The sequence below is a fragment of the Kitasatospora sp. GAS204B genome, assembly GCF_029892155.1.
Classification (GTDB): Bacteria; Actinomycetota; Actinomycetes; order Streptomycetales; family Streptomycetaceae; genus Kitasatospora.
The window spans coordinates 112,803-225,479 of sequence record NZ_JARZAG010000013.1 but is presented as its reverse complement, the minus strand read 5'-3'; the positions used below and the strand labels follow the sequence as shown (position 1 = coordinate 225,479).

Genomic DNA, 112,677 nt, shown 5'->3' with positions numbered 1-112,677 from the left:
TTCATGAAGTCCCCGCCGGTGCAGTACTTCGACGACGAGGCCAAGGAGAACGTCGAGAAGTTCATCCGCGGTGAGGTCGAGCGCTGAGCGCCTTAGTACTGAACGCTGAGCCTGTCTCATGACGATGGCCGATGTTTCACGTGAAACATCGGCCATCGTCATGACACCCTGAGCGCGTGGCGATCACCAGAAGGCCGGCCCCGGCCCCCAGCACCCCGTCCGCTGACCGCGCCACCCTCCGCTCGCTGCTGGGCACCCGGGACTTCCGGCGGCTGCTGACCGTCCGGCTGCTCTCCCAGCTCTCCGACGGGGTCTTCCAGGTCTCGCTGGCCTCCTACGTGATCTTCTCCCCGGAGCGTCAGACCTCCCCCACCGACATCGCCTCGATGCTGGCGGTGCTGCTGCTGCCGTTCTCGGTGATCGGCCCGTTCGCCGGGGTGCTGCTCGACCGCTGGCGCCGCCGCCAGGTTCTCCTCGTCGGCAACCTGGCCCGCTTCGGCCTGGGCCTGGCGACCGCCGCACTGCTGCTCGGCCGAGCGCCCGAGTGGCTCTTCTTCGCCTCCGCGCTCCTGGTCACCGCGCTCAACCGGTTCATCCTGGCCGGCCTGTCGGCAGCACTGCCCCGGGTCGTCGCGCCCACCCAACTGGTCACGGCCAACGCGCTCTCCCCCACCGCGGGCACCATCGCGGCCGCCGGCGGCGGTGGCATCGGCTTCGTCTGCCACCAGGTCATGGCCCCGGGACCGGACGCCGACGCCGCCCTGGTCACCGTCGCCGCCATGCTCTACCTCGCCGCCGCGCTGGCCGCTCGCCGGATGGCCCCGGAACTGCTCGGTCCCGAGCACCACCCGGACCGTCCCGACCTGCGCGCCGCGCTCGGCCAGGCCGGGCACGCGCTGCTCGAGGGGATCCGCCACCTGGTCAAGGAGAGCCGGCCCGCCCTGCACGCGCTCGCCGCCGTCACCGCGGCGCGGTTCTGCTACGGCGTGCTGATCGTCACCGTGCTGATGCTCTCGCGCTACACCTTCAACAACCCCGCCGACAGCCAGGCGGGGCTGGCCACCCTCGGCACCGCGCTCGGCCTCTCGGCGCTCGGCTTCTTCCTGGCCGCGGTCGTCAGTCCGTGGTTCACCCGGCGGCTCGGGCTGACCGGCTGGATGGTCGCCTGCCTCGGCTCGGCCGCCGTCTTCGTCCCCGGGCTCGGACTCTTCTTCACCGCCGGACCGGCGATGGCCGCCGCACTGCTGCTCGGCGTGGTCACCCAGGGGACCAAGATCTGCGCCGACACGATCGTGCAGAACGCGGTGGAGGACGACTACCGGGGCCGTGTCTTCGCCCTCTACGACGTGCTCTTCAACGTCGCCTTCGTGGCGGCGGCCGGGGTCACCGCGCTGGTGCTGCCGCTGAACGGACGCTCGCCTGGCGTGGTGCTCGGCGTCGCCGCGCTGTACGGGCTCAGCGCCGCGCTGTACGCCCGTCGACCCGGGTGACCCGGGCACTGCTGACCGTAGCGGCGTGAATCGCTAGGGTACGTGCGCACCATCGCGTCACCGTTCCACTCCACCCTGCTCCTTGTCTGCCGCCCCCTGGCCGTCGTGCCGCGCTCGGAGAGCCGTCGTGAGCAATCCGTACCAGCCACCGAACCCGCACACCCCGCCGACGCCGCCGGCGGAGCCCTCCGACCGCCCACCGATGCCCACCCTGCCGCCGCTCGTCCTGCCGCCACCTGTGCTGCCCCCGCCGGTCCTCCCGACGCAGGCAGTGCCGGTGCCGCCGATGCCCCCGGTCCCCCCGACCACACCGGCTCAGCCGCAGGACGCGGCGCCGAACCCGTACGCCCCCAACCCGTACGCCCCCGACCCGTTCGCCCCACCGGTCGACGCCGGCCACGCCCCCGCCGGCCACACCCAGGCCTGGTACGTCTACGGCTACGGCCACCCGGTGCCGCCCAACTGCCGGATCTGCGGCGGCATGCCGGCCGCGAACGTCACGGTGTACGGGCACCAGGGCTTGATCGTGCTGATGCGCTTCCTGCGCCAGCCGGGGCCCTACTGCCAGGTCTGCGGCACGGCGACGGTCCGTCAGCTCTCCCAGTACACCCTGCTGCGCGGCTGGTGGGGCTACCTCTCACCGCTCTTCACGCTGATCGCCCTGCTGCGCACCCGGTCCGCCTATCAGAAGATCCGTCAACTCCCGCCGCCCGCACCCGGCACGCACGGCCAGCAGCTCGACCCCGGCACCCCGCTCACCAAGCGCGGGGCGATCTGGATGCTGCTGGTGCCCCTCGCCTCGGTGGCGGCCTCGATCACGGTGCTGGCCCTGCTGCTCGCCAGCCTCGGCGGCCCCGCCGCCGGCGACGACGTGGTCGGCACCTCGGTGCTGAACGCCGCCGGCGGCGACTGCCTGCGGGACAGCAACGGCGCGGCGATCCAGAACCAGGCCGACCCCGAGGTGGCCGTGGTGCCGTGCAGCGACAAGAAGGCCCAGTACCGGGTGCTCGGCCGGGTCGCCAGCCTGGAGGACCCCGCCACGGCCTGCGCCGGCTACCCGGCCGCCACCACCTACTACGCGCACCCGAACGCCGGCGACAGCTTCGTCCTCTGCCTGGCCCCCAACACGCCGGGCAGCGCGCCGAGCAGCACTCCGGACGACACCTCGGGGGGCGGCTCGGGGGCCCCGGCCAGCGTCTGACAGCGGCCCTCGGCCCACCGCCAGGCGCGCGACCGCGCGACCGGCGGTGGGCCCGCCGCGATCAGGCGCCGCCCTGCTCCGCCGCCCACCACTCCTTGAGGGCCGCCACCGCCGCCTCGTGCTCCATCGGGCCGTGCTCCAGGCGCAGCTCCAGCAGGTGCTGGTAGGCCTTGCCCACCAGCGGGCCCGGCTTCAGGTCGAGCAGCCCCATGATCTGGTTGCCGTCCAGCGCGGGGCGAATCGCGTCGAGCTCCTCCTGCTCCTTGAGCTGGGCGATCCGCTCCTCCAGCCCGTCGTAGGTGCGCGACAGGGTCACGGCCTTCTTCCTGTTGCGGGTGGTGCAGTCGGAGCGGGTCAGCTTGTGCAGGCGCTCCAGCAGCGGACCTGCGTCGTTGACGTAGCGGCGCACGGCGGAGTCGGTCCACTCGCCGCCGCCGTAGCCGTGGAACCGCAGGTGCAGCTCGACCAGCCGCGCGACGTCGTCGATCAGCTCCTTGGAGTACTTCAGCTCCCGCATCCGCTTGCGGGTCATCTTCGCGCCGACCATCTCGTGGTGGTGGAAGGAGACCCGCCCGTCCGCCTCGAAGCGACGAGTGCGCGGCTTGCCGATGTCGTGCAGCAGCGCGGCCAGCCGCAGCGTCAGGTCCGGGCCCTCCTGCTCCAGCGCGATGGCCTGCTCCAGCACGGTGAGCGAGTGCTCGTAGACGTCCTTGTGCCGGTGGTGCTCGTCCTCCTCCAGTTGCAGGGCGGGCAGCTCGGGCAGCACGTGGTCGGCCAGCCCGGTCTCCACCAGCAGCCGCAGGCCCTTCACCGGGTGCTTGGCGAGCAGCAGCTTGTTCAGCTCGGCCTGGACGCGCTCGGCCGACACGATGGAGATCCGCTCCGCCATCGCGGTCATCGCCGCGACCACCTCGGGCGCGAGCTCGAAGTCCAGCTGGGCGGCGAAGCGGGCGGCGCGCATCATCCGCAGCGGGTCGTCGGAGAAGGACTCCTCGGGCGTCGCGGGCGTGCGCAGCACCCGGGCCTCCAGGTCCTCGAGGCCGTGGTGCGGATCGACGAAGCCGCGCCCCGGCAGGTCCACGGCCATCGCGTTCACCGTGAAGTCGCGGCGGACCAGGTCCTGCTCGATGCTGTCGCCGTAGGTCACCTCGGGCTTGCGCGAGGTGCGGTCGTAGGCCTCGCTGCGGTACGTGGTGATCTCGATCAGGAAGCTGCCGTCCGAGGTGTCCTTGCGGGCACCGACCGTGCCGAAGGCGATGCCCACGTCCCAGACCGCGTCGGCCCAACCACGGACCAGCTTGAGCACCTCCTTGGGCCGGGCGTCGGTGGTGAAGTCCAGGTCGTTGCCGAGTCGGCCGAGCAGCGCGTCCCGTACCGAACCGCCGACCAGGGCCAGCCGGAAGCCGGCCTCCTGGAACCGCCGGGCGATCTCGTCCGCGACCGGGGAGACCCGGAGCAACTCGTGCAGACCCAGCGTCTGGGCCTCGCTCAGGCCTGGCAGCGCGCCGATCGGGTCGGCGGGAACGGGGCGGGCGGCGGTGGATTCATTGGCGTTGGACACGGCTCACAAGGGTACGTGCCCGGGCAGCCTCGCAGCTCGCGGCTTTTTCCGGCCGCACGATGCGCCCCGCTGTCGGCCCCTGCTGCCCGGCCCGCAACACTGCGGACCGGGCAGCGTCGTTACCATGCCGGTGGGACCGATGGTCCGCAGCGGGCGCGAGCCCGCCGCCGCGTGTCGTCGCGGCAGCGCGGGCCGGGGCGATGACGACCGCGGATCAGGACGGCGAGGGCGAAGCGCGTGGGCGAGCCAGCACGGCACACCAAGGGTCAGGCCGACCCTGTCCCGCCCACCGGGCGGCTGACCCGGGCGCTGCGTTCCTCCGCCCTGCTCACCGGCGCGCTGGCGCTGCTGGGCACCACCGCCGTCGCGCCGGCCGTCGCCGCCGGTGGCACCAGGTCCGAGTTCGCCGCCCAGTCGCCCGATTTCCCGGTCACGGTCGCCATCTCCGCCGTGCAACAGCCCAACGCGGCCCCCGGCGACCCGCTGAACATCACCGGCACCCTCACCAACACCGGCACCAGCACGATCAAGGCGGCGCAGCTGGTCCTGGCGCTGGGCCAGAGCAGGCAGCAGCCGCTGCACCGCAGCTCGATCGCCGCGGTGACCACCCGGACCGACCCGAGCAGCAGCGACGGCTCGTCGCTGTCCGCTCCCGTGGCGAACGTGGGCGACCTGGCACCGGGCGCCAAGGTCCCGTTCACCCTGCCGCAGGTGGCGCAGAGCGACCTGAAGCTGACTCAGCTCGGCGCCTACGAGCTGGCGGTGGAGGTCGAGGCCGCGAACTCGGACGACCCGACCGCCACTCACCCGGTCGGCATCGGCCGCACCCTGCTGCCGTACTTCCCGAGCGGCAGCACGGACGCCAACCCCAGCCAGGTCGCCGCCCTCTGGCCGCTCACCCACGCCCCCGAGCTGGTCGCCCAGACCATGCCGGACGCGGACCAGACCTCGGTACTGCGCGACGACAGCCTGGCCACCGATCTGAAGCCGGACGGGCGGCTGGGCCAGCTGGTCGCCCTCGGCAAGAGCATCCCGTCGCTGACCTGGGTGATCGACCCGGACCTGCTGGACGCGGTGTTCGCGATGACCAAGCCGTACCGGGTCCAGCTGCCCGGCCAGGACCCCGGTACCCCGGCCCGGGACGACACCACCACCGCCGGCACCGGGCGAGCGGTCGCCACGCAGTGGTTGGCGGACCTGCGCGACGCCGTCACCAAGTCGGGCGACGAGGTGGTCGCGCTTCCCTACGGCGACCCCGACCTGGCCTCGATCGCGCACAACGGCGGCAATCTGCCCGCGCTGAACACCGCCCTCAGCAAGGCCCAGCAGGCCGGCCAGCTGACCGTCGAGGGCCGGCTCTCGGTGGACCCGCAGGACGACGTCGCCTGGCCCTACCAGGGCTACCTGGACCAGCAGACCGCCCAGGTCGCCCAGCAGTTGGGCGGCTCGCGGGTGGTGGTGAACGGCGCGAGCGTGACCGATCCACGCTCCCTGAACTACACCCCGAACGCGGCGCGACCGCTGCCGAACGGACAGACGGCGGTGGTCGCCGACAGCACCATCGCGGACCTGCTGCAGTCCTACAACCCGGGCGCTCCGGGGGCGAAGTCGGCGGCCGAGCAGCGGCTGCTCGCCGAGACCCTGGCGATCTCCCAGGAGCGGCCAACCACCTCGCGGACCCTGGTGGTGATGCCGCCGCGCGACCTGTCCGCCGACACCGCGCAGGTCCTCCAGGAGTCGCTGCTGAAGGCGCAGGGCCAGTGGATCCGGATGACGACGCTGGACCAGGTGACCAGCACCCCCGCCGAGTCGGCCACCGACGGCACCGTGATCGCCCCCGCCGACAACTACCCCGGTGCGTTGCGCGGCGGCGAACTGCCGGCCAGCGGCTTCAAGTCGGTCGCCGACACCCAGAACGAGGTGGACTCGCTGCTGCGGATCCTCACCCTCCAGAACCGGGTCAACGGCCCGTTCGGCGCCGCCATGCTCCGCTCGGTCTCCACCGCCTGGCGCGGCGCCGAGCCCACCGGCGGCACCTACCGCAACGACGTCCAGAGCTACCTGACCCAGCTGACCGGCGCGGTGTTCATCCCGAAGAAGAGCAGCAAGATCACGCTCGCGGGCAATGAGGGCATGATCCAGGTCAGTGTCCGCAACGAGCTCACGCAGTCGGTGACCAACCTGGAACTGCGGCTCACCTCGAGCCAGCCGACCCGACTGAACGTCAGCAAGCAGCAGGACATCGTGCTGAGCGCCGGCCAGAGCACCTCGCCCAAGTTCCTCGCCCAGGCCAAGGGCAACGGGCCGGTGCAGATGACCGCCCAGCTGTACACCACCGGCCCCGACGCGCAGCCGTTCGGGACCGAGGTGCAGTTCACCGTCGAGGTGACCCAGGTGACCAGCGGGGTGTGGTGGGTGGTCGGCGCCGGCGGCGCGCTGGTGCTGCTCGCCGGACTGCGGATCTTCCTGCAGCGCCGCAAGCGCAGTGGCGAGCCCGACGAGGATCCGGACGCACCGCTGACCGACCCGGACGCGCCCGAGGGCACCGACGGGGCCTCGACAGCGGACGGCGAGTCACCCTTGGGGACGAATCCGTCCGAACCGGACGAGCGGGCAACCGCTGAAGGGGCTGCGGCGCACCCTTAGCGCTCGGCGTCGAAAGCCGGATTCGGGTCTTCGGTGATGAGACAGTAGGTCTCGGCGAGACGGCCGGATCCGACCAGCGATGAGGTGGCATGACCGAGCGCAGCAAGGCGGTCCCCCCTGCCGGGCCGCAAGGGAAGGACTCGCGCAACGGCGACCAGCGCCCGGCGACGGCACCCAGCGGCGCGGCGGCCGACGAATCCGACTGGTACCTCGCCGAGACCTTCGCGCGTGACCCGTTCGCCGCCGATCCGTACGCCACCGGGGCCGGGCGCGGGCCGTACGACCAGGAGACCGACCCGGCGCCCGCCGCCACCGCCGCGGCCGGCTCCACCGAGGCCGATGGTCCTGCTCCTGCTCCTGCTCCTGCTCGGGATCAGAACGACACCGGCAACGCGCTGCCGCCGCAGCAGCGCGACCACGCCGAACCGCTGGACGAGCCGGTGGTCCCCATCTCCCGCTGGATCCGCCCGGCCGCCGCGACGGCTCCCGCGCTCGACCTGCCGACCGCCGAACCCGAGCCGGCCGGCGCCCCCGCCCGGCGCGGCTCGGGCGCCGTCGCCGAGGTGCCTGAGCGGCCGTTCCCGGTGATCGAGTTCGATCCGCCGCTGAGCGCCGAGGAGGTCGGCGTACGGTCCGGCCGGACCGCCGAGGCGACCGCGGTCCCGACCACCGACCCGGCCCCGCGCGACAAGCCGTCCCCGCGCGGCACGCCGGTCGCCGAGCCCGGCGGCCCGGACCGGCCCGATGGCCCCCTCGGCCCCACCGACCCCACCGACCCCGCGGACCAGGGCGGAGCGGACGGCCCGGCCGACCCCGACGGCCCCGCCGTCACCCGCGGCCGGGTCAGCGGCCTGCTGAACTCCAGCGCGATCATGGCGGCCGGCACCCTGGTCTCCCGGGCCACCGGCTTCCTGCGCACCATGGTGATCGCCGCCGCGATCGGCGTCGGCACCATGGGCGACTCCTACTCGGCCGCCAACACCCTGCCCACCCTGCTCTACATCCTGATCGGCGGCGGCGCGCTGAACGCCGTCTTCGTCCCGCAGCTGGTGCGCAGCATGAAGCAGGACGAGGACGGCGGCACCGCCTACGCCAACCGCCTGCTCACCCTGGTGATGACCGGCCTGGCCGGCGTGGTCTTCGTGGCCGTGCTGGCCGCCCCGCTCCTGGTCCAGCTGATCTCGCACTCGCTGATGAGCACGACGACCGGCGCCGACACCACGGTGGCGCTGGCGCGCTACTGCCTGCCGACCATCTTCTTCATGGGCGTGCACGTGGTGATGGGGCAGATCCTCAACGCGCGCGGTCGGTTCGGCGCCATGATGTGGACCCCGGTGCTCAACAACGTCGTGGTGATCTTCACCTTCGCGATGTACCTGTGGGTCTTCGGCACCTTCCAGCACAGCCGGGTCACCCCCGCGAGCGTCAGCCCCGAAGGCCTGCGGCTGCTCGGTGTCGGCACCCTGCTGGGCCTGGCCGTCCAGGCGCTGGCGATGATCCCGTACCTGCGGGCCGCCGACTTCCGTTTCCGGCCGCGCTTCGACTGGCGCGGGCACGGGCTGGGCAAGGCCGCCCGGCTGGCCAAGTGGACCTTCCTGTTCGTGCTGGCCAACCAGGCCGGCTACCTGGTGGTCACTCAGCTGGCGACCGCCGCCGGCGGCAAGGCCGCCACGGCCGGCTACCTCGGCGTGGGCCTCGCCGCCTACTCCAACGCGCTGCTGATCTGGCAGCTGCCGATGGCGGTGATCACCGTCTCGGTGATGAGCGCGGTGCTGCCCCGGCTCTCCCGCGCGGCCGCCGACGGCGACGCCGCCGCGGTGCGCGACGACCTCTCCTACGGGCTGCGCACCTCGGCGGTGGCGATCGTCCCCGCCGCCTTCCTCTTCCTCGCCCTGGGCCCGCAGATCGGCGGCGCGATCTACGGCCTGGGCAACGGCGGCAGCGCCGCGCACGGCACCACCGCGGTCGGCTTCATGCTCTCCGCGTTCGCCCTCGGCCTGATCCCCTACTCGGTCCAGTACGTGCTGCTGCGCGGCTTCTACGCCTACGAGGACACCCGCACCCCGTTCTCCAACACCGTCTGGGTCGCCGCCGCCCAGGCCGCCGCCGCGCTGCTCTGCTTCCTGCTGCTGCCGGCCCAGTGGGCGGTCACCGGGATGGCGCTCGGCTACGGCGCCTCCTACCTGGTGGGCGTGGCGGTCGCGCTGCCCAAGCTCAAGCTGCGGATCGGCGGCCTGGACACGGCACGGATCGCCAAGACCTACGCCCGCCTGGCGATCGCCTGCCTGCCGGCCGCGCTGGTCGGGTTCCTGCTCGCGCTGGTGCTCGGCGAGCTGCTGGACGGCTGGCTGGGCAGCGTGCTCGCGGTGCTGGTCGCCGGAGCGGCCCAGCTGGCCGTCTTCCTCACGCTGGCCCGACGGATGCGGATCGAGGAACTCAACGCGATGATCGGCATGGTCCGTACCCGACTGGGCCGCTGATCGCAGATCAGTTTGTCTACCTACCGAACGCTTCCGGCCCGGGCGGAACCGGATGGCCCCGTCCGTGGTCGTACTCGGGTGGCAAGAGTGGGCACAATTGTGTCGAACTACTTGGTCTGCAGACCCGGGTCGTCGCCTGGCCGCCCCCTGAAGGGCGAGTCGGCGGGGATCCGCACCGGGCGCTACAAGGGGAGGCAGGACGACGGTGGCTGATCGCACCAAGGATCACACCAAGGCAGTCGTCGAACGTTCGACCGCCGAGGACGCGGTCGAGACCCCGAGCGAGGTGTCCGGCGAGATCACCGCGCCGCTCTCCGCCGCCGAGATCGCCGCCGAGCTGGCCGATCGCGCCGCCGGGGCCCCGGGCGACCCCGACGCCGAGCTGGCCGCAACCCAGGCCCTGCCGGCGCTCGCCACGGCCGCACCGGCCGCCGGACGGTCCCCCGACGACGCCCCGAGCGACGCCGAGGCCGAAGCCGACGACGAAGCAGCCGACGAGGCTGACACCGACCCGGCGGCGGACCCGGAGAGCGCCGCCGGCGACGACCAGCACGAGGCCGCGGACGAGGACGAGGACCCCGACGGCGACGCGCTGCCCGAGCGGCTGCCGGTCCCGGAGCGGCACAGCGGCGACCGGATCGCCGACCGCTACCGGCTGGAGGAGTGCATCTCCCACTCGGACGTGTTCAGCAGCTGGCGCGCGGTGGACGAGAAGCTGCGCCGCGCCGTGGGCGTCCACCTGCTCGCGGCGGGCAACCGGCGGGCCGAGAAGGTGCTGGCCGCCGCCCGCTCCGCCGCGCTCCTCGGCGACCCGCGCTTCGTGCAGGTGCTGGACGCCGTCCAGGAGGGCGAGCTGGTCTACGTGATCCGGGAGTGGCTGCCGGACGCCACCGACCTGGCCACCCTGCTCGGCCCGGGCCCGATGACGCCCTACGACGCCTACCAGATGGCCCGTCAGGTCACCGATGCGATCGCCGCCGCCCACCAGGGCGGCCGCTCCCACCTTCGGCTGACCCCGCGCTGCGTGCTGCGCACCGACACCGGCCAGTACCGGATCAACGGGGTGGCCGTCGACGCGGCGGTGCGCGGACTGCCCGAGCAGGACGCCGAACTGACGGACACCCGGGCGATCGGCACTCTGCTGTACGCCGCGCTGACCCACCGCTGGCCGGATCCGGAGGGCCGCTACGACCTGGCAGGCGTGCCCGAGGGGGACAGCCTGACCCCGCCGGCCCAGCTGCGGGCCGACGTCCACCAGGGCCTGGCCGACCTCGCGGTGCGCGCCCTGGGCGACCAGCGGGCGCCGATCACCTCGCCGGCCGCGCTGGCCAAGGAGATCTCGCTGCTGCCGCGGATCCGCCAGCCCGAGTCGGCGCCGGGCACCCTGGACCGCGCCACCCCCCGCTACCCGGCACCGGGTCAGGGCAGTCCCCGCACCCAGACGCTGCGCCCGGTCCCGCCCGGCGGCCACCGCCCCGGCCCGGGGCCGGCATCCGCCCCTGGCCCGGTCCAGCCCAGGCCGGTCCAGCCGGGGCCCGCGCCGCGCCCGCGCCCGCGCCGCCGGGCCAGGCGGGTGCTGAACTGGACGGTCTCGGTGCTGCTGCTGGCCGCCATCGGTTACGGCTCCTGGGAGTTGGCCGGTCAGCTCGGCAAGAGCGGCGACAGGCAGGCCCTCGGCGGCTCCGGCCTCGGCAGCACGCCCTCGGTCAGCGCCTCCGCCACGGCCGGCCCCACCCCGTTGGCGATCAGCACCATTCAGTCCTTCAACCCGTCCGGCACCGGCCCGATGCACCCCAACCTGATCTCCCAGATCAACAGCGGCAACCCCGACAACGCCTGGCAGACCGACGGTTACTTCCAGGACCTGACCACCCTCGGCCACGGCACCGGCCTGCTGGTCGACCTCGGCACGGCCAAGCCGGTCCGCTCGGTCGAGGTCCAGTTCATCGGCAGCACCACCGCCGAACTACGAGTTCCCACCGCCACCGGCGCCAACCCGCCGACCCAGCTCGGCGACTTCGGCCAGCCGCTGGCCACCGCCACCGGCGAGGACGCGCAGTTCCGGCTGAGTTCCCCGGTCAACTCCCGCTACCTCTTGATCTGGCTGACCAGCCTCCCCAAGGATGGGAGCGGCAGTTACCGCGGCCAGGTGACCACGATCAAGGTCACCGGCTGACCCCAGCAGCAGGCCGTCACGCGGCACGGCTGCCGGGAGCACCAGCCGACCGCACCAAGCGGCACCCGAGGGGCAGGCAGATGGCAGGACCGGCACGACCAGAGCCACCCGGGGCTCACCAAGCCCTCACGTCCGACCTCGACGAGGCGAGCGACGCCGAGTTGCTGGCCCGGCACGTGGCCGGCGACCAAGCCGCCTTCGGCCTGCTGGTGCGGCGCCACCGGGACCGCCTCTGGGCGCTCGCCGTGCGCACCCTGAGCGACCGGGAGGAGGCCGCCGACGCGCTGCAGGACGCGCTGGTCTCGGCCCTGCGCGCCGCACACACCTTCCAGGGCCGCGCGGCCGTCACCACCTGGCTGCACCGGATCGTGGTCAACGCCTGCCTGGACCGGGCCCGGCGGGCCGGCAGCAGGCGGGCCGGCTCGCTGGACGAGGAGCCGGGCCGGCTCGACTCCCTGGTCCCCGCCGCCGAGCCCGCCGAGGCCCTGGTGCTCCGCCAGGAGCTGCGCCGCGAACTCGGCGCCGCGCTGGCCGGACTGCCGGCCGATCAGCGGGCCGCGCTGGTGCTGGTCGACATGCAGGGCTACCCGGTCGCCGAGGCCGCCGAGCTGCTGGGCGTCCCGGTCGGCACCGTGAAGAGCCGCTGTGCCCGCGGCCGGGCCCGGCTGCTGCCCCTGGTCCGCCACCTGCGTCCGCAGGACCGCGGCGACCACGTTTCACGTGAAACACAGCCACGTGAAACACAGCCACGTGAAGCAGCACCACGCGAAGCACCGCCGGACGTTTCACGTGAAACATCACCCGGCCCGAGACCGGGGAACCCATCGGGCGCCGGTTCCGTCCCATCCCAGGGCTCCGGCATCCCCACCCAAGATCCGAGCCTGGAAGGAGACGCGACGCCCCGATGACGAACCAGACACCCGAACCCGTCGAGTCGGCGCCGCCCGCGTCCCATCCCACCGTCGACCAGCTCGCCGATCTGCAGGAGGAGCTGCTCGCCGCCACCGAGGCCGCGGAACTGCGCGAGCACCTGTCCCGCTGCCCCGACTGTGCGGACACGCTGGCGGCCCTGGCCGAGCTGACCGAGCTGCTCGCCGAGGACGAGCCACCGGCGATGCCAGCGGATGTCGCGCGACGGATCGACGCCGCACTGGCCGCTGCACTCGCCGAGCCCGCCACCGCCCGCACCACCGCCGGCACCGCCCGCACCGCCGCCACCGCCGCGCCCCAGCGTCCGGCGGAGTCCGTCGCACCGCCGCGCCGCGCCGACCGGAGCACCGGCCCCGGCCGATCCCGCCAGCGCCGCCGCGGCGCGCTGCTGGCCGCCGCCGTCGCCTGCCTCGCGGTGTTCAGCCTCGGCACCGTCGTTGTGGTCTCCGGCCTCGGCGACGACGCGCACCAGGCGGCCGGCTCCGCCGCCGTGGGCGCCCAGCAGGGCAAGCCCGACACCGCCATGCCCGCCACGCCCAGCGGCAGCCCGGGCGGCCCCGCGTTCACGGCCGCCGGCCTGCCCAAGCAGCTCCGGCAACTGCTACCCACCTCCCCCAGCGGCCACAGCTCGCTGCCGCACGCCAGCAGCGAGCAGGAGAACCCCACCCCGAATGCCGCGCCAGCCAAGTTGCCCAGCTGCGTCCAGGGCGCCGTCGCCGGCCACCGTGACGAGCAGCCGCTGCTCGTCACGCACGGCAGCTTCCAGTCCGCCCCGGTGGACGTCTACGTCTTCCGGGTCAGCGGGAGTTCGACCGCGCTGGACGTCTTCCTGCTCACCCCCGGCTGCGCGGACGGCACCCCGGCCGGCGTCCTGCTGCACGAGGAGGTCCCGGCCTCCTGACCAGCCTGCGACTGTGCGCCGCACCCATCCATTGGGTGGGCCCTGGTAGGCCACGCCCTGGGAATGCGCCAGACTGGTCAGTCGTTGTCCCGGGCGGCGGAGCAGGACCGCCACCCTGCCCGCCTGGCGCGGGTCGCGATGCGAACCAGGAGATTCAGTGAGTGACGTCCGTAACGTGATCATCATCGGTTCCGGCCCCGCCGGCTACACAGCGGCTCTCTACACCGCACGGGCCTCTCTCAAGCCTCTGGTCTTCGAGGGCGCGGTCACGGCGGGCGGTGCCCTGATGAACACCACCGAGGTGGAGAACTTCCCCGGGTTCCGGGACGGCATCATGGGCCCCGAGCTGATGGACAACATGCGCGCCCAGGCCGAGCGCTTCGGCGCCGAGCTGGTCCCGGACGACATCGTCGCGGTCGACCTCACCGGCGACATCAAGACCGTCACCGACTCCGAGGGCACCGTCCACCGGGCCCACGCCGTGATCGTCACCACCGGCTCCCAGCACCGCAAGCTCGGCCTGCCCCGCGAGGACGCGCTCTCCGGCCGCGGCGTCTCCTGGTGCGCGACCTGCGACGGCTTCTTCTTCCGGGACCAGGACATCGCGGTGGTCGGCGGCGGGGACACCGCTCTGGAGGAGGCCACCTTCCTCTCCCGCTTCGCCAAGAGCGTCACCGTCGTGCACCGCCGCGGCGAGCTGCGCGCCTCCAAGGCGATGCAGGAGCGCGCCTTCGCCGACCCGAAGATCAGCTTCGCCTGGGACAGCGCGGTCGAGGCCATCCACGGCGACCCGAAGCTCACCCACGTCACCCTGCGCGACACGACCACCGGCGAGCTGCGCGAGCTGCCGGTCACCGGTCTCTTCATCGCGATCGGCCACGACCCGCGCACCGAGCTCTTCACCGGTCAGCTGGAGCTGGACGCCGAGGGCTACCTCAAGGTGGACGCCCCCACCACCCGCACCAACATCCCCGGTGTCTTCGGCGCCGGCGACGTGGTCGACCACAGCTACCGCCAGGCAATCACCGCCGCCGGCACCGGCTGCTCCGCCGCGCTCGACGCCGAGCGCTACCTCGCCCACCTGGCCCACGCGGCCGAGCAGGAGGCCAAGGCCGCCGTCGCGGTCTGAAGCCGTCCTGGGAGGCGGTGAAACAGAATCCGCCTCCCTGTTGTTGTCATGCCTGAACCCCACCGAGCAGCACCCCGAAACGCGACCCTAGGAGTCCCCGTGGCCGGCGCCACCAAGACCGTGACCGACGCGACCTTCGACAGCGAGGTCCTGAAGAGCGACAAGCCCGTCCTGGTCGACTTCTGGGCCGAGTGGTGCGGCCCCTGCAAGATGGTGGCCCCCATCCTGGAGACCATCGCCGACGAGTACGGCGACCAGCTGACCGTCGCCAAGATCGACGTCGACAGCAACCAGGCCGTCGCCGCGCAGTACGGCGTCATCTCCATCCCGACGCTGAACGTCTACGTCAACGGCGAGGTCGTGAAGAGCATCGTCGGTGCCAAGCCGAAGGCCGCGCTGCTGCGCGACCTCGAGGGCATCATCACGGTCAACAAGGCCTGAGCCGCCAGTGGCGGCAGAGCGAAGGGGCGGGCCCACGCGGGCCCGCCCCTTCGTCGTACCGTCGGTCGCCGCCCGCCCCCGGCCGACGGCGGATCAGAACGGGCGCAGTGCCGGCTCCTTGCGCCCCGCACCGAGCAGCCGCTCCAGTGCCCCCTCCGCACCGCCCTTCCAGGAGAGCGTGGCGCGCGCCTCCAGCCGCAGCCGCGGGAAGCGATGGTGCGGCCGGACCGTCTTGAACCCCACCGCGAGCAGGTGCTCGGCCGGCAGCAGGCAGCTCGACTGCGCCCCGCCCGCCGCCCCGAAGGCCTCGATCGCCCGGAACCCGCGCCCCAGTAGGTCCTTGGCCACCTGCTGCACCAGTACCCGTCCGATGCCCTGCCCCTGAAAGCCCGGCAGCACCCGACTGATCATCAGCTGGACGGCATCCGGAGAGACCGGACTGGTCGGGAAGGACTGCGAGCGCGGCACGTAGGCCGGCGGCGCGTAGAGCACGAACCCGGCCGGCTCCTGGTCCACATAGACCAGCCGTCCGCAGGACCCCCACTCCAGCAGCACCGCGGAGATCCACCCCTCCTTCTCCGCCTCCGCCTTGCCCCCGTCGACCGCCTGCCGACCGCTCACCGGATCGAGCTCCCAGAAGACGCAGGAGCGGCAGGGCGCGGGCAGGTCCGCCAGGTTGTCCAAAGTCAGCGGAACGATCCTGCGACCCATGCGGCACACCTCCTTGTTCGGTTCCTCCCCCTGGGGCTGCCATCAACCGGCACCCACCCGGCCCCGGCCCCCCAAGGACCCGTACAGACGCCGGTGGGTGCACGTTTCACGTGAAACACAGCCACCGTGAAACGTGCACCCACCGGTCCAGCGACATCCGAACGCCGACTCAGCTCTGCGAGAGCCGCAGCCCGTCCTCCCCCGGTGCCAGGCTGTCCAGGATCCGGTTGAGATCCTCCACCGAGGCGAACTCCAGCACCACCTTGCCCTTGCCGAGCTTGCCGTTGCGCTGGGAGACCTCCACCTTCACCCGGGTCTCGAAGCGGTCCGAGAGCCGGCCGGCCAGGTCGTTGAAGGCCGGCGAGAGCAACTTGCCCGCCTTGGGAGCCGCCGGACGCGGCTTCTCCTCGTGGTCCAGCAGTGCCACGATCTCCTCGGTGCTGCGCACCGAGAGGCCCTCGGCGACGATCCGCCGGGCCAGCTCGTCCTGCCGCTCGCCGTCCAGCACCCCGAGCAGCGCCCGGGCGTGGCCCGCGGTCAGCACCCCGGCCGCCACCCGCCGCTGCACCGCGGAGGAGAGCTTGAGCAGCCGGATCGTGTTGGAGACATGCGAGCGCGAGCGACCGATCCGATCCGCCAGCTCGTCATGGGTGCAGCCGAAGTCCCGCAGCAGCTGGTCGTAGGCGGCCGCCTCCTCCAGCGGGTTCAGCTCGGCCCGGTGCAGGTTCTCCAGCAGCGCGTCCAGCAGCAGCTTGTCGTCCCCGGTGGCCCGCACGATCGCCGGGATCTGCTCCAGCCCGGCCTCGCGGGAGGCCCGCCAGCGCCGCTCGCCCATGATCAGCTCATAGCGCTCCGGAGCGACCTGACGCACCACCACCGGCTGCAGCAGGCCCACCTCCTTGATCGAGGCGACCAGCTCGGCCAGCTTGTCCTCGTCGAACACCTCTCGCGGCTGGCGCGGGTTGGGCGTGATCACGTCCAGCGGCAGCTCGGCGAACCGCGCCCCGTCCACCGGCACCAGCTCCACCGAGGCCGGAGCCTGCACCGCCTCCAGCCGAACGCTCCCCGCCGCCCTGGCCGCCACCGTGCCGCGCCCCGAGGGCAGCACCGGCACCGCGCTGGGCGACGCCGCGCCGATCGCCGGCACCGCCTGGGCGGCGGGCACCGCCGACCGCTCCGGCGCGGTCGGCTCCGCGACCCCGGCGGGCGCCGGCGAACCGGCCGCCGGGATCAGCGCGCTCAGCCCCTTGCCCAGACCCCTGCGACCACTCACCGATTGCCCTCCATCGTGCTGTGCTGTGCCATCGGCGTCGCCTGCGCGCCGATCGTGTGCCGGTTGTGTCCCACCGCGCCGAGCGCCTCGGCGGCCGCCTGCTCCACGGCGGTGGGCGGTGCGTCCAGACCGACCGCGCGCATCGCCAGTTCCCGGGCCGCCTCCAGGTAGGAGAGCGCACCGGTGGAGCCCGGGTCGTAGGTGAGCACCGTCTGCCCGTAGCTGGGGGCCTCGGAGATCCGCACCGAACGCGGGATCGCGGTGCGCAGCACCTCGGTGGTGAAGTGGTTGCGGACCTCCTCGGCGACCTGTGCGGCCAGCCTGGTCCGGGCGTCGTACATGGTGAGCAAGATCGTCGAGACGTGCAGCGCCGGGTTCAGGTGGGCCCGCACCAGCTCGACGTTGCGCAGCAGCTGCCCCAGCCCCTCCAGCGCGTAGTACTCGCACTGGATCGGGATCAGCACCTCCTGGCCGGCCACCAGGGCGTTGACCGTCAGCAGACCCAGCGAGGGCGGACAGTCGATCAGGATGTAGTCCAGCGGCTGCTCATAGGCCGCGATCGCCCGCTGCAACCGGCTCTCCCGGGCGACCAGCGAGACCAGTTCGATCTCCGCACCGGCCAGGTCGATGGTGGCCGGCACGCAGAACAGGCCCTCCACGTCCACTACCGGCTGCACCACATCGGCCAGCGGCTTGCCCTCCACCAGCACGTCGTAGATCGACGGCACCTCGGCGTGGTGGTCGATGCCCAGCGCGGTGGAGGCGTTGCCCTGCGGATCGAGGTCGATCACCAGCACCCGCAGCCCGTGCATGGCCAGCGAGGCGGCCATGTTGACGGTGCTGGTGGTCTTCCCCACCCCGCCCTTCTGGTTGGCCACCACGATCACGCGAGTCGCCGGCGGCCTGGGCAAACCCTCGCCTGCCCGCCCCAGTGCCTGGACGGCGGCCTGCGCCGCCCGTGCGATAGGGGTGTCATCGATCTGGTCGATGGTCTCCGAGTCCTGCATGGGGCCCAGTGTTTCACGTGAAACCGGAGCGGCAACAGTCTCCGCCCGACCACGGCCGAGCCCGCGGCGCAGCCGCAGGTCGAGAACTACGGGAAGCAGCGAGCGACGTTTCACGTGAAACACCTTGCCCGCATTGTCGGAAATCTGACGGTGCGACACTCCGAGAACGCAAGCGGCCCCGGGAGCGCACAGCGCTCCCGGGGCCCGCTGGACCGCGCCGATCAGCGCCGGCGGCGCCCGGTGCCGCGCGCCTCGGCCCGACCCGCCCGGGCCGCCTTGGCCCGCCGGGTCGCCGCCTTCACCCCGCCGGGGCTCTCCCCGACCTTCACCTGGACCACGCGGGTGGCCGCCCCGAGCGCGCTCTCGCCCACCGGGATCACCGACCACTCCACGGCGCCCAGCTTGGTCAGCGCGGAGCGCGAGTCGGCGAGCTCCTGCTCCGCGGTGTCCCCCTTCAGTGCCAGCATCTGCCCGTACGGCCGCAGCAGCGGCAGCCCCCAGCCCGCGAGCCGGTCCAACGGCGCCACCGCCCGCGCCGTGACGATGTCCACCGAGACCTTCCCGATCATCTCCTCGGCCCGCCCCCGCAGCACCGTGACGTTCTCCAGCCCCAGCTCCCGCACCACCTCCTCCAGGAAGGTGGTGCGCCGCAGCAGCGGCTCCAGCAGCGTCACCGAGACGTCCGGACGCACCAGCGCCACCGGGATCCCCGGCAGTCCGGCACCCGAGCCCACGTCGCAGAGCGTCGCACCAGCCGGCAGCAACTCGGCGAGCACCGCGCAGTTCAGCACATGGCGATCCCAGAGCCGGGGCACCTCCCGCGGCCCGATCAGCCCGCGCTGCACCCCCGCCGACGCCAGCAGCTCCGCATAGCGCTGCGCCGCGGGGAACCGCTCACCGAAGATCTCCCGTGCCTGTGGCGGAGCCTCAGCCAGCCCCTGGGGCGCACCGTCGGCCGCCGAACTCTCCGTCGCCATCTCAGCCTCTCCGCTCACCGATTCCACCGACCCCCGCACACCACCGTTTCACGTGAAACGTCTGCTCCGAGGGAACGCCACTGCCCCGAGGAACGTCGACCCCGTCCGCACAAGCATGTGCGAACGGGGTCGACGAGGGACGCTTTCTTGGACCTCAGTCCGCCAGGACCTCAGCCCGCCAGGACGACGACACAGCGCTGCGGCTCCTCGCCCTCCGACTCGCTGCGCAGGCCCGCCGCCGCCACCGCGTCGTGGACCACCTTGCGCTCGAACGGCGTCATCGGCCGCAGCTTCACCGCTTCACCGGTGCGCTTGGCCTGCTCCGCGGCCTTCGCGCCCAGCTCCGCCAGCTCGGAACGCTTGCGCGCCCGGAAGCCCGCGATGTCCAGCATCAACCGGCTGCGCTCCCCGGTCTCCCGGTGCACCGCCAGCCGGGTCAGCTCCTGGAGCGCCTCCAGGACCTCCCCGTCCTGACCCACCAGCCGCTGCAGGCTGCGGTCGTCGCCGTCGCCGACGATGGACACCAGGGCCCGGTCGCCCTCCACGTCCATGTCGATGTCGCCGTCCAGGTCGGCGATGTCCAGCAGGCCTTCCAGGTAGTCGGCCGCGATCTCGCCCTCCTGCTCCAGGCGAGCGACCAGGGTGTCCGCCGACTCCTGCGCCGCAGCGCCCGATCCGGCTTCGACGGCGGAGGTGGTGCCTTCCGTCACGGGAGGGACTCCTTCAAAGACAGGGCCCACGGTTACGGGCCGAAATCGAGGGTCAGAGAGTGGGGCGCCGGCTCAGGACTTCTTCTTGGGCCGCTGACCGCCGCCCTGCTGCGGACCACGCTTGGCGCTCCCGCCACCCTGCTTGGCGGCCGGCCGCTTGGCCCCGCCCGAGGCCTGCGCCTTGCCCGCGCCCTGCGCGCTGGGCACCGCGTCCTCCTGCACCGGTACGGCTTCCTGCGGGGCGTCCTCCTTGGCCTCCTCGGCCTTCACCGGAGCGCCGTGCACGTGCTGCCGCTGCGCCTTGGTCTGCCGGCGCGGCTGCTGGCGGCGCACCTGCACCGACTCGGTGAGGGCCACCGCCGCCTGCTGCTGCGCGGCCGCCGTCTTGCCACCGCCGAAGAGGCCGAACAGGCCGGTGCCCTTGATGACCGTGCCGTCCGGGTTGAGCCGGCCGGCCGCCTTGAGCCGCGCCTGGCGCTCGTCCCAGGCCTGGCTGCCCGGCGTCGGGTTGTTGCGGATCACGATCAGCTGCTGGCCCATCGACCAGACGTTGGTGGTCAGCCAGTAGACCAGCACACCGACGGGGAAGTTGATGCCCATCACGGCGAACATCACCGGGAAGACGTACATCAGCATCTTCTGCTGCTGCATGAACGGCGTCTTCACCGAGAGGTCGATGTTCTTGGTCATCAGCTGGCGCTGAGTGATGAACTGCGACGCCGACATCATCAAGATCATCACTGCGGTGACGACCTTGACGCTCGTCTGCGAGCTGTTGACGAAGGTCGCCGAGAGCGGGGCGCCGAAGATGTGTGCCTGGTGGGCGCTGGCGAGCACGTCGCCCTTGATGACACCGATCGGCTGGTTGTGCGCGACCTTGCTCAGCACCCCGTACAGGGCGGTGAAGAACGGCATCTGCACCAGGATCGGGAGGCAGCTCGAGAAGGGGTTGGTGCCCGCCTCCTTGTAGAGCTTCATCATCTCTTCGGACTGGCGCTGCCGGTCGTTCTTGTAGCGCTCCTGGATGGCCTTCATCTTCGGCTGGATCGCCTGCATGGCCCGGGTCGACTTGATCTGCTTCACGAAGAGCGGGATCAGGCAGATCCGGATCACCACCACCATCGAGGCGATGGCCAGGCCCCAGGCCCAGCCGCCGTTGGGGGTGAAGATGTGGCTGTAGAGCGAGTGGAACTGGACGATGATCCAGGACACCGCGGTGTAGAGAGGGTTCAGGAAGGACCAGGTCACCGGTCAGACTCCTTGGGCTTTGGGCTTGGTCGTCAGGCTTGCGGACATCGGGCCTACCGACGTCTGACCAGCAGCCGTCGAGCCTGTGGTGACCGGGGCGTGGGCCGCGGAGCCAGCCGGCTCCGGACTCGCGGCGCTACCGGTCCTTGACTGCACCAGGGCACGCAGGCGCTGGTGCCAAACGGGACGCTTGCGCGGCGGCACGTGGTCCACCCCACCGGGCGACCAGGGATTGCATCGCAGGATCCGCCAGGCGGTCAGCACACTGCCTTTCACCGCACCGTGCGTCCGCACCGCCTCGTAGCCATAGTGCGAGCACGAGGGGTAGTAACGGCAGACCGGTCCGAGCAGCGGACTGATCGTCCACTGGTAGAGCCTGATCAGTCCCATCAGCAGGTACTTCATCGCCCTGATCCTGTTGCCGGAGAGGCCGGATCCGTCCGGAGCAACCGCTTCAGCGCCGCGTCCAGGTCATGTGCAAGATCCAGGTACGAGGCCGAAGCTGCCGGGGGCAGCGCCCGTACCACTATCAGGCTACCTGCGGGCAACCGGCCCAGACGCTCCCGGACCAAGTGACGCAGGCGACGCTTCACCAGATTGCGCACCACGGCAGGACCAACCGCCTTGCTCACGACGAAACCCGCACGCACCGAGGGAGTCCCCTCGGCGACGTGCGGGTGGGAGTCGCTGTACCCGCCGGCCTGCCCAGCCTGGTCGTCCTCTCGTCTGAGATGGACGACCAGCAGGGGCCGGCCGGCTCGGCGGCCGCGTTTCACCGCGATCGCGAAGTCCTGGCGCCGCCGCAGCCGATTCTCGGAGGGCAGCACTGCAGACCCTTTGCGCGGATCAGGCGGAGATGTTGGTGCGGCCCTTGGCGCGGCGGGTCGCCAGGATGGCGCGGCCGGCGCGGGTACGCATCCGCAGCCGGAAGCCGTGGGTCTTGGCGCGACGACGGTTGTTCGGCTGGAAGGTGCGCTTGCTCACTCGGGGGCTCCTGGGGTGAATCGTAGGGTGACGAATTGCAGCTTGGCCGTCACCGTGCGGCCGCGTGATCTCCCCCTCATACCTGGGAAATCCGACCTGAATCCCCAGGTCTGCTGGGGTCCAGGCAATCCACGGCGCCCGTGCTGCGCGCCTTCTGGAAGCGGGGCGGACCCGCGGACATGCGGCAGCGGCCATCGACAACTCGACCTGGTTACGGTACGCGGGACGGGACCCGGGGGTCAAACCGGCATCCCTACGGCAGGATGTTCACAGCCTGTGGACAACAACTTGAATCAGCTCTGCCCGCTGACTACCGTTGCAGGACTTGTCTGGTTTTGTTCATCCATCCGAACCAGCCCTGCCTTCCGATCCTGACCAGGACCACCCCCTGCCTCCAGGGGAACGAGAAAGCGTGCACCAGTGGCTGATGTCAACAGCGACCTCGTCCCGGCCTGGGCGAAGGTCGTCGAGCGGCTGGTCAACGACACCTCGGTGGGTGACAAGGACAAATTGTGGGTGCAGCGCACCCAGCCGATGTGGATGATGCATGACACCGCGCTGCTGGCCGCCCCCAACGAGTGGGCCAAGCAAGTGCTGGAAGGCCGGCTGCTGCCGCAGCTGACCGACGGGCTCAGCCAGCAGTTCGGCCGCCCGGTGCGGATTGCCGTGATGGTGGATGCCAACGCCATGCCGCCCACCCCAGTACCCACGACCCAGCCCACGACCCAGCCGGTGGCCGAGCCCGAGCCCGAGCCGGGCCCCGCCGAACCGCACCAGCCCCAGCAGCCCCAGCCCCAGCACCCGCAACAGCAGCACTCGCAGCAGCAGCCCGGCTGGCCCGGTGCGCCCCGCCCGTCGCACGACTACCCGGCCCCGGGCTACCGCGAGCAGGCCTACGAGAACGGCTACGCCTACCCCGAGCCCTCGTACGACGGCTACCAGGAGCAGCCCTACCCCCAGCAGCCGAACTACGGCGGCTACCCGGGCCAGAACTACCCCGCCGGGCCGCCGCAGCCCTACCAGGAACGCGGCTACCGCGACTGGGAGAGCCGCGAGAGCGAGAACCGGCCGCAGCCGACCGGCGGCCCCGGCCCCGGTGGCGAGCCGTCCCAGGGCGACCTGTTCGGCGGCGCCTACGACTCCACCGGCGAGGAGCCGCGCCAGCGCGGCGCGCGCCCCGGCCAGCCCGGGCGCCGCGACCTGCCGCCGCCGGCCATCCGCCCCGCCGCCCGGCCAGGACCCGGCCAGGACCTCCCGGGTCCGCCGGGTCAGCCGTCGGGCCACCGGCCCGGCGAGCTGGACCGCCCCGCGTCCCCGGCCCTGCCCGAGCGGGTCACCGACCGCACCCCGGTCCCTGGGGTGCCGGCCCCGCCCGGCGCGCCCTCGGCGGACAGCTCGCGCAAGGACGAGCCGGCCGCCCGGTTGAACCCGAAGTACCTCTTCGACACCTTCGTGATCGGCGCCAGCAACCGCTTCGCGCACGCCGCGGCGGTGGCGGTGGCCGAGGCGCCGGCCAAGGCCTACAACCCGCTCTTCATCTACGGCGAGTCCGGCCTCGGCAAGACCCACCTGCTGCATGCCATCGGCCACTACTCGCGCAGCCTCTTCCCCGGCACCCGGGTGCGGTACGTGAGCTCGGAGGAGTTCACCAACGAGTTCATCAACTCGATCCGGGACGGCAAGGCGGACGCGTTCCGCAAGCGCTACCGGGACATGGACATCCTGCTGGTCGACGACATCCAGTTCCTGGCGAGCAAGGAGTCGACCCAGGAGGAGTTCTTCCACACCTTCAACACCCTGCACAACGCGAACAAGCAGATCGTCCTCTCGTCGGACCGGCCGCCCAAGCAGCTGATCACCCTGGAGGACCGGCTTCGCAACCGCTTCGAGTGGGGGCTGATCACCGACGTCACCCCGCCCGAGCTGGAGACCCGGATCGCAATCCTGCGCAAGAAGGCGATCCAGGAGCGGCTCAACGCCCCGGCCGACGTGCTGGAGTTCATCGCTTCCCGGATCACCCGGAACATCCGGGAGCTGGAGGGCGCGCTGATCCGGGTGACCGCCTTCGCCAACCTCAACCGCTCGCCGGTCGACCTGGAGCTGGCCGGCATCGTCCTCAAGGACCTGATCCCGGGCGGCGACGAGGACGCGGGGCCGGAGATCACGGCGCAGGTCATCATGCAGCAGACGGCCGCCTATTTCGGGCTCACCGTGGAGGACCTCTGCGGGTCCTCGCGCAGCCGAGTGCTGGCGACGGCCCGTCAGATCGCCATGTACCTCTGCCGCGAGCTCACCGACCTCTCGCTGCCCAAGATCGGCGCCCAGTTCGGCGGCCGTGACCACACCACGGTGATGCACGCGGACCGCAAGATCCGCTCCCTGATGGCCGAGCGGCGCTCGCTCTACAACCAGGTCACCGAGCTGACCAACCGGATCAAGAGCTAGGCCTGGCAGGGCTTTTGAAGGGGGCTGCGACTCACCCGAGTCGCAGCCCCCTTCGTCGTCTCCGCAGTGGTGTGAACCTGGATCGGCCGGGGAAGGCTCCGGTCAGCTGACGATCCGCCAAGCGCCAGGCCCTCTCGCACATCTGAGCATCGATTCGAACAGAGTGGGCCCGAGCGAGTGTTGTCCACAGTGACGGGTGTTTTCCCCCGTCCACAGCATGGGGATCGCCGAGTTATCCCGAATTCCTCCACAGCGGCTGTGCCGCTACGCTCTCCGCCGCAGGTCAGCACCCTGTGGACTTGTGCACAACAGTTATCCACAGGGTGTGGACAGTTGGCGGGCCGTCAGTTGGCGCCGGAGGTTGTCCACTGCCCGTCCCCAGGGAACGGCCGATTATCCCCAGCTTCTCCACAGCTCTATCCACTGTTCGACAACGGACGGGCCCTGTTCATCGCCCGGTGTGAAAGGCGTCACGAGAAGTTGACCGGAGCTCGTGGATAACCGGGCGAGAATCTGGGGACGACGCTGGGGAAAACCTGTGGATACGCACGGTGGCCTGTGAGTAACGCTCCGCTGTCCACAGCGGCACCTGGTTATCCACTGCACCGGTCCACACCCAGTGTGGACAAAAAAGTGGGCCTGACCTGCGGAAACGAGGTTATCCACGGTTTCCACAGGCCCTACTACTACCACTACACCTAGAGACCCCTGGATTCGCTCAACAGCGGGGTGGCCCGAAATCTGTGGACAAGCCGGCCCGACATCCGTTCGGCTGGCTTCCGCCCGTCTGCCCCGTCTGTCGGCGGAGTACGTCAGACTGTCCTTCGGCACCTGGAGCCGCAGTGGGCTCGACCCGCGGTCCCGGTGCTCGCCAGATGCCAGATGACGATCAAGAGCTGCACACGACTGCAGACCCAGGAGGCGGTGACCGGTGAAGTTCCGGGTGGAGCGTGACGTCCTCGCGGAGGCGGTGGCCTGGGCTGCTCGCAGCCTCCCGGCGCGGCCGCCGGTGCCGGTGCTCGCCGGCCTGCTGCTGACCGCCCAGGACGGCAGCCTGGCGCTGTCCGGCTTCGACTACGAGGTCTCGGCCCGGGTCGAGCTGGAGGCGGATGTCGAGGAGTCGGGCACCGTGCTGGTCTCGGGCCGGCTGCTCAACGACATCGCCCGCAACCTTCCCAACAGGCCTGTGGAGATCTCCACCGACGGCCAGCGGGTCACCGTGGTCTGCGGCAGTTCGCGCTTCACGCTCCCCACCCTGCCGGTGGACGAGTACCCGTCGCTGCCTCAGATGCCCACCGCCACCGGCACGGTCTCCGGCGAGGTCTTCGCCTCGGCCGTCAGCCAGGCCGCGGTGGCCGCCGGCCGCGACGACACGCTGCCGGTGCTCACCGGTGTCCGGGTGGAGATCGAGGGCGACAAGATCACCCTGGCCGCCACCGACCGCTACCGCTTCGCCGTCCGCGAGCTGCTCTGGAAGCCCGAGCAGCCGGACATCTCGGCGGTCGCGCTGGTCCCGGCCCGCACCCTGCAGGACATCGCCAAGTCCCTGGGCAGCGGCGACACGGTCTCGATCGCGCTCTCCTCGGGCGGCGCGGGCGAGGGCCTGGTCGGCTTCGAGGGGGCCGGGCGGCGCACCACCACCCGCCTGCTGGAGGGCGAGTTCCCGAAGTTCCGCAGCCTCTTCCCGACCGAGTTCAGCGCCGAGGCCTCGGTGCAGACCCAGCCGTTCCTGGAGGCGCTCAAGCGCGTCTCGCTGGTGGCCGAGCGCAACACCCCGGTGCGGCTCAGCTTCGAGCAGGGCGTGCTGACCCTGGAGGCCGGCTCGGGCGACGACGCCCAGGCCACCGAGCGGATCGACGCGGACCTCGAGGGCGACGACATCTCGATCGCCTTCAACCCCGGCTACCTGGAGGAGGGCCTCAAGGCCATCGACTCCCCGTACGCCAACCTCTGCTTCACCACGGCCACCAAGCCGGCCCTGCTCAAGGGCAAGGCCGCGCTGGACGCCGAGGTCGACGAGGCCTACCAGTACCTGATCATGCCGGTCCGGCTGTCGGGCTGACACCGCCTCATAGCGCGGTGACCTGACAACGTACGGGTGTCCACGGACCGTCCACAGTCTGTGGACACCCCTGCGGCGTAGGCTCTTGTGTCGCGGCAACGGCGCCGCCGTCAGGCAGGACATCCCAGGTAAGGACTTGTCATGGAGCTCGGCCTCATCGGTCTCGGCAAGATGGGCGGCAACATGCGCGAGCGCATCCGCGCCGCCGGCCACACCGTCATCGGCTACGACCGCAACCCCGACCTCGCCGACGTCGCGAGCCTCCCGGAGCTGGTCGACAAGCTCCAGGGCCCGCGTGTGGTCTGGGTGATGGTCCCCGCCGGCGCCGCGACCCAGGCGACGATCGAGGAGCTGGCCGACCTGCTCGCCCCTGGCGACGTGGTGGTGGACGGCGGCAACTCGCGCTGGACCGACGACATCGCGCACGCCGAGCTGCTGGCCGCCAAGGGCATCGGCTTCGTGGACTGCGGCGTCTCCGGCGGCGTCTGGGGCCTGCAGAACGGCTACGCGCTGATGTACGGCGGCGGCGCCGAGCACGTGTTCAAGGTGCAGCCGATCTTCGACGCGCTCAAGCCGGAGGGCGAGTTCGGCTCGGTGCACGCCGGCAAGGTCGGCGCCGGCCACTTCGCCAAGATGGTCCACAACGGCATCGAGTACGCGATGATGCAGGCCTTCGCCGAGGGCTGGGAGCTGCTGGAGGCCGTCGACGAGGTCACCGACGTGCGCGAGGTCTTCCGCAGCTGGCAGGAGGGCACCGTGATCAAGTCCTGGCTGCTCGACCTCGCGGTGCGCGCGCTGGACGGCGACGAGCACCTGGACAAGCTGCGCGGCTACGCGGCGGACTCCGGCGAGGGCCGCTGGACGGTGGAGGCCGCGATCGACAACGCGGTGCCGCTGCCGACCATCACCGCCTCGCTCTTCGCCCGTTTCGCCTCCCGCCAGGAGGACTCGCCGCAGATGAAGATGATCGCGGCGCTGCGCAACCAGTTCGGCGGCCACGCGGTCGAGTCGAAGTAGCCCACCACGAAGTAGTCCACAAGAAGGCGAGCGCGGTCCACACCCATGCATGTCGCGCACCTGTCGCTCGCCGATTTCCGCTCGTACGCCCGGGTCGAGGTGCCCCTCGAGCCGGGCGTCAGCGCGTTCGTGGGGCCCAACGGGCAGGGCAAGACCAACCTGGTCGAGGCGATCGGCTACCTGTCCACCCTGGGCAGCCACCGGGTGGCGACCGATGCCCCGCTGGTGCGCCAGGGCGCGGACCGGGCGGTGGTCCGCGGCTCGATCGTGGACCGCTCCAGGACCACGCTGGTCGAACTGGAGATCACCCCGGGCAAGGCCAACCGGGCCCGGATCAACCGCTCGGACAACGTGCGCCCGCGCGATGTGCTGGGCCTGCTGCGCACCGTGCTCTTCGCTCCCGAGGACCTGGCCCTGGTGAAGGGCGACCCGGGGGAGCGGCGGCGGTTCCTGGACGAGCTGCTGACCGCGAGGGCGCCCCGGCTGGCGGGCGTGCGGGCGGACTACGAGCGCGTGTTGAAGCAGCGCAACGCCCTGCTGAAGACCGCGGCGATGGCCCGCAGGTCGGGTGGCGGCAAGGCCGCCGACCTGTCGACCCTGGAGGTCTGGGACGGTCATCTGGCGCAGGCGGGCGCGGAGTTGACGGCCTTTCGGCTGCAGCTGGTGGCGGCGCTCGGGCCGCTGGTCGAGCAGGCGTACGAGCGGCTGGCGCCGGGCGGTGGCCCGACCCGCCTGGAGTACCGGTCCTCCTTCGAGGGCGGGCTGCCGGGCAGCCGTGAGGAGGCCTACCAGCAACTCCTGGAGGCGCTGCGGGCGGTGCGCAAGCAGGAGACCGAGCGCGGGCTGACCCTGGTCGGGCCGCACCGTGACGAGCTGTCGCTGCTGCTCGGCACGCTGCCGGCCAAGGGGTACGCGAGCCACGGCGAGTCCTGGTCGTTCGCGCTGGCACTGCGGCTGGCCAGCTACGAGCTGCTGCGCGCCGACGGCGGCGAGCCGGTGCTGATCCTGGACGACGTCTTCGCCGAGCTGGACGCCCGCCGACGCGACCAGCTGGCCGAGCTGGTGGCCGACGGCGAGCAGGTGCTGGTGACGGCGGCGGTCCCGGAGGACGTCCCGAAGGCGCTCGCGGGGGTGCGCTACGCGGTCTCCGGTGGCGAAGTGACCCGGATCGGCCTGTGAGTCGTACGCTGGATGGCCCGCCGGGAGGCGGCGGAACGAAGAGACTGTCCACAGGCTGGGGACGAAGATGAGCGATCCGGAACTCTCCGGCGTCGACTTGGCGCGGGTCGCGCTGCGGGCGGCCAAGGAGCAGGCCCGCCAGCGGGGCGAGCAGGTCCGCGAGAAGCGCGAGGCGAAGCGGCACGGGTTGCGCAGCGGCGCCAGGGCGGACGGCCGGGACCCGGTGCCACTGGGGGCGGCGCTCAATCGTTTGATCACGGAGCGTGGCTGGGAGGCGCCGGCCGCGGTCGGCGGGGTGATGGGCCGGTGGGCGCAGATCGTCGGTCCTGACATCGCGGCGCACTGCACGCCCGAGCAGTTCGCGGAGGCCGAGGCGGTCCTGACGGTGCGTTGCGACTCCACCGCGTGGGCGACTCAGTTGCGTTTGCTGGCAAGGCAGTTGGTGGCCCGGCTGAACCACGAGTTGGGGCACGGCACGGTGAAGGTGATCCGGGTGCAGGGCCCGTCCGCGCCGGAGCGCCGGTACGGCCGGCTGCGGGCGCCGGGCAGTCGTGGTCCGCGCGACACCTGGGGGTGACCCGGCGGCCGGCTCCGGTCTTGACGGAGCGCATACTTCCGGAACCGCTGACGGCCCGTGTGAGGCCGCTGAGCCCCCGGGGCGAGTATCGGGACATGTGCGGAGGGGATTCGGGGCGGTAAATCCGCCCTCAGGGCCTGCCAAACGCCCATCTATGTCGGCGGTACCGGTAGACTGAGGGTCAAACACTGCCGCTTGCGGTAACTGAGTCGAAACGCCGTGGTCGCACGCTCGCCCGAACCCGGGCGGGGATGCGGCCCGTGCTGTGCCAGAGAGGGCGCTTCGTGGCCGATTCCGGCGAGTCCAGCCAGTCCCCCGTCCCCACCGACCCGTCCTCGGGTACCTCCTACACCGCCAGCAACATCCAGGTGCTCGAAGGCCTCGACGCGGTCCGCAAGCGTCCCGGTATGTACATCGGTTCCACGGGCGAGCGCGGTCTGCACCACCTGGTCCAGGAGGTGGTGGACAACTCCGTCGACGAGGCCATGGCCGGGCACGCCGACACCATCGACGTCACGATCCTGGCCGACGGCGGGGTGCGGGTGGTCGACAACGGCCGTGGCATCCCGGTCGGCATCGTCCCGGGCCAGGAGAAGCCGGCCGTCGAGGTCGTGCTGACGGTGCTGCACGCGGGCGGCAAGTTCGGCGGCGGCGGGTACGCGGTCTCCGGCGGTCTGCACGGCGTCGGCGTCTCGGTGGTCAACGCGCTCTCCACCAAGCTGGCGATCGAGATCCACACCGACGGCCACCGCTGGACCCAGGACTACAAGCTGGGCGCCCCGACCGCCCCGCTGGTCCAGCACGAGGCGACCGACCGGACCGGCACCAGCGTCACCTTCTGGGCCGACCCGGACATCTTCGAGACCACCGTCTACTCCTTCGAGACGCTCTCGCGCCGCTTCCAGGAGATGGCCTTCCTCAACAAGGGCCTGACCATCTCGCTGACCGACGAGCGCCCCGAGCACGTCGACGACGAGGGCAAGCCGCTCTCGGTCGGTTACCACTACGAGGGCGGCATCGCCGACTTCGTCCAGCACCTCAACTCCCGCAAGGGCGAGGTGATCCACCCCTCGGTGATCGACTTCGAGGCGGAGGACAAGGACAAGACGATCTCGGTGGAGGTCGCCATGCAGTGGAACACCTCGTACACCGAGGGGGTCTACTCCTTCGCCAACACCATCCACACGCACGGCGGCGGCACTCACGAGGAGGGCTTCCGCGCGGCGCTGACCGGTCTGGTCAACCGCTACGCGCGCGAGAAGAAGCTGCTGCGCGAGAAGGACGAGAACCTCTCCGGCGAGGACATCCGCGAGGGCCTGACCGCGATCATCTCGGTCAAGCTGGGCGAGCCGCAGTTCGAGGGCCAGACCAAGGACAAGCTGGGCAACACCGAGGCGAAGACCTTCGTCCAGAAGGTGGTGCACGAGCAGCTGAACGACTGGCTGGACCGCAACCCGACCGAGGCCGCGGACATCATCCGCAAGTCGATCAACTCGGCCACCGCCCGGATGGCGGCCCGCAAGGCGCGCGACCTGACCCGCCGCAAGGGCCTGCTGGAGAGCGCCTCGCTGCCGGGCAAGCTGAGCGACTGCCAGTCCAAGGACCCGGCCGAGTGCGAGATCTTCATCGTCGAGGGTGACTCGGCCGGCGGCTCGGCCAAGCAGGGCCGCGACCCGCGCACCCAGGCCATCCTGCCGATCCGCGGCAAGATCCTGAACGTCGAGAAGGCCCGGATCGACAAGGTGCTGCAGAACACCGAGGTCCAGGCGCTGATCTCGGCCTTCGGCTGCGGCATCCAGGAGGACTACGACGAGTCCAAGCTGCGCTATCACAAGATCGTCCTGATGGCCGACGCCGACGTCGACGGGCAGCACATCCGCACCCTGCTGCTCACCCTGCTGTTCCGCTTCATGCGCCCGCTGGTCGAGGCCGGCTACGTCTACCTGGCGATGCCGCCGCTGTACAAGATCAAGTGGGGCAAGGACGACTTCGACTACGTCTACTCCGACCGCGAGCGCGACTCGGTGATCGAGGCGGGCGTGGCGGCCGGGCGCCGGCTGCCCAAGGACGACGCGATCCAGCGCTTCAAGGGTCTGGGCGAGATGAACGCCGAGGAGCTGCGGATCACCACCATGGACCAGGCGCACCGGTTGCTGCAGCAGATCACCCTGGAGGACGCGGCCCGTGCCGACGACCTCTTCTCGGTCCTGATGGGCGAGGACGTCGAGGCCCGCCGGTCCTTCATCCAGCGCAACGCCAAGGACGTCCGCTTCCTGGACGTGTGACGGGTTCTCACGACCCCGTCCGTACGTACCAGTCACGCGTGAAAGGAAACTGACCACCAGTGGTCGACGACAACCGTCCTGACGGCGAGCAGCCGGACAGCACCTCCACCGACGTCTTCGTCTCCCGGGTCGAGCCGATCGAGCTCGAGACCGAGATGCAGCGCTCCTACCTCGACTACGCGATGAGCGTGATCGTCAGCCGTGCGCTGCCCGAGGTCCGCGACGGCCTCAAGCCGGTGCACCGCCGGGTGCTGTACGCGATGTACGACGGTGGCTACCGGCCCGAGAAGGGCTACTACAAGTGCGCCCGCGTGGTCGGCGACGTGATGGGCAACTACCACCCGCACGGCGACACCTCGATCTACGACACCGTGGTGCGCCTGGCTCAGCCCTGGTCGCTGCGGATGCCGCTGGTGGACGGCAACGGCAACTTCGGCTCGCCGGGCAACGACCCGGCCGCGGCGATGCGCTACACCGAGTGCAAGCTGATGCCGCTGGCCATGGAGATGATGCGCGACATCGACGAGGAGACCGTCGACTTCGCCGCCAACTACGACGGCCGCTCGCAGGAGCCGACCGTCCTGCCGTCGCGCATCCCCAACCTGCTGGTCAACGGTGCCACCGGCATCGCGGTCGGCATGGCCACCAACATCCCGCCGCACAACCTGCGCGAGGTCGCCTCCGGCGCGCTCTGGGCGCTGGAGCACCCGGAGGCCTCCAACGAGGAGCTGCTGGACGCGCTGATCGAGCGGATCAAGGCGCCGGACTTCCCGACCGGCGCGCTGATCGTGGGCCGCCGCGGCATCGAGGACGCCTACCGGACCGGGCGCGGCTCGATCACCATGCGCGCGGTGGTCGAGGTCGAGGAGATCCAGGGCCGCCAGTGCCTGGTGATCACCGAGCTGCCGTACCAGGTGAACCCGGACAACCTGGCGCTGAAGATCGCCGACCTGGTGAAGGACGGCCGGGTGGCCGGCATCGCGGACGTCCGCGACGAGTCCTCCTCGCGCACCGGTCAGCGCCTGGTGATCGTGCTCAAGCGCGACGCGGTCGCCAAGGTGGTGCTGAACAACCTCTACAAGCACACCGACCTGCAGACCAACTTCGGCGCCAACATGCTGGCCCTGGTCGACGGCGTGCCGCGCACGCTCTCGCTCGACGCCTTCATCCGGCACTGGGTCAACCACCAGGTCGAGGTCATCGTCCGGCGCACCCGGTTCCGGCTGCGCAAGGCCGAGGAGCGGGCGCACATCCTGCGCGCGCTGCTCAAGGCGCTGGACATGATCGACGAGGTGATCGCGCTGATCCGGGCCTCGGACAGCGCCGACGCCGCGCGCAGCGGCCTGATGAACCTGCTCGCCATCGACGAGCTGCAGGCCAACGCGATCCTGGAGATGCAGCTGCGCCGGCTGGCCGCCCTGGAGCGCCAGCGGATCACCGACGAGCACGACGAGCTGCAGCGCAAGATCGACGAGTACAACGCGATCCTGGCCTCGCCGTCCCGGCAGCGCGAGATCATCTCCGAGGAGCTGACCGCGATCGTCGACAAGTACGGCGACGAGCGGCGCTCCACGCTGATCCCCTTCGACGGCGACATGTCGGTCGAGGACCTGATCGCGGAGGAGGACATCGTCGTCACGATCACCCGTGGCGGCTACGTCAAGCGCACCCGCTCCGACCTCTACCGCTCGCAGAAGCGCGGCGGCAAGGGCGTGCGCGGCGCGCAGCTGAAGCAGGACGACCTCGTCGACCACTTCTTCGTGACGACGACGCACAACTGGATCCTCTTCTTCACCAACAAGGGCCGGGTCTACCGGGCCAAGGGCTACGAGCTGCCGGACGCCGGCCGCGACGCCCGCGGCCAGCACGTGGCCAACCTGCTGGCCTTCCAGCCGGAGGAGCACATCACCCAGGTGATGGCGGTGCGCACCTACGAGGACAAGCCGTACCTGGTGCTGGCCACCCGCGAGGGTCTGGTGAAGAAGTCGCACCTGAAGGACTACGACTCGCCGCGCTCGGGCGGGCTGATCGCGATCAACCTGCGCACCGACGAGGACGGTCGCGACGACGAGTTGATCGGTGCCGAGCTGGTCTCCGCCGAGGACGACCTGCTGCTGGTCTCCAAGAAGGCCCAGTCGATCCGCTTCACCGCCACCGACGAGGCGCTGCGGCCGATGAGCCGGGCCACCTCGGGCGTGAAGGGGATGGCCTTCCGCGAGGACGACGAGCTGCTGTCGATGAACGTGGTCCGTCCCGGCACCTTCGTCTTCACCGCGACCGACGGCGGCTACGCCAAGCGGACCTCGGTGGACGAGTACCGGATCCAGGGCCGCGGCGGGTTCGGCACCAAGGCGGCGAAGATCGTCGAGGGCCGCGGCTCGCTGGTCGGGGCGCTGGTGGTCGAGGAGAGCGACGAGATCATGGCGATCACCCTGTCCGGTGGGGTGATCCGGACCAGGGTTTCCGGAGTTCGTGAAACCGGACGTGACACGATGGGCGTCCAACTGATCAACCTGGGAAAGCGCGACGCGGTGGTGGGCATGGCCCGCAACGCGGAGGCGGAGGACGACGACAGCGCCGAGGACGCGGCGCTCGAGGACGCGCCCGAAGCCGCCGCGCAGGGCGTGGCCGATGGTGTGGCGAATCCCGCACCGTCCTCGGCCGACGCTGCTGACCAGGACTGATGTACATCGGGCGGCCGGTACCCCGGGCCAGTGGCGAGGGTATCGGCCGGCCCCGGTTTCGGGCTTCTCAGCTTGATGCCGCACAGTGGAGGCCACCGGGGCGTAAGGCGCGCGTCGGCGAGGAACTGCAGGAGGATCCAGCGTGAGTGGGACCACGGGTGCAGCGGGAGGTGCCGCGCCGGGCGGTGCGCCGTACGGAGGTGTACCGCAGCCGCCGGCCGAGCACCCGGCTGCCTCCACCTCTCTGATGTCCACGGTTGGCCCCGGCGGCGGGTACAACCCGGCGCCGCCCCAGCCGCCGATGCCGCCGAGCCCGCCCGGTGGCGGCGCGGCCGGGTACTCGACGCCGACCACCTACACCAAGGGGCAGCCGACCCCGCCGCGCGGCACCCGGACCAACGCGGGCGCCCCGCCGCAGGGCGCCGCCGCGCCGCGCCGGCCCGCCACCCCGCCCGCCGCGGCCGCCGCCGGGGCGCCGGGCCGCACCCGCAGGGCGCGGCTGCGGATCGTCAAGGCCGACCCGTGGTCGGTGATGAAGGTCAGCTTCCTGCTGTCGCTGGCCATCGGCATCGTCATGATCGTGGCGGCCGCGGTGCTGTGGACCACGCTCGACTCGCTCGGCGTCTTCAGCTCGGTGGGCAACATGCTGAAGGACGCCACCGGCTCCGGTACCGGCGGCGCCAGCAGCGGCGTCAACATCATGGACTACGTCGGCTTCGGCCAGGTGATCACCTACACCGCGCTGATCGCGGTGGTGGACGTGGTGCTGCTGACCGCGCTCTGCACGCTCGCCTCGTTCATCTACAACGCGGCGGCCGGCTTCACCGGCGGTATCGAGCTGACCCTCGCCGAAGAGGAGTGAGCCTGCCCGCTGCCGGTCGCAGCGGGCGAACTGAGCGGCCGTCATCCGGCCGTCGGGCGCGGTGGAACGCTCTGCGGAACGTCCTACTGTACGAACCGATTTCGAAAAACGCGGCATGTGCGGACCCCTTCGGTTGTTGAATCGAAGGGGTCCGCTTCGTTGTCCGGTCGTCAATCGGGTGACAGCCGCTCTCTCTTCGGCGTGCCTCGAAGAGCGGGTGTCAACGGCTGGGTTGGCTGAAGCGTTCTGCACGACTGCCGGTTCTGGTCAGTGGGCGGTCGCCAGATGGCGGCAGCCCCTCGGTTGCGCGGAGGTTCACGGATGGCACAGATCGCATCGCAGCTGGTCGGCGCGGCGGAGGAGCTGCTCGGCAGCCAGTTGCCGTTCCGGCTGCAGACCTGGGACGGCAGCGTGGCCGGGGCGCCGGACGCCCCTGTGCTGCTGCTGCGCAACCGCCGGGCGCTGCGCCGGCTGCTCTGGGCGCCGGGCGAGCTGGGCCTGGCCCGGGCCTACGTCTCCGGCGACCTGGAGCTCGGTCCCGGCGAGGACCTCTACCGGGTGCTGGCCGAGGCGGCCCACTTCGCCGAGCGCCCCGCGGTGCGCGCGCTGCGGCTGGGCCCCGGCGAGCTCGCCGGCCCGGGCGGGCGCCGGGCCCTGGCGGTGCTGGCCAAAGCCGGCGCGCTCGGCCCGCGTCCGCCGCTGCCACCCGAGGAGGCCCGCCCGGTCGGCCGGCTGCACAGCCGGGGCCGCGACCGGGCCGCGATCAGCCACCACTACGACGTGGGCAACGACTTCTACCGCCTGGTGCTGGGCAGCTCGATGGTCTACTCCTGCGCCTACTGGACGCCCGAGAGCAGGAGCCTGGAGGACGCCCAGTTCGCCAAGCTCGACCTGATCTGCCGCAAGCTCGGCCTCGAGCCCGGCATGCGGCTGCTCGACGTCGGCTGCGGCTGGGGCTCGCTGGTCCTGCACGCGGCCGAGCACTACGGCGTCAGCGCGGTGGGGGTGAGCATCTCCGCCGAGCAGGTGGCGCTGGCCCGCGAGCGGGTGGCCGCCGCCGGTCTGGCGGAGCAGGTGGAGATCCGCCTGCAGGACTACCGGGAGATCCCTGACGGCCCGTACGACGCGATCTCCAGTGTCGGGATGGCCGAGCACGTCGGCAGCGAGCAGTACCGCGTCTACGCGACGGGCCTGTACGACCTGCTGGTCCCCGGCGGGCGACTGCTCAACCACCAGATCGCCCGCCGCCCCACCGTTCCCGGTGAGACCTACAGCAGCAGCCCGTTCATCAACCGCTACGTCTTCCCGGACGGCGAGCTGGCCCCGGTGGGCAGCACCGTCTCGCTGCTGGAGGAGGCCGGCTTCGAGGTCCGCGACGTCGAAGCGCTGCGCGAGCACTACGCGCTGACCCTGCGCGAGTGGGTGGCCAACCTGGAGGCGGGCTGGGCGCAGGCCGTCCGCCTGGTCGGCCGCGGCCGGGCCCGGGTCTGGCGGCTCTACATGGCCGCCTCCGCGCTCGCCTTCGAGGAGAACCGGATCGGCGTCAACCAGGTGCTCGCCGTGCGCACCGCACCGGCCGGCGCCAGCCGCCTGCCGGCCACCCGTGAGCAGTGGCTGATCCGCCCCGGGCAGCCGGGCCCCGACCGGCTCAGGTCGCCTGAGCTGCACATTGCGATCGCGCGTCCGAACGGGGCAGGGGAGATGGATTTGGGAGATCGGCCGTCGGTCCGCTAATCTTTCAGTGCGGCAAGGGCCTATAGCTCAGACGGTTAGAGCGCTTCCCTGATAAGGAAGAGGCCACAGGTTCAAGTCCTGTTAGGCCCACCTGCGAGAGCGCCCCGGATGGTTCACCATCCGGGGCGCTGCTGTTTCTGTGCTGGCGTGAGGAGCGGCGGGTGCGGGTCGGGTACGTGTCGGTGGCGGCGCCCGGTGAGCGGGCGAACGAGGACTTCGTGCTGGCCGGCGAGGACTTCGTGGTGGTGCTGGACGGTGCCACCAGGAGCGCGCCGAACACCGGGTGCGAGCACGACGTGGCCTGGGTGACCCGGCGGCTGGGCGCCCGGCTGGGGCAACTGCTGGTGGAGGAGCCCGAGCTCACCCTGGCCCAGGTGCTGGCGGCGGCGATCGAGCGGGTCCGGGCGCTGCACGTGGACACCTGTGACCTCGATCACCCCGACAGTCCCTCGGCCACCGTGGCCCTGCTGCGCCGGCGCGGTGCGTGGCTGGAGCACCTGGTGCTCGCCGACTCACCGGTGCTGGTCGAACTGACGGACGGTCGGCTGGAGCTGGTGCTCGACGACCGGGTCGACCACCTGCCCGCCTACGACCTGGCGACGGTGGCCGGGCTGCGCAACGCGCCCGGCGGCTTCTGGGTCGCGAGCACCCGCCCCGAGGCCGCCGAGCAGGCGATCAGCGGCGCCCACCGGCTCACCGAGGTGGTCCGCTTCGCGGTGCTCACCGACGGGGTGTCGCGGCTGGTGGAGCGGTACGGCTGGTCCTGGCGGCGGCTGCTCGACACGCTGGACGAGCAGGGGCCCGCCGGGGCCGTGCGGGCGGTGCGGGCCGCCGAGGCGGCGGATCCCCCCGGGCGGTTCCGGGGCAAGCGGCACGACGACGCGACGGTCGCCTTCGGACGCCCCGGTCTGGGCGGCTGACCCGCCCGGGCGTCAAACCGTGGTCAGGGTCCGCCGGTTGAGCTACCGCTGGCCGGTCTCGGACAGGACACGGGTGTGTATCATCGGCCGCAAGGCGGTTTGGCCAGCCGGCCGCCGGTTGATACGTGCACATCCCGAGGACTCGCAGCCCCGGCCGCCCGATCCGGGCCCCGGTTGCTGAGCCCGCCCACACGCTGAGAAGGACGAGGTCCCGCGGTGAAGAAGCTCCTCCTGGTCGCCCTGGTCGCCCTCGGCGGCTTCTTTGTCTACCGTCAGGTTCAGGCCGACCGTGCCGAGCAGGACCTGTGGACCGAGGCCACCGACCCGATCCCGGCCGGTCGCTGACCCCGAGCGCGGACGACAGGAGGCCTGTCCGGGCCTCCCCGCCGCGCAGGTCGGATACCCGCTCAAGATTTTCCGACGGACCCGGTACGCTGTTCTCCGACGGCGCCCGGTGCACCGTCACGGGGCTTTAGCTCAGTTGGTAGAGCGCTGCCTTTGCAAGGCAGATGTCAGGAGTTCGAGTCTCCTAAGCTCCACAGTTCGACATGCCGATGGCCGGCCTGGGTCCTCCAGGCCGGCCATCGGCATGTCCGGGGGCGACTCCGGTCAGTGGGGCTTGCGCGGGTCGTGCGGCTTGGGGTGCTCATCGCCGGGGCGCGGGGTGTCGGGGGCCGCCTGGGCGCCGCCCTCGTCGGCGGCATCGTCGTCGGCCGCAGCGGGTCCCGAGCCGTTCAGCGGAGCGGTCGCGGCGGTGGCGCCGCTGGCGGGGTGCACGGTGTTGGGCGGGCCCTGCACCTCGGGCGGCTCGATCAGCCACTCCGGCTCGCTCTGCCGGTGCCACCAGCGCCAGATCAGCAGGCCGCTGCCGATGGCCACCGTGCCGGCCACCGCGAGCGAGGTGGCGGTGCGGTTGCACCTGGCCTTGCGGGCGTTCCTGGCGGCCAGCTTGTTGACCTGCTCGGCGTTCACCTGGCCCTGCAGCACGCTGAGCGCGGCCGAGCCGCGGAGCTGGGCCTCGTGCACCGCGGGGCCGGCACTCGCCCGGGCGCCGTCGATGGCCTCGTTCAGCCTGGGCAGCGTGCTGGTGCGGGTGTGGGCGGCGGCCCGGTCCGCGGAGTGCTTGGCGGCCAGCGCGGCCTCCTGGGCCCGGTGCACGGCCCGCAGGGTGCTCTCCTGGGTCTTGGGCGGCAGCGTGGCGAAGGCGTGCTCGACACGAGGGGCGACGTGCCGCACGTAGCCGACCCTGGCCGAATGAGCGGCCTGCAGGGTGCCGGTCCTGGCCTGCCCGGCGGCCGCCTCGAAGCGCGGGCCGAGCGCCTCCAGGGCCGGACCGAGTCGCTGGCGGGCCTCGTCCGCGTAGTGCGTGGCGGTGTCCTTGGCGGTGGCGGCGTAGGGCGCCAGCGTGTCCAGGGTCTTGCCGGCCGTCTCACGTGCGGTGTCCAAGCGGGTCACAGGGATCCTCCTCCTGGGTGGCGTCCTTTAAGCACATATCCAGCTGATTCGAGATCATGCATGCCGATTTGTCCGACCGCATGGCGGGCTGGGCCGTCCGTACCGCCAAGGCCGCCGGACGGCCCAAGGCCTGCGGAGTGCTCATGGGATGATGCGGTGGTCAGTTGTTGAAGAGAGAAGGAAGGCACAGCTCGTGGCCGAGGAACTGTTCGCGACCCTCAAGACCAACCACGGCGACATCGTGATCCGGCTCTTCCCGGACCACGCGCCGAAGACCGTGCGCAACTTCGTGGAGCTGGCCGAGGGCACCCGCGAGTGGACCCACCCGGGCACCGGTGAGAAGAGCAACGCCAAGCTGTACGACGGCACGATCTTCCACCGGGTGATCTCGGACTTCATGATCCAGGGCGGCGACCCGCTGGGTAAGGGCATCGGCGGCCCGGGCTACAAGTTCGCCGACGAGTTCCACCCGGACCTCGCCTTCAACCGCCCGTTCCTGCTCGCCATGGCCAACTCGGGCCCGGGCACCAACGGCTCGCAGTTCTTCATCACCGTGGCGCCCACCACCTGGCTGACCGGCAAGCACACCATCTTCGGCGAGGTCGTCGACGAGGCCGGCCAGAAGGTCGTCCAGGGCATCTCGGTGGCCCCGACCCGTCCGGGCGACCGTCCGGTCGACGACGTGGTGATCGAGTCGGTGGAGATCACCCGCCGCTGACTCCTGTCGGCGCCGCCGTGGCGGCAGTAGCCTTGACGATCCCGGTGACCTTCCGCGACGCGGAGCGGCACCGGGATCGGTCATGAGGAGGACGAACCCGGATGGTCCAGGACGAGGCCGCGCCCGGCGCGCACACCCTGCCGCGCTGCTACCGGCACCCCGACCAGGAGACCGGGGTCAGCTGCGCGCGCTGCGGTCGCCCGATCTGCCCGCAGTGCATGATCGACGCCGCGGTCGGCTTCCAGTGTCCGGAGTGCGTGCGCGGCGCCGCGGTGCAGCCCACCCGGGTGGCCACGACCAGGTTCGGCGGCCGGCTCACCGGGGACGGCGCGCTGGTCACCAAGATCCTGATCGGGATCAACCTGGCGGTCTTCGTGGTGGCCGCCTACCTGGACAAGTCGCTGCAGCAGCAGTGGATCCTGTACAGCGAGGTCTCGCGGACCGGCACCGCCTACGGCGTGGCCGCCGGGCCGGACCAGTGGTACCGGCTGCTGACCGCGACCTTCCTGCACGTCCAGCCGCTGCACGTGGGCTCCAACATGCTGGCGCTGTGGTGGATGGGGCCGACCCTGGAGCGGGTGCTCGGGCGGCTCAGGTTCATCGCGCTGTACCTGGTTTCGGGACTGGCCGGCAGCGCGCTGGTCTACCTGGTCGCCGGACAGGGCGTGCTCTCGCTGGGTGCCTCCGGCGCGATCTTCGGGGTCTTCGGCGCCACCGCGGTGCTCTTCCGGGCGGCCCGGCAGCCGGTCGGTCCGGTGGTCGCGCTGATCGTCTTCAACCTGGTGATCACCTTCTCGGTGCCCGGGATCGACTGGCGGGCGCACGTGGGCGGCCTGGTGGCCGGCGTGCTGACCGGGATCGGCATGATGCACGCGCCGCGGGCCAACCGGAACCTGGTGCAGGCGGGCACGGTCGTGCTGATGCTGGCCGTGACCGTCGCGATGGTGCTGGTCGAGACGGCGCGCCTCACGGGGTGATCGCGCGCCGCTTTCGCGCACCTGTGCGTAGGGCGGTCGGGTGTTCGGTTGTCCACAGTGAGCAGCGGGTTGCGCACAGGCTGTCTGCCGGCAGTCGCTCCGTCCCCCGGTCTACGCGTGTCCCGCTGCGAGGTTTTCTGGACCCGCGGGAGGTTCGCCAGGCCCTGGGTGAGGAATGCTCGGCGCAGTGTCGCAGAGTTATCCACAGGACGGGTCAACTTTTCCCCACTGTGGATAACCGTGTGGATAAGCGGTTGGTGCGAAAAGCGCCGGGCGGTCGCGGACAGCACGAAGGGCCGCCCCACCTGCGTGCGGCGGGGCGGCTTTCGAGAAGGCGGTCAGCGGGTGGTGACTACTTCCACTGCGTGGAGACACCGAAGCCGGCGGCGATGAAGCCGAAGCCGACCAGGATGTTCCAGTTGCCCCAGGCTTGCACCGGATAGCTGCCGCTGGTCACGTAGTAGGTGACGATCCAGACCAGACCCACCAGGAAGAGCGCGAGCATCACCGGGGCCACCCAGTTGCGCCCGGCGCTCAGCTTGACTGCGGTCGCGGTGACCGGCGGGGTGTAGTCGGACTTCTTGCGGAGTCGAGACTTCGGCACGAGGGGCTCTCCTGTCGATGCGCTGTGAGACCGCGCAGGGTGCAGCGGGGCGGGGCGGCTGTGGGGACCGGGTCCGTACGGGTTGAGCTCCGCACATGCCACCGGCGTCCGTTAGCGTAGTGGCTCGCCGGGTCGGAAGGAGATAAGGGTACGGTGCCGAATTCCTCGATTTCCGGTGATCCTCCCCTGGACCCGGCTTCCGACCGTGTCGGCTCGCCCCGAATTGTCGGCCGTGTCCTGACCTGCGGCGTCTTCGCGCTCGCCGGAGTGCTCTTCTACGTCAGCGCGCACGCGGCGCACGGCATCGACCTGCGCACCGACAACTCGCTGCTGCGGCTCAGCGACGTGATACAGCAGCGCAGCGACCAGAACCGGCAGACCCAGTCCGAACTCTCCGCCCAGCAGCAGCGCGCCGACCAGCTGGCCGGCCAGCAGGGCCGCAGCCCCGCCGACAGCGACCGGCTCTCCGCCCTGCAGCAGCAGGTGGGCCTGGACCCTTTGCAGGGCCCGGGCCTGACGGTCACCCTCAACGACGCGCCGCCCGATGCCACCGCCCGGATCCCCGGCGTGCCCGAGCCCGGGGTCAACGACCTGGTGATCCACCAGCAGGACATCCAGGCCGTGGTCAACGCGCTGTGGCGGGGCGGCGCGAGCGGCGTGCAGGTGATGGACCAGCGGCTGATCGCCACCAGCGCGGTGCGCTGCGTCGGCAACACCCTGCTGCTGCAGGGGCGGGTCTACTCGCCGCCGTACGTGATCAGGGCGGTCGGCCGGACCGCCGACCTGCGGGCCGCCGTCGACGCGGACCCCTCGATCCGCAACTACCTGCAGTACGTGACCGCCTACGGGCTCGGGTGGAAGGTGCAGGAGAGCAGCGAGCTGAGCCTGCCCGGCTACACCGGCAGCACCGATCTGCACGCCGCGACCGCTCAGTAGATCGGCCAGTAGATCGGCCAGCAGATCGGCCACGGCCACCGTGGCGCACAGCTTCGAGGTCTACTCTGTTTCCCACTGCCCATCACCTAGGGAGCACCATGTACGGCTGGATCTGGCGGCACCTGCCGGGGAACACCCTGGTGCGGGCCTTCCTCTCGATCCTGCTGATCCTCGGGGCGGTCTACATCCTTTTCCAGTACGTCTTCCCCTGGGCGGAACCGCTGCTCCCCTTCGGCGACGTCACGGTGAACAACGGCGGGTCCGGCTGACGGCCGCGTCACCGCCGTCACCGCGCCCCTCGTCTCGCCCGATCCGCCCGATCGCCCGATCCGCACGAACCCGGAGACAGCACGCATGGCCTCGCCCGACACCGCCCCGCGGATCCTCGTGGTGGACAACTACGACAGCTTCGTCTTCAACCTGGTCCAGTACCTCTACCAGCTGGGCGCGACCTGCGAGGTGGTCCGCAACGACGAGCTGACGGTGGATCGGGCCGTCAGGCGTGCCGGAGCGGCCGGTTACGACGGCGTCCTGCTCTCCCCGGGGCCGGGCGCACCCGAGGAGGCCGGGGTGTGCATCGAGATGGTGCGGCACTGCGCCGCGACCGGACTGCCGCTGTTCGGCGTCTGCCTGGGCCTGCAGTCGATCGCGGTGGCCTACGGCGCGGTGGTCGACCGGGCGCCCGAACTGCTGCACGGCAAGACCTCCCTGGTCGAGCACGAGGACGGCGGGGTCTTCGCCGGACTGCCCTCGCCGATGACCGCCACCCGCTACCACTCGCTGGCCGTGGAGCCCGCCACGGTGCCGGCCGAGCTGGTGGTCACCGCGCGGACCCACAGCGGTGTCATCATGGGTCTGCGGCACCGGGAACTGCCCGTCGAGGGCGTGCAGTTCCACCCGGAATCGGTGCTCACCGAGGGAGGGCACCGGATGCTGGCCAACTGGCTGGCCGAGTGCGGCGACCCGGAGGCGGTCGGCCGCTCGGCGGGCCTCGCTCCGGTGATCGGCCGGGGCTGAGACCGTGACGGCGGTGCGTCCGGAGGGACGCCGGGACGCCTACCCGGGCTACGGGCAGGGGGCGGGCGGGTACCAGCCGGCCGGCTACGACACGCCCGGGTACGACACGCCTGGGTACAACACGCCTGGGTACGACACGCCCAGGCACGGGACGCCCGCGCCCGGGACGCCGGAATACGGCGGAGCCGGGTACGGGACGGCCGCGAACGGGCCGGGCGCCGCCCCCTACCCTGGCGGGCCCGAGCCGGACGGCTGGAGCGTCTACGACCCCGCGCAGCCCGATGACCAGCCCGCCTACCCCTGGCTGGCCGATCAGACGCTGCAGCTGCGCACGATATCCGTCAGCCCGGACGGCGCCGCCGGGGCTCCGCCGGTGCCCGCCGCCCGCCGTGCGCAGGGCAAGGTCTCGATGCGCTCCGGCACCGGTCGGCGCCGGGCCGCGGGCCGCCGCAGCGCCGTGGTGCGTCCCAAGGAGCCGAAGCGGGTGCTCGCCGCCCGCGCGGTCGGTGAACTGTGCATCACCTTCGGCCTGGTGATGCTGCTCTTCGTCGCCTACCAGCTGTGGTGGACCAACGTGCAGGCGGACGCCGCCGCGAACAGCACCCGCAGTCAGCTCGAGCAGCAGTGGAACAACCCCACCGTCGCCCCGACCCCGGCCCCCGGCCAATCCGCCGCGCCCGTGCCGACCTTCGCGCCCGGCAAGGGTTTCGCGATCATCCACATCCCCAAGATCGGCCTCACCGACCCGGTCGCCGAGGGCACTGACACCACGACGGTGCTCGACCACGGCCTGGTCGGCCACTACACCGGGACCGCGATGCCCTCCGACGCGAACGGCAACTTCGCCGTCGCCGGTCACCGCACCACGCACGGCCAGCCGTTCAACCGGCTCGCCGAACTCCACCCCGGCGACAAGATCGTGGTCGAGACCCAGACCACCTACTACACCTACGAGGTGGAAGGCGGCATCCCGCAGACCTCGCCGCACAACGTCGCGGTGCTGAACCCGATCCCCAACGGCTCCCCGTTCAGCCAGGCGGGCCGCTACATCACGATGACCACCTGTACCCCCGAGTACAGTGCCGTGGGAAGGCTCATCGTCTTCGGCAAGATGGTGGACGAGCGGCCGCGCAGCCAGGGGCAGCCCCCGGCGCTGACGAACGGTTAGCCGCCGTCACGCCGGCGCCGCCCCATCCAGGTGGACGAGCGGAGCCGGTGTGACGGACCAGTGGCAGCAGTCGACCGTGAGCCCCTCGGGCGCCGGCACCCCGCAGCGCCGCCCCCGCACCCGGGGCGCGCTGGCGCTCGGGGTGTTCGGCGAACTGCTGATCACGGCCGGCCTGGTGCTGGCGCTCTTCGTCGGCTACTCGCTCTGGTGGACCAACCTGCTGGCGGACCGTCAGGCCGACCGCGCGGGCGACCGGCTCCGGCAGACCTGGACCGCTCCCGTCGGCCCCGTCGTGCCGTTCCGGGCGGGCGACGACGGCATCGGGTTCCTGCACGTCCCGGCGATGGGCAAGGACTTCGCGGTGCTGATCAAGATGGGCACCGGCCCCGAGGTCCTCAACCAGGGCGTGGCGGGCGTCTACCAGGAGCCCTTCCGCGCGGCCATGCCCTGGGACCCGGTCGGCAACTTCGCGGTGGCGGCGCACCGGGACGGCCACGGCGCCAAGTTCCACGACCTGGACGCGGTGGGCAAGGACGACCCGATCGTGGTCGAGACCCGCGACCGCTGGTACGTCTACCGGGTGGACGCCACGCTGTCGGAGACCACCAAGTACGACACCGGCATCATCGCCCCGGTGCCGCAGGAGTCCGGCTACACGAAGCCCGGGCGCTACATCACGCTGACCACCTGCACGCCGGTGTACACCTCGCGCTACCGGATGGCCGTGTGGGGGAGCCTGGTGCGGGTGGACCAGGTGGACGCGCAGCGGACGCCACCGGTGGAGTTGCGGGGGTGAATGGCCACTGACTTGCTCGAAGCACGTCAGTGGGGCAGCGCGCGCAGGATCTGAACACGCCGGGGGAGTGACCCCGGGCGCCGCCGCCGGTGGAGTGACAGGCGGGTGTGCGAGGCGTTGGTCCTGGTGGCACTCACGCCTGAGGGGAGTCACCCGATGAACAACGACGCAGTACTGCTGGAGTCGCGCACCCTGCGCGCGAGCATGGCGGAGCGGACGGATGCGCTGGAGAAGGTGAAGGCGCTGGTCCTCCTGCCGGACGGGGTACATGTAACCCGCCGGATGGTGGCCGACTATTTCGAGGTCGATGACGAGGCCATCCGCAGCCTTGTCAGGAGGCACCGTGACGAGCTGAGCGAGAGCGGTTTCGTTCTGCTCAAGGGTTCGGACCTGCAGCGTTTTCTATGGGTCAACACGACCCATAGAAAAGTCCCCGGCACCGGCCTCGGCCTCTTCCCCCGCCGCGCCGTCCTCAACGTCGCCATGCTGCTGCGCGACAGCGAGGTCGCCCGAGCGGTGCGCCGCCATCTCCTCGACGCGGTGGAGCGGCCGGCCGACCTGTCCGGTGTGACCATCGGTCAGATCGTCGACCAGGCCACCCGTGCCGTCCAGCAGCGCGTCACCGAGCTCCAGCAGGGCATCGCGGCGCTCGAGGCCCGGCATGCCGTGCTCAGTGCCCAGGTGCGGCGCGACCAGGAGCTGCTGGCGGCGCTCACGGTGCGGTTGGCCGACACGTCGAGCGTTGTCCACTCCCTGGGCGGGCGGATGGACGTGCTCTGTACCCTCAGCTCCTCCCCAGGAGGTGGGCGCCGACGCCGGCGGCGGTGAGGTCGCCATGGGGCAGCAGGGGCAGCAACGGCGAAGGGGCTGTGGACAACGAGGATCGTTGTCCACAGCCCCTTCAGAGCTGTTCAGGGGCTAGTTGCCCTGGGGTGCTTGTCCGGGGTTGGAGAAGGGCGGGGAGCCGAAGGTCCCGCCGATGGGACCCCCTTTGGTTGGCGTGGCCGCCGTCGTGGTGAGCGTGATGGTGGTACTGGGGTCCACCAGGGTGTTCGGCGGCGGGTTCGTGTTGGTGACGATCGCGTCGTTGCCGCTCGGCCCGGAGAAGGTCCACTTGGTGAAGCCCTTGGCGGTGAGTGCCGCGGTGGCGTCCTTGACGTTCATGTTGGTCAGGTCGGGCAACTGCACCTGCGTCGGCGCGGCGTAGATCGTCAGGGTGATCTGGGCGCCCTTGGCCGTCTTGGTGTTGGCCGGCGGGTTCTGCACGGCGACCGTGCCGACCACCTGGCTCGGGTTGGTGGACGGCGCGGTCTTCGAGGTCGAGTCGATCGACGTGAAGCCCTGCTGCTGCAGTGCCTGGACGGCCGCCGCGGTGGGCTGGCCGACCACGTTGGTGATCGCGATCTTGCCCGGGCCCTGCGAGATGACGATGGTGACCTGGCTGTTGGGCGCCGCCTGGCTGCCGCCCGTCGGGGTCTGCGAGACGACCGAGTTCTGCGGGGTGGTGTCGTCGTTGGCGTACTGGGTGCTGACCTGGAAGCCGGCCGAGGTCAGTGCCTGGGTGGCGGCGTCCGCGGTCTGGCCGGTGACCGTGGGGACCGGGCTCTGGCCGGGGCCGCTGGAGAGCTGCACGGTGATCTGGCCGTTGTTGGCCATCTGCGCGCCGGCCGCCGGGTTCTGCTGGCAGACCAGGTCCTTGGCGACGTTGTTGCAGGGGATCGGGTCGCCCTGAGTGACCGTCAGCTTGCTGCTGGCGGCCTTCGCGGCGGTGGTGGCGTCGGCGATGCTCTTGCCGGTGAGCGTCGGCACGGTGATCTGGGTCGATCCGCCGCTGCCCCCGCCGCCCTTGAACATCGCGGAGGCGACGAAGAAGGAGCCGACCAGGACCAGCACCGCGGCGACGGCGAGGATGATCCAGGAGGTGTTGCTCTTCTTCGGCTGGTCGTCCCGGCGGCGGCTGCGCGGGCCCTCGCCGTAGCCGTCGTCGCCACCGTAGCCGTCGTCGTAGCCGGGGCCGCCCTGCTGGCCGACCGGGGGCAGCATGGTGGTCGGCGCGGCGCCGTGGCCCTGCTGCGGCAGCAGGTTGGTCTGGCCGTACGGGTCGTGGTCGACCGGGTAGCCGTTCTGGTCGTAGCCGTAGCCGCCCATGCCGTACGCGGCGGCCTGCTGGGCGGCGGCCACCGGGAGGCCGTCGAGGAAGCGCTCGATGTCGTCGCGCATCTCGTCGGCGCTCTGGTACCGGTAGTCGCGGTCCTTGGCGAGCGCCTTGAGCACGATCGCGTCGACCTCGGGGCGCACCTCGGGGTCGTAGCTGGACGGCGGCTGGGCCTCCTCGCGCACGTGCTGGTACGCCACCGCGACCGGCGAGTCGCCGATGAACGGCGGACGCACGGTGAGCAGCTCGTACAGCAGGCAGCCGGTGGAGTAGAGGTCGGAGCGGGCGTCCACGGTCTCGCCCTTGGCCTGCTCGGGCGAGAGGTACTGCGCGGTGCCGATCACGGCCGAGGTCTGGGTCATCGTCATGCCGGCGTCGCCCATGGCGCGCGCGATGCCGAAGTCCATCACCTTGACGTTGCCCTGCCGGGTCAGCATCACGTTGGCGGGCTTGATGTCGCGGTGCACGATGCCGGCCCGGTGCGAGTACTCCAGCGCCTGCAGGATGCCGATGGTCATCTCCAGCGCGCGCTCCGGCAGCAGCCGGCGCCCGGAGTGCAGCAGCTCGCGCAGCGTGGAGCCCTCGACGTACTCCATCACGATGTACGGGATGGAGATGCCGTCGATGTAGTCCTCGCCGGTGTCGTACACGGCGACGATCGCGGGGTGGTTCAGCGAGGCGGCCGACTGGGCCTCACGGCGGAACCGGGCCTGGAACGACGGGTCCCGGGCCATGTCGGCCCGGAGCGTCTTCACCGCTACGGATCGGCCGAGCCGGGTGTCGTGGGCGAGGTAGACCTCGGCCATGCCACCGCGTCCGAGGACGCCGCCGAGCTCGTACCTGCCGCCGAGGCGACGAGGCTCTTCCATAGTTCCGACCCTCTCCCTCACCGGGCGGTGAGGATATGACGTAGGTGTCCCCGCACGTGCCAGTACTGACGCTGCCCTCGCCACGTTGGTTCTGTGACGCCGATCTCCGGGCCCCGTCGAACCGTGGCCCTGAGCCGCGGGCACACCCGCTGCTGGCGGATACGCTACCGGTCGCCGCCGTACCAACTCGACACGCCCGGCAGCTGAGACCAGACCGGTATCCGATCACACGTCCGATCGCCCAGTATGGCCCAGCTCGTCGGAAAGCCGTCAGGGTCAGTGCCCGATGACGGCCTGCATGATCGACTTGGCGATCGGCGCGGCGATGCTGCCGCCGCTGATCTCGTCGCTGCTCGCGGCGCCGTCCTCGACCACCACGGCGACGGCGACCGGGATGTCGTTGCCGACCTTGGCGTACGAGACGAACCAGGCGAACGGCAGCCCCTTGTTGTCGGTGCCGTGCTGGGCGGTGCCGGTCTTGCCGCCGACCTCGACGCCGGGGATCTGTGCCAGCTTGCCGGTGCCGTTCTGCACCACGGCGACCATCATCTGCTGCAGCTTCTGCGCGGTGGCGGGGCTGACCGCCTGGTCCATCTCCTTCTCGGCGTGCGTGGAGACCACGCTGCCGCTGCCCGACTTCTCCTGGCCGACCAGGTAGGGCTGCATCAGCTTGCCGTTGTTGGCGACCGCGGCGGCCACCATCGCCATCTGCAGCGGGGTGGCGGCGGTGTTGTGCTGCCCGATGGCGTCCATCGCGGTGCCGTCGGGGGTGGAGTCGCTCGGGAAGGTGCTGGCGGCCGAGCGGATCGGGGTGTCGACGGTGGCGTTGAAGCCGAACTTGTTCGCCTGGGCGAGCAGCTTCTCCTCGCCGAGGTCCGCGCCGAGCTTGCCGTAGACGGTGTTGCAGGAGATCGCGAAGGCGTCGATCAGGGTGGCCTGGCCGCACGCCTCGCCGGGGCTGTCGTTGTTCAGCACGGTGTTGGTGCCCGGCAGGACGTACTGGTCCGGGGTGTCCGTCTGGTCGGTCGGGTTCTGGTACTTGCCGGTCTCGAAGGCGGTGGCGGCGGTGACGATCTTGAAGGTCGAACCCGGCGGGTAGGTCTCCTTGAGCGCCCGGTCCAGCATCGGCTGGTTCGGGTCGCTGTTGAGTGCGTTGTAGGTCTTGCCCTCGGCGGTGCTGCTGCCGGCGAAGGTGCCCGGGTCGTAGGACGGGGTGGAGACCAGGGCCAGGATCGCGCCGGTGCGCGGGTCGATGGCGACCGCGGCACCCTTCTTGTTCCCCAGGCCCTGGAAGGCGGCCTGCTGGGCCTTGGAGTTGATCGTGGTGATCACGTTGCCGCCCTGCTTCTTCCCACCGGTCAGCGCGTCCCAGGTGTCGCCGAAGAAGAGCCGGTCGTCGGTGCCGGCGAGGATCCCGTTCTCCAGCGACTCCAGGCCGCTGGATTTGAAGACCTGCGAGGAGTAGCCGGTGATCGGGGCGTACAGCGGCCCGTTGGTCCAGGTGGTCTTGTACTTGTACTCGTAGCCGGTGGTGAGGTTCGAGCCGGTCATCGGCTGCCCGTCGGCGGTCATGATGGTGCCGCGCGGGTAGGAGTACGCGTCGAGGGTGCTGCGGAGGTTGTGCGAGTTGCTTGCGTAGGAGTCGGCCGTCACGGCCTGGATCCAGTTGGTCCGCAGCAGCAGCGCGAAGATCAGGACCATGCAGAAGACGGAGACCCGTCGAATGGGCTGGTTCATTGAGACGCGGTCCCCTCCTCGGTGCGTACTGCGCTTGGCACGGCGAAGTCATTCAACCGCACGAACGCTCACCCGCTGACCGCCCGGGTCGCTTCCGGGGGCGGGGCCGACGGCCCCGCCCCCGGAAGCGGCGGTCGGGCCGCTCAGGAGCAGTTCTTCGCCAGCGGCTGCTCGTCCGCGGTGAGCGGGGGCGGTCCGCTCGGGGAGGCGGGGGCGCTGGGCGAGCCGCCGGCCTGCGGGGTCGTGCTCGGGCTGGGTTGCGCCGTGGTGGTGGCCGAGGGGCTCGGCACGGCCGGTGAGGCGCCCACCCTGGGCGTGGTCTCCAGCGCGGCGTTGGTCGCCGTGGCGGCCGGCGAGGCACCGCCCTGCTTCAGCTTGTGGCAGGCCGAGGCCTGCGCCCTGAAGTGGTCGGCCTGTGCGGTGGCGGCGCTCAGGCTGTCCGCGGAGACGGTGCTCCGCAGCTGGCTCTGCTGGTCGGCGGGCAGGTCCGTGATCGCCGCGTCCGGGTACTCCTGCTGGACCGAGGAGAGCTGCAGCCCCGGCAGGTCCTGGTTGATCCCCTGGTACACGGCGACGTGGCCGTCGCGCTCGCCGACGTAGTACTGGCCCTGGGTCCACTGGTAGCCGGCGTACGCGGCGCCGCCGACCAGGCCGAGCGCGAGCACGGTGATCGCCGAGCGCCGGAACCAGCGGCGCTTCTTCGGCTGCTCGGGGACCGGGTAGCCGTCGGGCTCGGCCGGGGCGGTGCCGTAGCCCTCGCCGGGCTGGCCGGTGCCGTAGCCCTCCTGGGGATAGCCGGCCTGGCCGTAGCCGTCGCCGTACCCCTCGCCGTAGCCCTCCGGGTGCGCCTCGCCGTAGGTCTCGCCGTAGCCCTCGGCCGGGCCGAAGCCACCGGGCGCGCCGCCGTAGCCGGCGGGCGGGCCGAAGGCGCCGGGCGGCGGGGACTGCGGGCGGCCGAGGCCCGCGGCCCGGCCGGCCGGGGTGTCGATGATCTGGTGGTCCACGGCGGTGCCGTGCGGGCCCTCGGCCACCGCGCCGACCACCACGGGGGCGGTGGCGAACTGGCCGCTGAGGGTGTCGCTGGGGCCCACGTCGAGCACGTCGGCCACGACGCAGGTGATGTTGTCGGGGCCGCCGCCGCGCAGGGCGAGCTGGATCAGCTCCTGGATGGTCGGCTCGGGGGCGTAGAAGCTCCCCAGCGTCTCTTCCAGGGTCTGGTGGCTGACCGGTCCGGACAGGCCGTCGGAGCAGATCAGGTAGCGGTCACCGGCCCGGACCTCGCGGATCGACAGGTCGGGCTCGACCTGGCCGCGGCCGTCCAGCGCGCGCATCAGCAGCGAGCGCTGCGGGTGCGTCTCGGCCTCCTCCGGAGTGATCCGGCCCTCGTCGACCAGCCGCTGCACCCAGGTGTGGTCCTGGGTGATCTGGGTCAGCGCGCCGTCCCGCAGCAGGTAGGCCCGCGAATCGCCGACGTGCACCAGGCCCATCCGCTCGCCGGTCCAGAGCAGCGCGGTGAGGGTGCAGCCCATGCCCTCCAGCTGCGGGTCCTGCTCGACCATCACGCGCAGCCGCTCGTTGGCGGCCTGCACGGCGTCGTTCAGCAGGGTCAGCAGGTCGGCGTGCGGGTCGGCGTCGTCGAGCGAGATGATCGAACTGAGGGCCTCGGCGGAGGCCACCTCACCGGCCGCCGCGCCGCCCATGCCGTCGGCCACGGCGAGCAGCCGAGGGCCGGCGTAGCCGGAGTCCTCGTTCCCCTCCCGGATCAGGCCCTTGTGGGAACCGGCGGCGAAACGCAGCACGAGGCTCATACGGTGCGTGCCCCCCTCTGGGCCTCGCGCAGGGCCGCGGCAGCCATCGCGCTGCCGTCCCGGCTGGTCTTGGACGGGGTGCTGTCCCTCATGCGCTACTACTTCCGCAGTTCGATGACGGTCCTGCCGATACGGATCGGCACTCCCACCTGCAGCGGCATCGGCGTGGTCAGCCGCTGCCGGTCGAGATACGTGCCGTTGGTGGAGCCTAGATCCTCCACGGTCCACTGCCCAGTCTGGTCGGGGTAGATCCTGGCATGCCGCGATGAGGCGTAGTCGTCGTCGAGCACGATCGTGGAGTCGTGGGCCCGACCGAGCGTGATGACCTGGCCCTGCAGTGCGACCGTGGTACCGGCCAGCGCGCCCTCGACCACGACCAGCTGGGTCGGGCCGGCGGATGCGGCGCGGCGACCGCGCTGGCCGCCGCTCTGGCCGGCCTGGGCGCCTTCCCGCGGACCGCCGGGCTGCTGCCGCGGCGGGGCGGCGACCGGGGTCGGAGCCCCGCCGGCGGTCGCCGTGGCCGCGGCGCGCCCGCCGCGTCGGCCGGCCCTGCCGCCTGCCTTGGCGCCGAACAGATCGCTGCGGATCACCTGGACCGCGACGATGACGAACAGCCACAGCACGGCCAGGAAACCCAGCCGGAGGACTGTCAGAGTCAGTTCGGACACCGGAGCTCGCCCTACCCTTCGACCTGTCGGTAGATGATCGTCGTGGAGCCCACGACGATCCGCGAGCCGTCGCGGAGCGTAGCGCGCTGGGTGTGCTGTCCGTCCACCACGATGCCGTTGGTGGACCCCAGGTCGAGCACCATGGCCGGGGTGCCGGGGCGGATCTCGGCGTGCTTGCGGGAGACCCCGGGGTCGTCGATCCGCACGTCCGCCTCGGTGGAGCGGCCCAGCACACAGGCGCTGCCGGTGATCTGGTGGCGGGTGCCGTTGACCTCGATCCAGCGCCGGGTGCCCGCGCCGGTACCGGCGCCGGGGAACGGGCGCACATTGCTGCCCATCCCGGCGGTCGGCGGTGCCGGGGGCATGGCCGGCGGCGCGCTCGGCGCGGGCGGCGCACCGGCGTACGTCGGCGCACTGCTCTGCTGCCACGGTGCGCCCTGCGCACCCGGTGCCTCGCTCGGCGCGCGGCCGTGGCCGGGCTGGGCCGGCGCCGCGGCGGCCGGCGGCTCGGGGGTGTCGCCGGCCAGGGTGCGGCTGCGCACCCGGTACAGACCGGTGTCCAGGTCGTCGGCCCGTTCCAGGTTCACCTGCAGCGGGCCGAGGAAGCTGTAGCGCTGCGCCTCGGCGTACTCCAGCACCATGCCGGAGAGCTCCTGGCCGAGTTGGCCGGCGTAGGGGCTGAGCCGCTCGTAGTCGTGCGGGCTGAGCTCGACGATGAAGTCGTTCGGCACCACGGTGCGGTCGCGGTTCCAGATGGTGGCGTTGTTGTCGCACTCGCGCTGCAGCGCACCGGCGATCTCCACGGGCTGGACTTCGGACTTGAACACCTTGGCGAAGGTGCCGTTCACGAGACCCTCGAGTCGCTGCTCGAACTTCTTCATGACTCCCACTGGGCACCCCCTTCCAAAGGTCTCTCGGCTGCTGGGTCGGGCCGCCGCGGGCCCGATTGCGGAACTTCCGTACTGATCGTATCCACGCCTTGGCCATCTGTACGGTTCCCCGGCCACCCGCCGCGGGCGGGTGGGCTTGCGCACACCTTGGCCGCCGCGGCGGTTCCGGTGCAACGAGAGGTACCCCTGGCGGTGGATGCTCATCCCTCGCTCACCCGTTCGCCAAGCCGTCCGTCGGACAGTTGACCGGGCTGTTCGTCGAGCCGTTCGAGTGGCGCTTCGGAGGCAGACGTGCAGGCCGTGGCCTGGGAACGATTCGTAGGTTGCTCGAGGGGCGTGCTAATGTTTTCCACGTCGGAAGGGGCGCCCGAGAGGGAGCCGAAGCCGGCCGAGTGGGAAGCGAAGCGGGTCCAAACCGATTCGACCTCACCCGGACGATCGGTTAGCATCTTCGACAACACCTTGCGCGGGTGGCGGAATAGGCAGACGCGCTGGATTCAGGTTCCAGTGCCCGAAAGGGCGTGGGGGTTCAACTCCCCCCTCGCGCACAGATGAGGCCGGTCGGTCCGACGAAAGTCGGGGCGACCGGCCTCAACGCATTTCCGGGCCCCGAAGCGGCCCGCCCGTGGGGCCGCTTCGGCAGGGCTCAGGACCGCAGGTCCGCCAGCCACCGGGGGAACGCGGTCAGTTGGGGCAGCACGGCGTCCGCGCCCGCGGCGGCGAGTTCGGCGGCGGCGTAGGGGCCGGTGGCGACCGCCACGGCCAGCGCGCCGGCGACCCGGGCGCCCTCGATGTCGCCGAGGTGGTCCCCGACGTAGACGCTCGCGCCCTCGGCCCGCAGCACGGCGCCCTTCTGCGCGCCGAAGACCGTCCCGTACAGGCCGTCCACCGGCAGCCGCGCGGCGTCGAGGTTGCGTCGGGCGTTCGGCTCGTACTTGCCGGTGACCACGATGACCCGCCCGCCGTGCCGGCGCACGGCGGCGATCGCCTCGTGGGCACCGGGCAGCGCGGTGGAACCCTCGATGCCGTGCTCGGCGTAGAGCGCGCGATAGCGGTCCGCGACGGTCTGGATCGCCTCGGCGGGGAACCAGTTGGCCAGCTCCTGTTCGACGGGCGGGCCGAGCCGGCTGACCACCAGGTCGCTGTCGATGGCGGTGCCGGTCTCGGCGGCCAGCAGGTCGTAGCACCGCTTGATGCCCGGCCGGGTGTCGATCAGCGTCATGTCGAGGTCGAAGCCGACGGTCAGCGGCGTCACAGGTGCTCGGTCTTCCATGGCCGATCACCTTAGACCGACCGGCAAGTGGAGGACGGCGTCAGCTCTCGCCGCCTTCCTCCTCCTCGGTGTGCTCGAGGGCGATGCCGTGCTTGGTGGCGGTGCGCAGCAGGCCGGCGATCCGGCCCTGGTAGGCCTGGACGCCGTCGAGATCGCCGTCGGCGCGGGCCTGGGCCAGGGCCTTGCGGGCCAGGGCCAGCTGCTCGCGCAACTCCTCGTCGAAGATGCCGGTCACCTGACCAGCATCGCCTCGCCGGTGGCAAAGCTCAACCGCGTTCGTCCTGGCGGCGGCGGGCCCGGACGTCCAGCTGGCCGCGCACCCGCTGGCCGACCGCGGTCGCGGCGGCGGTGAGGAAGACCAGGGTGTAGAGGATCTGCACCATCACGATGACCCGGGCGGTCTGGCTGACCGGGACGATGTCGCCGTAGCCCACCGTCGCCGCGGTGATGACGGTGAAGTAGAGCGCGTCGACCCGGGTGCTCAGGCCGGTGAACTGGTTCGGAGCGCGGGCCAGCGCGAGGTAGCAGGTGGAGAAGACCAGCAGGGTCACGATGCTCAGCAGCAGGATGACGATCCCGGGCAGCCCGCGTGGGCGCTCCAGCATGATCGACTGGATCTCCCGCAGCAGCAGCCCGGCCAGCAGCGCCAGCAGCAGTCCGAAGACGGTCCAGCTGAGCACCGGGTGGTGGGGGCCGAAGGTGCCCAGCGGCACGGTGAAGTAGGCGGCGAACAGCAGCACCGGAGCGCAGGGCAGCAGCAGCCAGAGCCAGAGCGGGGCACGGGGCGGCTTGTCCATGTGCCCAGCCTGTGCGGGCGGCGGGCGGGCGGCTTCCCAGTTGGGCCGTCAGGGGGAGGCCCGGCGGGCGACGGCGGTAGCTTGGGCGTATGGAATCAGTTGCCTTCGTCCGGTCGGTGAACATCGGCACGGCCACCCCGACGGAGTTCTCCGAGCCGGGTGTGACCGGGATCGACAAGCGGTCCGTGGCCGGCCCCGTCGAGGTCTCGGCGCCGGCCCAGGGCGGCGGGCTGGCCGGGGACGCGATCTGCGACCTGCGCAACCACGGCGGCCCCGAGCAGGCCGTCTACGCCTATGCCTGGGAGGACCTGGCGCGCTGGGCGGCGGAGTTGGGGCGCGCGCTGCGGCCCGGGGAGTTCGGCGAGAACCTCACCACCGAGGGCCTGGACGTGAACGGCGCGGTGATCGGCGAGCGTTGGCTGGTCGGCGAGACGCTGCTGCTGGAGGTCTCGGTGCCGCGGATCCCGTGCCGGACCTTCGCGGGCTGGCTGGACGAGCGCGGCTGGGTGAAGCGGTTCACCCAGCGGGCGTTGCCGGGCGCCTACCTGCGGGTGCTCCGGGACGGGGCGGTGTGCGCGGGCGATGCGGTGCGGGTGGTGCACCGGCCCTCGCACGGGCTCGATGTGGCGACCACGTTCCGGGCGCTGACCGGCGAGCCGGAGCTGCTGCACCGGCTGGTGGACGTCGCCGAACTGCCGGTGGCGACCCGGGAGCGGGCGGCTCGCCGGCTGGCCGACCGGCGGGCGGTGTCGTGAGCGGGCGGGGGCCGCGGGAACTGCCGCTGGACGCCGTCGCGGTGGTCGCGGTCGGCGGCGTGCTCGGGGCCGAGGCCCGGTACGAGGCGGGGCGGCTGTGGCCGACGGCGGCCGGCTGCTTCCCGTGGACCACACTGCTGATCAACGTGTTGGGGTGCCTGGTGATCGGGGCCTTCCTGGTGGCGATCACCGAGGGGCGCCCGGCGCACCGGTTGGTCCGCCCGTTCTTCGGGACCGGCGTGCTGGGCGGGTTCACCACGTTCTCCACCTACTGCGTGGACATCCAGCGGCTGTTGGCCAGGGGCGAGGCGGGCACGGCGTTCGGCTACCTGGCGCTCACCCTGGTGGCGGCGATGGTGGCGGTGGCCGGCGGGGCCGGAGCGACGCGGCGGGTGCTGGCCCGCGCCGGGCGGACGCGATGAACGGGCCGACGCTGCGGCTGACGGTGATCGTCGGTGACACCGACACCTGGCACCACCGGCCGGTGGCCACCGAGATCGTGCACCGGGCGCACGCGGCCGGGCTGGCCGGGGCCTCGGTCTTCCACGGGGTGGAGGGCTTCGGGGCGTCCCGTACGGTGCACTCGGCGCGGTTGCTGTCGATGAGCGAGGACCTGCCGGTGGCCGTGGTGATCGTGGACGAGGAGGAGCGGGTGCGGGCCTTCCTGCCGAAGCTGGCCGGCCTGGTGACCCGGGGGCTGGTGACGGTGGAGCCGGTCGAGGTGGTCCGGTTCGGGGAGCCGCCGCGGTGAGCGGATACCTGCTGGTGGCGATCGGGGCGCTGGTGGGGGCACCGGCGCGGTATCTGACGGACCGTGCGGTGCAGGCCAGGCACGACTCGGTGTTCCCGTGGGGGACCTTCGCGGTGAACCTGTTCGGCACCCTGGTACTGGGCCTGGTGACCGGCGCGGTGCTGGCGGGGGCCGCCTCGTCGCACTGGCAGTTGCTGGTCGGCACCGGGTTCTGCGGGGCGCTGACCACCTACTCGACGTTCGGCTACGAGACGCTGCGACTGGTCGAGAGCGGGGCCCGGCGGTACGCGGCGGCCAATGTCGGCCTTTCGCTGCTGGGCGGCGTCGGTGCCGCGTACCTCGGGGCGGAACTGGCCCGGTTGCTCGGCTGACCCGGTTGCTCGGCCGGCCTGGTTGGTGGCCGTTTGTCAGATGGTCAGCTCGCTCTCGATCCGGCGGATGTGATGGCGGGCCATCGCCAGGTTGGCCCGGGCCCGGTCCAGCACCAGGTAGAAGAAGAGGCCCTGGCCGCCGGCTCCGGTGAGCGGGCGGACCAGGTGGTACTGGTGGGTCAGGGTGGTGAGGATGTCCTCCATCGCCTCGCCGCCCGCCTTTCCCTGCAGCTCCGCGGAGCGCAGGGTGGCCCGCACCACGTCGGTGCTGCCGGCCGCCGCGAGGGTCAGGTCGAGATCGGCCGCCTGGCCCAGGGTGCCCAGGGCCATCCCGCTACCGAGGTCCACCAGGGCCGCGCCGATGGCGCCCTCGATCGCCAGGGCCTCCTTGAGGGCAATCTCCACACCGGTCATCGCTGCCTCCACGGGTCGTTCGGATACTCCCGAGCCACTCCCGAGAGTAGGGAGTCGGTCGGGCCCGGACGATCTACTGACCGCTGTTGAGCGATAGTTGATCGAAAGTATCGGCAGTTGGCGGCGGCCTTGGGTGATCGTGGGTCGGAACCGATCGGTTCGGGCTGGACGGGAGTGGTGCGCGTGGTGCGAGCGGTGCGGTGGCGGGTGGGGCCGGCGGGGGCGCGCGGGGTGGTGCTGGTGCTGCACGGCGGTCAGGTGGCCAGTACGGCGCCGGCCCGACCGTGGCAGCCGGCGGCGGTGCGGATGCGCGGGTTCGTCGGACCGTTGGCCAGGGCCACGGCGGGGGCCGACGTCGCGGTGGGGCTGGTGCGCTACCGGTATCGGGGCTGGAACGCGGAGCGGGCGGACCCGGCGCGCGATGTCGTCGAGGCGTTGGACGCGGTGGTGGCCGAGCTGGGGCCGGTGCCGGTGGTGCTGCTGGGGCATTCGATGGGCGGGCGGGCCGCGCTGCGCTGCGCCGGTCACCCGGCGGTCACCGGGGTCGTGGCGCTGGCGCCCTGGTGCCCGCCGCAGGAGGCGGCCGAGCAGCTGGCCGGTCGCGCCCTGGTGACCCTGCACGGGGACCGCGACAAGGTCACCGACCCCGCCGAGACCCGGGACTTCGCGGCCCGGGCCAGGGCGGCCGGCGCCCGGGTGGCCGGTTTCGAGGTGGCCGGGGCCGACCACGCGATGCTGCGCCGCTCGCGCGACTGGCACCTGGCGGCGGCCGGGCTGAGCGCCGCGCTGCTCGGCGTCGGCCCGGCGCCGGACGAGGTGACCCGGGCCTTCGCGGTGCGCGGCTCGGACCGGGCCGGTCTGCGGATCGCGCTGCCACGCGGCCGACGGGGCGTCAGTTGCGGCGTACCGAAGGAACGGTGAGCACGGTTGCGGTGGCCGCCAGCAGCCAGAGCGCGCCGAAACCGAAGACCGTCCTGCTGCCCAGCAGCGCGGCCGCCGGGCCTGCGGCGGCCAGGCCGAGCGGGCCGAGCGCGAAGGCACCCAGGCTGGTGTAGGAAGCCACCCTGGCCCGCGCCTCGGGCGGGATCAGGCGCTGCTCGGCGGTGCTGAAGAAGGTCGCGTTGACCGCCTCGCCCACTCCGCCGACCGCCGCGCCCGCGCAGACCCAGGGCAGCGCGGCGCCCAGCGCCAGGGCCGCCGGGGCCGCCGCCCAGCCGACGGTGGCGATGGTGGCCACCAGGACCGGACGCCTGGGGCGGCGGCCGAGCAGGGCGAGCGCGCCGAGCACCGAGCCGGCGCCGTAGGCGCCGAGCACCAGGCCCCAGGAACGCGCGCCGCCCAGCCGCTGCGCGGCGGTGGCCGGGCCGAGCACCAGGAACGGCGCCCAGACCAGGAGGTTGAAGAGGCCGAAGTGCCCGCAGGTGGTCCAGAGCCAGCTGCGGGAGCGGAACTCGCTCCAGCCAACGCGCAGGTCGGCCAGCAGGGACGGGCCCGGCGCAGCGACCGGTGCCCGTACCGTCAGGCGGGCCAGCGCCAGCACGCTGACCGCGAAGCTGGCCGCGTCCAGGGCCAGTACCGCGCCGGGCCCCGCGGCGGCGGTGAGCAGCCCGGCCAGCGCGGGGCCGGCCACGGTGGCGGTGGACCGGGCCAGCGTGAGCAGGGTGTTGGCCTCGGAGAGCTGGTCGGCCGGGGTGAGCCGGGGGATCAGTGCGCTCAGCGCGGGGCTGAACACCGCCTCGCCCGCACTGCCGACGGCGACCAGCGCGAGCACCGCCCACAGGGGCGGCCGGCCGGTCAGCAGCAGTACCGCGAAGGTGCCCTGGGAGAGGCAGCGCAGCAGGTCGGCGGCGAGCATCACCCGGCGGCTGCCCAGCCGGTCGGCGGCCACCCCGCCGGCCAGCAGGACCAGCACCAGCGGCAGGACCCGGGCCGCCAGCACCAGGCCGAGCGCGCCCGCGCCGCCGGCGGTGCGCAGCACCGCGAAGGCGAGCGCGATCGGCGCCATCGCGGAGCCGAAGAGGGAGACGGCGTAGCCGGGGAAGAAGCGGCGGAATTCACGGTCCTCGGGAAATGGGCGCAGGAGTCCGCGGCGCCCGTCGAGAGCGGTCGTCATGAAGAGCAGAGTGCCCGTCAGAAGAGCGGTCAGGCAAGCGTAATTGAGTGATCGGGAGTCAATTTCCGAGTAGCCTGGGAATGGCGCAGTAAATCCGCGCTGAACTGCGGAAACCGGGAGAACAGGGTGAGTGATTTACTGCGGGAACCGGTCGAATACGCGGTCGCCGTCGAGCGTTATCTGACGGCCGCCCCGTTGAGTGCCGGATCCCGTCGGATCTACCGGATCGCGCTGGTCACCTGGGCCTGGGCGTTGGCCGACCGCCCGGCGCCCGGCGGGGCAGGGCGGCGGCGGGCGGTGCCGCCGGTGCTGCCGCTGGCGGTGCTGGACCAGCCGCACGCTGCCGACCGGCTGCGGGCGCACCTCGTCGAGGGCGGTGCCGCCCGGCGCACCGCGGACCGGGAGCTGTCGGCGCTGCGCGGTGCCGTCCGGTGGTGGCGGGCACAGGGCTGGCTGCGCACCGATCCGACGGCCGGCCTGGTGCCGGTGGTGGCGCCCGGGGCGGGCCCCGAGCCGTTGACGGTGGCTCAGGTCGCCGCGGTGCTGGCGCTGCCCGCGCCGCTGCGCGACCAGGTCTGCTGGCATCTGGTGCACGAGTCCGGGGCCGCGATCGAGCGGGTGCTGGCACTGGACGTCGACGACATCGACGTCTCGGGGCGGCGCGGCCGGGGTCGGGCGGCCGATCTGCGCTGGGGCCCGGGTGCCGCCCGGCTGCTGCCGCTGCTGCTGGTCAGCCGGGCCGGTGGGCCGCTGCTGCTGACCGATCGTCGGGTGCCGGGGTCCGTCCCCGCCGCCGACCGCTGCCCGCTGACCGGGCGCGGGCGGCTCTCCTACCGCCGGGCCGCCGAGCTCTTCACCGCCGCGACCCGCGAGCTGGACCCGGCGGGGCGCGGCTGGACGCTGCGTCAGCTGCGGCCGGCCGGTGCCGGAACGCCGACGGCCGGCCCCGCCTAGCTGGCGGGACCGGCCGGGACGGGGCTGTGTCAGCCGTTGGTGCAGGTGTTCCCGATGGCCGGGTTCAGCAGGCCGATCACGTCGATGCTGTTGCCACAGAGGTTGATCGGGATGTTGACCGGAACCTGGATGACGTTGCCGGACAGGATGCCGGGCGAGCCGACCGCCACACCGGTCGCGGTCGCGGAGTTGTCGGCCGAAGCGACGCCGGCGCCGGCCAGCACCAGCGCACCGGCGGCGCAGGCCAGGCCGAGGGCCCTGCGGAAGTCCTTCATGGGGGTGTCTCCATTCCTTGCCGGATAGAACAGGGGCAGACGGGGAGCACTCCTGATCGTCGGTGACCGAAAGTGTCCCTCGCGCTACTCTTCGGCTTCGACTGGCCAGGAAACGGTTACGCCACCGGCAAGTCACCCGTAGTCACCCGCTCGGCGCAGCAGCCGAGCTGATAACCGCACTCGTCCGGCCCTACCGGCCGCCCCCTACCGGCCGCCGGCCGGCAGCACGGCCCGGACCAGGAAGCCCCGGTCCGCCGTCGGCTCGGCGGTCAGCTGCCCGCCCAGCAGCTGGGCCCGCTCGCGCAGCCCGACGAGCCCGTGCCCGCCGCCGGGCAGCGGTGCGCCCCGGTCCGGGCGGCTGGGCGCCGGGCCGTTGCGCACCTCCACCAGCAGCCGGCCGGCCCGCTCGCTGACGGTGATCCGCACCTGGGAGCCGGGCGCGTGCTTGCTGATGTTGGTCAGCGCCTCCTGGACCGTCCGGTAGGCGGCCCGCTGGACGGCCTCGGGCCACTGGCGCCCGTCCGGGTCGAGCTCGTCGCGGCCGCACAGCCCGTGGTCCATCAGCAGTCCGTTGCCCGCGACCAGTCCGCTGTCCTCGACCAGCCGCGGCAGATCGGCCAGCCGGGGCTGTGGGGCCTGCGGCGGGCCGGACGGCCCGCCAGGACCGGGCAGGCTCGCGCCGCCCGCGGCCCGCAGCACCCCGACCATCTGCCGCAGTTCCTGCAGGGTGCGCACCGACAGCTCGCGGATGGTCTGCGCGGTCCGCGCGGCGGCCGGGTCGGTGGTGGACACCTGCAGCCCGCCGGCCTGCACGCTGATCAGGCTGACCTGGTGCGAGACCACGTCGTGCATCTCCCGGGCCAGCCTGGCCCGCTCGGTGGCCAGCACCCGTTCGGCCAGCAGCCGGGCCTCGCGGCGCTGCCCCAGGGTGAGCTGCTCGAGGCGCAGGGTCAGCTCCCGCCGGGTGCGGGCCAGCATGCCGAGCGCCACCGGGGCGGTGCCCAGCAGCACCGACTGCATCACGGCCAGGCCGTTGCTCTGGGTCAGCGCGAGCGGGTCGACCCCGGAGTTCTGCCCGGTGACCGACCAGGTGAAGTAGTCGCAGAGCCCGAAGGCGGCCGCGCAGAGCACCGGCACCGGCAGCCGGCGCCGGTCGGCGGCCACCGAGTAGAGCGCGGTCATCGGGGCCAGCCAGCTCTCGGTGAAGAAGGTGCCGGGCAGCGCCAGCACCATCGAGACGGCCGGCCAGCGCAGGCGCAGCAGCAGGCCGAGCGCCGCCACGCAGTTCAGCGCGTTCTTCCACCAGACCGTGTCCCGGTCCAGCAACCAGCTCTCCAGCAGTGCGTAGGCGACCGGGAGCAGCAGGGCCAGGCGGCGGCGGGCGGCGGGGGAGAGCGGTCGGCGTCCGACGAGCGTGATCACGATCCGGCGGGCCGGACCAGGCCGGCGCGGTGTGCGATCACGGCGGCCTGCACCCGGTTCGCCGCGCCGAGCTTGCCGAGGATCGCGCTGATGTGGTCCTTGACCGTCCCGGTGCCGAGGAACAGCCGCTCGGCGATCTCGGCGTTCGCCAGCCCCTCACCGAGCAGCGCCAGCACGTCCAGCTCGCGGCCGGTCAGCGAGCGGACCAGGGCGAGCGCGCCGGCGTCGGGGCTGCCACCCTCGACGTAGCCGCCGATCACCGTGCGGGTCACGGCGGGCGAGAGCATGCTGCCGCCGGCCGCCAGGATCCGTACCGCGTGCACCAGCTGGTCCGGGGCGGTGTCCTTGAGCAGGAACCCGGCCGCCCCGGCGCGCAGCGCGGTGCCGATGTACTCGTCGGTGTCGAAGGTGGTGAGCATCGAGACGGCCGGCGGGTCGGGCAGCGCCCGCAGCCGGCGCAGCACCGAGATCCCGTCCAGGTCGGGCATCCGGACGTCGAGCAGCACCACATGCGGCCGCAGCCGTTTCACCTGCTCCTCGGCCTCGCCGCCGCTGCAGGCGCCGACCAGCTCCAGGTCCGGGGCGGAACCGACGATCATCCCCAGGCCCGAGCGGACCAGCAGCTCGTCGTCCACGATCAGCACGCGGATCGCTGTCACGGTCCCTCCTCACTCCTCGCTCGGGGACGAGCCTAGGGCTTCCGACGGTTCTCACCCCCGCCGAACGGCGGGGTGGGAATCGGCTGACCGGTTCACGCGGATCCGCCGCGGGCTGCGCCACGATTGATGACACTCCACCAGCAGTGCGGATGCGCCTGCGGATCCGATCGTTTGGAATGAAGCTGTGTCCACCACCACCAAGCCGTCCTCGGCGGCCGCGCCGCGGTCCGGGTTCCTGGCCCGGCTACGGCCCATCGGTGCGGCCGGTACGGTCTGGTACCTGCGGCTGATCGCGCTGGTCAACGTGGTGGCGGTGGTCCTGACTCCGTTTCGCAACACGGTGCGCCACCACTCCGAGGGCCAGTACTTCACTCCGTACCTGATGACCGCGGGCCTGGCCACGGCGGTGCTGTCGATCTTCCTCGCGGTGGCGATGCGGCGGCGCAAGCGGGCCGCCTGGATCTTCAACTTCGTGCTCGCCGGGTTCTTCTTCCTGCTCTACCTGCTCGCGATCGCGGTGCCGGGTGCCGACCACTACAGCAAGCACGGCTTCAACTACTTCTCCACCATCCTGACCGGCCTGTTCGTGCTCTTCCTGCTGGTCGGCCGCAAGGAGTTCACCTCCAAGGGCGACCGGTCCAACCCGCTGACCGCGGTGGCCACCTTCGTCGGCGGGCTGGTGCTCGGTGGGCTGGTCGGGGCGATCCTGGTCGGTTTCTACAACCGGCTGTCGGACGCGAGCTTCGGCGACGAGTTCCGCTACGCGGTGGGCCGGATGATCACGGTCACCCCCTCGGACCGGCTGCTGGACGTGATCGACGTCCCGAACTGGCTGAACGCCTTCATCAACGCGATGGGCGCGGTGCTCTTCCTGCTGGTGCTCTATGTCGCGTTCCGCAGTCCGCGCGGCAAGGAACTGCTCACCCCTGAGGACGAGCAGAAGCTGCGCGCGCTGCTGGAGAAGCAGGGCGAGCGGGACTCGCTGGGCTACTTCGCGCTGCGCCGGGACAAGGCGGTGGTCTTCTCGCCGACCGGCAAGGCGGCGGTCACCTACCGGGTGGTCGGCGGGGTCTCGCTGGCCTCCGGCGACCCGATCGGCGACCCGGAGGCCTGGCCGGGCGCGATCGAGGCCTGGCTGGCCGAGGCCCGCGAGCACGCCTGGGCCCCGGCCGTGATGGGTGCCTCCGAGGAGGCCGGGGTGATCTACGCCCGGCACGGCCTGGACGCTCTGGAGCTGGGCGACGAGGCGATCGTCGAGCTGGACGAGTTCTCGCTGGACGGCCGGGCGATGCGCGGGGTCCGGCAGGCCTACAACCGGATCAAGCGGGCCGGCTACACGGTCCGGATCCGCCGGCACGAGGACATCCCCGAGGCCGAGATGGCCGAACTGCTGGAGAAGGCCGACCGCTGGCGCGACGGGCAGACCGAGCGCGGATTCTCGATGGCGCTGGGCCGGCTCGGCGACCCGGCCGACGGGCGCTGCGTGATGCTGGAGTGCCACGACGGCCAGGGCGAGCCGCGGGCGGTGCTGAGCTTCGTGCCCTGGGGCTCGAACGGACTCTCGCTCGACCTGATGCGCCGGGACCGGGAGACCGAGAACGGCCTGATCGAGTTCATGGTGATCGAACTGCTGGAGAAGGGCGCGGGCGAACTGCGCCTCAAGCGGGTCTCGCTGAACTTCGCGATGTTCCGCTCGGTCTTCGAGCGCGGCTCGCGGCTGGGCGCCGGGCCGGTGCTGCGACTGTGGCGCGCGGTGCTGGGCTTCTTCTCCCGCTGGTGGCAGATCGAGTCGCTGTACCGGGCCAACGCCAAGTACCGGCCGATCTGGGAGCCGCGCTACCTGCTCTTCGAGAAGAGCAGCGAGATCCCCCGGATCGGGATCGCCAGCGCCCGCGCCGAGGGCTTCATCACCGCACCGAGCCTCCCCTCGCTCTTCCGTCGCCGGCACACCCGGTCCGCCGCCTCCGGTGCGGCCCCGACGTTGCCCACGGCGGAAGGCGGCGGGAAGGGGTAACCCTCCGCCGGGGGGCGGAGGGAACCCGAACGCGCTGTCGACCGAGCGTTCTTCAGGGCGGGATATAGCCGATGGTGCTGTTCTCGGGGTGGGCCTCGGGGTCGGCCCTGAGATCAACACGTGCGATATCCCACCTGAGGATGAGTCGAATATGGGTATGAAGACCGAAGCGGGAGATGTTCCACTTATCTAGGCTTGACATAGCGGGGAAATCGACGAGAGAGGCAGTCGTGGACCAGAGGACCCACACGGGGGGCGCGCGACAAGGGCGGGGGGCGCTGTTGCGCCGGGCCGTCGTCGCCGAGTGGGGAACATTGTTCGGCACCGTCCGGGAGCACGTGGCGCGCAAGCGCTTCGCGTCCATTCCGTTGGCGGTCGTCGCGACGTTCCTGATCCTCCTGTTCAGCATTGTTCAGCACCTGCCGGGGGGAGAGTCGTTCGTCACCCGGATCGGCGTGATCAAAGCCGGGCTGCCGCTCGACGTATCGCTGCTGCGCACCCCGTTGTCGCTCTACGTGCCGGCCCTGGACCTGCCGGTCTGGGGGGCGCTCGTGCAGGTCCTGCTGGTCTTCGGGATCGCCGAGATCGTGCTGGGCCGCAAGGCGACGCTCTTCATCGCCTACGCCTGCACGCTGACCGGCACGATCTACGCGCGGATCGGCGTGCGGCTCGGCCCCGAGCACCTGTTCGGCCTTCCCGGCGCGGTCGCGCACATGCGGGACACCGGTCCCTCGGCGGCCGTGGTGGCGCTGGCGATCTGCATCGCCTGGAAGTCCAGGGCCTGGTTCACCGGCGCCGCGGTCATGGCGGCCATGCTCGGCGAGGCCGTGCTGGTGCCGAACCTGGCCGGCCAGGAGCACATCGTGGCGATCATCACCGCCGTGCTGATCGCGGCCTCCGGCGAGGTCTTCGGCAGCTACTGGCCGCGGGTGCTCACCGGGGTCGGTGCGGCCACCCTGTTCAGCGCGGACCGCCAGCGCACGGCGTGACCCGGCTGGGTGGTCCGGTTCAGCCGCGCGGCAGCGGCTGCTCGAACCAGACCACCTTGCCGACCGCCTTGCGGGCGGTCCCCCAGCGCTCGGCGAGCTTGCTGACCAGGTTGAGGCCGCGACCGTTCTCGTCCATCGACTCGGCGGGCTCCAGCGACGGCAGGTTGTGGTTGTCGTCGCTGACCTCCACCAGCAGCTTGTCCACCCGGATCAGCTGCAGCTGGACGTAGTCCCTGGCCACCCGGACCGCGTTCGTGACCAGCTCGCTGACCAGCAGCTCGGTGGTGTCGCTGAGCGCGCTCAGCTGCCAGGCCGCCAGCTGGTCGCGGACCAGCCGGCGGGCCCGGCGCACCTCGGCCCTGTCCACCGCGAGGGTCCAGGTGGCCACCTCGGTCTCGGCCACGCCGTCGAATCGCGCAACCAGCAGCGCCACGTCGTCCTTGCGGTCGTCCGAGTGCAGCCGGTCGAGCACCGTGTCGCAGGCCTCGTCGGGCGTCTGCTTGGGATCGATCAGGTTCCCGCAGAGCGCCGCCAGGCCCTCTCCTATGTCACCGCCGCGCACCTCGACCAGCCCGTCGGTGCACATCACCAGCATCGAGCCGTCGACCACGTCGATCTTCTTGGCCACGAACGGCACCCCGCCCACCCCGATCGGCGCGCCGGCCGGGATCTCCAGCAGTTCGCCGGTGCCGTCCGGATGCACCAGGACCGGTGGCACGTGGCCGGCGCTGGCCAGCTCGCAGGTGCGGTTGATCGGGTCGTAGACCGCGTAGAGGCAGGTCGCCAGATGGTCGTCGCCGATCTTCTGGGCCAGGTTGTCCAGGTGGCGCAGCAGCTGGCCCGGCGGCAGGTCGAGCGCGGCCAGGGTCTGCATCGCGGTGCGGAAGCGGCCCATCGCGGCGGCCGAGTGCAGGCCGTGGCCCATCACGTCGCCGACCACCAGGGCCACCCGGCTGCCGGGCAGCTGGATCGCGTCGAACCAGTCGCCGCCGACCTCGGCGCGCCGGTCGCCCGGCAGGTAGCGGTGCGCGATCTGGACGCCGGGGATCTGCGGCGGGCGGGTCGGGATCATCGAGCGCTGCAGGGTGGTGGCCATCTTGGACTCGGCCCGGTGCAGCCGGGCGTTGTCCAGCGACAGCGCGGCCCGGGCGGCCAGCTCGCGCAGGGTGGCGGCGTCGGCCTCGTCGAAGGGGGCGCGGTCGGGCAGCCGCAGCAGTTTGAGGATGCCGAGCACGGTGCCGCGCGCGGAGAGCGGCAGCACCAGCATCGAGCGCCCGGAGACCACCGGCACCAGGCTCGGCCCGCCGCCGAGCGCCGCCGCGTAGTCCACCGCCAGGTCCTCGCCGACCACCGGGACCAGCACCGCCTGGTTGCGCTGCAGCGCCATGCCGGGCGGGGTGCTGCGGGGCATCGCCAGCAGCGCGCCCTCCTCCAGCACGTGCGACCAGGTGCCGGCCGACTCGTGGTAGCTGCGGGCCACCCGGCGCAGCATGGTGTCGTCGTCCGGCGCCTCCTCGGGCAGCTCGGCGTCCGAGATCAGCCGGTCCAGCAGGTCGACGCAGGCGAAGTCGGCCACCCGGGGGACCAGCACCTGGCACAGCTCGCGGGCGGTGGTGTCCAGGTCGAGCGTGGTGCCGACCTTGCCGCCGACCTCGTTCAGCAGGGTCAGCTGCTCGCCGGCCTGACCGTCGGTCAGCAGCGGGGCCAGCTGGTCGGCCGGGGGCCTGGTCCGCTCGCCGGTCGCCGGCAGGGGCAGCATGGTGGCGGGCGGCTGGGCGGTGGCGGCGGGTTGCTGATCGGTCGTCAGGGGGGCTCCCGGGGTCGGTGCGGGGCTCGGGGCGCCGGCGCCCGGTTGCGGGCGATGCTGCGCCGGTAGGGCCGGGGCGGCCGGGTCGAGGCGGGGCTCGGCGGCGGCCCGGGGTTCGGGGCGCGGTTCCGGGACCACCCGCAGGCCCAGCTGCCCGGCGGCCGCGGCGGAGCGCTGCTGGGCGGTGGGGTAGCGGCGACCGAGCCCGGCCGCGAGTTGGGCCACGCCTGCGGAGAGCGGCTCGTAGGGGACGACCGGCAGCCTGGTGCCGTCGTCCACCCAGAGCGCGGGCGCGCCGGCGGTGGCGACCTGGCGCAGCATCGCGCGCAGCCGGACCGGGCCGATCCTGGGCAGCAGCGGTGCGAGCGGGCTGGCCGAGCCGGGGACGGTGCCACCCAGCGCGGCCGAGATCCGGTGGAAGCTCCCCTGGGCGTCCGGGCGGGCGGCGCCCCAGCAGTTGGTCTCGGCCGCCGCGTAGGGCAGCAGCCGGCGGCCGATCGCGATCCGCGGGCCGCGAGCCCGCAGCGGGCGGGCGTCGGCGGCCAGCGCCAGCAGGCTCCGGCCGTCCGCTTCGAGCAGCGGGTAGACCCACCAGAGCACCGAGCGGGAGCGCTCCTCGCGATCGGTGACCGGCATCAGGCCGGCCCAGGCGCCGGCCCGGGTCAGGTCGTCCAGGGTGTCGAAGGCATCGCAGCGGCGCCCGGCCGCCAGCGGTGCCCGGGTCAGCGAGCGCGGCTCCACGGCGGGCAGCAGGCCGCCGGCGGTGCGGCCCTGGACCGTCTCGGTGCGGTGGCCGAAGAGCTCCTCGGCGCCGCGGTTCCACAGCGCGATCCGGCCGTCCGGATCGACCAGCACGGCTGCCAGCCGCACCATCGCCACCACGCCCGCCGGTTGGTCGGCGGGCTCCGGATCGACGAGCGGCGGCGGCGCGGCGACCGAGCCCAGGGCGCGGGGCTGGTTCGCCGGGGTGTCCGCTGTGGAGTTCGGGTCGTCCGCCATGGGATTCGTGTCGCTCCCGCCTGTCCGGCCGCTGCTGGGCCTGTTGCCGCCTCCAGCGAAGCACGGACCGGCCCCGAGCCGGTACCGAAACCGCCAGATTCCTCGGTATCAGTTGCGTGTCACCCAGCGTGCGCCCTGTCGCACGCCCTGTCCATGACTTCGTTGGCCGGATCTCGCCGCCCCTGCGGCCCTCCCGGTCCCGCTCCCCGGCCCGGGTAGGCTCGACGCGGCCCGTCCGCCGGTACGGCGGTGCGGTAGGGCGGCGTGGCACGACGACGGGAACGACGGGACACGATGGCAGAGCGAGGCGAGCAGGTGACCGCGGTGAGTCCCGTCCGCTGGGCGGACCCGGAGCGGCAGCGGCTGGAGGAGCGGGTCGCGGCCACCGAGTTGGCCTGGCTGACGCTGGAGGTCGACGTCGAGACCCTGCGGGTCGAGATCGACAACTTCGCGCTGATCCACCACGAGCGCCTGGGCCCGCTCTACGCCCGGATCGACGAGCTGGAGGCGCTGGTCGCCGAGGCCGTGGCCGCGCGCACCGGCAGCCCCGAGGACCTGCGCCGGGCGGTGGACGCGCGCCGGCTGGTGGACGAACTGCCGGACCTGGACACGCTCTTCGACAGCGTGCGGCAGGCCGAGCAGCGGGCCGCCGAGGCCGCGGCGGGCGGGACGGACGGGACGGACGGGACTGCCGCCGACGAGCAGCTCGAGCAGCCGCGGCGGGTGCGTCCCGGCAAGGAGGCCCAGCGGCTCTACCGCGAGCTGGCCCGGCGGGCTCACCCCGACCTGTCCACCGACCCGGCCGAGCAGCAGCGGCGCTCCGCCTTCATCGCCCGGGCCAACGAGGCCTACGCGCGCGGTGACGCGGCGGCGCTGGAGTCGCTGACCCAGGAGTGGTCCACCGCCCCGGAGTCCGCCCCCGACTTCGCCGCCCCCGACCGCGGCGCCTGGCTGCTGCAGCGGCTGGACTGGCTCTCCGCGCGGATCGCCGAGCTGGCCACCGAGCAGGTCCGCCTGGAGTCCACCGCGATGGGCTCGCTGCTGGCGCTGGCCCCGGGCGACCCGGACCAGCTGCTGGCCGAGTTGGCCGAGCAACTGCTGGCCAAGGCCGCCGCCCTGCAGGCCGAACTGGGCCGGTTGCCGGCCGATCCGGTGGACAATGGGGCACCGACACCGACGTCCGTACCACCGACGTCCGTACCGCCGACACCCGTGCAGGAGAGCCCGCGCATGTTCCAGCAGATCCCCACCGTCCAGGTCCAGAGCCTGCCCGCCGACGCGGTCCTGGTGGACGTGCGCGAGCAGGACGAGTGGGACGCGGGGCACGCCGAGGGCGCGCTGCACATCCCGATCGGCGAGTTCGTCGCCCGCACCGGCGAGTTGCCGGCCGACGTCCCGCTGTACGTGGTCTGCCGGGTCGGCGGCCGCTCCGCCCAGGTGGTGCAGTACCTCGTCGGCCAGCAGGAGCGGGAGGCCTTCAACGTGGACGGTGGCATGTTCGCCTGGGCCCAGGCTGGCCGCCCGATGGTGAGCAGCTCGGGGAAAGACGCCTACGTGCTCTAGGGTGCTGGCCCTGGTAGGGAGAGGCCCTGGGCAGGGAGGGCCCTGGCAGGGAAAGGCCCTGGCAGGGAAGGAATGGGGCCGGATGACCGACGCTGACGAGCCGGGCGAGCCGGCCGCCGAACGCGCCTGGTCGCGGCCCGCGCTGGCGGTGCTGGTGGGCGGCGGTGCGGCGCTGGTGCTCGGCACGGCCGTCTTCCTCGGCCTGGTCTTCCTGAGCGTGGCGCCGCCCAACTCGCTCTCGCAGCGGTACCAGAGCCAGGTCGACGGGCTGGTCTACCCCGAGTTCGAGCAGAACTGGAAGCTCTTCGCGCCCGACCCGCTGCAGCAGAACATCAGCGTCGAGGCCCGGCTGCGCAGCGCCGCCGGGGACGGTGCCTGGGTCGACCTGACGGCCCAGGACATCGCGGCGATCCGCGGCAACCCGATCCCCAGCCACGTCGACCAGAACCTGCTGCGCCGGGCCTGGGACTTCTACGACGGCAGCCACACCTCGGACGAGAATCCGGTCGGGCAGCGCGGCGGGCTGGCCCAGGAGTACCTCAAGCGGATCGCGCTGCAGCGGCTCGGCCGGAGTCTGGACGGCGCCCCGGTCACCGGGATCGAACTGCGCTCGGCCACCACGGCGGTGGCGCCGCCACCGTGGAGCACCCAGCAGTGGTCCACCGCGCCGCAGTACCGGCAACTCCCCTGGTGGCCGGTGAGCACGGCGGACTACGGCGGTCTGTCATGACCGGGCAGCCGGAGACCGGGACCGAGGGGCTGCTGGCCGGGATCCCGCGCCAGGGCGGCCAGCCGGCCCCGGCGGACCCGACTGCGGTGGCCCCGGCGCCCGCCGTCGCTCCCCCGTCTCCCCCGCCGCTTCGCCCGCGGCTGGGCGCGCAGCTGCGGGACGCCGTGTCGGCCGGCTGCACCGCCTTCTCGGCCCGCCCGCTGGCCCGGCATCAGGCGGCCGTGGTGCGGATCGGCTTCGCCCTGGTCTTCACCCTGCACCTGCTGCGCGAGTGGCCCCATCGCCGGGTGCTGTACGGCGACCGCTCGCCGTGGAGCCCGGGGCTGGTCCGCGACCTGCTGGGCGACACCCACGCCTTCACCGTGCTGGTCTGGCGCGACGAGGGCTGGTGGTTCGAGGGCTGCTACCTGCTGGCGATCCTGGCCGGGGTGCTGTTGCTGCTCGGCTGGCGGACCAGGTTCAGCTCGGTCTTCTTCCTGGTGGCCGTGGTCTCGGTGCAGAACCGGAACATCCTGGTCGGCGACGGCGGCGACAACATCGTCCACCTGATGGCGATCTACCTGGTCTTCACCCGCTGCGCCGAGGTCTGGTCGCTGGACGCCCGGCGGCGCGCCAGGGGCGGCGGCGGTGACGCGGTCGGGGTGCTGCTCTGGGTGCTCGGCGGTGCGCTGCTGACGGCGGCTCAGCTGACCGGACACCTGACCTGGCGCGGCGACGGCTGGCCCTACCTCGGCTGGTCGGTGCTGTTCTGGACGCTCTGGGCGTTCGCGGCGCTCTGGTGGCTGGTCGGGCGCCGCTGGCCCGGCGGGGAGCCGCGGGCCGTGCTGGACGCACTGGCCACCATGCTGCACCACTGCGCGATGGTGGTGATCGCCGCGCAGGTGGTGCTGGTCTACTCGACGGCCGGCTGGTACAAGGTGCAGGGCTCGCGCTGGCAGGACGGCAGCGCCCTCTACTACCCGTTGCACCTGGACTACTTCACGCCGTGGCCGGGCCTGTCCGCGCTGCTCGGTGGCAGCGCGGTGCTGGTCTTCGTCTGCTCCTACGGCACCGTGCTGGTGCAGGTCGCCTTCCCCTTCACGCTGGTCAACCGGCGGGTGAAGAACGTGCTGCTGGCGGTGATGATCACCGAGCACCTGGCGATCGCGGTGCTGCTCGGCCTGCCGATCTTCTCGCTGGCGATGGTCGCGGCCGACGCCGTCTTCCTGCCGACCGGCGCGCTGCTGTGGCTGGGCGGGCGGGTCCGTTCGGTCCTCGGCGCCGCCGGGCGGCGGCCGGTGGCCACCTAGACTGTCCGGTATGCCCTGGCTCACCGCCCTTCGCCACACCGGGCGCGCGGGCCTGCGCCTGGAACGGGCGTTGAGCGATCCGGTCCGGGCGGTGCGCGGGGCGCTGGCAGTGGCGCTGGTGGTCTTCCCGGTGCTCGCGATCGGCGGGCCGCGCCCGGCCACCTCGGCCGCGATGGGCGCCTTCATCGCCGGCACCGCGACCTTCCAGCGCAGCTTCCGGCCACGCCCCTCGCTGGCGCTGGCCGCGGGTCTCGGCCTGGGCGTCAGCACGTTCCTCGGTTACCTGGCGGTCTCGGTGACCGGGCTCTTCCCGGTGCTGCTCGCCGCCTGGGCGTTCGCGGCGGGCCTGGCCTGGGCGCTCGGCCCGACCGCCGGGGTGGTGGCCACCAACACGCTGACCGTGATGCTGGTGGTGGTCCAACTGCCCGTCAGCGTGCCGACCGCCGTGGCGCACGCGCTGCTCTGCGCGCTCGGCGGCGGGGTCCAGGCGTTGCTGATCACGCTCTGGCCGATCAAGAACTGGGGCGCCCAGCGGGACGCGCTGGCCGACGCGTACGCCTCGCTGGCCGACTACGCCCGCCGGCTGCGGCAGGACCCGCACGCCGCCATCGACCCCGGCCCGCTGATGACCGCCCGGCACGCCGCGGCCCTGACGCCCTGGCAGCAGCGCCGCCGCCCGCCGGAACTGCGCGGGCTGCGCGGGCTGGCCGAGCGGATCCGCCCCACCCTGGCCGCGATCTCCGACCCGCAGCTCGGCGCGGCCGCCGAGGGCCCCGAGCGGGACCGGGTCAGGGAGTTGCTGGGCGGCGCCGCCCAACTGCTGGACGTGCTGGCCCGGGCGATCCGCACCGGCGACCCGCCCAGCTATCCGGGCGCCGTCACCACCGCGCTGGCCGCCCCGCTCCACCCGGTGCTGAGCGGCCCCGCGCTGCGCGCCGCCCGCCGGCTCACCACGCTGCTCGACCGGGCCTTCGGCACCCTCGACCAGAACACCGAGTCCACCCTGCAGACGCCGATCGCCGGCTCCGGCGGCGCGCTGCTGCGGCCCGGCCTGGCCAAGATGGTGCCGGTGGCCGTGCGGACCGTCCGCCACCAACTGCGGGCCGGCTCGCCGGTGTTGCGGCACGCGCTGCGGCTGTCCGGCGTGGTCACCGCCGCCTACTTGCTGGCCCGGCTGACCGGCCTGCACCACAGCTACTGGGCGGCGATGACCGCCGCGATGGTGATCCGTCCCGACTTCGGGCAGACCTACAGCCGGGGTGTGGCCCGGGTGGTGGGCACCCTGGTCGGCGTGCTGCTGGCCACCGGGGTGGTGGAGCTGCTGCATCCGGGGAACTGGGCGGCCTGCGCGCTCGCCGTGGTCTGCATCGCGGGCGCCTACCTGACCCTGCGCACCGGCTACGCGCTGATGACCACCTGCGTCTCCGCCTACGTGGTCTTCCTGCTCGGGATGGAGCCCGGAGCGCCGCTGGAGACCGCCCGGGAGCGGATCCTGATGACCCTGCTGGGCGGCGGGGTGGCGCTGCTCGGCTACGCGCTCTTCCCGACCTGGGAGACCGCGCGGCTGCCCGAGCGGACCGCCGAGTGGATCACCGCCGTGGGCCGGTACGCCGCCGCCGTGCTGGCCGGCTACGGCGACCCGGCCGGGCGCGACCCGCGGGCGGTGCGGCGGGCGCTGCTGGACGCCAGGGAGGCGCGGGCGGCCTTCCTGCTGGCGCGGGAGCGGGCGGCGGCCGAGCCGGTGCGGCACCGGGTGCACTCACCGCAGCTGAGCCTCGGGCAGCTGGGGCGAGCCCGCGAGGCGCTCGGCCTCCTCTCCCGGGTGGTGCTGCTGATGGAGGCCCACCTGCCCGGCCGGCAGGCCGAACCGGTGCCGGGAGCCGCCGAGTTCGGGCAGGAACTGGCGCGCGCGACCGCGGCGGCCGGGGCGGCGGTGCTGACCGGGACGGCGGCCGACTTCGGGCCGCTGCGGGCGGCTCGGCGGGCCTGGGCACGGGAACTGGACCGGCAGCCGGGGCAACTGGACGTGCTGCGCGCCGGCTCCCGGTTGCTGCTCCAGGCGCTCGACGAGCTGGAGCGGGCGATCCGCCCCGCGCCGTCAGCGGGTGGCGGTGTGGGCCTGCCAGTGGAAGAGGCCCATGCCGACCGAGGTGGCCAGGTTGAAGCTGGAGACCAGCGGGCGCATCGGGATCGCCAGTAGGGCATCGGCGCGCGAGCGCAACTCCTCGCTCACCCCGTGCCGTTCGGAGCCGAAGACCAGCAGCGCATGGTCGGGCAGCCGGGTGCTGTGGATGGACTCGCCCTCGGGGTCCAGCACGTAGAGCGGGCCCGGCGGCAGCCGGTCGGCCGGCAGCCGGGCCACGTCGGTGGCGAAGTGCAGCCCGGCGCCGGCCCGCACCACGGTGGGGTGCCAGGGGTCCAGATCGCCGGTGGTGACCACGCCGGTGACCCCGAAGCCGGCCGCCAGCCGCACCACCGCGCCCACGTTGCCGAGGTTGCGCGGGTTGTCCAGCACCACCACGGGCGCCCGCCGCGGCAGCGCGCTCAGCCGGGCCAGCGCCAGCTCGGGATCGGGCCGCACCGCCAGCGCGGCCACCCCGGTCGGGTGCGGCCGGGCGACCACCTCGCGCAGCACCGCCGGCGAGACCTCGACGGCCGCGGCGAGCACTGCCTTCGCCACGTCGGGCGCGAGGGCGCGGCTCAGCTCGCCGAGCGCCGACCGGTCGGTGGTGACGATCTGCCGCAGCTCGCCGCCGAACCGCAGGGTGTGCTTGAGCGCGTGGAACCCGTCGATCAGCACGGTGGACGGATCCGCGGCCGCCGCCCGCCACTGGCGCAGCGCGAGGTCCGGGGCATCGTGGTTGGTCATACGAGCACTGTCGCATGACCAACCGGCGCTTCAGGCCGGGGTGCCCCGCTCCCAGAGTTCTTCGGCATGCTCGGCGAACCGGTCGAACATGCCTCCGTCCTGACAGCGGCGCAGCTGCATCATGGGGGAGTCGTGGCCGACGAGGCGAGCCAGGTGGGGGGTCACCAGTGCGGTGTGATCGAAGCGGAAGACCGACAGGCTGACGTGGTTGGGGCCGTCCTCCGGCGCGCTGAAGCGGGCCTCGATACCGCTCGTTCCGGCGAGCTTGGCCAGGTTCTCCAGGGTGATCCGGATACGGGTGGAGACGGTGAGCGCCACGTTCTCGATCTCCTCGCGCTGGCGGGTCGTCGCCGACTGCGGATCTCCGAGGAGGAAGCGCACTCGGCAACCGGCCTCCGCCTTGCGGCGCAGTCTCTGGTGCAGGGCCGGTTGTTCCAGCCACACGAAGTAGTTGGTGTAGCCGGCGAGGAAGATCTCTGACGTGGCGTCATCGATCAGCTGGGACCAGACGGACGTGGGACAGGCCGAGCGGTACGGGTAGACGGCGAACACTTCCCGGTCGTGACCCGTCTTGAGGTTCGCCCGAACTGAGTTCGGCCAGATCATCCGTTCATCAACCCCTAGTGCGGTGCAGACGTCGGTGCGGTTGCGCTGGTGTGGGACCAATGTGGCGTCAGCCAGCCAGCGTTCCACAGTCTTGGGAGTGACACCGACGCGGGTGGCCAGGTCTCTGACCCTCATATTGGCGTCGGCCATAGCGTCCCGAAGCGCTGCGTTCAAGTCTCTCCCCTTGGACGTTTGGGCCTTCTTGGACGGTAGCGCCGAGCGAGCCGCGCTGTCCCGACTATGGGGGTGAGACCGCCCGACCGGATGCCGATGCTTGTCCTGAGGCTTCAGATGAGCCTCTACCAGAGGCAGGGAGCGTGGGCGGCATGACGACGGCGAAGGAGCCGCGCGGCGTGGGGCGGCAGCGGACGACCGTGAGCAGGGCCGAGATGGCGGCGATCCTCGCCGACTACGACCCGTTGCGGGCGGCCGGCCTCGGTGGTGTGCCGAAGGACTGGCCGCTGTGCGAGTGCGGCGGGGAGAAGTGCCCGGACCGGGGGCTTGCCGAATGACTGGCAATGCCGGCTGGAGCGAGTCTCCCGAGGCGAGTCCCGCGAGGGCTCTTGTGCCGACGCCGGAGATGCTTCCTGCCCCAGCCGGATCGCACCCGCTCAGCTGGCCGCCCTGCACCTGTGCAGCGGCCGTCTGCCCGGACCGGGACGCCCGTGCTGGGCCTGGCGAGAGGCAGGGCGTGGCGCGGGTCCGACAGGAATCGATGAGAAGGGAAACACCTGTGACCGTCAACCCGGTTGAGTTCGAGTTCGTCAAGACGGCGGCCTGCCAGAACACGGTGCGCAAGTCGTGCCCGGAGGTGGCTGTGAACGTCCCCGGCGTGGTCGCGCTCCGCGACAGCGACCGGCCACGTGAGATCGTCACCATGACCCCGGCGGCGTGGACGGACTTCGTCGCCGCCGTGAAGGCCGGAGAGTACGACCTGAGCGTGTAGGAGAGTCGTGGACTGTCCGCTGTGTGAGCGGCCCATCATGGTCGATCCGGAAGCAGCTCAGGGCTTCTGCTTCAGCTGCAACGAGTGGGTCACCGCCTACCCGGACGTGCCGGAGCCGTACCGGTACACGCCACAGGGCCGTCCTTACCGGCCTCGAAGGCACCGGCCGGACGGCCCGCCCGGTGGGTGCGGCGGACAGTCCACGTCCGCGTGAGGCGTTCTGCTTTCTGCGCAAAGCGCTGGACAGCGGCCTACTCCCACTCCCAGCGGATGCCGCGCTGCCCCGGCTGCTGGTCGGTGGCCAGCACGTGGGCGCTGGCCGAGGCGCCGATCCAGAGCCGTTCGCGCACCCGGTCCTGCAGTGCGCCCGGGTCGCGTTCGTAGCGTTCGCAGTGGGCCGGCACGGCGGTGGGGTCGAAGTGCACCTGGAGCACGTACTCGCGCACCGGCGTCGCGAAGCGGCGGCCGTAGACGGTGGTCGGGCCGCCCGGTGGCAGCTCCACCTCGTACTCGAAGACGGCGCAGTCGCCGAGGCCGAGCGGGCGGTCCAGCAGCAACTCGGCGACCAGCAGGCCGATCTCGGGGCAGCGGCGGACCCGGCCGAGCCGGGCGTGCCGGACCGAGGTGAGTTCGGGGCAGCCGACGGCGTCCTCGTCCGCCTGGTGCACCACCAGGCAGCGGGAGACGCCGGCGGTGGTGGCCCGCACCACCTGACGGGTCCTCAGCAGGCTGCCGAAGCGGTTGGCGTCCAGGTAGCAGGCGTCGTGCACGCTGAGTCGTTCCAGCTCGCCGGTCGGCGGCGCGTCGAGTTCCGCGAAGACTTCGGCGATCCGCTGCTCCTCCGGCCAGATGGTGGCCACCGGCAGGCAGTCCTGGGGGCCGCCGGTGACCCAGCGCCCGCGCGGGCGGGGCGGGCCCAGCAGGCCGGACAGCGCGGTCCTGGGCAGTCCGAGCAGCTGTTCCAGCAGCGCCACGGCCCGGACCGAGGAGGCCCGTTCGGGCTGGCTGCGACCGCGTCGCCAGTAACTCAGGGTGGTCACACTGACTCTGACGCCCTGTCGGTCGAGCTCGGTGCGGATCCGGTCCAGGCTCAGCCCGCTGGCCTCGATCGCGCTGTGCAAGGTGGCTGCGAACTCGCTGGTAGCGGGCCGCCGCTCGGCGCCGGCCGACGGGGGCAGTTCGCGCAGCGCGACCGCGTGCGGCAGCTGCTGCTCCACCAAGCGGAGATGAGCGGTGTTCTGCGGGTAATACGTGCTCATGCGAATGACCTTCCCCACCAGCCGCCAAGCTGTCCGAGGACTACGCGGCGGGACCGGCTCGGTGCCGTTGTGGGGACGGCACCGAGCTGCAGGAACCTTACGCAGGGATCAGAGGCTACGTCATCCACCGCGTGCTATGACAGTGGTCACGACAAATTACTTTCACGCGGGTTTGCTCGGATCTCCAAACGGACGAAACGCGAATGCAACAATCCCGCCGCTATCGGACGCTGGTCCGATAGCGGCGGGATCTCACTACCTGGGATTATTCAGAATTCGGTGTCAGCGAGCTACCAGGTAACAACACGGAGTATCAGCCGACGTTCAGGGTCGGCGCGGGCGACTCAGCCGACGTTCAAGGCGGTGTCGTCGAGGACGAAGCTGGTCTGGCCGTTGCCGCTCTCGCTGCCGGTGAACGTCAGGGTGACGGTCTGTCCGGCGAAGGCGGAGAGGTCCACCGTGTGCTGGAGGTAGCCGCTGGCCGCGTCCAGGTTGGAGAACGACGCCACGGTGGTGCCGTTGACCTGGACGGTCAGGGTGTCGTCGGCCGTCGAGTCCGTGTTGGCGGTGTCCACGTGCAGCCAGAAGCTGAAGGCGGCCTGGCAGCCGGCCGGGATCTTGACGGTCTGCGACACGGTGTCGGTGTGGACGCTGCCGTAACCGTCCAGCCAGGCGTCGTAGTTGCCGGAGTGCGCGGGCTGGCTGCCCAGGTCGCTGTTGACCACGCCCGAGCTGGCCTGCCAGGGCGAGGCGCTGCCGGACTCGAAGCCGGGGTTTCCGAGCAACTGGGCCGGGGTGCAGCTGGAGGCGGCCGCGACCGTGAAGCCGAAGGTCGCGGTGCCGGTGGCGCCGGTGGCGTCCTTGGCGGTGACGGTCACCGAGGAGGTGCCGGCGGCGGTCGGGGTGCCGGTGATCAGGCCCGAGGTGCTGATCGACAGGCCGGCCGGCAGGCCGGTGGCCGAGTAGGTCAGGCTCTGGCCCGAGGCGCTGTCAGTCGCCTTGACCTGCAGCGAGACGGCGGTGCCGACGGTGCCGCTCTGCGCGCCGGGGCCGGTCACCGTGACGGTGTTGCCGCCGCCGGCGGAGCTGCTGCCGCCGAGCAGTGCGGTGGTCAGCGCGTCGGCGACCGGGGAGCCCCAGCCGGTGACCTGGTCGTAGCCGGTGCCGGCGTTGAAGTCCTGGTTGCCGCTGGTGGTCACGTCGTGGAACGTGGTGCCGTAGGCGCTGCTGTTGGCGACCGAATAGAGCGCCGGGTTGGCCTGGCCGAGGTTGGCCTTGCCGGCCGCCTTGGCCTTCTGGTTGAACAGCGCGGTGTAGCCGGACCAGAGCGGGGCCGCGGCGCTGGTGCCGCCGTAGACCTGCCAGCCGGGGCTGCTGGTGCCCTGGGTGTAGATGGCGAAGCCGCTGTTCGGGTCGGCGTTCGACGACACGTCGGGGACGGTGCGCATGGTGCCGCTGACGCCGGTGCCGGTCTGCCAGCTCGGCTTGCCGAAGACGGTGGAGACGCCGCCGCCGGCGGTGGTCCAGGCGCTCTCCGAGGAGTAGGAGGTGCCGGAGAGCTGGAGGTTGGTGCCGCCGACGCCGGTCACGTAGGTGTCCGAGGCCGGGAAGTCGACCGACTTGACCGAGGCGCCGCTGGTGGAGCGGGTGCAGTCGCGCGAGCCGTCGTCGCCGGAGGCGGAGAAGACCGAGATGCCTTCGGCGGCGGCCTGCTTGAAGGAGGTGTCCACCGCGGTCATCGAGGACTGGGTGGTGTCGGGCTCGCAGCCGCCCCAGGAGATCGAGATGACCGAGACCTGGTCGTCGGCCACGATCTTGGCGGCCATGTCGATCTCGCCCTGGTCGCTGTTGGGGGCCTCGTAGACCAGCTGGGTGGCCTTGGGGGCCACGCCGCGGACGATCTCGCTGTCCAGCTCGACCTCGCCCTGGCCCTGGCCGGGCTTGCTGTCGTAGCTCTGGCCGTCGACCGGGACGGTGCTGACCGCCGGGCCGCTCAGGCCGAACTGCTTGTCGTAGGTGGTGAGGTTGGTGGCCTGGTAGCCGTCGAACTCCCAGAGCGCCACCTTCACGCCGGTGCCGTCCGCGCCCATCTTGTTCAGGTTGTAGGCGCCGTCGTACTGGCTCGGGCCGTAGCCGCTCGGCGATGCCATCGGAGCCGAGGCGTTCGGCTTGGCCAACTGCGGGGTGCGCACGGTCTTGTTGTTCAGACCGGAGACCCCGTCGACTATCGAAGCGACGTCGGCCGGCAGCGAGGCGGCGTTGTCGTTGGCGAAGAACTGCTTGGCGTCCGCGGCGTCGTAGTACGCGCTCTCGTGCGTGCCGAAGGCCTGCGCGATCTGGGCGTTGCCGCCCTTGGCGTCGATCACCTGGCGGTTGGCGCTGACCGAGACGGTCAGACCCTGCGACTTCAGGTAGCCGACGACGTGGTCGACGTCCGCCTGCGTCGGCGCGTAGCGGGCGGCGAACTGGGCCGGGGTCAGGTAGTGGCCGTAGTTCGGCGAGGCCGGGTTGGCGACGTCGGCCAGGAACTTGTCCAGGTCGGCCGTGTTGCGCAGCTTGAGGCCGACCGCCACCGAGATCTGCTGGGCGGCGGGGACGTCGCCCTGCTTCTGCGAGTGGGACACCGCGGGGGTCACGGTGTCGGGCAGCGCCACGCGGGGGGTCGCGTTGGGGGTGGCGGCCTGGGCGGCGGTGACCGACAGCGAGGCGGCGCAGAGCGGCAGCAGGGCTATCGCGGCGGCGAGCGCGAGGGGACGGGGTCGCACTGGGATCCTCCTCTGGCCGGCGTGCATGGCCGGCAGGGGTCAGGCGTTCTGGGGGATCGAACGCTGCTAAGAAGATCCCAGAAGTTCCCTGGGAGTTGAGTATTGATCAGGTAATGAACTCCCCAATAACAGTCAAGTGTTGATCCGGAGAATGTGAACTGAATAGGACTGTTTCTATACGGTGAATGCGGTGGCCGGCTCCCCGGGCGGCGCGATTGGTCTGGTCCATTGCGTCGGCGGGTAGTTCGGCTGCGGTCGGATCGCCGGCGGTCGACTATCCGTGGCCGCCCGGCGGTTCCGGCGATATCAGGCGCCCGCGGCGGCGCCGGGCTCGCCCAGCCAGTGGGTGAGCGCCGCGCGCAGCTCGGCCCGGCTCGGGTCGGCCGCCGCCCAGGCCGCGTAGCCGTCGGGGCGGACCAGCAGCACGGTGGAGCGCAGCTTGCCGTGCGGGTCGGCCGGCGCCGCGTGCACCAGGCGGTCGGCCCACGGCGCACTGACGGCCGGCTCCAGGCCGCCGAACGGGGCGCCGCCCGGGGCCCGCTCGTCGGTGGTGATCAGCACGAACATGCCCGCGCGCAGCGCCTCGTAGAGCCGGCCCGGCTGACCCGGGGCGTCCTGGGCCAGCCGCAGATCGGGCATCCGGCGCCCGGCCAGCGGGTGCGAGCCGGGTGCGGCCGGGTAGCTGATCCCGATCCCGGAGACGGTCCGGGCGGCCCGGGTGATCAGCGGGTCGAAGGAGGTGGCCAGCGAGGTGGCGACCGTGCGCGCCGCCCGGCTGGCCGCGCTGCGGGCCAGGCCCAGCCGCATCAGCGCGCCCGAGCTGCGCAGCACCGCCTTGCCGACCGGGTGGCGCTCCGTCTGATAGGTGTCCAGCAGCGACTCGGGAGCCCGGCCGCGCAGCACCGCCGCCAGCTTCCAGCTGAGGTTCGCCGCGTCCTGCAGCCCGGTGTTCATGCCCTGGCCGCCGGCCGGCGAGTGGCAGTGCGCCGCGTCCCCGGCGAGCAGCACCCGGCCGTCGCGGTAGTGCGGCACCTGGCGCTCGTCGCTGTGGAAGCGGGACATCCAGCGGGCGTCGTGCAGGCCGTAGTCGACGCCCAGGGTGCGGCGGGCGATGTCGGCGACCTCGGCCAGCTCCACCGGTGCGTCGTCCGACAGTTGGCGGGTCCGGTCCCAGGCGACCACCCGGTACCAGCCGTCACCGAACGGCGCCACGAAGCCGAATCCGTCCTCGGTGGCGCGCATCGTCAGCGCGTCCTGCGGCGCGTGCTCCAGCCGGACGTCGGCGAGCAGCACCGAGCTGACCACCGACTCGCCCGGGAACGGGATTCCGGCCAGCTCGCGCACCGAGCTGTGCACGCCGTCGGCGCCGACCAGGTAGCGGGCCCGGTGCTTGACCTGGCCCTGCGGGGTGGTCGAGGTGACCGTCACCCCGTCGCCGTCCTGCCGCAGCCCGGTCACCTGGTGCTCGCGCAGCAGCACCGCGCCCGCCTTCACCGCCCGCTCCAGCAGCAGGCGTTCGGTCTGCGACTGCGGGGTGATCAGCATGAACGGGAAGCGGGTGGGCAGCCTGCTCAGGTCCAGCCGCAGCCGGCCGAAGAAGCGCAGCTGGGCGAGCTGGGTGCCGGTGCCGAGCAGCTCGTCGGCCAGCCCGCGGGCGTCCAACTGCTCCAGGGTGCGGGCGTGCACGGCAAAGGCGCGGGTGAGGTTGGACTCCTTGCCGCGCCGCTCCAGCACGGTGACCGCCACGCCGGCCGTGGCCAGGTCACCGGCCAGCAGCAGGCCGGTGGGTCCGGCGCCGACCACGATCACCTCGGCGGTGGAGTCCGGTGCCGCGTGCCGCTCGGCCGGCTGCTCGGGACGCTGGTCTCGCTGATCCGTCATGGGCTCAACTCCCCGTGCTCGCTCGCTTAATCTCAGTCCGCTCTCAGCTTCCCATCATCGCGGGCCCATCCGGTGCTGTGAATCTCATCGACGGGACAACGCTGAAGAGTCACAGTGAAGGGGCAGGGCACGGTCCGCGCTCGACGCCCTGTTCGACGAGCCGAGGGGGAAGGGCCGAGTGGAGGCGGGAAGAGCCAGGTTGGTGCGCCAACTGGCCAGCTTCACGGTGGTCGGCACGCTGGGGACGGCGACCTACCTGCTGCTCTACCTGGGGTTGCGGCAGCTCTGCCCCGCGTTGCTCGCCAACGCGGCGGCGCAGGTGGTCGCCGGCGTCGCGAACACGGCCGCCAACCGGCGCTTCACCTTCGGGGTGACCGGTCGGCAGGGCGTGCTGCGCCACCAACTCGGCGGCGGGTTCGCGCTGCTGGTCGGGCTGGTGCTGAGCAGCGGCGTGCTGGCGGCGCTGGCCGCGGTCGACCCGCAGGCCACCCGGGGCGAGGAACTGGCGGCGCTGGTGGGCGCGAACGCGGTGGGGACGGTGGTGCGGTTCGTGGTGCTGCGCGGGGTGGTGGGCGGCTGAGCGGCCGGCCTCGGGCACTGCCGCGCCGGCCGGGCTTCAGGCGCCGCCGCGCCGGCCTGGTGGGGCGATCAGCTCGCGCTCGACCGCCTTGTTCACCGCGTCGATCCGCGACACCGCGTCCAGCTTGCCGAAGATGTTGCGCAGATGGCGCTTGACGGTGCCCTCGGTGATGCCGAGCCGGCCCGCGATCTGACGGTTGCTCAGCGCCCGGGCGGCGCAGCCGAGCACCTCCACCTCGCGGCCGGACAGGCGGCCCCGGTTGGTCGGGGCCAGGGCCTCGGCTGCACCGGCCGGATCGGTCTCGGCGACCGCGGTGGCGAGCGCCGAGAGGATGATGTCCAGCAGCAGCATCCCGGCCCGGATCGAGTGCGTCAGGTGCAGGCCGGGGCGGACCCGCTCGCCGCTCTGGTTCACCACGTCGGCGATCTCGGTGCCGGTCACCGTCGCCCGGCCCTCGGCCAGGCTCACCGCGCAGTCCAGCAGGATCCGCCGGGCCTGCGCCACGCACTGCTGCCAGGCCTCGGGGTCGGCGGCCAGCGGGCTGTTGATGGCCCGCAGTTCCGCCAGGTAGCGGGCCAGCACCTCGGGCTCCTGGCCGAGCAGCCGTTGCGCCGCATCCTCCGCCCGGCCGTCTCCCGCGAGCAAGGGCAGCTCCGCCGGCCGGGGCGGCATCGACTCCGAGTCGTCGACGTTCATCTGGCCGCCCTTCCCCCGAGCCCGCGACTGCGTCCACGTCACCCTTGCGGTGCGGCGGAGTTGACCGGAACACCTGGCGCCAGACTATGGCGCGCGGACCCGCCGCAGACCAGCCCGCCCACCTGGCCGGCGGGGATCCGCGGTTCCGTCGCGCGGACTGTCGCAGGTCGCAGGCGGACTGTGGCAGATCGGGCCCGGCTACGCTCGGCGCATGGCTATTCCTCCCTTTCTCGCCGAACTGCGTGGCCTGGTGGGCACCCGGCCGCTGTGGCTCTCCGCCGCCTGCGTGGTGGCGCTGGACGACCAGGACCGGGTGCTGCTCGGCCGGCGCACGGACACCAGGGCCTGGGCACTTCCCGGCGGCATCATCGACCCCGGCGAGCAGCCGGCCGACGCGGCGGCGCGGGAGTGCCTGGAGGAGACCGGCGTCGAGGTGGTGCCCGAGCTGCTCACCTCGGTCACCGTCTCGCCGCCCGTCACCTACCCGAACGGCGACCAGACCCGCTACCTCGAACTCACCTTCCGCTGCCGGGTGGTGGGTGGCACGGCCCGGGTGAACGACGACGAGTCGCTGGAGGTGGCCTGGTTCGCCCAGGACGCGCTGCCCGTACTGGACGCGTCCAACCAGGAGCGGCTCACCCTGGCACTGACCTGCAAGGGGGAGACGGCCTTCGGTTTCTCCGGGTGAGGCCCGTGACCGAGAGTGTCGGCGACGCTCTCACCTGCAAGGCTTGACGGACCGTCATATGAGGCTAATAAAGTAACGCTTCATTATGAAGCAGGTACACAACGCAGCCAAGCCACCCGCGCGCGGCCTGGCACAGGACGCCGACGACTGCCTCTTCGATCCCCGAGTCCGCACCGTGCTGGCCGAGTTCACGCTCGGCACCGACACCCTGGCGCTGGAGGCGGCCTCGGCGATCCGGGCCGCCACGCACGCCGTGGAGCGGCTGCGCGCCCGGGGCGCCCAGGGGCGCGGCCTGAGCGCCGGGGCGCTGGACATCCTGATCCGGCTGGGCGCCACCACCGGCGAGGCGCTGAGCATCGGCCACCTCGCCCGGGCCGCCGACGTCAGCTCGCGCAACGTCACCGGCCTGGTCGACACGTTGGAGCGGGAGGGCCTGGCCGAGCGGATCCCCGACCCGCACGACCGTCGTTCGGTGCTCACCCGGATCACCCCGGCCGGCCGCGGCTGGCTCGACACCTTCCGGCTGCCGACCCAGCGGGCGATGGCGGGGGTGTTCCAGGGGTTCACCCCCGCCGACCTCACCGCGCTGCGGCACCTGTGCCTGCGGGTGGTGGAGAACCAGCAGCGGCTCGAGCACTACCTGGAGCAGACCGAGGACGTGCTGCGCTGAGCGAGCCGGGCGGCTCGCGCTGACGGAAGCTCAGTCGCTCCTGTCGCCCGGCTCGGCTGCTCCTGACGCGCCGCTCAGAGGACGGCGAGGCTCGCCGCCAGGTCGTCCAGGCCGAGCGAGCCCTGGGAGAGCGCCGCCATGTGCCAGGCCTTCAGGTCGAAGTCCGCGCCCTGCCGCCGCCGGGCCTGCTCGCGGCCGCGCAGCCAGGCCCGCTCGCCGAGCTTGTAGCCGATCGCCTGGCCCGGCCAGCCGAGATAGCGCTCGATCTCGCCGTGGCGACGGGCGGCCGGGCTGCCGTGGTAGGCGGCCATGAACGCGGTGCCCAGCTCCGGGGTCCAGCGCTCGCCCGGGTGGAACGGCGAGTCGGCCGGGATCTCCAGCCGCAGGTGCATGCCGATGTCGATGATCACCCGGATGATCCGCAGCATCTGCTTGTCCAGGTAGCCGAGCCGGTGCGCCGGGTCGGTGAGGAAGCCCAGCTCGTCCATCAGCCGCTCGGCGTACAGCGCCCAGCCCTCGACGTTGGCGCTGATCTTGCCGAGGGTCACCTGGTAGCGGCTCAGCCGGTGCTGCAGCGTCACCGCCTGGGCCAGCTGCAGGTGGTGGCCTGGCACGCCCTCGTGGTACCAGGTGCTGACCAGCTGCCAGGTCGGGAAGACCGTACGGCCCAGGGCCGGCAGGTAGGTGCGTCCCGGGCGGCTGAAGTCGAGGCTGGGGCCCGAGTAGTGCGGGGCCACCGAGCTGCCGGGCGGCGCGATGTGGGTCTCCACCCGGCGCAGCGGCCCCGCGATGTCGAAGTGGGTGCCGTCCAGGTCCTCGATCGCCCGTTCCATCAGCTCCTGCAGCCAGGCCCGGATGCCCTCCTCGCCCTCGACCACGTGGCCGTGCTCGTTCAGGTGGTTCATCGCCGCCAGCACGCCGGCACCCGGCAGCACCTGCTCGGCCGCCACCCGCATCTCGGCGAGCGTGCGGTGGAACTCGCTCCACGCCCACTCGTACGCCTCGGCCACGTCCAGGTCGGCGCCGGTGGCCCGGCGGGCGGAGCGCAGGTACGTCTCCCGCCCGACCGCGTCCGGCACCTCGACGGTCAGCGGGGCGTAGTCGGTGCGCAGCCAGTCGCGGAACTCCGCGATCGCGGCGGTGGCCGTGAGTGCGTCGCGGTCCAGCTCGGCGCGCCGGCGCTCGGGCCCGTCCGCGACGAAGCCGGTGAACCAGCTGGGCCCGCCGCTGTCCTCGCCGGTCCAGGCGGTCAGTTGGCGGATCGCCGCGTCGACCTGGCGCGGGGCGGAGAGCAGCCCGCGCCCGACTCCCGCGCGCAGCGTCTGCCGGTAGCCGTCCAGCGCACCCGGCAGCGCCCGCAGCCGGCCGGCCGCGTTCGCCCAGTCGGCGTCCGTCTCGGTGGGCGAGAGCGTGAAGATGTTCCGCAGCGTCTGGAACGGCGCGTTGATCGCGCGGACCGACCGCAGGTGGTCGCCCGCCTCGTGGCAGGCGAGCTCGGCCGTCAGGCGCTCGCGGAGCAGGCGCGCGCAGTCGGCCTCCACCGGGTCCTTTGCGCCGAGGACCGTCCGCTGGTCCGGTCCCGGCACCCAGTCCAGCACCGGCAGCCCGTCCAGCGCCGCCAGCGCGCCGCGGGCCAGTTCGGCGCCCGCCTCGAACCACTCCGGCGACAGCCCCGGTTGCCGGTCCTCCCGCACTCGTTCGCCCAACCAGGCTGCGGTGGATGGGTCGTGGGCCACCATCCGGGCCACGTAGTCGTCGGCGATCCGGCGCGGGGTGAGGGTCTCGTCTGCCATGGGGATCATCCTGGCGCAGCCGCCGGGGCTCTGTCAGGCCGATTCGGCCGGGTCAGCCGCCGGCCGAGCGGCGGAGCCGGCCCGGGGTGGTGTCCAGCCGCTCGCGCAGCAGGGTGGTGAGGGTGCTGGCGTTCTCGTAGCCGACCCGGCGGGCCACCGTGTCGGTCGGCAGGTCGGTGGTGCGCAGCAGGTGGGCCGCCTGTTCGAGGCGCACCCGCTGGGCGAAGCGCAGCGGGGAGACGCCGAGCACCCGGTCCAGGGCCCGCTGCAGGGTGCGTTCGCTGGTGCCGAGCGCGCGGGCCGCGTCAGCGATCCGCAACGGCTGGTCGAGGTGCTCGCGGACCCAGCGCTCGTATGCGGCGACGGTCGGGTCGGTCCGGGCCAGGTGCCCCGGTATCGCGTAACTGGCCTGGGTGGGACGGGAGTCGACCACCAGGTAGCGGGCGGCGAGGTCGGCCAGCAGTGGGCTGCGGTCGCGGACCAGGGCCAGCGCGAGGTCCAGGTGGGCCATCGCGGCGCCGGCGGTGGTGATGCCACCGGCCCGGGTGACCATCTGGCTCTCGTCCAGCTCGACCAGCGGATAGCGGCGCCGGAAGACCGGCGCGAGCCACCAACTGGTGGTCGCCGGCCGACCGTTGAGCACGCCGCTGTCCGCCAGCAGGAAGCTGCCGGTGCAGGCCGCGGCCAGCCGCACGCCGTCCGCGTGGGCGGCTGCGAGCAGTTCGCGGGCCGGCAGCCGCTCGGGCGCGTCCAGCCAGGCGACGAGCGGTTCGGGCTGCTTGTGGCCGACCCCGGGCACGATCAGCAGCTCGGGCGGGGCGGCCTCGGCGGGCGTGACCGCGGTGACCGCGTGTCCGGCGGCGGTGCGCACGGGTGTGGCGTCCGGACGGATCAGCGTCACCTCCCAGGCCGGCGGTGGCTGGGGCAACTCGCCGCGCAGCTCGTTGGCGGTCTGCAGGACGTCGAGTACCGAGGAAAGGCCCGAGTCGAAGACGCCATCGACCACCAGCACCGATATCTTCATGTCGGAAACGGTAAGGGATGTGTCGCATCCGCCACTGGGGGGCCTGGTGGCTGCGCTCATAGGTTGATCACACCAGCCAGTACCCGAAGGGAAACCCCATGACCACCACCCCGCGCGTCGGTCTGCTCGTCCGCCTGGAAGCCAAGCCCGAGCACGTCGAAGAACTCAACGAGTTCCTGACCGGCGCCCTTCCGCTGGCCCAGGCGGAGGCCGGCACCACCGTCTGGTTCGCGTTGCGCCTGGGCCCCACCACCTTCGGCATCTTCGACGCCTTCGGCAGCGACGAGGGCCGCCAGGCCCACGTGCAGGGCGAGATCGCCAAGGCCCTCTTCGCCGCCGCCCCGCGGCTGCTCGCCCAGGAGCCGGAGATCGTGCCGGTCGACGTGCTGGCGGTCAAGCTGCCGTAGTAGCCGTAGTAGCCGTCCCCCTCGGCCGGGTCCGCCAGGTGAGCAGCACCTCGGCGGGCTCGGCCGGACGGCGTGGTTCACCGCCCGGTCCGCGCCTGGAGGTGTTAGGTCGTTCGGCGGTGTTTTCCTCCCGTTCCGGTGAACGTCCGTGCCCCTCGGCCCCCGTGGTGTTGAGCGGCGGAGCAGGCGCGGGGATAGCCCTGGTGAGCGCCGGCAGGCCAGTCTTGGCGCGGCCCGTTCCAGGGAGGAGCAGCCGGGTGGATCTGCCCTACGTCCGCCACTCCGGTCGCCGGGCGGTGCTGGCCGGGCTGGGGGCGGCGATCACCGCGGCCGTCACTGAGGCCGTCGCCGGGCACACCGCTGCCGCCGCTATCCGCCTCGGCGGAGTGCTCGGGCAGGAGGCCGCCGCCGGCGGCGCCGGCAAGCGCCAGTTGCGGGGGCTGTGGATCGCGTCCCTGGCCAACATCGACTGGCCGCGGCACCGGGGCCTGAGCGCGGAGCAACTGCGGGCCGATTTCGTCGAACTGCTCGACCAGGCCCGGATGATCGGGTTCAACGCGGTCTTCGTGGAGGTCCGGCCGACGGCCGACGCCTTCTGGCCCTCGCCGTTCGAACCGTGGTCCCAGTGGCTGACGGGAACTCAGGGGCAGGACCCGGGCTGGGATCCGCTGGCCTTCATGGTCGACGCCGCCCACGAGCGCGGCTTGGCCTTCCACGCCTGGTTCAACCCGTTCCGGGTGGCGATCCAACCGGACCGCGCCAAGCTGCTGCCCAGCCACCCGGCCCGCCGCAGCCCCGAGTGGGCGGTCGTCTACAACGGCGAGATCTACTACGACCCCGGGATCCCCGCCGTCCGCGAGTTCGTCCAGCGCGCGATCATGGACGCCGTCAGTCGCTACGACATCGACGGTGTCCACTTCGACGACTACTTCTACCCGTATCCGGCGGGCCGGCTTGCCTTCCCCGACGCGGCGGCGTTCGCCGCCCACGGTCAGGGCTTCACCGACCGCGCCGCCTGGCGGCGGAACAACATCGACCTGATGGTCCGCCAGACGCGCGACCTCGTCCGTGCGGCCCGCCCCGAAGCGGTCTACGGCGTCAGCCCGTTCGGCGTCTGGCGCAACGCCCGCGACGACCCGGCGGGCTCGGACACCACCGCCCTCGTGCAGAGCTACGACAGCCAGTACTCCGACACCCTCGGCTGGGCCCGCAAGGGCTGGGTGGACTACCTCGCCCCCCAGCTCTACTGGTTCATCGGCTACGACCTCGCCGACTACGCGGTCCTCGCGCCCTGGTGGGCCGAGCAGACCGCCGGCACCGACACCCAGCTGTGGATCGGCCAGTCCGCCTCCCGCCCCGGCGCGCCCGAACGCCCCGGCCCCTGGCAGGACCCCGCCGAACTCTCCCGCCACCTCGCCGTCAACGCCACCCTGCCCGCCATCGGCGGCGACATCTTCTTCAGCGCCCGCAGCGTCCAGGTCGACCGCATCGGCGCGATCAGGAGACTCGCCGCCGACCACTGGCAGCGCCCGGTGCTGGGCCCCCTGCTGCCCCGCCTCGCGCACGCCGCCCCACCCGGCCCACCCATCCTGCGCCCCACCGCCGACCTGCACGCCCTGCGGATCACGCCGTGCCCCCGGGCCGAGCGGAACACCCGGCCGTTCCAGTACGCCGTCTACCGCTATGACAGCGACCCCGGACCCACCCCACCGGCCGATCCCGCTCGGCTGACCGCCCTGCTGCCGGCCCTCACCGTCGACCAGTACCGCCCGCCGGCCGGCGCACCACGTGCGTGGTACGCCGCCACCAGCGTCGACCGGGCCGGCCGCGAAGGTCCCACCAGCACACCGCTGTGGCTACCCGGATGAGGAGCTTCCGTGGCCTGATGCTACGTCAACTCAGCTCGGCAGAGCGACTGGTGGGCTGGTCTGGCCCAGCCGGCCGGCGCGATCGACGGCGGCGACCGTGTACCAGGCGGGACCGGCACCGGGGAGGGCGAGGGAGTCGGTCCCACCCGGGACGACGGCGATCAGGACGGCCGTGCCGGTGGCGGTGTCGGAGCGGTGGACGGCGTACTGGAACGGCGACTCGCCGGCCGCGTGCTGGAACATCAATCGTGCGCGGCCCTGATCGTCGGACGCCAGGCCGACGGTCGGTCGGCTCGGCGCCGGCCCGGTGGCGAGGCGGGGCAGCAGGGGGCCCAGCACCGGCCGTTGCCAGTGCTCCGCCGCCAGCTTCCTGATCGCGCCGAGCCGGTCCGCCCGGACATCGGTGGCGCTGAACAGGATGGTGCCGCCGATCTGCGGCAGCGCGTCGTCGAGCGCGAGGTGCCGGGAGAGCTCGGCCGGGTCCTGCCAGGGCGCCGGCTGCTCGGGCGCGCCCACGTGGTAGACGGCCTGGCCGATCCAGAGTTGGGTGTCGGTCCCGGCGGTCTGCTCGGCCCACCACGTGGCCAACACCCGGTAATCGGCCGGGGCGTAGCCGATGTACCAGTACAACTGCGGGGCGACGTAGTCGAGCCAGCCGTTGCGGATCCAACTTCGGGTGTCCGCGTAGAGGGCGTCGTAGGACTCCGCCCGGGCCGAGGTGTCCGAGCCCGCCGGGTCGCTGCGGACGTTGCGCCAGACGCCGAACGGGCTGACGCCGAAAGCCGCTTCGGGGCGTGCCGCCCGCACCAGGTCACGCATCTCGCGGACCAGCAGGTCCACGTTGTGCCGCCGCCAGGCGGCCCGGTCCGTGAACTCCGCCCCGTAGGTGGCGAACGCGTCGTCGTCCGGGAAGTCCTGTCCCGCCACGGGATACGGGTAGAAGTAGTCGTCGAAGTGGACGCCGTCGATCTCGTAGCGCGTGACGGCGTCCATCATGGCCCGCTCCACGAAACGGCGGGCCGCCGGAACACCGGGGTTGTAGTAGAGCCCGCCGCCGTAGCGCACGGTCCAGTCCGGGTGGCGCCGTGCGGGGTGGCTGGGCAGCAGCTTGGCACGGTCGGGTTGGATCGCCACCCGGTACGGGTTGAACCAGGCGTGGAACGCCAAGCCGCGCTCGTGGGCGGCGTCGACCATGAAGGCCAGCGGATCCCAGCCCGGGTCCTGTCCCTGAGTTCCCGTCAGCCACTGGGACCACGGTTCGAACGGCGAGGGCCAGAAGGCGTCGGCCGTCGGCCGGATCTGCACGAAGACCGCGTTCAGCCCGATCGCCCGGCAGTGGTCCAACTGGCCGACGAAGTCCGCGCGCAGCCGGTCGGCGGACAGCCCGGGCGCCGCCGGCCAGTCGATGTTCGCCACCGACGCGATCCACACCCCGCGCAACTCACGATCCGGCGGCGCGGCCCGGGCGTCCCTGCTACGCGCCCAGGCTGACGACCGACCGGCACTGGTCACCGAGGCCGCACCGAGCAGGAGGGCGCGGAGCGCTCGGCGCCTGCCGATGTTCGGCGCTGGTCGGGGGCCGGGTGTTCTGCGGCTAGGGAGCATGCCGCTCAGGATGCTGGGCGCAGGACGGGTTGCGGTGCGACACACCGTGACCGGCAGCAAACCCGGTCAGGGACAGAGCAGCTCGATGGTCGGAAAGTAGGTGCGGTAGCGCGCGGCATCGCGGGTGAGCAGCCGATAGCCCCGGACAGCAGCATGCGCACCGATGTAGAAGTCGGGCAGCGGCGCGGTCTTCTGACCGCCCCGCTTCCGGTACTGCAGAAATGCCTTCCCAGCCAGGAACCCCGCCTCGTAAGGCAGCGGTTCGCGGGTGAACTCCGCAGCAGGCAGCACCGCGTCCAGGTCCTCGATCGCCGCGTAGGCCACCGAAACCTCCGCGTACACGATCGGATTGATCACGACCTGCCCCGCGTCCTGAGCCTTGGCCAGCTCAGCCTCGGACCAGTCGGCCCAGGAGGGATCGTCCGTCATCAGATCCAGCAGCACACACGAATCAACCAGCGTCACCGGTCGGTCCCGGCCCCGCTCCACCAACGTCAGCCGGCTACTCGCCACGTAGCAGTCCCATGATCTCGTCGGTGGACATACCGGTGGCGGCGCTGCCCCTCATCCGCCGTGCCAGCCGCTGCCCATGGGTGGCGTCCCCGACCCGGCGCACTATCCGCAGGACGCCGCCCTCCTCGATCACGTCCACCTCATCGCCGGGGCGCAGACCGCACTTCTCGCGGAGGTCCGCAGGGATGGTGACCTGCCCCTTGCTGTTGAGTCGCATCGCAGCCTCCGGTATCCCGTAATACCTCTACTACGTAATACTACGCCCGTTATGGCTGCCGACTTCTTGGCCCACGTGATCCACGGAGCCCAAGGGGTCGAGGCACCCAACGGCTTTTTGACCGTCGTGTTCGCCGCTCATCGGTGGTCGGGTGACCTCACGAACGGGGAACCCGAGAAGCACTCGGAGGTTGCGTGGGTGAGGACCGACGCCATCCCAGCCCAAGGCCGTGGCCACCACGGACACGGCCTTGGTCAGCTACCTCAACAACGGGCCCAGTGTCTCCCTGGACTCGTGGCCGGGCGGCGCTCCGACAGTGGCACGGTGACCCCGCAAAGCCCGTGGCTCGGGAGCATGACACTCCCGAGCCACGGGCGGCAGCCTGCGGTCAGACTCCTGATGGGCTAGTGCCGTCGGCCGGCTGCGCCTCCTCGGCTCCTCCTCATGAGGAAGATGGCCAAGCCTCCCAGCGTCAGCATGACCAGCGAGCCGACTGCAAGGCCGATCGATTCACCTGCGCCTGTCGCAGCGAGTTCTTGCTTCGACTTGCTCGGATGCTGCCCGTGGTCACCCTGGTCGTGACCACCCGGACCCGTCGCGTGGTCACCCTGGTCGTGACCGCCCTGGCCCTTCCCGTGATCACCCTGTCCAGGGCCTCCCTGGCCATGTCCGCCGTGCTCCCCCGGAATCTGGGGAGGGCCGGCGGGTCCAGGGGGTCCGGCAGGCCCAGCCGGTCCGGCCGGGCCGGGAGCTCCGGGAGCACCGGGAGCACCGCTGGCCCCGGGAGCCCCGGGAGCCCCGGGAGCCCCGGGTGCGCCGTTGGCCCCGGGAGCGCCGTTGGCGCCTGGCAGCCCGTTGGGGCCGGGAGCACCGGGAGCACCAGGTGCGCCGTTGGCACCGGGCAGGCCGTTGGCGCCGGGGGAGCCATTGGCTCCGGGCAGGCCGTTGGGGCCGGGTGCGCCGTTGGCTCCGGGCGAGCCGTTGGCTCCGGGCAGGCCGTTCGGGCCGGGTGCACCGTTGGCGCCGGGAGCACCGGGGGAGCCGTTGGCTCCGGGCAGGCCGTTGGCCCCTGGAGCGCCGTTGGCTCCGGGCAGGCCGTTCGGGCCGGGTGCGCCGCTGGGGCCGGGAGCACCAGGTGAGCCGTTGGCTCCGGGCAGGCCGTTGGCCCCTGGAGCGCCGTTGGCGCCGGGTGACCCGTTGGCTCCGGGTGCGCCGTTGGGGCCGGGAGCACCAGGTGCGCCGTTGGCGCCGGGCAGGCCGTTGGCACCGGGAGCGCCGTTGGGCCCGGCAGCGCCCGGAGCGCCCGGAGCACCGGGAGCACCGTTGGCGCCAGGTGCACCGGGGGAGCCGTTGGTGCCAGGCGCACCGTTGGGGCCGGGGGAGCCGGGCGCACCGGGCGCGCCGTTCGGACCGGCCGCACCGGGAGCACCGGGTGAGCCGGCGACGCCGGGTGCGCCGTTGGGCCCGGGAGCACCCGGAGCACCGGGCGAACCATTGGCGCCGGGCGCGCCGGGTGCACCCGTCGGGCCGGGCGAGCCCGTCGGGCCGGCGGGTCCACTGGGTCCGGCCGGTCCGCTCGGGCCGGGCGGCCCGGGCGGACCGACGGTGCAGGCCGCCCTCGTAATGGTGTTGGTGTCCAGCGTGACCGCGCCATTACGCGCCAGGGCCCGGCCCTCGATCACGGTGCCGGTCTGTGCCGCGATGGAGGTCAGGGCCAGGATGTTGCCCTTGAAGAAGGAATTGGTCCCGATGGTGGCGGAACTCCCCACCTGCCAGAACACGTTGCAGGCCTGTGCCCCGTTGATGAGGCTGACGTTGCTCGCCGAGCCGGTGATCAGGGTCGAGGCGATCTGGAAGATGAAGACCGCGCTGGGATCGCCCTGGGCGTCCAGTGTCACGGTCCCGGTCAGTCCCAGTGGCCCGGTGGACTTGTAGACGCCGGATGTCAGTGTCTGTCCGACCAGGTCACCCGCGACGCTGGCCGTGGGCGCTCGGCCGGCCGCGTCGTCGTACGCGATGACCAGGTCCGACTGTGCCTGCAGGGCGGGCGCGTCACCGACGTGCTGCGCGCCGTTGACGATGCCCGGCGGAAAGCCCGTCACGGAGGAACCCGGGCTGAGCCCCAGGTCGCCGTTGATCACACTGGGCCCCGTGTTGGTGACCGTTGAACCGCCCAGAACCGCGTAACTGGTGTCGGTTCCCAGCGTCACGGGTGCCTCCGCGGCGTGCGCGAGGCCGGGATGCAGAACTCCCGTTGCCAGCAACGCCAATCCGGGGAGCAGGATGAGAGCTTCCCTGATCCGAGTGCGTCCGCGCCGTCGGCCGGGGGGAGCGGACACGATGACATCCACTGCCATAAGAGCAAGACCTTTCTTGCCGCCGTTGAACTCGGACTCCCCGCTGCGGAGGCTCCGAGCTGACGTGGTGAGTTCTGGTCAAGCCGCAGGATTCCGGTCGGCATGTCGATCCTGCTCACAGATCTCACCGGATGGGAGATCGCTGAGCTGTTGCCTGCCGTGGCAGTGACGTGCCATCACTCACTCGTCTGCACACTAATGGCCTCGAAGGTCTGATGGTCCGTTAAAAATCCAAACGGGTGATGTGCTCACTGAATTTCCCCTGTTGAGTAATCAAGTTCCTTGGAACCAAAGTCAGTTCAGGAAACAATCGCGAGGTCGAGGGGAGTATCAGGCCGGGTCAGAGGTCGAGGATCTCGCGGATCAGGCCGAGTTTGTCCTCCGGGGAGAGATCCTGGGGCCGACCGTTGAGCAGCCCGTCCAGGACCGCGGGGACATCGCAGCCGTCAGGCTCCTGGATGGCGCAGATGATCTGACACCGAAGGCCGCCGTCCCGCGCGAACACCCACAGCTCCTGGTCCTTGTGCGGCCTGTCGTTCTTCGCCGACAGGCGCCAGGCCGGGAACCAGCCGAGCCCCTCCAGGGTCAGGCTCTCGGCCGTCTCCTCCAGAACGCACCTGCCGAGCCGTCCGTAACCGAGCTCCTCGCGCAGCTCTCCGAGTGTGGTCCTGATCAGGCCGCTCGCGGCATGGCAGCGTTCGGCCACGGTGGCGGGGCCGCTGTCTCCGCCCAGGTGCGGCATTTCGCCGAGCGGGTTCCTTAGAGCGCTCATATTCCGGGAAACGAAGAGGCCGCAGAAACGATGCGCCTGTTCCCCGTCTGGGCGCATCCGACCGGATCGGGGCAATCGCCACCGCGCACCGGGCCCGGCATATGACACGGCGCTGTACTGGGAGCTCCCCTCCGACCTCCCAGTACAGCGCCTGCTGTGGCTCCCGGATCAGTCCGCCAGCGGGAGGTACACCCGGTTGCCCTGGGCCGCGAACTCGGCCGATTTCTCGGCCATGCCGGCCAGCGCCTCGGCGTCGAACTCGGTGTTCACGGCGGTCGAACCTTCGCCGTGCTCGGCTCGGATCTTCTGGCTGATCTTCATGCTGCAGAACTTCGGCCCGCACATCGAGCAGAAGTGCGCCGTCTTCGCGGGCTCGGCCGGCAGCGTCTCGTCGTGGAAGGCACGGGCCGTCTCGGGGTCCAGGGCCAGGTTGAACTGGTCCTCCCAGCGGAACTCGAAGCGGGCGTCCGAGAGGGCGTCGTCCCACTGCTGGGCGCCGGGGTGGCCCTTGGCGAGGTCGGCGGCGTGGGCGGCGATCTTGTAGGTGATCACGCCGGTCTTCACGTCGTCGCGGTTGGGCAGGCCCAGGTGCTCCTTGGGCGTGACGTAGCAGAGCATCGCGGTGCCCCACCAGGCGATCATCGCGGCGCCGATGCCCGAGGTGATGTGGTCGTAGCCGGGCGCCACGTCGGTGGTGAGCGGGCCGAGCGTGTAGAACGGGGCCTCGTCGCAGATCTCCTGCTGGAGGTCCATGTTCTCCTTGATCTTGTGCATCGGGACGTGGCCCGGGCCCTCGATCATCACCTGCACGTCGCGCTCGCGCGCGATCCGGCCGAGCTCGCCCAGGGTCCGCAGTTCGGCGAACTGCGCCTCGTCGTTGGCGTCCGCGATCGAGCCGGGGCGCAGGCCGTCACCGAGCGAGAAGGTGACGTCGTAGGCGCGCAGGATGTCGCAGAGTTCCTCGAAGTTGGTGTAGAGGAAGTTCTCCTGATGGTGCGCCAGGCACCAGGCGGCCATGATCGAGCCGCCGCGCGAGACGATGCCGGTCTTGCGACGGGCCGTCAGCGGGACGTACCGCAGCAGCACGCCGGCGTGCACCGTCATGTAGTCGACGCCCTGCTCGCACTGCTCGATGATGGTGTCGCGGTAGACCTCCCAGCTCAGCTCCTCGGCCTTGCCGTCGACCTTCTCCAGTGCCTGGTAGAGCGGCACGGTGCCGATCGGCACGGGGGAGTTGCGCAGGATCCACTCGCGGGTGGTGTGGATGTTGCGGCCGGTGGAGAGGTCCATCACGGTGTCGGCGCCCCAGCGGGTGGCCCAGGTCATCTTCTCCACCTCCTCCTCGATGGAGGAAGTGACCGCGCTGTTGCCGATGTTGGCGTTGATCTTCACCAGGAAGTTGGTGCCGATGATGGCCGGCTCGACCTCGGGGTGGTTCACGTTCAGCGGGATGACGGCCCGGCCACGCGCCACCTCGGCGCGCACGAACTCGGGCTCCAGCCCCTCGCGCAGCGCGATGAACTCCATCTCGGGGGTGATGATCCCCCGCTTGGCGTACGCGAGTTGGGTGACGGCCACGCCGTCGCGGGCGCGCAGCGGTCGGCGCGGGCGCCCGGGGAAGACGGCGTCCAGGTTGCGCAGGTTCCCGCCGCGCGGCGCGGTGTGCTTGATCCCGTCGTCCTCGGGGCGGGCCTCGCGGCCGTCGTACTCCTCGACGTCGCCGCGCTGGCGGAGCCACGGGTCGCGCAACGGGGGCAGGCCGCGGCGCACGTCGGCCTCGTAGGCGGCGTCGGTGTACGGCCCCGAGGTGTCGTACAGCGGGACGGTGCGGCCGTTGGTGAGCTGGACCTCGCGGTAGGGGACCCGCAGGTCGGGGCGGCTGCCCTCGCGGTAGGCCTTGTGCCAGGCCGGTGTCGGGTAGCCGGTGGACGCGCTGGTCACCGTGGTGCCGGCGGCTTCCGCATCCGGACGTGCGTCATCAAAAACGGTCATCAGACCTTCTACTCCCTACGCCGGCATTACCCGGTCCAGGTTCCTGCGGTCGACGCAGCGGTCGGTCCATGGCCAGGTGACGGCCACGGGCCCTTCAGCGCCCTCTCAGCCCGGTGCTCCGAGCTCCCGTTGGCAGGCGGACTTGCCTGCCCAAAGATGTGCCAACGGTAGCCGGAGCCTCGGGCGGTGGTCCAGTAGGGGGTCGTACAACGCGGAGCGGCCCGGCAGGGGCGCCGATCGGACGGTGCGCCAGACTGGGAGATCGGCAGGACCACGGGAACGCAACGGGGGGAGCGGTCGGATGATCGGCTACACGGGACGGGTGACCGGCAAGGTGGGAACGGGGCTGGTCGGTGAGGTGATGCTGCTGGTGCCGGAGCGTCAGGGCAGCGAAGCCTTCCTCGCCTACCTTGCGCTGCCGGGTGAGCCGTTGCCGGTCGGCACCCAGGTCGTGGTGGTCGAGTACCAGCCACCGCGCACGGTCTACGTGGCCCCCGCCCTGTCCTGAACCGCGGCGACCACGGGAGGTCGGGCGCCACACTGCGTCGCTTTCCGGCCGCCGCCGGCCACGCCGGGTGACGACCTGTGACAGGTGTGTCGGACACGCCGCGTCAGACTTCCCATGTGATCGAAACAGGCGCACAATCTCGACTCGCCACCGCGTTCCGCGCAATCCTGCACAACCGAGCGCAGCCACGGAGCGGTGTGCTCTGAAGGGGGATACGGCCGATGTTGATCGGCACCATCGCGGGGATCGTCGCCGCGGCCATCGTGGTCCTGATCGTGCTCTTCAAGCTGTGCTGGCGGGTCGCCGAGCCGAATGAGGCACTGATCATCTCCGGTTCCAGGCACCGCACCGAGGGGCTCGCCGACGGGCTCGGATTCCGGGTGGTGACCGGGCGGGGGACGCTCGTCACGCCTGGCATCCAGGTGGTCCGCAAGCTCTCGCTCGACCTCAACGAGGCCGACCTGGACGTCGAGTGCGTGACCAGCCAGGGGATTCCGGTCCAGGTCAAGGGTGTGGTGATCTTCAAGGTCGGCGACGACACGGTGTCGATCGCCAACGCCGCCCGACGCTTCCTGGACCAGCAGAAGATGATGGGCCAGCGGGTCCACAACGTCTTCGCCGGACACCTGCGCTCCATCGTCGGCGGGCTGACCGTCGAGGAGATGATCCGGGACCGCGAGCGGCTGACCGGTGAGACCCGGGCCGCCTCGGGCACCGAGATGGAGAAGCTCGGTCTGATCATCGACTCGTTGCAGATCCAGGAGATCCTGGACCCCACCGGCTACATCAAGAACCTGGCCGCCCCGCACGCCGCCGCCGTCCAGCGCGATGCCCGCATCGCCGCCGCGGCGGCCGACCGCGAGGCCACCGAGGCGGAGCAGGAGGCTTTCGCCCGCAAGGCCGAGGCGACCCGCAACTCGGGGATCCAGCAGGCTGGTTACCAGGCGGAGATGGATACCGCGGCGGCCCGGGCGCTGCAGGCCGGGCCGCTGGCCCAGGCCGCCTCCCGGCAGGAGGTCGTGGTCCAGGAGACCAAGGTCGCCGAGTTGGAGGGTCACCGCAAGGAGCAGCAGTTGCAGGCCGAGGTGCGCAAGCCGGCCGACGCCCGCGCCTACGAGACCCGCACCAAGGCCGAGGCCGACCGCGACGCGCGGATCTCGGCGGCCGAGGCGCAGGCCCGGGAGACCGAGCTGAAGGCCGCGGCCGAGGCGAACCGGGTGAAGATCGCCGCGCAGGCCGAGGCCGAGGCGACCAAGGCCCGGGGGCTCGCCTCCGCCGAGGCCACCAAGGCGACCGGTCAGGCCGAGGCGGCGGCGGCCGAGGCCAAGGGTCTGGCGACGGCCGAGGCGGCCCGCGCGCTGGGTCTGGCCGAGGCCGAGGCGATCAAGGCCCGGGCGGCCGCGCTGGCCGAGAACCAGGAGGCCGTGGTCGCCCAGCAGTTGGCGGAGAACTGGCCGGAAATCGTCCGGGCGGGTGCCGAGGCCTTCGGCAACGTCGAGCACATGGTGCTGCTCAACGGCGCCGAGGGGATGGGCGAGATGTTCGCCAAGGCGCTCACCATGGGCGGCACCGGCCTCGGGCTCGCCCGCCAGCTGCTCGGCTCGATGAACCCGGCCACCGAGGCGGGGCAGGAGGCCGACCGGCCGGCCAGGCCGGCCGCCGGCACCACCACGCACCCGATCCCGGTCCAGGCCGACCCGGGCGCGTAACCAGGAACCGAGCAGTGGCCCGCTCCGCCCCCGGCGGAGCGGGCCACTGCCGGGTCCGAGCCGGACGGCTCAGACCCGGTACGCCTCGGCCAGCGCCGCGAAGACCCGCTTCGGCCGCCAGCCCAGCCCCGGCCGGGCCTGCGGCGCCTCGGGCGGCAGCAGCGCGACCACGCCGTAGGACCCGAGGTCCAGGTCGTGGCGGGGCTCCTCGCGGTGCGGCGCCCGGTAGTGGGCGAAGGTGAACCAGAAGGCGCTGTCCACGCCCTCCTCCTCGAAGACCGCCAGCAGCTCCCGGAGGTAGCGCACCTGCTCCTCCTCGTCCCGGACCAACTCCTCGGTGACGTAGGGCTGCTCGGCGTCGTCCTCGGTGATCGCCCAGCCCATGGCGCCCCGGTCGCCGGCGCCCTGGTAGGCGCAGCAGCCGAACTCGGTGACCACCACCGGCTTTCCGTGCCGGAACTCGTGCCGCAGCTGCTCCCGGTACCGTCCGGCGTTGTCCGCGTCCCGGTAGGCGTCCACGCCGACCAGGTCGAAGGGGGTCCAGTCGATCCGCTCCCAGACGCCCGAGGCGTAGCTCAGCCGTCCGTGGAAGTGCTCGCGGGCCACCCCGGCGGCCCGGGCCAGGAAGGCGTTGAGCTCGGACCCCACGTTCCCGAGGCTCGCGCGCACCGCCGGATCGGTGCTGCCGAGCGCGGCCAGCCGGGCGCCGAACTCGCCGCCGGGCAGGAACCCGGCGGCGAACAGCGAGAGTTCGCAGCCCAGCACCAGCACCACCTCGGCGCCCAGCGACCGGATGTGCTCGGCCCGGCGGGCGCTGTCCGCGAAGTACGGCAGCAGCTCCTCGGCCGCCAGGTCGCAGGGGAACGGCGCGAACCACACCTCCAGGCCGTACCCGGCGGCGAACTCGGCCGCCAGTTCCATCCGTTCGGGATGGGCGCCGCTGATCCGCACTGCGGTGCAGTGCAACTCCTCGGCGATCACCCGCAGTTCCTCGCGCACCACGGCCGGGTCGAACTCCTCCCGGGAGAGCCCGCCGCCCGGAGCGAAGCCGGTGTCGTAGTTGATGCCCTTGCCGCGCATGCTCTCTCTCCTCGCTCCGGTGTGGTGGTTGGTCAGGCCTGCTCGGTGATGAGCTTCTTCATCCGCTCGGTGCACGGGCCGGAGACCACCGAGGCCAGCCCGATCGCGCCGATCAGGAAGACGGTGGGCAGCCAGACCATGGTGGTCAGCGGCAGGGTGTAGGCGCCGACCACCCGGGCCACGCACTCCAGCATCAGCGCGCCGCCCCAGATCACCGAGTGCCTCAGCGCGTAGCGCCGGAACTCCGCCGACTCGACCCACAGCCGGTCCCAGGCGGCTTCCCGGGCGGGCTTCCCACCGGTCAGGAAGGGGCGCAGGCCCACCGCCATCAGCGGCTTGCCACGCAGCGCGGAGAAGAGGATCCCGACGCCGATCGCGCTGCTCACCAGGCCGTCCTTGGCGATCATCAGCCGCGGGTCGCCGGTGAGGAAGGTGGTGACGATGCCGGCCACGTTGACCAGCAGCATCAGGCCGGCCAGCCCTCCCCCGGCCTTCGGCCGGGAGGTGCCCCCAGCCGCCCGTCCCTGGACCAGCCCGTAGACGGTGCGCACGGCCGGCACGACGCTGCTGACGATCAGCGCGGAGACCAGGCTCAGACCGAAGACCGAGTGCGCCAGGTAGTAGGTCGCCAGCGGCACCGCGACGTCCACCACCAGCGGCAGCAGTGCGCTCGCCAGTGGGCTGCGCTGCTTGCCGACCGGTGCCGCCTCGGTGATGGTGGTCTCGCTCATGGCCCGTTCCTCCCGTTGTCCTGCCTGGTGACAAGGGAGATTCTGCCGATCCGAGCTGATCCGCCGTCAGTGCCTTGTGTCGCCGGTGCCGCATGACAGCTGTCACGGCGGCGGCCGTCGGTTGTCACGAAACGCCGCGGCGCCCGCTCCCTGCCGAGCAGGGACGGGCGCCGGAGCGGAGGCGGCGTTGCGGGTCAGCCCTTGGCCGCCCGCTTGACCAGGATCACCACTCCGGCTGCGATGCCGACCACCACCAGGGCCTTGACCGCGAACCAGACCAGCGAGCTGATCACGCTGAAGACGATTCCGAGCACGTTGAACGCGATGATCAGCACCAGGATCGGGACGACGATGTTGCGAACCCAGGAGGGCAGCGACTTCCAGATCTCAGCCATGTCCGTACCTCTTCTTCCCCTTCGGGTCGGCCCTTGGTGCCGCGTCCCGTCCGCTTTCGGTACTTCGATCGTACGAGGGCCCCGAAGCGGAAACGAGGGTTCAAGCCCCTGAGAGAACCCGGATACGGCCCTGAGGGAGGGACCTCAGGGTCGCCCTTATCGGCCTCCTACAACCACGCTGCCGGGCTCACACGGGCCACTGCTCGCCGCGCCAGGCAGCGTCCCAGAACATCCACTCGTACCGGGTGGTGGTGCGCACGTGCTCGTGGATCCGGCGCCGCTCGGTGGGCGAGACCTGCTCGCCGAGCCGGTCGGTCAGCTCCAGCACCCGGCGCACCACCGACTGGAAGGCCTCGTCGCCGTAGACCGCGATCCACCGGGCGTAGAGCGGGTCCGGGGAGGAGGCGGCCAGCAACTGCTCGCCGACCCGGGCGTAGACCCAGTAGCAGGGCAGCACGGCGGCCACCGCCTCGGCGAAGGAGCCGCCGTGCACGGCGGCCAGCAGGTAGCTGGTGTAGGCCCGGGTGGTGGGCAGCACCGGCTCGGCGGCGGCCGCTTCGGCGCTCTGCCCGAAGGCCTCCAGGAACTCCGCGTGCATTCCCTGCTCGGCGGCCAGCGCGCCGATCGCGTCGTCCGCGAAGGCCCGCACCTCGGCCTCACCTGGTGCCTTGGCCGCGCAGCCGGCCAGGGCCCGGGCGTAGTCGCGCAGGTAGTGCGAGTCCTGCACGACGAAGTGCCGGAACGAGGCGCGCGGCAGCGTGCCGTCGGTCAGGCCGGCCAGGAACGGGTGGGTGAGGATCTGGGCGTAGACGGGCGCGACGGTCTCGGCCCACAGCTCCTCGGTCAGGGTCTGGGTCATGCCCACGACCCTATGTCCGGCCCACGACTGCCAGGGTTCACGTCTCGGGCGGTGAGAAGACCACCAACACCCGCAGCTCCTCGGTGATGTGGTGGAAGCGGTGCGGCACCCCGGCCGGCACGAAGACCACGGTGCCGCGCGCCACCGTGCAGGTCTCCTCGCCCACGGTCAGGTAGGCCCGGCCGCTGACCACCTGGTACAGCTCGTCCTGCTGGTGGGCGGACTGGGTGTCGAGCTCGCCGGGCGCCAGCGCGTACAGGCCGGCCGACATGGTGCGCTCCTTCAGGAAGCGCAGATAGGCGCCCTGCTCCTCGGCCCGGTGCCGGTCCAACTCGTCGAGCCGGAAGACCTTCATCAGCTGCTCCTCCTCGGGTGCTTTTCAGCGGCCGCCCTGGCCTGCGACCATGCGGGGCATGAAGCACTTCGTGGTCAAGACCCTCATCAACGCGGCCGCCATCTGGGTGGCCGCCTGGATCGTCAACGGGATCACCCTGTCCGGTGGTGACTGGCAGCAGAAGACGCTGACCGTGATCGCCGTCGCCCTGATCTTCGGCGTGGTGAACTGGCTGATCAAGCCGCTGGTGAAGTTCTTCTCGTTCCCGCTCTTCATCCTGTCGCTGGGCCTGATCACCTTCGTGATCAACGCGCTGATGCTCTGGCTCACCTCGTTCGCCTCCGACCGGCTGAAGCTGGACTTCCACGTCGAGGGCTTCCTGCCGGCGCTGCTCGGTTCGCTGATCATCAGCCTGGTCGCCTGGGGCCTGCACCTGGCGGTCGGTGACGAGGACTGAGCACGGGGTGACCGCACCCGGCCGGCCGGCCGCGCGCGGTCAGTTCGTCCGTCCGTGCGAGTTTCGTCCCCGTCGGGCCGAGGGATGCTGAGGCACAACAGGCATCCGGAGGTGACCTGAGTGGCCGAGGTGACTCCCCACCCCCGTCCCGTGGTCAAGCGCACCGCGCGGGCGATCCTGCTCGACCTGTCGGCCGACGACCCCTGGCACGGTCCGGCCGAACTGATCGTGATCAAACGCACCAGGCCCGGCTGCCACCCGTACTGGATCACGCCGGGCGGCGGGGTCGAGCCGGCCGACCGCAGCGTGACCGACGCCCTGCACCGCGAGGTGGACGAGGAGTTGGGCGGCAAGGTGGTCGACGTGGTCCCGGCCTTCGTGGACACCGTCGCGCACGCGCACCACGAGGACGGCTCCCCGGCCCACCCGCACGGGGTCAAGGTGCAGCACTTCTTCGTCTGCCGGCTGGCCGAGCTGGACCCGGCGCTGCGGCACGGCCCCGAGGTGGACGAGCCGCGCGGCGAGTACGAGATCGTCCGGCTGCCCTTCACCCGCGAGGGCGTCACCTCGGTCAACCTGGTGCCGCCCTCACTGCGCGCCTACCTGGCCGCCAACATCGAGGGCGTGCGGGCGATGCTCGCCGCCGACCTGGGCTGAGCTGCTCGGGCTGCTCGGGCCGCTCTGGCTACTCGGCGCCCAGGTCGTGGTGCACCCACTCGGGCCGCACGCCCGAGCGGGTCAGCGCGGCGGCCGCCCGGCGGACCATCGCGGGCGGGCCGCTGAGGAACGCGCGGTGGCCGTCCCACGGACCGCGCTGCACCACCACGTCGGAGAGCAGCCCGCACAGCGCGCCGTCGGTGCGCTCCTCGGAGAGCACCGGGTGCACCGCGAGCCACGGGTGGCGCCGCTCCAACTCCCGCAGGGCGGGCAGCTGGTAGAGCTCCGCGGCCTGCCGGGCGCCGTAGAAGACCTCGAGCCGGCGGCCCGCGGCCCCGTGCTCGGCCACCTCCTCGACCAGCGCCGCGATCGGCGCGATCCCGGTGCCACCGCCCAGGCAGAGCAGCCGCCCCGGATCGGCGTGGTCGAGCACCATGGTCCCGGCCGGCGGGCCGAGCCGCAGCACGTCCCCGGGCGCCGCCCGGCGGACCAGCGCGCTGCTCACCCAACCCGCCTGCAGCGCCTTGACGTGGAAGGTCAGCAGCCCGTCCGGGCGCGGCGCGGTGGCGAACGAGAAGTGCCGCCAGACCCGCGGCCACCAGGGCGTCTCCAGGGTGGTGTACTGGCCGGCCCGGTACGGGTACGCCTGGTCGGGGCGGACGGTGAGCTGGGCGATGTCCCGGCCCAGGCTCTGGTGGGAGACCACCTCCGCCTGCCACCAGGGCGGCGAGGTCTTGGCGGCCTGCTCGGCCGCGTCGATCATCAGCTGGGCGACCACCCCGTAGACCCGGCGCCAGGCCAGCTCGGTCTCGGCGTCCCAGTGGCTGCCGCAGTACCTCGCCAGCGAGGCCACCAGGCACTCGCCCACCGGCGCGTAGTGGCCGGTCAGCGTGCCGTACTTGCGGTGTCCCTGGCCGAGCCGGGTGAGGTAGGCGGTCAGCGAGGCGGGGTCGTCGGCGCTGCGGGCGGCCTGCAGCAGGGCCCGGAAGAGGCGGTCGCGCTGCACGTCCATGCCGGCCGGGAAGAGCGAGCGGATCTCGGGGTGGTGGAGGAAGATCAGCGCGTAGAAGTGCGCGGTGGCCCGGTCGGCGACCGGCTCGACGACGGCCAGGGTGGCGCGGATCAGCTCCAGGTCGCGCGGGGTGGGGGGTTGGGCGGCGGGTGCGACGGCGGGGGCGAGCGCCGGTGGCGGGGCGGCGGTGCCGAGCGTCTCGACGGCCCAGGCCTGGCTCCAGTGGTCGCCCGGGCCCGCCCAGTTGAGGCCGGGGGCCCAGCGGAACAGCGGCTCGATGGCGGGGCGGGGCTCGATGGCGGCGCGGGGGTCGGGGAGCGGGCTCGGCTCGGCGGGTGGCCGGGTCTCGGCGACGGGTGCCGGGATCGCCGGGGGTTCGCTGGGCATCGGCGGCACCACCACCGGCAGCACAGGCCGACCCGCCGGCGGGTCGGGGGGTGCCTCGCCGGCGGACATCCCCGGCACCGCCGTGGCCGCCGGCGAACCATGCCCCGAGCGGACCAGCAGCGCGGAGAGCGACTTCACTTTGACTTGACGCGTACTCAAGAGAATCGTTTCGCCTCCGGTCGTCCCAGCAACGCCGCATGCAGCGTGGCACGGCCGAAAAGCTGATCCGACAAATCGCGCAAACGCCGGACGGACGCCCCGTCCGCGCGCTAAGCTCGCGCCCTTTGCATACCGGGAGGCCGGTGGGCCCACTCCGTTGTGGTCTGCGCGCAGCGGGAAGAAGGCCGCCGACCTGCACTTTCGCGCAGATCTGCGGCCTTCGGAAGGCAGGGGTCCCACAAGAGCGGGATCGTCAGTGGGTCAGTTGGAGGGGCTGGCGAAGTGGTCGAACTCGCCGTCCTTGACGCCCTGGAGGAACTTGGCGAACTTGGTGGGGGTGGTGCGGACGATGACGTCACCCTCGTCGGACTCGCGGAGTTCGACCAGGTCGTCTGCAGTGCGGACTTCTACGCACTGGTTGTTGGCAGCGCTGTAGCTGGACTTCTGCCACGCTGAACTAGTCATGCCTGTTCTGCATCTCTTCCATGATCGAGCGAATGAAGGATCGCGATTCATCTTCTGACAGGGCAACAGATCTGATGTGCTCAAGGGTCGCACGGTAGCGACTCAGGTGAGCGGGCAGATCAAAGACGTGGGACCCGTAGGACGCATCGGCCTGAACTGTGTCCAGTTCTGGGACAGGCCCGGTCAGATGGGTGAGATCCTCACTTGGGATCGGGAAGTCGGCCACCTCGAACGGCACGATCCGGATGGAGATTCCTGGGTGCTCGTAGTCTTCGACAAGCGAGGCAAGCTGACCGATGAGCACATCACGCCCACCGTACTGGCCGCGTAGAGCGGCCTCGTGCACGAGCGCCAGGTACGGTGTGCCACCGGATCGAACCACCTGCTGCCTACGCAGGCGGAACGTGGTCCTGAGGTCGACCTCTTGCGGTAGCAACGGCAGGGGTCCTCTTGCGAACAGCGCACTGGCATAGGAACGCGTCTGCAGCAGCCCCGGGATGTAGACCATGGCGAAGCTTGCGATCCTCTTCGCGTGGCCTTCCAGTTCTGCCACCTCCAGGTAGTCGACCGGAAGGACACCTCGATACTCCTCCCACCAGCCACCTTTGCCCCGATCAGCGATGACATCGGCCAACGCTTCGAGCAAGGGCTGGTTGTCGCACATGCACATTCCGGCAATGGTGTACAAGCGCTCCACGCTGAGCCCCGTCTTGCCGCTCTCCATCTGCGTGACGTGGGCAGGGTTGATGCCGAGTTGGCGTGCGAGCTGGCTGCCTCCGAGGCCAGCCTGCTCCCGCATCCGCCGCAGCTCGGTGCCAAGTCGGCGCTGACGGAGCGTCGGGTTGGTTCGAAGGGCCATGGTCTCCTCTCAACAGCTGGTTGAGAGCAGTCTGCCGCACGCCCAGCACCGCGCCATCCACGATCGGATGAACCTCGTGATGCGCGGCACAAATTTGGGACCCTGTGCGCTATGGTCGTTGCCATACCGATCCGACGGATCGTCAGTAACGCCTGTCACCAGGGCAGTAGGCGCATGCTGCCCCGCACCGCAGAGCAGCCACACGCGACCTCAACCAGTCCCGTCCTGGCCTGGCTCACGGCGACGCATCCGCCGATCACCTCACCACCCCACCGCCTCGCGGAGGTTCCCCATGCGTTCCTGCACCCTGCCCACCTTCCCCCAGCCGCCCGACTGGTCCGCTGCCCGGGAGGAGCTGCGCGACCTGCTGACCACCGCCGAGTGGTCCTCCGACCTGATCCACGACGCCGAACTCGCCTTGCACGAGCTCTTCGTCAACGCCTGGAAGCACGGGGGCAGCCTCGCGCCCGTCGTTGTGGTCGTGCTCCTCGCCGATCAGGCCTTCCGCACGCTCCGGGTCTCCGTCGCCGACGACAGCCCAGCCCTGCCCGAGCAGCGCACCCGCACCGCCGACCCGTACGAGCTGTCCGGCAGGGGGCTGCACCTGGTCCGCTCGCTCACCCACCGGTTCGGCGCCGCCCCGCACAAGCACGGAGGCAAGCGCGTCTGGTTCGAGCTGGACTCGGCCGCATGACCGCCGTCCGCCGCGCGCCGATCGCGCCGGCCAACCCCACCACGCGCGACTGCACCGACGCCCAGCTCACCGTCAGCACCCTGATCAACGAGGCGGAAGCGGAGGGCAGCTCGTGGGAGTCTTGATCGTCCTCGGCAGCGCCCCGCCCCACGTCGAGCGGACCACCGTCGCCCACCTCGACGTCGAGTCCGCGCCCGACGCCGCCATCCAGCTCCGGGCCGCCGTCGACCTCGACATCCACGTCGGCCCCGGCGAACAACTCGCCCTCGCCCTCACCCACCAGCAGGCCGACCACCTGCTCCAGGACCTGGCCGCCCGGCTCGGCCAGCGCCTCATCGGCATCCGCCGGTGAGGCCCAGCACCGAGGACGCCCTGATCATCGCGGCCCTGGCGATCTGCTTCGCGCTCGCGATCGCCGGCGTCGCCCTCGGAGTCGTCACCTCACTCCGGCTGACCAGGCCCGGCGAGGACACCACCACCCCGCCGGGCCCACCCCCTGCGACTAGCTAGGGTTCCATCCGGCGGACGTACACGCCGTCGTCGAGCAGGGAGAAGCCATGCCCCTCCCAGGCGCGCCGGAGCTTCGCAACGGCCTCCTCGTCCGGCCGCCGAACCTCAGGGTCATCGGACTCGTACGAGCAGACCTCTCCGGGGCCGTGCTGCGGATGGACGGGGGCCGGGTAGCACACTGCCAGCGTCCCAGGCACAGAGAAGCGGCGCAGGGCTTCGACGGCCAGGCGCATCCCCACGCCCTTCCCGCGCCATTCGTCGGAGACCTCGACCGACTCCAGCAGGAGCAGCAGCGAGGGCTGCAGCTCAGCCACGGCAGGGGGCATCCTGCCGTCCTCAGTGAAGATCACCTGCGGGATGCGGTCGAGAACGCCCGGGTCGGCGTCCAGCACCTCCCGGATGTTCGGGACCGCACCGGGAACAACACGGGTGATCACGGCGGTCCCGAACACCTTGGCCGGCTCATTCTCGTAGAAGGACGCCGTCCAGCGGTCCGCCCTCAGCGTCCAGTCCGTCTCGGAGAAGTGCCGCGTGCTGTACGCGATCACAAGTCGGTCATCCATCGCCGCTCTCCCATGAAAGTGGGGGCAGGCCCCTCGCGACGCGCGCGAGAGGCCTGCCGCCCTGTCAGCTGAGCCGCTACTTCTGCGGCGGGTTGGGGTTCTCCGGCGCGGGCTTGCCCGCGTGCTTCGGCGGCGGCTTCGCGTCGCCCTTGTGCTTCATCGTGGCGGTGCTCATGAGTCGTTCCTCTTGCTCCTACTCGTCGCGGTCGGGGTCGGTGGTGTCGCCGTCCGGCGGCATGGGGCCCGGCGGCCTCTCAGTGGGAGATGTCACGATCGTGTCCTCCTTCGTACAACTGGTGCTTCGGACAGTCGCACCACGCGGTGTTGACCAGCTCGTGCGTACCGCGCGCGAGGCGAGCTGCCTGTGCGGCGAGGTACTCGGCTCGGATCGCGGCCATCTCCTCGGCGCTGACCGTCTTCATGGTTCGGGTGCTCACGGTCACAGCAATCCACTCCCTGCTGGCAGTTGGGACTGTCCCCAGTAGGAAGGTAGGAGCCAGGGCAACAGCGTCTCCAGGAACTTGCCCTGGTTTGCCCGGAGGTTCAGCCCAGCGAGTCGATCGCGGTGGTCATAACGGACCGGAGAGCAGCTCCGTAGACAGCGAACTGCCCGAGCTGGGCGAAGGTGCGGGCGTACTGCCGCACCTCGCTGGGCTGGGTGATGGTGACCTCGGCCGTGACGATCTCGACGACGACACGCGCCTGGTCGAAGATCCAGAAGCCTTCGACCGGCCACAACGCGCGCCGAACGTTGGACGGGATGACGCCGAGGCTGACATGCGGTAGCGCGGCCACCTGGAGGAGATGGCCGTACTGGGCAGCCATGGTCTCGTCATCCGCCACGCGGGAGCGCAGAGCGGACTCCTCGATCAGGAAGGCGAAGCGCCGCTCACTGCCGTCGTACAGCACTTCCTGCTTCTGCAGCCTGCCGTCGACCGCCGCCTCGATCTCCGCTTCGATGTCGGCACCCGAAGCCAAGCGGCGTACGGACGTGCTGAGGATGGCCGCAGCGTAAGCCCTTGTCTGGAGGAGCCCAGGAATGACGCCGGGCTCATAGATGCGGAAGTGCCGGGTGCCCTTGAAGAGCGGTACCGCCGTGTACTGAATGTGGCGGGCACCGGTCCGTGCGGCGCGGCGCCATTCGACGTACATGCCTTCGATGCCGTGGGCGGCGGCGATCAGGTCGTCGGCTTGGTCGGGAACACCGCAAATGGCTGCCCACGCGCGGATGTCGTCGCTGCTGGGGAGCCTGCGTCCGCTCTGGATATTGGAGCACTTGGACTCATGCCAACCAGCGCGAGAGGCAAGCTCCCGCGCTGTGAGGCGTGCGTCTCTCCTGATCTCTCCCAGCCGTTTTCCGAGGTCGAGTCGGCGCTGCTGGACTGCTGGCGTTTGGGCGGTCACGGTTCGTCAGATGATGCTGTAGTCCTCGTGCGGCACGGCTTGTCGCCAGACTTCCTCGAATGCGTTCCGGCACAGGTTGACGGCTGCCGGTCGCGTGTCGATCTCGGTGCCTTCCCAGTCCCCGTTGCCCGCGAAGTGAAGAACGAGGAGGGTCTCATCATCGAACAGCCAGAAGTCGTTCCCCGGCAGAGCGATGGCGGTGCCCTGCCGTCGCGGAAGCCATCGGACGTCCTCGCCGGCAGGCTGGTTGAGCGACGTCGTGTACTCGTACTCGAAGCGCAGGTAGTCGCTGGCGGGCGTCGAGAAGACGCGGGCGCGCTGCACCCGGACTCCTCGGTGCGTGGCATCCGAGACTGCCGCGCGCCACGCCTGGCTCCCAGCGTCCAGCTCTACCCGCTTCTCTCGCTGCCAGGTGATGAAGCTCGGATCGTCGAGCATGTATCCGTCGCGCATCTCAAGGTGCTTGGCGCTCCTGGTCGCAGCCCTGAGCAACTGTTCAACTGTCGGCGTCGGCACCGTGGTTGACCTCCGGGAAGAACTTCATCATGCGGCGCGGGAACTCGATGACATCCTCATGGTCCGGGATGTCCAGCTGCGACAGCCGCTCCTCGTCAAGCACCTTCCACCCTTGCAGCAGGTAGTTGCCGGTGACGTCGTCGTAGTAGACGGTAGGCGAGTTGCCGTCGCGACTCTCGGGGTCCTGCCCGAGCCTGTGCAGTGCCATCGTGCGTCTCCTTCGGCTGCGGAGTCGAGCGCTGTGACACAGCTTGCCGTGGTTGTGGGCTCAGAACTCCGAACTTGCCCGAACTTGCCAGCACGGGACCAGCGGAGGTCGAGATCCCCCAGGTCGGGAGATCCCTCCTCGGCCTGGCCACGGCGGTCATCGTGAAGCACCGCCGCAGCCTTGCTCAGCGTCGCCCGCTGCTCAGACCTGCCGCAGCAGCATCCCCGGCCGTTCCACGCAGTCCGCGACGAAGCGCAGGAACCCGCCCGCCGTGCCGCCGTCGCAGACCCGGTGGTCGAAGGTGAACGACAGCTGGGTCACTTGGCGGACCGCCAACTCACCTTCGTGGACCCATGGTTTGGCCGTGATCCGGCCCACCCCGAGCATCGCCGCCTCCGGGTGGTTGAGGATCGGGGTGGAGCCGTCGACGCCGAAGACGCCGTAGTTGTTGAGCGTGAAGGTGCCGCCGGTCAGCTCGGCCGGGGTGAGCGAGCCGGCGCGCGCGGAAGCTGTCAACCGGCCCAGCTCGGCTCCGAGTTGCTCGGTGGTCAGCTGCTGGGCGGCGCGCACCACCGGGACCACCAGGCCGCGCTCGCTCTGCGCGGCGAAGCCCAGGTGGACGGCGGTGTGCCGGCGCAGCGCGGCGGGCGCGCCGTTCGCGTCCAGGTCGACGCTGGCGTTGAGCTCGGGGTGGCGGGCCAGTGCGGCCACGCAGATCCGGGCGAACAGTGCGAGCAGGCTGACCTTCGGGGCGCCCGGTGCCTGGTTCATCTGGGCGCGCACGGCGAGCAGTTCGGTCGCGTCCGCGTCCACCCAGACGGTGACCGCCGGGATCTCGTGGTGGCTGCGGGTGAGCTTCTCGGCGACCGTGCGGCGCAGGCCGCGCAGCGGGACGACCTCCGCGTCCGCCGACACCGCGGCCGGTGCCGGGGCGGCGACCGGCCGGAGCGCACGCTCCACGTCGGCGCGCATGATCAGGCCGTCCGGGCCGCTGCCGGTCAGGGTGGCCAGGTCGACCCCGTGCTCGCGGGCCAGCTTGCGCACCAGCGGGGAGATGAC

Annotated in this window: 110 protein-coding genes, 3 tRNA genes, 1 pseudogene and 1 riboswitch (2 of these 115 running past the window's edge); of the genes and pseudogenes, 60 read left to right on the top strand and 54 right to left on the bottom strand. The window is 71.9% G+C overall.

Translation table 11 applies throughout. The annotated features are described in order from the left end of the window. The 3 genes from P3T41_RS20025 to P3T41_RS20015 all read left to right on the top strand — a co-directional run. Positions 1-87, top strand: partial view of an inositol-3-phosphate synthase gene (locus tag P3T41_RS20025; RefSeq protein WP_280691327.1) — the 3' end only. The gene continues 996 nt to the left of window position 1, outside the view; the window shows 87 of its 1,083 coding nt (coding positions 997-1,083); its start codon lies off the left edge, out of view; the stop codon is at positions 85-87. Positions 88-176: 89 nt separating this feature from the next. Further along, complete coding sequence (locus P3T41_RS20020; protein ID WP_280691326.1) at positions 177-1,490, top strand: MFS transporter; 1,314 nt, start codon at positions 177-179, stop codon at positions 1,488-1,490. Positions 1,491-1,617: 127 nt separating this feature from the next. Further along, positions 1,618-2,691: a hypothetical protein gene (locus P3T41_RS20015; RefSeq protein WP_280691325.1), complete on the top strand. Its 1,074-nt coding sequence runs from the start codon at positions 1,618-1,620 to the stop codon at positions 2,689-2,691. A gap of 61 nt (positions 2,692-2,752) precedes the next feature. On the opposite strand, the gene P3T41_RS20010 is transcribed toward P3T41_RS20015, so the two are convergent. Then, positions 2,753-4,183, bottom strand: coding sequence for a CCA tRNA nucleotidyltransferase (locus P3T41_RS20010; protein WP_280691337.1), 1,431 nt, complete (start codon positions 4,181-4,183; stop codon positions 2,753-2,755). 306 nt (positions 4,184-4,489) lie between these two features. Between P3T41_RS20010 and P3T41_RS20005 the strand changes: the two genes are divergently transcribed. The 7 genes from P3T41_RS20005 to trxA all read left to right on the top strand — a co-directional run bounded on the left by P3T41_RS20005 (position 4,490) and on the right by trxA (position 14,955). Continuing rightward, positions 4,490-6,898 (top strand): DUF6049 family protein, encoded by a 2,409-nt coding sequence (locus tag P3T41_RS20005; RefSeq protein ID WP_280691324.1) that lies wholly within the window; start codon positions 4,490-4,492, stop codon positions 6,896-6,898. Between the two features lie 89 nt (positions 6,899-6,987). Beyond that, positions 6,988-9,378, top strand: coding sequence for a murein biosynthesis integral membrane protein MurJ (murJ, locus tag P3T41_RS20000; protein ID WP_280691323.1), 2,391 nt, complete (start codon positions 6,988-6,990; stop codon positions 9,376-9,378). Positions 9,379-9,583: 205 nt separating this feature from the next. Then, positions 9,584-11,554: a protein kinase family protein gene (locus P3T41_RS19995; protein ID WP_280691322.1), complete on the top strand. Its 1,971-nt coding sequence runs from the start codon at positions 9,584-9,586 to the stop codon at positions 11,552-11,554. Between the two features lie 80 nt (positions 11,555-11,634). Next, positions 11,635-12,462 (top strand): RNA polymerase sigma factor SigM, encoded by an 828-nt coding sequence (gene sigM / locus P3T41_RS19990; RefSeq protein WP_280691321.1) that lies wholly within the window; start codon positions 11,635-11,637, stop codon positions 12,460-12,462. Then, on the top strand, positions 12,459-13,385 hold the full coding sequence (locus tag P3T41_RS19985; protein WP_280691320.1) for a zf-HC2 domain-containing protein: 927 nt from the start codon (positions 12,459-12,461) through the stop codon (positions 13,383-13,385). The genes sigM and P3T41_RS19985 overlap by 4 nt, the downstream gene beginning before the upstream one ends. Before the next feature lie 157 nt (positions 13,386-13,542). Then, positions 13,543-14,514 (top strand): thioredoxin-disulfide reductase, encoded by a 972-nt coding sequence (gene trxB, locus P3T41_RS19980; protein WP_280691319.1) that lies wholly within the window; start codon positions 13,543-13,545, stop codon positions 14,512-14,514. A 99-nt stretch (positions 14,515-14,613) separates the two neighbouring features. Further along, a complete protein-coding gene (gene trxA, locus P3T41_RS19975) occupies positions 14,614-14,955 on the top strand; it encodes a thioredoxin (RefSeq protein WP_280691318.1) in 342 nt (113 codons plus the stop codon). A 93-nt stretch (positions 14,956-15,048) separates the two neighbouring features. Here trxA and P3T41_RS19970 read toward each other — a convergent pair whose 3' ends face one another. The 9 genes from P3T41_RS19970 to rpmH all read right to left on the bottom strand — a co-directional run bounded on the left by P3T41_RS19970 (position 15,049) and on the right by rpmH (position 21,865). Continuing rightward, the gene (locus tag P3T41_RS19970) at positions 15,049-15,666 is read right to left on the bottom strand and encodes a GNAT family N-acetyltransferase (protein ID WP_280691317.1); all 618 of its coding nucleotides are present in this window, start codon (positions 15,664-15,666) and stop codon (positions 15,049-15,051) included. Positions 15,667-15,835: 169 nt separating this feature from the next. Beyond that, the gene (locus tag P3T41_RS19965; RefSeq protein WP_280691316.1) at positions 15,836-16,939 is read right to left on the bottom strand and encodes a ParB/RepB/Spo0J family partition protein; all 1,104 of its coding nucleotides are present in this window, start codon (positions 16,937-16,939) and stop codon (positions 15,836-15,838) included. Further along, a complete protein-coding gene (locus P3T41_RS19960) occupies positions 16,936-17,946 on the bottom strand; it encodes a ParA family protein (RefSeq protein WP_280691315.1) in 1,011 nt (336 codons plus the stop codon). The genes P3T41_RS19965 and P3T41_RS19960 overlap by 4 nt, the downstream gene beginning before the upstream one ends. A 221-nt stretch (positions 17,947-18,167) precedes the next feature. Next, complete coding sequence (gene rsmG / locus P3T41_RS19955) at positions 18,168-18,923, bottom strand: 16S rRNA (guanine(527)-N(7))-methyltransferase RsmG (RefSeq protein WP_280691314.1); 756 nt, start codon at positions 18,921-18,923, stop codon at positions 18,168-18,170. Between the two features lie 170 nt (positions 18,924-19,093). Next, on the bottom strand, positions 19,094-19,633 hold the full coding sequence (locus P3T41_RS19950; RefSeq protein ID WP_280691313.1) for a R3H domain-containing nucleic acid-binding protein: 540 nt from the start codon (positions 19,631-19,633) through the stop codon (positions 19,094-19,096). Between the two features lie 72 nt (positions 19,634-19,705). After that, a complete protein-coding gene (gene yidC, locus P3T41_RS19945; protein WP_280691312.1) occupies positions 19,706-20,881 on the bottom strand; it encodes a membrane protein insertase YidC in 1,176 nt (391 codons plus the stop codon). Positions 20,882-20,884: 3 nt separating this feature from the next. Continuing rightward, positions 20,885-21,286 (bottom strand): membrane protein insertion efficiency factor YidD, encoded by a 402-nt coding sequence (gene yidD, locus P3T41_RS19940; RefSeq protein ID WP_280691311.1) that lies wholly within the window; start codon positions 21,284-21,286, stop codon positions 20,885-20,887. Continuing rightward, the gene (rnpA, locus tag P3T41_RS19935) at positions 21,283-21,708 is read right to left on the bottom strand and encodes a ribonuclease P protein component (RefSeq protein ID WP_280691310.1); all 426 of its coding nucleotides are present in this window, start codon (positions 21,706-21,708) and stop codon (positions 21,283-21,285) included. Before rnpA ends, yidD begins: the two co-directional genes overlap by 4 nt. Positions 21,709-21,727: 19 nt before the next feature. Beyond that, positions 21,728-21,865, bottom strand: coding sequence for a 50S ribosomal protein L34 (gene rpmH, locus P3T41_RS19930; protein WP_035799375.1), 138 nt, complete (start codon positions 21,863-21,865; stop codon positions 21,728-21,730). Between the two features lie 420 nt (positions 21,866-22,285). On the opposite strand from rpmH, the gene dnaA reads away from it, so the two are divergent. The 13 genes from dnaA to P3T41_RS19865 all read left to right on the top strand — a co-directional run bounded on the left by dnaA (position 22,286) and on the right by P3T41_RS19865 (position 38,169). Further along, on the top strand, positions 22,286-24,310 hold the full coding sequence (gene dnaA, locus P3T41_RS19925) for a chromosomal replication initiator protein DnaA (RefSeq protein WP_280691309.1): 2,025 nt from the start codon (positions 22,286-22,288) through the stop codon (positions 24,308-24,310). Positions 24,311-25,241: 931 nt separating this feature from the next. Further along, positions 25,242-26,372 carry a DNA polymerase III subunit beta gene (dnaN, locus tag P3T41_RS19920; RefSeq protein WP_280691308.1) on the top strand — a complete coding sequence of 377 codons (1,131 nt, stop codon included), beginning with the start codon at positions 25,242-25,244 and terminating at the stop codon, positions 26,370-26,372. Between the two features lie 141 nt (positions 26,373-26,513). Next, positions 26,514-27,389 carry a phosphogluconate dehydrogenase (NAD(+)-dependent, decarboxylating) gene (gnd, locus tag P3T41_RS19915; RefSeq protein WP_280691307.1) on the top strand — a complete coding sequence of 292 codons (876 nt, stop codon included), beginning with the start codon at positions 26,514-26,516 and terminating at the stop codon, positions 27,387-27,389. 45 nt (positions 27,390-27,434) lie between these two features. Beyond that, complete coding sequence (gene recF, locus P3T41_RS19910; RefSeq protein ID WP_280691306.1) at positions 27,435-28,568, top strand: DNA replication/repair protein RecF; 1,134 nt, start codon at positions 27,435-27,437, stop codon at positions 28,566-28,568. 67 nt (positions 28,569-28,635) lie between these two features. Further along, positions 28,636-29,145, top strand: coding sequence for a DciA family protein (locus P3T41_RS19905; protein WP_280691305.1), 510 nt, complete (start codon positions 28,636-28,638; stop codon positions 29,143-29,145). Between the two features lie 260 nt (positions 29,146-29,405). Further along, positions 29,406-31,430: a DNA topoisomerase (ATP-hydrolyzing) subunit B gene (gyrB, locus tag P3T41_RS19900; RefSeq protein WP_280691304.1), complete on the top strand. Its 2,025-nt coding sequence runs from the start codon at positions 29,406-29,408 to the stop codon at positions 31,428-31,430. Between the two features lie 59 nt (positions 31,431-31,489). Further along, positions 31,490-34,114, top strand: a complete 2,625-nt coding sequence (gene gyrA, locus P3T41_RS19895) for a DNA gyrase subunit A (RefSeq protein ID WP_280691303.1) — start codon at positions 31,490-31,492, stop codon at positions 34,112-34,114. A 247-nt stretch (positions 34,115-34,361) separates the two neighbouring features. After that, positions 34,362-34,976, top strand: coding sequence for a DUF3566 domain-containing protein (locus tag P3T41_RS19890; RefSeq protein WP_280691302.1), 615 nt, complete (start codon positions 34,362-34,364; stop codon positions 34,974-34,976). A gap of 321 nt (positions 34,977-35,297) precedes the next feature. Continuing rightward, entirely contained in the window at positions 35,298-36,710 is a 1,413-nt protein-coding gene (locus P3T41_RS19885) for a cyclopropane-fatty-acyl-phospholipid synthase family protein (protein ID WP_280691301.1), read from the top strand. A gap of 16 nt (positions 36,711-36,726) precedes the next feature. Beyond that, positions 36,727-36,800: transfer RNA gene (locus P3T41_RS19880), tRNA-Ile, on the top strand. A gap of 71 nt (positions 36,801-36,871) precedes the next feature. Next, positions 36,872-37,630, top strand: coding sequence for a protein phosphatase 2C domain-containing protein (locus tag P3T41_RS19875; RefSeq protein WP_280691300.1), 759 nt, complete (start codon positions 36,872-36,874; stop codon positions 37,628-37,630). Positions 37,631-37,846: 216 nt separating this feature from the next. Then, positions 37,847-37,975 (top strand): DLW-39 family protein, encoded by a 129-nt coding sequence (locus P3T41_RS19870; protein ID WP_211786189.1) that lies wholly within the window; start codon positions 37,847-37,849, stop codon positions 37,973-37,975. Between the two features lie 121 nt (positions 37,976-38,096). Beyond that, positions 38,097-38,169, top strand: a tRNA-Ala gene (locus P3T41_RS19865). 70 nt (positions 38,170-38,239) lie between these two features. Here the strand turns inward: P3T41_RS19865 and P3T41_RS19860 are convergent. Next, positions 38,240-39,085, bottom strand: coding sequence for a DUF5324 family protein (locus P3T41_RS19860; RefSeq protein ID WP_280691299.1), 846 nt, complete (start codon positions 39,083-39,085; stop codon positions 38,240-38,242). 193 nt (positions 39,086-39,278) lie between these two features. Between P3T41_RS19860 and P3T41_RS19855 the strand changes: the two genes are divergently transcribed. Together P3T41_RS19855 and P3T41_RS19850 are read left to right on the top strand one after the other, a co-directional pair. Continuing rightward, entirely contained in the window at positions 39,279-39,803 is a 525-nt protein-coding gene (locus P3T41_RS19855) for a peptidylprolyl isomerase (RefSeq protein ID WP_280691298.1), read from the top strand. Between the two features lie 101 nt (positions 39,804-39,904). Further along, positions 39,905-40,780: a rhomboid family intramembrane serine protease gene (locus P3T41_RS19850; protein WP_280691297.1), complete on the top strand. Its 876-nt coding sequence runs from the start codon at positions 39,905-39,907 to the stop codon at positions 40,778-40,780. 352 nt (positions 40,781-41,132) lie between these two features. Here the strand turns inward: P3T41_RS19850 and crgA are convergent, their stop codons facing one another. Then, entirely contained in the window at positions 41,133-41,384 is a 252-nt protein-coding gene (gene crgA, locus P3T41_RS19845; protein WP_280691296.1) for a cell division protein CrgA, read from the bottom strand. Positions 41,385-41,570: 186 nt separating this feature from the next. Here crgA and P3T41_RS19840 point away from each other — a divergent pair, with 186 nt between their 5' ends. The 6 genes from P3T41_RS19840 to P3T41_RS19815 all read left to right on the top strand — a co-directional run bounded on the left by P3T41_RS19840 (position 41,571) and on the right by P3T41_RS19815 (position 46,129). Beyond that, positions 41,571-42,320 carry a DUF881 domain-containing protein gene (locus P3T41_RS19840; RefSeq protein WP_280691336.1) on the top strand — a complete coding sequence of 250 codons (750 nt, stop codon included), beginning with the start codon at positions 41,571-41,573 and terminating at the stop codon, positions 42,318-42,320. Positions 42,321-42,418: 98 nt separating this feature from the next. Continuing rightward, positions 42,419-42,589, top strand: coding sequence for a hypothetical protein (locus P3T41_RS19835; protein WP_280691295.1), 171 nt, complete (start codon positions 42,419-42,421; stop codon positions 42,587-42,589). An 85-nt stretch (positions 42,590-42,674) separates the two neighbouring features. Next, positions 42,675-43,337 (top strand): aminodeoxychorismate/anthranilate synthase component II, encoded by a 663-nt coding sequence (locus P3T41_RS19830; RefSeq protein WP_280691294.1) that lies wholly within the window; start codon positions 42,675-42,677, stop codon positions 43,335-43,337. 13 nt (positions 43,338-43,350) lie between these two features. Then, positions 43,351-44,505, top strand: a complete 1,155-nt coding sequence (locus tag P3T41_RS19825) for a class E sortase (protein ID WP_280691293.1) — start codon at positions 43,351-43,353, stop codon at positions 44,503-44,505. Between the two features lie 76 nt (positions 44,506-44,581). Beyond that, positions 44,582-45,301, top strand: a complete 720-nt coding sequence (locus P3T41_RS19820; protein ID WP_280691335.1) for a class E sortase — start codon at positions 44,582-44,584, stop codon at positions 45,299-45,301. A 156-nt stretch (positions 45,302-45,457) separates the two neighbouring features. Beyond that, positions 45,458-46,129, top strand: a complete 672-nt coding sequence (locus P3T41_RS19815; protein WP_280691292.1) for a hypothetical protein — start codon at positions 45,458-45,460, stop codon at positions 46,127-46,129. Positions 46,130-46,219: 90 nt separating this feature from the next. Here P3T41_RS19815 and pknB read toward each other — a convergent pair whose 3' ends face one another. From pknB to P3T41_RS19790, 5 genes are all read right to left on the bottom strand, one after another. Further along, positions 46,220-48,325: a Stk1 family PASTA domain-containing Ser/Thr kinase gene (pknB, locus tag P3T41_RS19810; protein WP_280691291.1), complete on the bottom strand. Its 2,106-nt coding sequence runs from the start codon at positions 48,323-48,325 to the stop codon at positions 46,220-46,222. Between the two features lie 276 nt (positions 48,326-48,601). Then, positions 48,602-50,062: a penicillin-binding transpeptidase domain-containing protein gene (locus P3T41_RS19805; RefSeq protein WP_280691290.1), complete on the bottom strand. Its 1,461-nt coding sequence runs from the start codon at positions 50,060-50,062 to the stop codon at positions 48,602-48,604. A gap of 143 nt (positions 50,063-50,205) precedes the next feature. After that, positions 50,206-51,870, bottom strand: coding sequence for a protein phosphatase 2C domain-containing protein (locus P3T41_RS19800; protein WP_280691289.1), 1,665 nt, complete (start codon positions 51,868-51,870; stop codon positions 50,206-50,208). Between the two features lie 98 nt (positions 51,871-51,968). Continuing rightward, entirely contained in the window at positions 51,969-52,538 is a 570-nt protein-coding gene (locus P3T41_RS19795; RefSeq protein WP_280691288.1) for an FHA domain-containing protein, read from the bottom strand. Between the two features lie 11 nt (positions 52,539-52,549). Continuing rightward, on the bottom strand, positions 52,550-53,428 hold the full coding sequence (locus P3T41_RS19790; RefSeq protein ID WP_280691287.1) for a DUF3662 and FHA domain-containing protein: 879 nt from the start codon (positions 53,426-53,428) through the stop codon (positions 52,550-52,552). A gap of 464 nt (positions 53,429-53,892) precedes the next feature. On the opposite strand from P3T41_RS19790, the gene P3T41_RS19785 reads away from it, so the two are divergent. Further along, positions 53,893-53,976: transfer RNA gene (locus P3T41_RS19785), tRNA-Leu, on the top strand. A 98-nt stretch (positions 53,977-54,074) separates the two neighbouring features. Here P3T41_RS19785 and P3T41_RS19780 read toward each other — a convergent pair. From P3T41_RS19780 to P3T41_RS19770, 3 genes are read right to left on the bottom strand one after another with little or no spacing between them, the layout of a single operon-like run. After that, entirely contained in the window at positions 54,075-54,701 is a 627-nt protein-coding gene (locus P3T41_RS19780) for an HAD hydrolase-like protein (protein ID WP_280691286.1), read from the bottom strand. A 40-nt stretch (positions 54,702-54,741) separates the two neighbouring features. Then, positions 54,742-54,936 (bottom strand): hypothetical protein, encoded by a 195-nt coding sequence (locus P3T41_RS19775; protein WP_280691285.1) that lies wholly within the window; start codon positions 54,934-54,936, stop codon positions 54,742-54,744. Between the two features lie 31 nt (positions 54,937-54,967). Beyond that, a complete protein-coding gene (locus tag P3T41_RS19770; RefSeq protein ID WP_280691284.1) occupies positions 54,968-55,498 on the bottom strand; it encodes an ion channel in 531 nt (176 codons plus the stop codon). 89 nt (positions 55,499-55,587) lie between these two features. Between P3T41_RS19770 and P3T41_RS19765 the strand changes: the two genes are divergently transcribed. From P3T41_RS19765 to crcB, 4 genes are read left to right on the top strand one after another with little or no spacing between them, the layout of a single operon-like run. Then, positions 55,588-56,253, top strand: coding sequence for an MOSC domain-containing protein (locus tag P3T41_RS19765; RefSeq protein WP_280691283.1), 666 nt, complete (start codon positions 55,588-55,590; stop codon positions 56,251-56,253). After that, positions 56,250-56,675 carry a CrcB family protein gene (locus P3T41_RS19760; protein WP_280691282.1) on the top strand — a complete coding sequence of 142 codons (426 nt, stop codon included), beginning with the start codon at positions 56,250-56,252 and terminating at the stop codon, positions 56,673-56,675. The genes P3T41_RS19765 and P3T41_RS19760 overlap by 4 nt, the downstream gene beginning before the upstream one ends. Further along, entirely contained in the window at positions 56,672-57,004 is a 333-nt protein-coding gene (locus P3T41_RS19755) for a DUF190 domain-containing protein (protein WP_280691281.1), read from the top strand. Before P3T41_RS19760 ends, P3T41_RS19755 begins: the two co-directional genes overlap by 4 nt. Next, positions 57,001-57,375 carry a fluoride efflux transporter CrcB gene (gene crcB, locus P3T41_RS19750; RefSeq protein WP_280691280.1) on the top strand — a complete coding sequence of 125 codons (375 nt, stop codon included), beginning with the start codon at positions 57,001-57,003 and terminating at the stop codon, positions 57,373-57,375. The genes P3T41_RS19755 and crcB overlap by 4 nt, the downstream gene beginning before the upstream one ends. A 36-nt stretch (positions 57,376-57,411) precedes the next feature. Here crcB and P3T41_RS19745 read toward each other — a convergent pair whose 3' ends face one another. Continuing rightward, the gene (locus tag P3T41_RS19745) at positions 57,412-57,789 is read right to left on the bottom strand and encodes a hypothetical protein (RefSeq protein ID WP_280691279.1); all 378 of its coding nucleotides are present in this window, start codon (positions 57,787-57,789) and stop codon (positions 57,412-57,414) included. A 183-nt stretch (positions 57,790-57,972) separates the two neighbouring features. On the opposite strand from P3T41_RS19745, the gene P3T41_RS19740 reads away from it, so the two are divergent. Beyond that, positions 57,973-58,710, top strand: a complete 738-nt coding sequence (locus tag P3T41_RS19740; protein WP_280691278.1) for an alpha/beta fold hydrolase — start codon at positions 57,973-57,975, stop codon at positions 58,708-58,710. Here P3T41_RS19740 and P3T41_RS19735 read toward each other — a convergent pair. Then, positions 58,682-59,902: an MFS transporter gene (locus tag P3T41_RS19735; protein ID WP_280691277.1), complete on the bottom strand. Its 1,221-nt coding sequence runs from the start codon at positions 59,900-59,902 to the stop codon at positions 58,682-58,684. The two genes, P3T41_RS19740 and P3T41_RS19735, sit on opposite strands and share 29 nt — an antisense overlap. A gap of 126 nt (positions 59,903-60,028) precedes the next feature. On the opposite strand from P3T41_RS19735, the gene P3T41_RS19730 reads away from it, so the two are divergent. After that, a complete protein-coding gene (locus tag P3T41_RS19730) occupies positions 60,029-60,856 on the top strand; it encodes a hypothetical protein (protein WP_280691276.1) in 828 nt (275 codons plus the stop codon). A 29-nt stretch (positions 60,857-60,885) separates the two neighbouring features. On the opposite strand, the gene P3T41_RS19725 is transcribed toward P3T41_RS19730, so the two are convergent. The 3 genes from P3T41_RS19725 to P3T41_RS19715 all read right to left on the bottom strand — a co-directional run bounded on the left by P3T41_RS19725 (position 60,886) and on the right by P3T41_RS19715 (position 63,212). Further along, on the bottom strand, positions 60,886-61,131 hold the full coding sequence (locus tag P3T41_RS19725; protein WP_280691275.1) for a chaplin: 246 nt from the start codon (positions 61,129-61,131) through the stop codon (positions 60,886-60,888). Between the two features lie 204 nt (positions 61,132-61,335). Next, entirely contained in the window at positions 61,336-62,553 is a 1,218-nt protein-coding gene (locus tag P3T41_RS19720; protein WP_280691274.1) for a histidine kinase, read from the bottom strand. Further along, the gene (locus P3T41_RS19715; protein ID WP_280691273.1) at positions 62,550-63,212 is read right to left on the bottom strand and encodes a response regulator transcription factor; all 663 of its coding nucleotides are present in this window, start codon (positions 63,210-63,212) and stop codon (positions 62,550-62,552) included. The genes P3T41_RS19720 and P3T41_RS19715 overlap by 4 nt, the downstream gene beginning before the upstream one ends. Before the next feature lie 235 nt (positions 63,213-63,447). Between P3T41_RS19715 and P3T41_RS19710 the strand changes: the two genes are divergently transcribed. Both P3T41_RS19710 and P3T41_RS19705 read left to right on the top strand, forming a co-directional pair. Continuing rightward, a complete protein-coding gene (locus P3T41_RS19710; RefSeq protein ID WP_280691334.1) occupies positions 63,448-65,226 on the top strand; it encodes a phosphatidylglycerol lysyltransferase domain-containing protein in 1,779 nt (592 codons plus the stop codon). Between the two features lie 230 nt (positions 65,227-65,456). Continuing rightward, on the top strand, positions 65,457-66,215 hold the full coding sequence (locus tag P3T41_RS19705) for a hypothetical protein (RefSeq protein WP_280691272.1): 759 nt from the start codon (positions 65,457-65,459) through the stop codon (positions 66,213-66,215). A 19-nt stretch (positions 66,216-66,234) separates the two neighbouring features. Here P3T41_RS19705 and P3T41_RS19700 read toward each other — a convergent pair whose 3' ends face one another. Further along, complete coding sequence (locus tag P3T41_RS19700) at positions 66,235-69,021, bottom strand: SpoIIE family protein phosphatase (protein WP_280691271.1); 2,787 nt, start codon at positions 69,019-69,021, stop codon at positions 66,235-66,237. A gap of 294 nt (positions 69,022-69,315) precedes the next feature. Here P3T41_RS19700 and P3T41_RS19695 point away from each other — a divergent pair, with 294 nt between their 5' ends. The 4 genes from P3T41_RS19695 (at position 69,316) to P3T41_RS19680 (ending at position 74,803) form a co-directional block, all read left to right on the top strand. Beyond that, on the top strand, positions 69,316-70,584 hold the full coding sequence (locus P3T41_RS19695; RefSeq protein ID WP_280691270.1) for a rhodanese-like domain-containing protein: 1,269 nt from the start codon (positions 69,316-69,318) through the stop codon (positions 70,582-70,584). An 82-nt stretch (positions 70,585-70,666) separates the two neighbouring features. Then, entirely contained in the window at positions 70,667-71,314 is a 648-nt protein-coding gene (locus P3T41_RS19690) for a DUF5819 family protein (protein WP_280691269.1), read from the top strand. Further along, the gene (locus tag P3T41_RS19685) at positions 71,311-72,603 is read left to right on the top strand and encodes an HTTM domain-containing protein (protein ID WP_280691268.1); all 1,293 of its coding nucleotides are present in this window, start codon (positions 71,311-71,313) and stop codon (positions 72,601-72,603) included. The genes P3T41_RS19690 and P3T41_RS19685 overlap by 4 nt, the downstream gene beginning before the upstream one ends. A 10-nt stretch (positions 72,604-72,613) precedes the next feature. Next, complete coding sequence (locus P3T41_RS19680) at positions 72,614-74,803, top strand: FUSC family protein (protein WP_280691267.1); 2,190 nt, start codon at positions 72,614-72,616, stop codon at positions 74,801-74,803. On the opposite strand, the gene P3T41_RS19675 is transcribed toward P3T41_RS19680, so the two are convergent. Continuing rightward, on the bottom strand, positions 74,702-75,472 hold the full coding sequence (locus P3T41_RS19675; protein WP_280691266.1) for a TrmH family RNA methyltransferase: 771 nt from the start codon (positions 75,470-75,472) through the stop codon (positions 74,702-74,704). The two genes, P3T41_RS19680 and P3T41_RS19675, sit on opposite strands and share 102 nt — an antisense overlap. 30 nt (positions 75,473-75,502) lie before the next feature. Continuing rightward, positions 75,503-76,228: a DUF5919 domain-containing protein gene (locus tag P3T41_RS19670; protein ID WP_280691265.1), complete on the bottom strand. Its 726-nt coding sequence runs from the start codon at positions 76,226-76,228 to the stop codon at positions 75,503-75,505. Between the two features lie 176 nt (positions 76,229-76,404). Here P3T41_RS19670 and P3T41_RS19665 point away from each other — a divergent pair, with 176 nt between their 5' ends. Both P3T41_RS19665 and P3T41_RS19660 read left to right on the top strand, forming a co-directional pair. After that, positions 76,405-76,590, top strand: coding sequence for a hypothetical protein (locus P3T41_RS19665; protein WP_280691264.1), 186 nt, complete (start codon positions 76,405-76,407; stop codon positions 76,588-76,590). A gap of 221 nt (positions 76,591-76,811) precedes the next feature. After that, complete coding sequence (locus P3T41_RS19660; protein WP_280691263.1) at positions 76,812-77,024, top strand: DUF397 domain-containing protein; 213 nt, start codon at positions 76,812-76,814, stop codon at positions 77,022-77,024. Between the two features lie 251 nt (positions 77,025-77,275). Here the strand turns inward: P3T41_RS19660 and P3T41_RS19655 are convergent, their stop codons facing one another. The 3 genes from P3T41_RS19655 to P3T41_RS19645 all read right to left on the bottom strand — a co-directional run bounded on the left by P3T41_RS19655 (position 77,276) and on the right by P3T41_RS19645 (position 82,929). Continuing rightward, positions 77,276-78,283 carry a hypothetical protein gene (locus P3T41_RS19655; RefSeq protein WP_280691262.1) on the bottom strand — a complete coding sequence of 336 codons (1,008 nt, stop codon included), beginning with the start codon at positions 78,281-78,283 and terminating at the stop codon, positions 77,276-77,278. 344 nt (positions 78,284-78,627) lie between these two features. Beyond that, positions 78,628-81,048 (bottom strand): protease pro-enzyme activation domain-containing protein, encoded by a 2,421-nt coding sequence (locus P3T41_RS19650; RefSeq protein ID WP_280691261.1) that lies wholly within the window; start codon positions 81,046-81,048, stop codon positions 78,628-78,630. A gap of 306 nt (positions 81,049-81,354) precedes the next feature. Beyond that, a complete protein-coding gene (locus P3T41_RS19645) occupies positions 81,355-82,929 on the bottom strand; it encodes an FAD-dependent monooxygenase (RefSeq protein ID WP_280691260.1) in 1,575 nt (524 codons plus the stop codon). Between the two features lie 202 nt (positions 82,930-83,131). On the opposite strand from P3T41_RS19645, the gene P3T41_RS19640 reads away from it, so the two are divergent. Further along, complete coding sequence (locus P3T41_RS19640) at positions 83,132-83,509, top strand: GtrA family protein (protein WP_280691259.1); 378 nt, start codon at positions 83,132-83,134, stop codon at positions 83,507-83,509. A gap of 36 nt (positions 83,510-83,545) precedes the next feature. Here the strand turns inward: P3T41_RS19640 and P3T41_RS19635 are convergent, their stop codons facing one another. After that, positions 83,546-84,205: a helix-turn-helix transcriptional regulator gene (locus P3T41_RS19635; RefSeq protein ID WP_280691258.1), complete on the bottom strand. Its 660-nt coding sequence runs from the start codon at positions 84,203-84,205 to the stop codon at positions 83,546-83,548. Positions 84,206-84,416: 211 nt separating this feature from the next. On the opposite strand from P3T41_RS19635, the gene P3T41_RS19630 reads away from it, so the two are divergent. Together P3T41_RS19630 and P3T41_RS19625 are read left to right on the top strand one after the other, a co-directional pair. Further along, positions 84,417-84,893, top strand: coding sequence for an NUDIX domain-containing protein (locus P3T41_RS19630; RefSeq protein WP_280691257.1), 477 nt, complete (start codon positions 84,417-84,419; stop codon positions 84,891-84,893). Positions 84,894-84,978: 85 nt separating this feature from the next. Then, positions 84,979-85,563 (top strand): MarR family transcriptional regulator, encoded by a 585-nt coding sequence (locus tag P3T41_RS19625; protein WP_280691256.1) that lies wholly within the window; start codon positions 84,979-84,981, stop codon positions 85,561-85,563. Between the two features lie 74 nt (positions 85,564-85,637). Here P3T41_RS19625 and P3T41_RS19620 read toward each other — a convergent pair whose 3' ends face one another. Further along, positions 85,638-87,356, bottom strand: coding sequence for a DUF885 domain-containing protein (locus tag P3T41_RS19620; protein ID WP_280691255.1), 1,719 nt, complete (start codon positions 87,354-87,356; stop codon positions 85,638-85,640). A gap of 52 nt (positions 87,357-87,408) precedes the next feature. Continuing rightward, complete coding sequence (locus P3T41_RS19615; RefSeq protein WP_280691254.1) at positions 87,409-88,380, bottom strand: helix-turn-helix domain-containing protein; 972 nt, start codon at positions 88,378-88,380, stop codon at positions 87,409-87,411. A gap of 98 nt (positions 88,381-88,478) precedes the next feature. Here P3T41_RS19615 and P3T41_RS19610 point away from each other — a divergent pair, with 98 nt between their 5' ends. Beyond that, complete coding sequence (locus P3T41_RS19610) at positions 88,479-88,787, top strand: antibiotic biosynthesis monooxygenase (RefSeq protein ID WP_280691253.1); 309 nt, start codon at positions 88,479-88,481, stop codon at positions 88,785-88,787. Between the two features lie 257 nt (positions 88,788-89,044). Next, entirely contained in the window at positions 89,045-90,655 is a 1,611-nt protein-coding gene (locus P3T41_RS19605; protein WP_280691252.1) for a family 10 glycosylhydrolase, read from the top strand. A 30-nt stretch (positions 90,656-90,685) separates the two neighbouring features. Here P3T41_RS19605 and P3T41_RS19600 read toward each other — a convergent pair whose 3' ends face one another. The 3 genes from P3T41_RS19600 to P3T41_RS19590 form a co-directional block, all read right to left on the bottom strand. Next, positions 90,686-92,260 carry a family 10 glycosylhydrolase gene (locus P3T41_RS19600; protein ID WP_348533673.1) on the bottom strand — a complete coding sequence of 525 codons (1,575 nt, stop codon included), beginning with the start codon at positions 92,258-92,260 and terminating at the stop codon, positions 90,686-90,688. 66 nt (positions 92,261-92,326) lie between these two features. Further along, a complete protein-coding gene (locus P3T41_RS19595; RefSeq protein WP_280691251.1) occupies positions 92,327-92,725 on the bottom strand; it encodes a type II toxin-antitoxin system VapC family toxin in 399 nt (132 codons plus the stop codon). Positions 92,726-92,762: 37 nt separating this feature from the next. Continuing rightward, positions 92,763-92,990, bottom strand: coding sequence for an AbrB/MazE/SpoVT family DNA-binding domain-containing protein (locus P3T41_RS19590; protein ID WP_280691250.1), 228 nt, complete (start codon positions 92,988-92,990; stop codon positions 92,763-92,765). A gap of 69 nt (positions 92,991-93,059) precedes the next feature. On the opposite strand from P3T41_RS19590, the pseudogene P3T41_RS19585 reads away from it, so the two are divergent. Next, a pseudogene (locus P3T41_RS19585) lies at positions 93,060-93,318 on the top strand (DNA mismatch repair protein MutT); the annotation flags it as partial. A gap of 76 nt (positions 93,319-93,394) precedes the next feature. Here P3T41_RS19585 and P3T41_RS19580 read toward each other — a convergent pair. The 3 genes from P3T41_RS19580 to thiC form a co-directional block, all read right to left on the bottom strand. Next, positions 93,395-95,347, bottom strand: coding sequence for an ice-binding family protein (locus P3T41_RS19580; protein ID WP_280691249.1), 1,953 nt, complete (start codon positions 95,345-95,347; stop codon positions 93,395-93,397). 340 nt (positions 95,348-95,687) lie between these two features. Beyond that, entirely contained in the window at positions 95,688-96,089 is a 402-nt protein-coding gene (locus P3T41_RS19575) for a hypothetical protein (RefSeq protein ID WP_280691248.1), read from the bottom strand. Between the two features lie 198 nt (positions 96,090-96,287). Then, positions 96,288-98,111: a phosphomethylpyrimidine synthase ThiC gene (thiC, locus tag P3T41_RS19570; RefSeq protein ID WP_280691247.1), complete on the bottom strand. Its 1,824-nt coding sequence runs from the start codon at positions 98,109-98,111 to the stop codon at positions 96,288-96,290. Further along, a riboswitch (TPP riboswitch) is annotated at positions 98,106-98,251 on the bottom strand. Its footprint overlaps the gene before it by 6 nt. A 161-nt stretch (positions 98,252-98,412) precedes the next feature. Between thiC and P3T41_RS19565 the strand changes: the two genes are divergently transcribed. After that, positions 98,413-98,619 carry a hypothetical protein gene (locus P3T41_RS19565; protein WP_280691246.1) on the top strand — a complete coding sequence of 69 codons (207 nt, stop codon included), beginning with the start codon at positions 98,413-98,415 and terminating at the stop codon, positions 98,617-98,619. A gap of 221 nt (positions 98,620-98,840) precedes the next feature. Further along, the gene (locus P3T41_RS19560; protein ID WP_280691245.1) at positions 98,841-100,328 is read left to right on the top strand and encodes a flotillin family protein; all 1,488 of its coding nucleotides are present in this window, start codon (positions 98,841-98,843) and stop codon (positions 100,326-100,328) included. Positions 100,329-100,397: 69 nt separating this feature from the next. On the opposite strand, the gene P3T41_RS19555 is transcribed toward P3T41_RS19560, so the two are convergent. The 5 genes from P3T41_RS19555 to P3T41_RS19535 all read right to left on the bottom strand — a co-directional run bounded on the left by P3T41_RS19555 (position 100,398) and on the right by P3T41_RS19535 (position 103,748). Then, positions 100,398-101,408: a hypothetical protein gene (locus tag P3T41_RS19555; RefSeq protein ID WP_280691244.1), complete on the bottom strand. Its 1,011-nt coding sequence runs from the start codon at positions 101,406-101,408 to the stop codon at positions 100,398-100,400. Positions 101,409-101,440: 32 nt separating this feature from the next. Continuing rightward, positions 101,441-102,139, bottom strand: a complete 699-nt coding sequence (locus P3T41_RS19550; protein ID WP_280691243.1) for a VC0807 family protein — start codon at positions 102,137-102,139, stop codon at positions 101,441-101,443. Between the two features lie 194 nt (positions 102,140-102,333). Beyond that, complete coding sequence (locus P3T41_RS19545; protein WP_280691242.1) at positions 102,334-102,534, bottom strand: DUF5326 family protein; 201 nt, start codon at positions 102,532-102,534, stop codon at positions 102,334-102,336. Positions 102,535-102,721: 187 nt separating this feature from the next. Further along, complete coding sequence (tenA, locus tag P3T41_RS19540) at positions 102,722-103,393, bottom strand: thiaminase II (protein WP_280691241.1); 672 nt, start codon at positions 103,391-103,393, stop codon at positions 102,722-102,724. A 37-nt stretch (positions 103,394-103,430) separates the two neighbouring features. Further along, on the bottom strand, positions 103,431-103,748 hold the full coding sequence (locus P3T41_RS19535; protein WP_280691240.1) for a cupin domain-containing protein: 318 nt from the start codon (positions 103,746-103,748) through the stop codon (positions 103,431-103,433). Between the two features lie 58 nt (positions 103,749-103,806). Between P3T41_RS19535 and P3T41_RS19530 the strand changes: the two genes are divergently transcribed. After that, on the top strand, positions 103,807-104,184 hold the full coding sequence (locus P3T41_RS19530) for a phage holin family protein (RefSeq protein WP_280691239.1): 378 nt from the start codon (positions 103,807-103,809) through the stop codon (positions 104,182-104,184). 120 nt (positions 104,185-104,304) lie between these two features. Next, positions 104,305-104,841 carry an NUDIX hydrolase gene (locus tag P3T41_RS19525; protein ID WP_280691238.1) on the top strand — a complete coding sequence of 179 codons (537 nt, stop codon included), beginning with the start codon at positions 104,305-104,307 and terminating at the stop codon, positions 104,839-104,841. A 28-nt stretch (positions 104,842-104,869) separates the two neighbouring features. Here the strand turns inward: P3T41_RS19525 and P3T41_RS19520 are convergent, their stop codons facing one another. The 3 genes from P3T41_RS19520 to P3T41_RS19510 all read right to left on the bottom strand — a co-directional run bounded on the left by P3T41_RS19520 (position 104,870) and on the right by P3T41_RS19510 (position 107,723). Then, positions 104,870-106,399, bottom strand: coding sequence for a globin domain-containing protein (locus P3T41_RS19520; RefSeq protein ID WP_280691237.1), 1,530 nt, complete (start codon positions 106,397-106,399; stop codon positions 104,870-104,872). A gap of 261 nt (positions 106,400-106,660) precedes the next feature. Continuing rightward, the gene (locus P3T41_RS19515; protein WP_280691236.1) at positions 106,661-106,864 is read right to left on the bottom strand and encodes a DUF397 domain-containing protein; all 204 of its coding nucleotides are present in this window, start codon (positions 106,862-106,864) and stop codon (positions 106,661-106,663) included. Then, entirely contained in the window at positions 106,857-107,723 is an 867-nt protein-coding gene (locus P3T41_RS19510) for a helix-turn-helix transcriptional regulator (RefSeq protein WP_280691235.1), read from the bottom strand. Before P3T41_RS19510 ends, P3T41_RS19515 begins: the two co-directional genes overlap by 8 nt. A gap of 292 nt (positions 107,724-108,015) precedes the next feature. Here P3T41_RS19510 and P3T41_RS19505 point away from each other — a divergent pair, with 292 nt between their 5' ends. Genes P3T41_RS19505 through P3T41_RS19490 form a run of 4 tightly spaced genes read left to right on the top strand, consistent with a single transcriptional unit; the run spans position 108,016 to position 108,927 of the window. Further along, on the top strand, positions 108,016-108,417 hold the full coding sequence (locus tag P3T41_RS19505; protein ID WP_280691234.1) for an ATP-binding protein: 402 nt from the start codon (positions 108,016-108,018) through the stop codon (positions 108,415-108,417). Continuing rightward, a complete protein-coding gene (locus tag P3T41_RS19500) occupies positions 108,414-108,542 on the top strand; it encodes a hypothetical protein (protein WP_280691233.1) in 129 nt (42 codons plus the stop codon). The genes P3T41_RS19505 and P3T41_RS19500 overlap by 4 nt, the downstream gene beginning before the upstream one ends. Further along, a complete protein-coding gene (locus P3T41_RS19495; protein ID WP_280691232.1) occupies positions 108,530-108,769 on the top strand; it encodes a hypothetical protein in 240 nt (79 codons plus the stop codon). The genes P3T41_RS19500 and P3T41_RS19495 overlap by 13 nt, the downstream gene beginning before the upstream one ends. After that, entirely contained in the window at positions 108,766-108,927 is a 162-nt protein-coding gene (locus P3T41_RS19490) for a hypothetical protein (RefSeq protein ID WP_280691231.1), read from the top strand. The genes P3T41_RS19495 and P3T41_RS19490 overlap by 4 nt, the downstream gene beginning before the upstream one ends. Here P3T41_RS19490 and P3T41_RS19485 read toward each other — a convergent pair. The 6 genes from P3T41_RS19485 to P3T41_RS19460 all read right to left on the bottom strand — a co-directional run. Further along, entirely contained in the window at positions 108,924-109,490 is a 567-nt protein-coding gene (locus P3T41_RS19485) for a hypothetical protein (RefSeq protein WP_280691230.1), read from the bottom strand. The genes P3T41_RS19490 and P3T41_RS19485 overlap by 4 nt on opposite strands. Before the next feature lie 254 nt (positions 109,491-109,744). Next, positions 109,745-109,927, bottom strand: a complete 183-nt coding sequence (locus P3T41_RS19480; protein WP_280691229.1) for a hypothetical protein — start codon at positions 109,925-109,927, stop codon at positions 109,745-109,747. Positions 109,928-110,033: 106 nt separating this feature from the next. Continuing rightward, complete coding sequence (locus P3T41_RS19475) at positions 110,034-110,894, bottom strand: helix-turn-helix transcriptional regulator (RefSeq protein WP_280691228.1); 861 nt, start codon at positions 110,892-110,894, stop codon at positions 110,034-110,036. 6 nt (positions 110,895-110,900) lie between these two features. Next, positions 110,901-111,347: a DUF6879 family protein gene (locus P3T41_RS19470; protein WP_280691227.1), complete on the bottom strand. Its 447-nt coding sequence runs from the start codon at positions 111,345-111,347 to the stop codon at positions 110,901-110,903. A gap of 43 nt (positions 111,348-111,390) precedes the next feature. Continuing rightward, positions 111,391-111,618: a hypothetical protein gene (locus tag P3T41_RS19465; protein WP_280691226.1), complete on the bottom strand. Its 228-nt coding sequence runs from the start codon at positions 111,616-111,618 to the stop codon at positions 111,391-111,393. 201 nt (positions 111,619-111,819) lie between these two features. Continuing rightward, a protein-coding gene (locus tag P3T41_RS19460; RefSeq protein ID WP_280691225.1) for a dihydrolipoamide acetyltransferase family protein crosses the window boundary here: on the bottom strand, positions 111,820-112,677 show its 3' portion. Its footprint extends 414 nt past the window's final position; only the last 858 of its 1,272 coding nucleotides appear in the window; its start codon lies off the right edge, out of view — the gene reads right to left on this strand; its stop codon occupies positions 111,820-111,822.

Coding starts and splice junctions, on each gene's coding strand:
- murJ (WP_280691323.1), top strand. CDS start 6,988: ATGACCGAGCGCAGCAAGGCGGTCCCCCCTGCCGGGCCGCAAGGGAAG.
- sigM (WP_280691321.1), top strand. CDS start 11,635: ATGGCAGGACCGGCACGACCAGAGCCACCCGGGGCTCACCAAGCCCTC.
- P3T41_RS19985 (WP_280691320.1), top strand. CDS start 12,459: ATGACGAACCAGACACCCGAACCCGTCGAGTCGGCGCCGCCCGCGTCC.
- P3T41_RS19970 (WP_280691317.1), bottom strand. CDS start 15,666: ATGGGTCGCAGGATCGTTCCGCTGACTTTGGACAACCTGGCGGACCTG.
- P3T41_RS19960 (WP_280691315.1), bottom strand. CDS start 17,946: ATGCAGGACTCGGAGACCATCGACCAGATCGATGACACCCCTATCGCA.
- rsmG (WP_280691314.1), bottom strand. CDS start 18,923: ATGGCGACGGAGAGTTCGGCGGCCGACGGTGCGCCCCAGGGGCTGGCT.
- yidD (WP_280691311.1), bottom strand. CDS start 21,286: ATGAAGTACCTGCTGATGGGACTGATCAGGCTCTACCAGTGGACGATC.
- gnd (WP_280691307.1), top strand. CDS start 26,514: ATGGAGCTCGGCCTCATCGGTCTCGGCAAGATGGGCGGCAACATGCGC.
- recF (WP_280691306.1), top strand. CDS start 27,435: ATGCATGTCGCGCACCTGTCGCTCGCCGATTTCCGCTCGTACGCCCGG.
- P3T41_RS19905 (WP_280691305.1), top strand. CDS start 28,636: ATGAGCGATCCGGAACTCTCCGGCGTCGACTTGGCGCGGGTCGCGCTG.
- P3T41_RS19890 (WP_280691302.1), top strand. CDS start 34,362: ATGTCCACGGTTGGCCCCGGCGGCGGGTACAACCCGGCGCCGCCCCAG.
- P3T41_RS19885 (WP_280691301.1), top strand. CDS start 35,298: ATGGCACAGATCGCATCGCAGCTGGTCGGCGCGGCGGAGGAGCTGCTC.
- P3T41_RS19850 (WP_280691297.1), top strand. CDS start 39,905: ATGGTCCAGGACGAGGCCGCGCCCGGCGCGCACACCCTGCCGCGCTGC.
- P3T41_RS19835 (WP_280691295.1), top strand. CDS start 42,419: ATGTACGGCTGGATCTGGCGGCACCTGCCGGGGAACACCCTGGTGCGG.
- P3T41_RS19830 (WP_280691294.1), top strand. CDS start 42,675: ATGGCCTCGCCCGACACCGCCCCGCGGATCCTCGTGGTGGACAACTAC.
- P3T41_RS19815 (WP_280691292.1), top strand. CDS start 45,458: ATGAACAACGACGCAGTACTGCTGGAGTCGCGCACCCTGCGCGCGAGC.
- pknB (WP_280691291.1), bottom strand. CDS start 48,325: ATGGAAGAGCCTCGTCGCCTCGGCGGCAGGTACGAGCTCGGCGGCGTC.
- P3T41_RS19805 (WP_280691290.1), bottom strand. CDS start 50,062: ATGAACCAGCCCATTCGACGGGTCTCCGTCTTCTGCATGGTCCTGATC.
- P3T41_RS19800 (WP_280691289.1), bottom strand. CDS start 51,870: ATGAGCCTCGTGCTGCGTTTCGCCGCCGGTTCCCACAAGGGCCTGATC.
- P3T41_RS19780 (WP_280691286.1), bottom strand. CDS start 54,701: ATGGAAGACCGAGCACCTGTGACGCCGCTGACCGTCGGCTTCGACCTC.
- P3T41_RS19770 (WP_280691284.1), bottom strand. CDS start 55,498: ATGGACAAGCCGCCCCGTGCCCCGCTCTGGCTCTGGCTGCTGCTGCCC.
- P3T41_RS19765 (WP_280691283.1), top strand. CDS start 55,588: ATGGAATCAGTTGCCTTCGTCCGGTCGGTGAACATCGGCACGGCCACC.
- P3T41_RS19755 (WP_280691281.1), top strand. CDS start 56,672: ATGAACGGGCCGACGCTGCGGCTGACGGTGATCGTCGGTGACACCGAC.
- P3T41_RS19745 (WP_280691279.1), bottom strand. CDS start 57,789: ATGACCGGTGTGGAGATTGCCCTCAAGGAGGCCCTGGCGATCGAGGGC.
- P3T41_RS19735 (WP_280691277.1), bottom strand. CDS start 59,902: ATGACGACCGCTCTCGACGGGCGCCGCGGACTCCTGCGCCCATTTCCC.
- P3T41_RS19725 (WP_280691275.1), bottom strand. CDS start 61,131: ATGAAGGACTTCCGCAGGGCCCTCGGCCTGGCCTGCGCCGCCGGTGCG.
- P3T41_RS19700 (WP_280691271.1), bottom strand. CDS start 69,021: ATGGCGGACGACCCGAACTCCACAGCGGACACCCCGGCGAACCAGCCC.
- P3T41_RS19695 (WP_280691270.1), top strand. CDS start 69,316: ATGGCAGAGCGAGGCGAGCAGGTGACCGCGGTGAGTCCCGTCCGCTGG.
- P3T41_RS19690 (WP_280691269.1), top strand. CDS start 70,667: ATGACCGACGCTGACGAGCCGGGCGAGCCGGCCGCCGAACGCGCCTGG.
- P3T41_RS19685 (WP_280691268.1), top strand. CDS start 71,311: ATGACCGGGCAGCCGGAGACCGGGACCGAGGGGCTGCTGGCCGGGATC.
- P3T41_RS19680 (WP_280691267.1), top strand. CDS start 72,614: ATGCCCTGGCTCACCGCCCTTCGCCACACCGGGCGCGCGGGCCTGCGC.
- P3T41_RS19675 (WP_280691266.1), bottom strand. CDS start 75,472: ATGACCAACCACGATGCCCCGGACCTCGCGCTGCGCCAGTGGCGGGCG.
- P3T41_RS19670 (WP_280691265.1), bottom strand. CDS start 76,228: ATGGCCGACGCCAATATGAGGGTCAGAGACCTGGCCACCCGCGTCGGT.
- P3T41_RS19665 (WP_280691264.1), top strand. CDS start 76,405: ATGACGACGGCGAAGGAGCCGCGCGGCGTGGGGCGGCAGCGGACGACC.
- P3T41_RS19655 (WP_280691262.1), bottom strand. CDS start 78,283: ATGAGCACGTATTACCCGCAGAACACCGCTCATCTCCGCTTGGTGGAG.
- P3T41_RS19645 (WP_280691260.1), bottom strand. CDS start 82,929: ATGACGGATCAGCGAGACCAGCGTCCCGAGCAGCCGGCCGAGCGGCAC.
- P3T41_RS19635 (WP_280691258.1), bottom strand. CDS start 84,205: ATGAACGTCGACGACTCGGAGTCGATGCCGCCCCGGCCGGCGGAGCTG.
- P3T41_RS19630 (WP_280691257.1), top strand. CDS start 84,417: ATGGCTATTCCTCCCTTTCTCGCCGAACTGCGTGGCCTGGTGGGCACC.
- P3T41_RS19625 (WP_280691256.1), top strand. CDS start 84,979: ATGAAGCAGGTACACAACGCAGCCAAGCCACCCGCGCGCGGCCTGGCA.
- P3T41_RS19620 (WP_280691255.1), bottom strand. CDS start 87,356: ATGGCAGACGAGACCCTCACCCCGCGCCGGATCGCCGACGACTACGTG.
- P3T41_RS19615 (WP_280691254.1), bottom strand. CDS start 88,380: ATGAAGATATCGGTGCTGGTGGTCGATGGCGTCTTCGACTCGGGCCTT.
- P3T41_RS19610 (WP_280691253.1), top strand. CDS start 88,479: ATGACCACCACCCCGCGCGTCGGTCTGCTCGTCCGCCTGGAAGCCAAG.
- P3T41_RS19600 (WP_348533673.1), bottom strand. CDS start 92,260: ATGCTCCCTAGCCGCAGAACACCCGGCCCCCGACCAGCGCCGAACATC.
- P3T41_RS19590 (WP_280691250.1), bottom strand. CDS start 92,990: ATGCGACTCAACAGCAAGGGGCAGGTCACCATCCCTGCGGACCTCCGC.
- P3T41_RS19580 (WP_280691249.1), bottom strand. CDS start 95,347: ATGGCAGTGGATGTCATCGTGTCCGCTCCCCCCGGCCGACGGCGCGGA.
- P3T41_RS19575 (WP_280691248.1), bottom strand. CDS start 96,089: ATGCCGCACCTGGGCGGAGACAGCGGCCCCGCCACCGTGGCCGAACGC.
- thiC (WP_280691247.1), bottom strand. CDS start 98,111: ATGACCGTTTTTGATGACGCACGTCCGGATGCGGAAGCCGCCGGCACC.
- P3T41_RS19565 (WP_280691246.1), top strand. CDS start 98,413: ATGATCGGCTACACGGGACGGGTGACCGGCAAGGTGGGAACGGGGCTG.
- P3T41_RS19560 (WP_280691245.1), top strand. CDS start 98,841: ATGTTGATCGGCACCATCGCGGGGATCGTCGCCGCGGCCATCGTGGTC.
- P3T41_RS19555 (WP_280691244.1), bottom strand. CDS start 101,408: ATGCGCGGCAAGGGCATCAACTACGACACCGGCTTCGCTCCGGGCGGC.
- P3T41_RS19550 (WP_280691243.1), bottom strand. CDS start 102,139: ATGAGCGAGACCACCATCACCGAGGCGGCACCGGTCGGCAAGCAGCGC.
- P3T41_RS19545 (WP_280691242.1), bottom strand. CDS start 102,534: ATGGCTGAGATCTGGAAGTCGCTGCCCTCCTGGGTTCGCAACATCGTC.
- tenA (WP_280691241.1), bottom strand. CDS start 103,393: ATGACCCAGACCCTGACCGAGGAGCTGTGGGCCGAGACCGTCGCGCCC.
- P3T41_RS19535 (WP_280691240.1), bottom strand. CDS start 103,748: ATGAAGGTCTTCCGGCTCGACGAGTTGGACCGGCACCGGGCCGAGGAG.
- P3T41_RS19530 (WP_280691239.1), top strand. CDS start 103,807: ATGAAGCACTTCGTGGTCAAGACCCTCATCAACGCGGCCGCCATCTGG.
- P3T41_RS19515 (WP_280691236.1), bottom strand. CDS start 106,864: ATGACTAGTTCAGCGTGGCAGAAGTCCAGCTACAGCGCTGCCAACAAC.
- P3T41_RS19510 (WP_280691235.1), bottom strand. CDS start 107,723: ATGGCCCTTCGAACCAACCCGACGCTCCGTCAGCGCCGACTTGGCACC.
- P3T41_RS19505 (WP_280691234.1), top strand. CDS start 108,016: ATGCGTTCCTGCACCCTGCCCACCTTCCCCCAGCCGCCCGACTGGTCC.
- P3T41_RS19500 (WP_280691233.1), top strand. CDS start 108,414: ATGACCGCCGTCCGCCGCGCGCCGATCGCGCCGGCCAACCCCACCACG.
- P3T41_RS19485 (WP_280691230.1), bottom strand. CDS start 109,490: ATGGATGACCGACTTGTGATCGCGTACAGCACGCGGCACTTCTCCGAG.
- P3T41_RS19470 (WP_280691227.1), bottom strand. CDS start 111,347: ATGCGCGACGGATACATGCTCGACGATCCGAGCTTCATCACCTGGCAG.
- P3T41_RS19465 (WP_280691226.1), bottom strand. CDS start 111,618: ATGGCACTGCACAGGCTCGGGCAGGACCCCGAGAGTCGCGACGGCAAC.